The sequence below is a fragment of the Kitasatospora sp. NPDC023118 genome, from assembly GCF_055560875.1.
Window position 1 is genome coordinate 1 of sequence record NZ_JBVHHW010000026.1, and the last position, 111,907, is coordinate 111,907.

107 protein-coding genes and 1 riboswitch are annotated in these 111,907 nt (G+C 73.1%); of the genes, 41 read left to right on the forward strand and 66 right to left on the reverse strand.

All coding sequences use genetic code 11. The features are described 5' to 3' along the window. On the forward strand, positions 1-232 hold a 232-nt coding region (locus tag ACZ3UD_RS28410), incomplete at its 5' end, for a hypothetical protein (RefSeq protein ID WP_465593641.1). A gap of 221 nt (positions 233-453) precedes the next feature. Here the strand turns inward: ACZ3UD_RS28410 and tyrS are convergent. Continuing rightward, complete coding sequence (gene tyrS / locus ACZ3UD_RS28415; protein WP_465593916.1) at positions 454-1,722, reverse strand: tyrosine--tRNA ligase; 1,269 nt, start codon at positions 1,720-1,722, stop codon at positions 454-456. A 291-nt stretch (positions 1,723-2,013) separates the two neighbouring features. Between tyrS and ACZ3UD_RS28420 the strand changes: the two genes are divergently transcribed. After that, a complete protein-coding gene (locus ACZ3UD_RS28420; RefSeq protein ID WP_465593644.1) occupies positions 2,014-2,550 on the forward strand; it encodes an HNH endonuclease in 537 nt (178 codons plus the stop codon). 66 nt (positions 2,551-2,616) lie between these two features. Here the strand turns inward: ACZ3UD_RS28420 and ACZ3UD_RS28425 are convergent, their stop codons facing one another. The 7 genes from ACZ3UD_RS28425 to ACZ3UD_RS28455 all read right to left on the reverse strand — a co-directional run bounded on the left by ACZ3UD_RS28425 (position 2,617) and on the right by ACZ3UD_RS28455 (position 8,645). Beyond that, positions 2,617-4,539, reverse strand: a complete 1,923-nt coding sequence (locus tag ACZ3UD_RS28425; RefSeq protein ID WP_465593647.1) for an outer membrane protein assembly factor BamB family protein — start codon at positions 4,537-4,539, stop codon at positions 2,617-2,619. Positions 4,540-4,646: 107 nt separating this feature from the next. Further along, positions 4,647-4,952, reverse strand: coding sequence for a 4a-hydroxytetrahydrobiopterin dehydratase (locus tag ACZ3UD_RS28430; RefSeq protein WP_465593650.1), 306 nt, complete (start codon positions 4,950-4,952; stop codon positions 4,647-4,649). A gap of 34 nt (positions 4,953-4,986) precedes the next feature. Next, on the reverse strand, positions 4,987-5,166 hold the full coding sequence (locus ACZ3UD_RS28435) for a DUF1272 domain-containing protein (protein ID WP_465593919.1): 180 nt from the start codon (positions 5,164-5,166) through the stop codon (positions 4,987-4,989). 38 nt (positions 5,167-5,204) lie between these two features. After that, the gene (locus ACZ3UD_RS28440) at positions 5,205-5,963 is read right to left on the reverse strand and encodes a sulfite exporter TauE/SafE family protein (protein WP_465593653.1); all 759 of its coding nucleotides are present in this window, start codon (positions 5,961-5,963) and stop codon (positions 5,205-5,207) included. Between the two features lie 251 nt (positions 5,964-6,214). Continuing rightward, a complete protein-coding gene (locus ACZ3UD_RS28445; RefSeq protein WP_402953204.1) occupies positions 6,215-7,267 on the reverse strand; it encodes an SPFH domain-containing protein in 1,053 nt (350 codons plus the stop codon). 10 nt (positions 7,268-7,277) lie between these two features. Further along, the gene (locus ACZ3UD_RS28450; RefSeq protein ID WP_465593657.1) at positions 7,278-7,700 is read right to left on the reverse strand and encodes an NfeD family protein; all 423 of its coding nucleotides are present in this window, start codon (positions 7,698-7,700) and stop codon (positions 7,278-7,280) included. 153 nt (positions 7,701-7,853) lie between these two features. Continuing rightward, positions 7,854-8,645, reverse strand: coding sequence for an ABC transporter ATP-binding protein (locus ACZ3UD_RS28455; RefSeq protein ID WP_380616129.1), 792 nt, complete (start codon positions 8,643-8,645; stop codon positions 7,854-7,856). Between the two features lie 150 nt (positions 8,646-8,795). Between ACZ3UD_RS28455 and ACZ3UD_RS28460 the strand changes: the two genes are divergently transcribed. Continuing rightward, complete coding sequence (locus tag ACZ3UD_RS28460; protein ID WP_465593662.1) at positions 8,796-9,599, forward strand: hypothetical protein; 804 nt, start codon at positions 8,796-8,798, stop codon at positions 9,597-9,599. A gap of 20 nt (positions 9,600-9,619) precedes the next feature. Here ACZ3UD_RS28460 and ACZ3UD_RS28465 read toward each other — a convergent pair whose 3' ends face one another. The 3 genes from ACZ3UD_RS28465 to ACZ3UD_RS28475 all read right to left on the reverse strand — a co-directional run bounded on the left by ACZ3UD_RS28465 (position 9,620) and on the right by ACZ3UD_RS28475 (position 14,243). Then, positions 9,620-10,273 carry a response regulator gene (locus ACZ3UD_RS28465; RefSeq protein ID WP_380616127.1) on the reverse strand — a complete coding sequence of 218 codons (654 nt, stop codon included), beginning with the start codon at positions 10,271-10,273 and terminating at the stop codon, positions 9,620-9,622. Next, positions 10,266-11,363 (reverse strand): GAF domain-containing sensor histidine kinase, encoded by a 1,098-nt coding sequence (locus ACZ3UD_RS28470; RefSeq protein ID WP_465593922.1) that lies wholly within the window; start codon positions 11,361-11,363, stop codon positions 10,266-10,268. The genes ACZ3UD_RS28465 and ACZ3UD_RS28470 overlap by 8 nt, the downstream gene beginning before the upstream one ends. Positions 11,364-11,663: 300 nt before the next feature. After that, positions 11,664-14,243 (reverse strand): FHA domain-containing protein, encoded by a 2,580-nt coding sequence (locus ACZ3UD_RS28475; protein ID WP_465593665.1) that lies wholly within the window; start codon positions 14,241-14,243, stop codon positions 11,664-11,666. Between the two features lie 223 nt (positions 14,244-14,466). Between ACZ3UD_RS28475 and serB the strand changes: the two genes are divergently transcribed. Further along, positions 14,467-15,723, forward strand: a complete 1,257-nt coding sequence (gene serB / locus ACZ3UD_RS28480; protein ID WP_465593668.1) for a phosphoserine phosphatase SerB — start codon at positions 14,467-14,469, stop codon at positions 15,721-15,723. A 66-nt stretch (positions 15,724-15,789) separates the two neighbouring features. Here the strand turns inward: serB and ACZ3UD_RS28485 are convergent, their stop codons facing one another. From ACZ3UD_RS28485 to ACZ3UD_RS28495, 3 genes are all read right to left on the reverse strand, one after another. Beyond that, positions 15,790-16,317, reverse strand: coding sequence for a SixA phosphatase family protein (locus ACZ3UD_RS28485; protein ID WP_465593671.1), 528 nt, complete (start codon positions 16,315-16,317; stop codon positions 15,790-15,792). Positions 16,318-16,450: 133 nt separating this feature from the next. Then, complete coding sequence (locus ACZ3UD_RS28490; RefSeq protein ID WP_465593674.1) at positions 16,451-16,573, reverse strand: SGM_5486 family transporter-associated protein; 123 nt, start codon at positions 16,571-16,573, stop codon at positions 16,451-16,453. Positions 16,574-16,689: 116 nt separating this feature from the next. Next, entirely contained in the window at positions 16,690-17,973 is a 1,284-nt protein-coding gene (locus ACZ3UD_RS28495) for a CynX/NimT family MFS transporter (protein ID WP_465593677.1), read from the reverse strand. A 121-nt stretch (positions 17,974-18,094) separates the two neighbouring features. Here ACZ3UD_RS28495 and ACZ3UD_RS28500 point away from each other — a divergent pair, with 121 nt between their 5' ends. Next, on the forward strand, positions 18,095-18,769 hold the full coding sequence (locus ACZ3UD_RS28500) for a FadR/GntR family transcriptional regulator (protein ID WP_393035407.1): 675 nt from the start codon (positions 18,095-18,097) through the stop codon (positions 18,767-18,769). A gap of 99 nt (positions 18,770-18,868) precedes the next feature. On the opposite strand, the gene fabI is transcribed toward ACZ3UD_RS28500, so the two are convergent. After that, the gene (gene fabI / locus ACZ3UD_RS28505) at positions 18,869-19,636 is read right to left on the reverse strand and encodes an enoyl-ACP reductase FabI (protein WP_465593681.1); all 768 of its coding nucleotides are present in this window, start codon (positions 19,634-19,636) and stop codon (positions 18,869-18,871) included. Positions 19,637-19,638: 2 nt separating this feature from the next. Beyond that, positions 19,639-20,358: a 3-oxoacyl-[acyl-carrier-protein] reductase gene (fabG, locus tag ACZ3UD_RS28510; RefSeq protein WP_387627481.1), complete on the reverse strand. Its 720-nt coding sequence runs from the start codon at positions 20,356-20,358 to the stop codon at positions 19,639-19,641. A 314-nt stretch (positions 20,359-20,672) separates the two neighbouring features. Between fabG and ACZ3UD_RS28515 the strand changes: the two genes are divergently transcribed. The 6 genes from ACZ3UD_RS28515 (at position 20,673) to ACZ3UD_RS28540 (ending at position 26,552) form a co-directional block, all read left to right on the forward strand. After that, entirely contained in the window at positions 20,673-21,815 is a 1,143-nt protein-coding gene (locus tag ACZ3UD_RS28515; RefSeq protein ID WP_465593684.1) for an MBL fold metallo-hydrolase, read from the forward strand. 141 nt (positions 21,816-21,956) lie between these two features. Further along, complete coding sequence (locus ACZ3UD_RS28520; protein WP_465593687.1) at positions 21,957-23,519, forward strand: TldD/PmbA family protein; 1,563 nt, start codon at positions 21,957-21,959, stop codon at positions 23,517-23,519. Then, a complete protein-coding gene (locus ACZ3UD_RS28525) occupies positions 23,519-24,916 on the forward strand; it encodes a metallopeptidase TldD-related protein (RefSeq protein WP_465593690.1) in 1,398 nt (465 codons plus the stop codon). The genes ACZ3UD_RS28520 and ACZ3UD_RS28525 overlap by 1 nt, the downstream gene beginning before the upstream one ends. A 32-nt stretch (positions 24,917-24,948) precedes the next feature. Continuing rightward, positions 24,949-25,497, forward strand: coding sequence for an RNA 2'-phosphotransferase (locus ACZ3UD_RS28530; RefSeq protein WP_465593925.1), 549 nt, complete (start codon positions 24,949-24,951; stop codon positions 25,495-25,497). Between the two features lie 144 nt (positions 25,498-25,641). Beyond that, entirely contained in the window at positions 25,642-26,025 is a 384-nt protein-coding gene (locus tag ACZ3UD_RS28535) for a DUF3099 domain-containing protein (RefSeq protein WP_465593693.1), read from the forward strand. A 278-nt stretch (positions 26,026-26,303) separates the two neighbouring features. Beyond that, entirely contained in the window at positions 26,304-26,552 is a 249-nt protein-coding gene (locus ACZ3UD_RS28540; RefSeq protein WP_465593696.1) for a hypothetical protein, read from the forward strand. Here ACZ3UD_RS28540 and moaA read toward each other — a convergent pair. The 4 genes from moaA to ACZ3UD_RS28560 form a co-directional block, all read right to left on the reverse strand. Continuing rightward, positions 26,549-27,538, reverse strand: a complete 990-nt coding sequence (gene moaA / locus ACZ3UD_RS28545) for a GTP 3',8-cyclase MoaA (protein ID WP_465593699.1) — start codon at positions 27,536-27,538, stop codon at positions 26,549-26,551. The genes ACZ3UD_RS28540 and moaA overlap by 4 nt on opposite strands. A 78-nt stretch (positions 27,539-27,616) precedes the next feature. Further along, positions 27,617-29,236 (reverse strand): solute symporter family protein, encoded by a 1,620-nt coding sequence (locus tag ACZ3UD_RS28550; RefSeq protein WP_465593702.1) that lies wholly within the window; start codon positions 29,234-29,236, stop codon positions 27,617-27,619. Then, positions 29,233-29,589 carry a DUF485 domain-containing protein gene (locus tag ACZ3UD_RS28555; protein WP_465593705.1) on the reverse strand — a complete coding sequence of 119 codons (357 nt, stop codon included), beginning with the start codon at positions 29,587-29,589 and terminating at the stop codon, positions 29,233-29,235. The genes ACZ3UD_RS28550 and ACZ3UD_RS28555 overlap by 4 nt, the downstream gene beginning before the upstream one ends. 267 nt (positions 29,590-29,856) lie before the next feature. Further along, the gene (locus ACZ3UD_RS28560) at positions 29,857-30,900 is read right to left on the reverse strand and encodes a zinc-dependent alcohol dehydrogenase family protein (RefSeq protein WP_465593708.1); all 1,044 of its coding nucleotides are present in this window, start codon (positions 30,898-30,900) and stop codon (positions 29,857-29,859) included. A 145-nt stretch (positions 30,901-31,045) separates the two neighbouring features. On the opposite strand from ACZ3UD_RS28560, the gene ACZ3UD_RS28565 reads away from it, so the two are divergent. Both ACZ3UD_RS28565 and ACZ3UD_RS28570 read left to right on the forward strand, forming a co-directional pair. After that, the gene (locus tag ACZ3UD_RS28565) at positions 31,046-32,041 is read left to right on the forward strand and encodes a DEDDh family exonuclease (RefSeq protein WP_465593711.1); all 996 of its coding nucleotides are present in this window, start codon (positions 31,046-31,048) and stop codon (positions 32,039-32,041) included. A 31-nt stretch (positions 32,042-32,072) separates the two neighbouring features. Next, positions 32,073-32,876 (forward strand): SURF1 family cytochrome oxidase biogenesis protein, encoded by an 804-nt coding sequence (locus ACZ3UD_RS28570; RefSeq protein WP_465593714.1) that lies wholly within the window; start codon positions 32,073-32,075, stop codon positions 32,874-32,876. On the opposite strand, the gene trxA is transcribed toward ACZ3UD_RS28570, so the two are convergent. Both trxA and ACZ3UD_RS28580 read right to left on the reverse strand, forming a co-directional pair. After that, on the reverse strand, positions 32,873-33,205 hold the full coding sequence (gene trxA, locus ACZ3UD_RS28575) for a thioredoxin (protein ID WP_360265142.1): 333 nt from the start codon (positions 33,203-33,205) through the stop codon (positions 32,873-32,875). The two genes, ACZ3UD_RS28570 and trxA, sit on opposite strands and share 4 nt — an antisense overlap. A gap of 3 nt (positions 33,206-33,208) precedes the next feature. Beyond that, on the reverse strand, positions 33,209-33,616 hold the full coding sequence (locus ACZ3UD_RS28580; RefSeq protein ID WP_465593718.1) for a MerR family transcriptional regulator: 408 nt from the start codon (positions 33,614-33,616) through the stop codon (positions 33,209-33,211). A 167-nt stretch (positions 33,617-33,783) separates the two neighbouring features. Here ACZ3UD_RS28580 and ACZ3UD_RS28585 point away from each other — a divergent pair, with 167 nt between their 5' ends. Further along, positions 33,784-34,545, forward strand: coding sequence for an SDR family oxidoreductase (locus ACZ3UD_RS28585; RefSeq protein WP_465593721.1), 762 nt, complete (start codon positions 33,784-33,786; stop codon positions 34,543-34,545). A 23-nt stretch (positions 34,546-34,568) separates the two neighbouring features. Here the strand turns inward: ACZ3UD_RS28585 and ACZ3UD_RS28590 are convergent, their stop codons facing one another. From ACZ3UD_RS28590 to ACZ3UD_RS28630, 9 genes are all read right to left on the reverse strand, one after another. Continuing rightward, positions 34,569-35,222 carry an alkaline shock response membrane anchor protein AmaP gene (locus tag ACZ3UD_RS28590; RefSeq protein ID WP_465593724.1) on the reverse strand — a complete coding sequence of 218 codons (654 nt, stop codon included), beginning with the start codon at positions 35,220-35,222 and terminating at the stop codon, positions 34,569-34,571. Next, a complete protein-coding gene (locus ACZ3UD_RS28595; protein ID WP_465593727.1) occupies positions 35,219-35,851 on the reverse strand; it encodes a DUF6286 domain-containing protein in 633 nt (210 codons plus the stop codon). Before ACZ3UD_RS28595 ends, ACZ3UD_RS28590 begins: the two co-directional genes overlap by 4 nt. A 77-nt stretch (positions 35,852-35,928) precedes the next feature. Then, positions 35,929-36,276 (reverse strand): hypothetical protein, encoded by a 348-nt coding sequence (locus tag ACZ3UD_RS28600; RefSeq protein WP_465593730.1) that lies wholly within the window; start codon positions 36,274-36,276, stop codon positions 35,929-35,931. After that, positions 36,276-36,467, reverse strand: coding sequence for a hypothetical protein (locus ACZ3UD_RS28605; protein ID WP_387618127.1), 192 nt, complete (start codon positions 36,465-36,467; stop codon positions 36,276-36,278). Before ACZ3UD_RS28605 ends, ACZ3UD_RS28600 begins: the two co-directional genes overlap by 1 nt. Before the next feature lie 84 nt (positions 36,468-36,551). Then, positions 36,552-37,088 carry an Asp23/Gls24 family envelope stress response protein gene (locus tag ACZ3UD_RS28610; RefSeq protein ID WP_465593734.1) on the reverse strand — a complete coding sequence of 179 codons (537 nt, stop codon included), beginning with the start codon at positions 37,086-37,088 and terminating at the stop codon, positions 36,552-36,554. Between the two features lie 206 nt (positions 37,089-37,294). Next, a complete protein-coding gene (locus ACZ3UD_RS28615) occupies positions 37,295-38,101 on the reverse strand; it encodes an enoyl-CoA hydratase/isomerase family protein (RefSeq protein WP_465593737.1) in 807 nt (268 codons plus the stop codon). Positions 38,102-38,322: 221 nt separating this feature from the next. Then, the gene (locus ACZ3UD_RS28620) at positions 38,323-38,556 is read right to left on the reverse strand and encodes a helix-turn-helix domain-containing protein (RefSeq protein ID WP_188300454.1); all 234 of its coding nucleotides are present in this window, start codon (positions 38,554-38,556) and stop codon (positions 38,323-38,325) included. A 327-nt stretch (positions 38,557-38,883) separates the two neighbouring features. Next, entirely contained in the window at positions 38,884-40,482 is a 1,599-nt protein-coding gene (gene abc-f, locus ACZ3UD_RS28625; RefSeq protein ID WP_465593741.1) for a ribosomal protection-like ABC-F family protein, read from the reverse strand. Positions 40,483-40,683: 201 nt separating this feature from the next. Further along, complete coding sequence (locus ACZ3UD_RS28630) at positions 40,684-41,709, reverse strand: hypothetical protein (protein WP_465593744.1); 1,026 nt, start codon at positions 41,707-41,709, stop codon at positions 40,684-40,686. Between the two features lie 365 nt (positions 41,710-42,074). Between ACZ3UD_RS28630 and ACZ3UD_RS28635 the strand changes: the two genes are divergently transcribed. Beyond that, positions 42,075-43,277, forward strand: a complete 1,203-nt coding sequence (locus tag ACZ3UD_RS28635) for a glycoside hydrolase family 26 protein (RefSeq protein WP_465593747.1) — start codon at positions 42,075-42,077, stop codon at positions 43,275-43,277. 20 nt (positions 43,278-43,297) lie between these two features. Here ACZ3UD_RS28635 and ACZ3UD_RS28640 read toward each other — a convergent pair whose 3' ends face one another. The 9 genes from ACZ3UD_RS28640 to ACZ3UD_RS28680 all read right to left on the reverse strand — a co-directional run bounded on the left by ACZ3UD_RS28640 (position 43,298) and on the right by ACZ3UD_RS28680 (position 54,174). Then, positions 43,298-44,458 (reverse strand): GNAT family N-acetyltransferase, encoded by a 1,161-nt coding sequence (locus ACZ3UD_RS28640; protein WP_465593750.1) that lies wholly within the window; start codon positions 44,456-44,458, stop codon positions 43,298-43,300. Then, on the reverse strand, positions 44,455-45,297 hold the full coding sequence (locus ACZ3UD_RS28645) for a Wzz/FepE/Etk N-terminal domain-containing protein (protein WP_465593753.1): 843 nt from the start codon (positions 45,295-45,297) through the stop codon (positions 44,455-44,457). Before ACZ3UD_RS28645 ends, ACZ3UD_RS28640 begins: the two co-directional genes overlap by 4 nt. A 46-nt stretch (positions 45,298-45,343) precedes the next feature. Then, positions 45,344-46,459, reverse strand: coding sequence for a glycosyltransferase (locus tag ACZ3UD_RS28650; RefSeq protein ID WP_465593756.1), 1,116 nt, complete (start codon positions 46,457-46,459; stop codon positions 45,344-45,346). Beyond that, the gene (locus ACZ3UD_RS28655) at positions 46,456-47,307 is read right to left on the reverse strand and encodes a polysaccharide deacetylase family protein (RefSeq protein ID WP_465593759.1); all 852 of its coding nucleotides are present in this window, start codon (positions 47,305-47,307) and stop codon (positions 46,456-46,458) included. The genes ACZ3UD_RS28650 and ACZ3UD_RS28655 overlap by 4 nt, the downstream gene beginning before the upstream one ends. Continuing rightward, positions 47,297-49,063: a lipid II flippase MurJ gene (locus ACZ3UD_RS28660; protein WP_465593762.1), complete on the reverse strand. Its 1,767-nt coding sequence runs from the start codon at positions 49,061-49,063 to the stop codon at positions 47,297-47,299. Before ACZ3UD_RS28660 ends, ACZ3UD_RS28655 begins: the two co-directional genes overlap by 11 nt. Beyond that, positions 49,060-50,409: an O-antigen ligase family protein gene (locus ACZ3UD_RS28665; protein ID WP_465593765.1), complete on the reverse strand. Its 1,350-nt coding sequence runs from the start codon at positions 50,407-50,409 to the stop codon at positions 49,060-49,062. Before ACZ3UD_RS28665 ends, ACZ3UD_RS28660 begins: the two co-directional genes overlap by 4 nt. Positions 50,410-50,414: 5 nt before the next feature. After that, positions 50,415-51,938 (reverse strand): sugar transferase, encoded by a 1,524-nt coding sequence (locus tag ACZ3UD_RS28670; protein WP_465593768.1) that lies wholly within the window; start codon positions 51,936-51,938, stop codon positions 50,415-50,417. Between the two features lie 394 nt (positions 51,939-52,332). Further along, the gene (locus tag ACZ3UD_RS28675; protein ID WP_465593771.1) at positions 52,333-53,487 is read right to left on the reverse strand and encodes a glycosyltransferase; all 1,155 of its coding nucleotides are present in this window, start codon (positions 53,485-53,487) and stop codon (positions 52,333-52,335) included. Between the two features lie 246 nt (positions 53,488-53,733). Next, entirely contained in the window at positions 53,734-54,174 is a 441-nt protein-coding gene (locus ACZ3UD_RS28680) for an SRPBCC family protein (protein ID WP_465593774.1), read from the reverse strand. A 103-nt stretch (positions 54,175-54,277) separates the two neighbouring features. Here ACZ3UD_RS28680 and ACZ3UD_RS28685 point away from each other — a divergent pair, with 103 nt between their 5' ends. After that, positions 54,278-55,171 (forward strand): HipA family kinase, encoded by an 894-nt coding sequence (locus ACZ3UD_RS28685; RefSeq protein WP_465593777.1) that lies wholly within the window; start codon positions 54,278-54,280, stop codon positions 55,169-55,171. A 17-nt stretch (positions 55,172-55,188) separates the two neighbouring features. On the opposite strand, the gene ACZ3UD_RS28690 is transcribed toward ACZ3UD_RS28685, so the two are convergent. The 5 genes from ACZ3UD_RS28690 to ACZ3UD_RS28710 form a co-directional block, all read right to left on the reverse strand. After that, a complete protein-coding gene (locus tag ACZ3UD_RS28690) occupies positions 55,189-55,497 on the reverse strand; it encodes a hypothetical protein (RefSeq protein ID WP_465593779.1) in 309 nt (102 codons plus the stop codon). A gap of 167 nt (positions 55,498-55,664) precedes the next feature. Then, entirely contained in the window at positions 55,665-57,149 is a 1,485-nt protein-coding gene (locus ACZ3UD_RS28695) for a S8 family peptidase (protein ID WP_465593782.1), read from the reverse strand. A 229-nt stretch (positions 57,150-57,378) separates the two neighbouring features. Beyond that, complete coding sequence (locus ACZ3UD_RS28700; RefSeq protein ID WP_465593785.1) at positions 57,379-58,515, reverse strand: amidohydrolase family protein; 1,137 nt, start codon at positions 58,513-58,515, stop codon at positions 57,379-57,381. Positions 58,516-58,518: 3 nt separating this feature from the next. Continuing rightward, positions 58,519-59,964 (reverse strand): type I glutamate--ammonia ligase, encoded by a 1,446-nt coding sequence (locus ACZ3UD_RS28705; RefSeq protein ID WP_465593788.1) that lies wholly within the window; start codon positions 59,962-59,964, stop codon positions 58,519-58,521. A 76-nt stretch (positions 59,965-60,040) separates the two neighbouring features. Continuing rightward, positions 60,041-62,740, reverse strand: a complete 2,700-nt coding sequence (locus tag ACZ3UD_RS28710; RefSeq protein WP_465593791.1) for an MXAN_6230/SCO0854 family RING domain-containing protein — start codon at positions 62,738-62,740, stop codon at positions 60,041-60,043. Positions 62,741-63,435: 695 nt separating this feature from the next. Here ACZ3UD_RS28710 and ACZ3UD_RS28715 point away from each other — a divergent pair. From ACZ3UD_RS28715 to ACZ3UD_RS28755, 9 genes are all read left to right on the forward strand, one after another. Then, the gene (locus ACZ3UD_RS28715; RefSeq protein ID WP_465593794.1) at positions 63,436-65,211 is read left to right on the forward strand and encodes a 3-hydroxyacyl-CoA dehydrogenase family protein; all 1,776 of its coding nucleotides are present in this window, start codon (positions 63,436-63,438) and stop codon (positions 65,209-65,211) included. 182 nt (positions 65,212-65,393) lie between these two features. Next, complete coding sequence (locus ACZ3UD_RS28720) at positions 65,394-66,302, forward strand: TetR family transcriptional regulator (RefSeq protein WP_465593798.1); 909 nt, start codon at positions 65,394-65,396, stop codon at positions 66,300-66,302. 368 nt (positions 66,303-66,670) lie between these two features. Beyond that, positions 66,671-68,041 carry a crotonyl-CoA carboxylase/reductase gene (gene ccrA / locus ACZ3UD_RS28725; protein WP_465593801.1) on the forward strand — a complete coding sequence of 457 codons (1,371 nt, stop codon included), beginning with the start codon at positions 66,671-66,673 and terminating at the stop codon, positions 68,039-68,041. Between the two features lie 10 nt (positions 68,042-68,051). Beyond that, positions 68,052-70,082 carry a protein meaA gene (locus ACZ3UD_RS28730; RefSeq protein WP_465593804.1) on the forward strand — a complete coding sequence of 677 codons (2,031 nt, stop codon included), beginning with the start codon at positions 68,052-68,054 and terminating at the stop codon, positions 70,080-70,082. Positions 70,083-70,143: 61 nt separating this feature from the next. Beyond that, positions 70,144-71,103, forward strand: coding sequence for an HpcH/HpaI aldolase/citrate lyase family protein (locus ACZ3UD_RS28735; RefSeq protein WP_465593928.1), 960 nt, complete (start codon positions 70,144-70,146; stop codon positions 71,101-71,103). Positions 71,104-71,114: 11 nt separating this feature from the next. Beyond that, positions 71,115-71,618, forward strand: coding sequence for a MaoC family dehydratase (locus tag ACZ3UD_RS28740; protein WP_465593807.1), 504 nt, complete (start codon positions 71,115-71,117; stop codon positions 71,616-71,618). A gap of 147 nt (positions 71,619-71,765) precedes the next feature. After that, positions 71,766-72,998 carry an acyl-CoA dehydrogenase family protein gene (locus tag ACZ3UD_RS28745; protein WP_465593810.1) on the forward strand — a complete coding sequence of 411 codons (1,233 nt, stop codon included), beginning with the start codon at positions 71,766-71,768 and terminating at the stop codon, positions 72,996-72,998. 507 nt (positions 72,999-73,505) lie between these two features. Continuing rightward, positions 73,506-74,198 (forward strand): phosphatidylserine decarboxylase, encoded by a 693-nt coding sequence (locus ACZ3UD_RS28750; RefSeq protein WP_380612268.1) that lies wholly within the window; start codon positions 73,506-73,508, stop codon positions 74,196-74,198. Next, positions 74,185-75,063, forward strand: coding sequence for a CDP-alcohol phosphatidyltransferase family protein (locus tag ACZ3UD_RS28755; protein ID WP_465593814.1), 879 nt, complete (start codon positions 74,185-74,187; stop codon positions 75,061-75,063). Before ACZ3UD_RS28750 ends, ACZ3UD_RS28755 begins: the two co-directional genes overlap by 14 nt. Before the next feature lie 99 nt (positions 75,064-75,162). Here ACZ3UD_RS28755 and ACZ3UD_RS28760 read toward each other — a convergent pair whose 3' ends face one another. The 3 genes from ACZ3UD_RS28760 to ACZ3UD_RS28770 all read right to left on the reverse strand — a co-directional run bounded on the left by ACZ3UD_RS28760 (position 75,163) and on the right by ACZ3UD_RS28770 (position 79,157). Further along, positions 75,163-76,488 (reverse strand): hypothetical protein, encoded by a 1,326-nt coding sequence (locus tag ACZ3UD_RS28760; protein ID WP_465593817.1) that lies wholly within the window; start codon positions 76,486-76,488, stop codon positions 75,163-75,165. 725 nt (positions 76,489-77,213) lie between these two features. Beyond that, positions 77,214-78,350: an alpha/beta hydrolase family protein gene (locus ACZ3UD_RS28765; RefSeq protein ID WP_465593820.1), complete on the reverse strand. Its 1,137-nt coding sequence runs from the start codon at positions 78,348-78,350 to the stop codon at positions 77,214-77,216. A gap of 114 nt (positions 78,351-78,464) precedes the next feature. Next, a complete protein-coding gene (locus ACZ3UD_RS28770; protein WP_465593823.1) occupies positions 78,465-79,157 on the reverse strand; it encodes a helix-turn-helix domain-containing protein in 693 nt (230 codons plus the stop codon). Positions 79,158-79,376: 219 nt separating this feature from the next. Next, positions 79,377-79,504, forward strand: a riboswitch (cobalamin riboswitch). Between the two features lie 108 nt (positions 79,505-79,612). On the opposite strand from ACZ3UD_RS28770, the gene ACZ3UD_RS28775 reads away from it, so the two are divergent. The 7 genes from ACZ3UD_RS28775 to ACZ3UD_RS28805 are packed head-to-tail and all read left to right on the forward strand — an operon-like array spanning position 79,613 to position 87,410. Further along, on the forward strand, positions 79,613-80,719 hold the full coding sequence (locus tag ACZ3UD_RS28775; RefSeq protein WP_465593931.1) for a cobalamin biosynthesis protein: 1,107 nt from the start codon (positions 79,613-79,615) through the stop codon (positions 80,717-80,719). Next, positions 80,716-82,230, forward strand: a complete 1,515-nt coding sequence (locus ACZ3UD_RS28780; protein WP_465593826.1) for a cobyric acid synthase — start codon at positions 80,716-80,718, stop codon at positions 82,228-82,230. The genes ACZ3UD_RS28775 and ACZ3UD_RS28780 overlap by 4 nt, the downstream gene beginning before the upstream one ends. Next, on the forward strand, positions 82,227-84,335 hold the full coding sequence (locus ACZ3UD_RS28785) for a putative cobaltochelatase (RefSeq protein ID WP_465593829.1): 2,109 nt from the start codon (positions 82,227-82,229) through the stop codon (positions 84,333-84,335). The genes ACZ3UD_RS28780 and ACZ3UD_RS28785 overlap by 4 nt, the downstream gene beginning before the upstream one ends. Positions 84,336-84,341: 6 nt before the next feature. Further along, on the forward strand, positions 84,342-84,947 hold the full coding sequence (gene cobO, locus ACZ3UD_RS28790) for a cob(I)yrinic acid a,c-diamide adenosyltransferase (RefSeq protein ID WP_270143148.1): 606 nt from the start codon (positions 84,342-84,344) through the stop codon (positions 84,945-84,947). Between the two features lie 10 nt (positions 84,948-84,957). Further along, positions 84,958-86,343, forward strand: a complete 1,386-nt coding sequence (locus tag ACZ3UD_RS28795) for a cobyrinate a,c-diamide synthase (protein ID WP_465593832.1) — start codon at positions 84,958-84,960, stop codon at positions 86,341-86,343. A 9-nt stretch (positions 86,344-86,352) separates the two neighbouring features. Beyond that, positions 86,353-86,895, forward strand: coding sequence for a chloramphenicol phosphotransferase CPT (cpt, locus tag ACZ3UD_RS28800; RefSeq protein ID WP_465593835.1), 543 nt, complete (start codon positions 86,353-86,355; stop codon positions 86,893-86,895). Positions 86,896-86,933: 38 nt separating this feature from the next. Then, positions 86,934-87,410, forward strand: coding sequence for an OsmC family protein (locus tag ACZ3UD_RS28805; protein ID WP_465593838.1), 477 nt, complete (start codon positions 86,934-86,936; stop codon positions 87,408-87,410). Between the two features lie 8 nt (positions 87,411-87,418). Here ACZ3UD_RS28805 and ACZ3UD_RS28810 read toward each other — a convergent pair whose 3' ends face one another. Next, a complete protein-coding gene (locus tag ACZ3UD_RS28810) occupies positions 87,419-89,023 on the reverse strand; it encodes a serine/threonine-protein kinase (protein WP_465593841.1) in 1,605 nt (534 codons plus the stop codon). Between the two features lie 65 nt (positions 89,024-89,088). Beyond that, positions 89,089-89,727 (reverse strand): TetR/AcrR family transcriptional regulator, encoded by a 639-nt coding sequence (locus ACZ3UD_RS28815; protein ID WP_465593844.1) that lies wholly within the window; start codon positions 89,725-89,727, stop codon positions 89,089-89,091. 130 nt (positions 89,728-89,857) lie between these two features. On the opposite strand from ACZ3UD_RS28815, the gene ACZ3UD_RS28820 reads away from it, so the two are divergent. Next, entirely contained in the window at positions 89,858-91,033 is a 1,176-nt protein-coding gene (locus ACZ3UD_RS28820) for an FAD-dependent monooxygenase (protein WP_465593847.1), read from the forward strand. Positions 91,034-91,238: 205 nt separating this feature from the next. Next, a complete protein-coding gene (locus ACZ3UD_RS28825; protein WP_465593850.1) occupies positions 91,239-91,895 on the forward strand; it encodes a class I SAM-dependent methyltransferase in 657 nt (218 codons plus the stop codon). Between the two features lie 76 nt (positions 91,896-91,971). Here ACZ3UD_RS28825 and ACZ3UD_RS28830 read toward each other — a convergent pair whose 3' ends face one another. Both ACZ3UD_RS28830 and ACZ3UD_RS28835 read right to left on the reverse strand, forming a co-directional pair. After that, the gene (locus ACZ3UD_RS28830; protein ID WP_465593853.1) at positions 91,972-92,427 is read right to left on the reverse strand and encodes a hypothetical protein; all 456 of its coding nucleotides are present in this window, start codon (positions 92,425-92,427) and stop codon (positions 91,972-91,974) included. 333 nt (positions 92,428-92,760) lie between these two features. Then, the gene (locus ACZ3UD_RS28835; protein ID WP_465593856.1) at positions 92,761-93,273 is read right to left on the reverse strand and encodes a MarR family winged helix-turn-helix transcriptional regulator; all 513 of its coding nucleotides are present in this window, start codon (positions 93,271-93,273) and stop codon (positions 92,761-92,763) included. Between the two features lie 128 nt (positions 93,274-93,401). Here ACZ3UD_RS28835 and ACZ3UD_RS28840 point away from each other — a divergent pair, with 128 nt between their 5' ends. Then, the gene (locus tag ACZ3UD_RS28840; RefSeq protein ID WP_465593859.1) at positions 93,402-94,337 is read left to right on the forward strand and encodes an EamA family transporter; all 936 of its coding nucleotides are present in this window, start codon (positions 93,402-93,404) and stop codon (positions 94,335-94,337) included. A 69-nt stretch (positions 94,338-94,406) separates the two neighbouring features. On the opposite strand, the gene ACZ3UD_RS28845 is transcribed toward ACZ3UD_RS28840, so the two are convergent. From ACZ3UD_RS28845 to ACZ3UD_RS28860, 4 genes are all read right to left on the reverse strand, one after another. Beyond that, positions 94,407-95,252 carry a hypothetical protein gene (locus ACZ3UD_RS28845; protein ID WP_465593862.1) on the reverse strand — a complete coding sequence of 282 codons (846 nt, stop codon included), beginning with the start codon at positions 95,250-95,252 and terminating at the stop codon, positions 94,407-94,409. A 105-nt stretch (positions 95,253-95,357) separates the two neighbouring features. Next, positions 95,358-96,383, reverse strand: a complete 1,026-nt coding sequence (locus tag ACZ3UD_RS28850; protein WP_465593934.1) for a TolB-like translocation protein — start codon at positions 96,381-96,383, stop codon at positions 95,358-95,360. A 19-nt stretch (positions 96,384-96,402) separates the two neighbouring features. Beyond that, positions 96,403-97,722 carry an MFS transporter gene (locus ACZ3UD_RS28855; RefSeq protein ID WP_465593865.1) on the reverse strand — a complete coding sequence of 440 codons (1,320 nt, stop codon included), beginning with the start codon at positions 97,720-97,722 and terminating at the stop codon, positions 96,403-96,405. 5 nt (positions 97,723-97,727) lie between these two features. Further along, positions 97,728-98,663, reverse strand: a complete 936-nt coding sequence (locus tag ACZ3UD_RS28860; RefSeq protein ID WP_465593868.1) for an alkaline phosphatase family protein — start codon at positions 98,661-98,663, stop codon at positions 97,728-97,730. Positions 98,664-98,926: 263 nt separating this feature from the next. Here ACZ3UD_RS28860 and ACZ3UD_RS28865 point away from each other — a divergent pair, with 263 nt between their 5' ends. Further along, positions 98,927-100,186, forward strand: a complete 1,260-nt coding sequence (locus tag ACZ3UD_RS28865) for a cobalamin biosynthesis protein (protein ID WP_465593871.1) — start codon at positions 98,927-98,929, stop codon at positions 100,184-100,186. Next, positions 100,183-101,229, forward strand: a complete 1,047-nt coding sequence (gene cobC, locus ACZ3UD_RS28870) for an Rv2231c family pyridoxal phosphate-dependent protein CobC (protein WP_465593876.1) — start codon at positions 100,183-100,185, stop codon at positions 101,227-101,229. Before ACZ3UD_RS28865 ends, cobC begins: the two co-directional genes overlap by 4 nt. Here cobC and ACZ3UD_RS28875 read toward each other — a convergent pair. The 6 genes from ACZ3UD_RS28875 to ACZ3UD_RS28900 form a co-directional block, all read right to left on the reverse strand. Beyond that, entirely contained in the window at positions 101,216-101,497 is a 282-nt protein-coding gene (locus ACZ3UD_RS28875) for a hypothetical protein (protein ID WP_465593879.1), read from the reverse strand. The two genes, cobC and ACZ3UD_RS28875, sit on opposite strands and share 14 nt — an antisense overlap. Further along, on the reverse strand, positions 101,491-102,027 hold the full coding sequence (locus ACZ3UD_RS28880; protein ID WP_465593882.1) for a hypothetical protein: 537 nt from the start codon (positions 102,025-102,027) through the stop codon (positions 101,491-101,493). The genes ACZ3UD_RS28875 and ACZ3UD_RS28880 overlap by 7 nt, the downstream gene beginning before the upstream one ends. 320 nt (positions 102,028-102,347) lie before the next feature. After that, positions 102,348-103,370, reverse strand: coding sequence for a glutamine synthetase (gene glnII, locus ACZ3UD_RS28885; RefSeq protein WP_402820819.1), 1,023 nt, complete (start codon positions 103,368-103,370; stop codon positions 102,348-102,350). A gap of 207 nt (positions 103,371-103,577) precedes the next feature. Further along, positions 103,578-104,546, reverse strand: a complete 969-nt coding sequence (locus ACZ3UD_RS28890) for an SCO1860 family LAETG-anchored protein (protein ID WP_465593886.1) — start codon at positions 104,544-104,546, stop codon at positions 103,578-103,580. 143 nt (positions 104,547-104,689) lie between these two features. Next, the gene (locus ACZ3UD_RS28895; RefSeq protein WP_465593889.1) at positions 104,690-105,367 is read right to left on the reverse strand and encodes a uracil-DNA glycosylase; all 678 of its coding nucleotides are present in this window, start codon (positions 105,365-105,367) and stop codon (positions 104,690-104,692) included. 92 nt (positions 105,368-105,459) lie between these two features. Further along, positions 105,460-106,551 (reverse strand): amidohydrolase family protein, encoded by a 1,092-nt coding sequence (locus ACZ3UD_RS28900; RefSeq protein WP_465593892.1) that lies wholly within the window; start codon positions 106,549-106,551, stop codon positions 105,460-105,462. Between the two features lie 92 nt (positions 106,552-106,643). On the opposite strand from ACZ3UD_RS28900, the gene ACZ3UD_RS28905 reads away from it, so the two are divergent. After that, positions 106,644-107,729 carry a pyridoxal-phosphate-dependent aminotransferase family protein gene (locus tag ACZ3UD_RS28905; RefSeq protein ID WP_465593893.1) on the forward strand — a complete coding sequence of 362 codons (1,086 nt, stop codon included), beginning with the start codon at positions 106,644-106,646 and terminating at the stop codon, positions 107,727-107,729. A 58-nt stretch (positions 107,730-107,787) separates the two neighbouring features. Here ACZ3UD_RS28905 and ACZ3UD_RS28910 read toward each other — a convergent pair whose 3' ends face one another. The 4 genes from ACZ3UD_RS28910 to ACZ3UD_RS28925 all read right to left on the reverse strand — a co-directional run bounded on the left by ACZ3UD_RS28910 (position 107,788) and on the right by ACZ3UD_RS28925 (position 111,030). Continuing rightward, a complete protein-coding gene (locus tag ACZ3UD_RS28910) occupies positions 107,788-109,428 on the reverse strand; it encodes an APC family permease (RefSeq protein WP_465593896.1) in 1,641 nt (546 codons plus the stop codon). A gap of 93 nt (positions 109,429-109,521) precedes the next feature. After that, entirely contained in the window at positions 109,522-109,845 is a 324-nt protein-coding gene (locus tag ACZ3UD_RS28915) for a DUF6087 family protein (RefSeq protein WP_465593899.1), read from the reverse strand. Between the two features lie 107 nt (positions 109,846-109,952). Next, positions 109,953-110,156 (reverse strand): DUF397 domain-containing protein, encoded by a 204-nt coding sequence (locus ACZ3UD_RS28920; protein ID WP_465593902.1) that lies wholly within the window; start codon positions 110,154-110,156, stop codon positions 109,953-109,955. After that, positions 110,149-111,030: a helix-turn-helix domain-containing protein gene (locus tag ACZ3UD_RS28925; RefSeq protein WP_465593905.1), complete on the reverse strand. Its 882-nt coding sequence runs from the start codon at positions 111,028-111,030 to the stop codon at positions 110,149-110,151. The genes ACZ3UD_RS28920 and ACZ3UD_RS28925 overlap by 8 nt, the downstream gene beginning before the upstream one ends. Before the next feature lie 57 nt (positions 111,031-111,087). Between ACZ3UD_RS28925 and ACZ3UD_RS28930 the strand changes: the two genes are divergently transcribed. From ACZ3UD_RS28930 to ACZ3UD_RS28940, 3 genes are read left to right on the forward strand one after another with little or no spacing between them, the layout of a single operon-like run. Then, positions 111,088-111,468: a recombinase family protein gene (locus ACZ3UD_RS28930; protein WP_465593908.1), complete on the forward strand. Its 381-nt coding sequence runs from the start codon at positions 111,088-111,090 to the stop codon at positions 111,466-111,468. Beyond that, positions 111,465-111,668, forward strand: a complete 204-nt coding sequence (locus tag ACZ3UD_RS28935; RefSeq protein ID WP_465593911.1) for a hypothetical protein — start codon at positions 111,465-111,467, stop codon at positions 111,666-111,668. Before ACZ3UD_RS28930 ends, ACZ3UD_RS28935 begins: the two co-directional genes overlap by 4 nt. Next, entirely contained in the window at positions 111,668-111,877 is a 210-nt protein-coding gene (locus ACZ3UD_RS28940) for a hypothetical protein (protein ID WP_465593913.1), read from the forward strand. The genes ACZ3UD_RS28935 and ACZ3UD_RS28940 overlap by 1 nt, the downstream gene beginning before the upstream one ends. Positions 111,878-111,907: the final 30 nt, after the last annotated feature.

The following is a 111,907-nucleotide window of genomic DNA, read 5'->3' on the forward strand; positions in this document are numbered from 1 at the left end:
CTTTTGGCACGCTGTTGAGTTCTCAAGGAACGGACGCTTCCTTCGGACCGCCTTCCAGCAGGCCCTCCGGGCGCTTCGTTCTTTCGTGTTTCCAGTTTATCAGATGTTTTCCGCTCCGTTTTCCGGAGTTTCATTCATCCGATTTCCCGAACTGGCGGGACCGCTTTCTGCGGCGACCGCCACTTTAGCGCATTCCGAGTGTTACTCGAAATTCACACTCACGCCCGGTTGACGAAAACGCCAAGGAACCCAACTGAATGGGCATCGAGGTGAGAGTGGGTCTTGCTGAGTGGGGTGGCCGCTCCAGCGACTCGTTCAACACTAGGCCACCTGGAGGACATCGTCAAACGTCGAGGGCCGGATCTGTCCAGATCCGGCCCTCAGCGCTCAAAGCCGCAGCTCAGAGCGGGTGCGTTTTCAGTCAGTCGATCAACTGGCAGGTCAGCAGACCGGTCAGCCGGCCGAGACCAGGTCCGCTGCCGCCAGGTTGCGCTTGCCACGGCGCAGCACCAGCCAGCGGCCGTGCAGCAGGTCGGCCTCGGTCGGCACCGCTTCCTCGTCCGTCACCTTGACGTTGTTGAGGTAGGCACCGCCCTCCTTGATCGTCCGGCGGGCGGCCGAGCGGCTCGGCGCCAGGCCGACGGCGACCAACAGGTCGACCACCGGCTGGAGTTCGGACACCTCGGCCTTCGGGACCTCGGCCAGGGCGGCGGCCAGGGTCGGGGCCTCCAGGTCGGCCAGGTCGCCCTGCCCGAACAGCGCCTTGGACGCGGCGACCGCGCGCTCGTACTGCTCGGCGCCGTGCACCAGCGTGGTGAGCTCCTCGGCCAGCGCGCGCTGGGCCAGGCGGGCGGCGGGGCGCTCGGCGGTCTCGCGCTCCAGCTCCTCGATCTCCTCCTTCGACCGGAAGCTGAAGATCCGCAGGAAGTTGGAGACGTCCCGGTCGTCCGCGTTCAGCCAGAACTGGTAGAAGGCGTACGGGGTGGTCAGCTCGGGGTCGAGCCAGACCGTGCCGGACTCGGTCTTGCCGAACTTGGTGCCGTCGGCCTTGACGATCAGCGGCGTGGCCAGCGCGTGCACGGACTTGCCGTCGGCCTTGCGGATCAGGTCCGTGCCGGCGGTGAGGTTGCCCCACTGGTCGCTGCCGCCGGTCTGCAGGGTACAGCCGTAGCGGCGGTTCAGCTCCAGGTAGTCCATGCCCTGGAGGATCTGGTAGCTGAACTCGGTGTAGCTGATGCCCGCGTCGGAGTTGAGCCGTCGGGCGACGGCCTCCTTGGCGATCATGTTGTTGACGCGGAAGTACTTGCCGACGTCGCGCAGCAGGCTGATGGCCGACATCCCGGAGGTCCAGTCCAGGTTGTTGACCATGCGCGCAGCGTACGGGCCCTCGAAGTCGAGGAAGCGCGAGATCTGGCCGCGCAGTCGCTCGACCCAGCCGGCCACCGTCTCCGGGTCGTTGAGCACCCGCTCCGCGGTGGGCTTCGGGTCGCCGATCAGGCCCGTGGCACCGCCGACCAGGCCGAGCGGGAGGTTCCCCGCCTGCTGGATGCGGCGCATGGTGAGGATCTGCACCAGGTTGCCGAGGTGCAGGCTGGGGGCCGTCGGGTCGAAGCCGCAATAGAACGTGACCGGGCCGTCCGCGAACGCCTTGCGCAGTGCGTCCTCGTCGGTGGACAGGGCGATCAGCCCACGCCACCGCAGCTCGTCGACGATGTCCGTCACGGTCACGCTTCTCCTTCGATCGGGCGTCCGCCGGTGCCAGCCCGATTCCGTCGGGCCCCGGGTCGGTACGACTCCAGCCTGATAGAGCCTACGCGGTCCCGGCCAGCGAGTTTCCCCCAAGGAGCGGTACCGGGCGCACGGCGCGCTCCCCCGAGTGCCTGCTCGATACCGGAAATTCCGTTGTTCGTCGGCTGTGGGCCCATTCAGAGTGGTTCCACCGCCGTGCGGCGGCAGTGACGTGTGTGGAGACGGTCGTGCCGCCGTGGCACGCCCGTGGGAAGGGTGTGCCGAGTGCGCAACACGCTGGTTCTGAACGCGAGCTACGAGCCCCTGACGACGGTGTCGCTCCAGCGCGCCGTCGTCCTGGTGCTCCAGGACAAGGCGGTGGTGGAGCAGGCACATCCGCTGCGCTCGATCCGGGGGACGGGCGTGGCCGTCCCGGTGCCACGGGTGATCAGACTGCAACGGTACGTACGGGTGCCGTTCCGACAACAGGCCCCGTGGTCGAGGCGGGGTGTCCTGGCCCGGGACCAGCACCTGTGCGCGTACTGCGGGCGCCGGGGCACCACCGTGGACCACCTGCAGCCCAAGTCGCGCGGTGGCGAGGACAGCTGGATGAACACCGTGGCCGCGTGCGCGGAGGACAACCAGCGCAAGGCCGACCGGACACCGGAGCAGGCCGGGATGAAGCTGCTGCGGCGGCCGTTCGTGCCGACGCCGCAGGCCACCCTGACGCTGGCGCTCGGCCTGCGCGGCTCGGAGGCCCGGGAGCTCGCCGACTGGCTGCCGGCGGTGCCGGGCCAGCTCCAGCCCGTCCCGGCGGCCTGACGGCGAAGCCCGATCCCACGGCCCGACCGCAAGGCCTGACCTCCGAAGGGCCTCAGCTGAAGGGCCTCAGCCCTTCGCCTGGTAGCCCGCCGCCGTGCCGAAGTTGGCCGAGTGCTCGGGTATCACGACCACCTGCCCGCCGCCGATCACGACCCGCCCGGAGACCAGCAGCGAGCCGGTGCCGGGCGGGAAGTTGCCGCCGACCGTCTCCTGGCCTCCCGCCAGCGGGAGGCGGCCGAGGCGGGCGGGCTGGTCGCGGCGCTCGTCGGCTGCCAGTACCAGCGAGCCGCCGTCGATGGCGACCGCCCGGACAGTTCCCTTGGCGGCGGTCTGTGCCTTCCAGCGCTGCTTGCCGGTGTCCAGGTCGTAGCCGACCGCGGACACCGGCCCGCCGCCGTTCGCCGGGACGAGGGTGGCGACCATTGTGCGGCCGTCGAAGAAGACGTTCGGAGTGGCCGAAAACGTACCGTGGGCGACGTCCAGTCGGCCACCGTCGGTGACCACCGGGATCTCGGCGGCCGGGTCGCCGGAGGCGCCCCAGGCGAACACCCGGTCGTCCTCGGGCTTCGCACCGGTGGTGAGCACCACGGCCGGCTCGGCGGAGAGCACCGTCACCGTCTTCGGCGAGTTGTTCAGGCCCCGCCACCAGGAGACCTTGCCGTCCGCGGTGTTCAGCGCGACGGCCTGGTCGGCAGGGGTCGAATCGGCGCAGGAGGAGGCGACCAGCACGGTCTTGCCGCTGACGCCGCCGGACAGGGTGCAGAACTTGCCCTGCCCGGTGTACTGCCACACGTCCTTGCCGTCGGCCGCGTCCCAGGCCACCGCCCGGTCGTCGCCGACCGCGATCACCTTGTCCTCGGTGACGCCGATCCGCGCGGCGTAGGCGCCCTTGGCATCCGAGAGGGTCTTGGTCCAGGCGGTCTTGCCGGTCTTGGTGTCCACGGCGGCGACCAGGGTGCAGGGGCTCTTCGGATCCGCCTGCGGCCGGAACAGGGCCGCACCCAACCCGGCCGGGTTCACAGCCGCCGACAGACCACACGGGACGGCCCCGGCCGCCGGGGGCTCGACCGACCAGGTCGGCTTGCCCGCCGTCCGGTCGTACGCGTGCACGCCGGTGCCGTCCGCCCGGACCACCGCGTCGGCCAGCAGCCAGCTGCCGGCCAGTGTGTCGTCCCCGCCGCCCTGGGTGGCGGCCACGGGCTGCGCGGACCAGGCCTTGGTGTGCGCCACCGCGAAGCCGGGCTCACCGCTGCTGGTCGCGGACGCGCTGCCGCCGCCCTCGGCGCCGACCGTCAGCGCGGCCGTGATCAGCACCCCGAGCGCGGCCACCCCGGCGCCGGCCCGCACCATCAGGGCCCGCCGGCTGGGCACGTGCTCCCCGGTCAGCACGGCTGCCCGGGCCTTCGCCACCAGCGAGGAGCCGGAGCCGCCGTCACCACCGCCGCCACGCCGAGCCGCCCGCGAGGACGTGGTGGACGTGGTGGACGCGGTGGACGCGGTGGACGCGGTGGCCCCGGCAGACCCGGCGGGCTCGGCGGGCTCAGCCGGGGACTCCTCAGCGGCCGGCTCGGCCTCCGCCGCGGGCTCCTCGATGTGCACATAGCCGTCGGCCGAGTACTCGGCGCCCGCCGGAACGTACAGCGCCTCCTCCGGCTGCTGCTGCTGAGCGGCGTACGGCGCGTACGGCTGCTGCCCGTACTCCGGGTACTGCTGCTGGTACGGCTGGTACTGCTCCTGGCCGCCGTACTGCCCCTGGCCGTAGCCGCCCTGGCCGTAACCGCTCTGGACGTACCCGCCCTCGACGTACCCGGTCTGGCCGTAGCCGCCCTGCTGGTCGTACGGCTGCTGGTCGTACTGCGGCGCCTGCTGCCACTGCCCGTGCGGCTCCGGCTGCTGCCACTGCCCCTGCGGCTGCTGCGGCTCGTAGTACCCGCCCTGGGGGTACCACTGCTGCTGGGCGTGGGCGTCCCCGAGGGGCTCCTGCGCCATCGTTACGTCCCTCCCGGCCCCCCGCCTGCCTGCCGATTGCGGCAGTCAGCATCTCACGCCCGCCCTGGCGCCCCGCCCGGGCCCTCGGCGCAGCGCAGGGGCGGGCCTCAGACCGCCGACTCGGCGCGCAAGGCCTCGTCGATGCGGGCGGCGAGGGCGAAGTCCAGGCCGGTGAGCCCGCCGGCGCTGTGGGTGGACAGCACGAAGCGCAGGGTGCGCCATCGGATGTCGATGTCGGGGTGGTGGTCGAGCGCCTCGGCCTGCTCGGCGACGGCGACCACCGCCCGGATCGCCGCCGGGAAGTCCGGGGCGTCCGCGCTGCGGACGATGCTGTCGCCCTCCCGCGCCCACTGGGGTACGGCCGCCAGGGCCGTCGTGATCTCGTCCTCGCTCAGCCGTGCCCTGCTGCTCATCGGTGCGCTCCGGGTGTCGTCGGTCGGGTGCCGGTCAGGCTGCCTTCCGGCGCGGACGGGCCACCAGCTCGCCGCCGCAGTTGGGGCAGTTGGCGGCCATGGCCTCGGTGCAGTCCGGGCAGAAGGTGCACTCGTAGGAACATATCGAGGCGGGGCCGTCGGCGGTCAGCGACACCGCGCAGCGCTCGCAGGTCTCCCGCATCTCCAGGGCCATGGCGTATTCCTCCGACTTGTGTACGGTCTGACGTTCGTTCAACTCACGAGCAGTTTGGTGACGGCCGCGAGCCCGACCACCACGATGATCCCGCGCAGCGCGGTCGGCGGCAGGCGGCGGCCGACCTTGGCGCCGAGCAGGCCGCCGACCAGTGAGCCGGCCGCGATCAGCCCGGCGGCCGTCCAGTTGACCGTCGAGGTGAACAGGAAGAACAGCGCGGCGACCCCGTTGACGATCATCGCGAGCGCGTTCTTCACCGCGTTGATCCGCTGCAGGCCCTCCTGGAGCAGCATGCCCATCAGGGCCATCAGCAGGACGCCCTGCGCGGCGCCGAAGTAGCCGCCGTAGATGCCGGTGAGGAAGACCCCGACCAGCAGCACCGGGCTGCCGTCCGGGTCCCCGCCGGGGCGGCGGCGGGCGGCGACGGCCTTGGACACCCGGGGCTGGACCACCACCAGGACGAGAGCGAGCAGGATCAGCGCCGGGACGATCGCGTCGAAGGCCCCGCTGGGCAGTTTGATCAGCAGCAGCGCGCCGATCAGCCCGCCGAGCAGCGAGGCGGTGCCCATCCGCAGCAGCCGACGGCCCTGGCCGACCAGTTCGCGGCGGTAGCCGATCACGCCGCTGAGCGAACCGGGCACCAGGCCGAAGGAGTTGGAGACGTTGGCGGTGACCGGCGGGATGCCGACGGCGAGCAGCACCGGAAACGTGATCAGGGTGCCGGAGCCGACGATCACGTTGATCATCCCGGCACCGACGCCGGCCACCAGGACGGCGAGCGCCTCCCAGAGCGTCATGTGTCACCTCTCCTCTCGGTCCTGTCCGAGGGGATCATGCCGGACCCCGCACCGGCCCGACCAGGCCCGCCCACCATTCGGGACGTACGCCACAGTGCCGGGACGCCACGGCCACACGGCCGGACAGCCGCACAACGGCACGGCTGCGGGGCCGCGCAGCCGCACGGCCACGGGGCCGGGAAACGCCGAGGGCCCGCCACCACCAGGCAGCGGGCCCTCCACCGGACACCGTCACATCACTCCGGGTCGATTCACTCCGGGTCGATCTTGCGGTACTCCCGCGCCGGGTCCACCCGGGGACGGGCGGCACCCTTCTCGACGTCCACCGGCCGCGGCCCGGCCGCCGGGTCGAGCGGCACCTGGGTGGCCGCCGGGGCCGCCGGCGGAACGCTCGGCGCCGCGACCGCGCCGCCGTTGGCACCGCCGCCGTTGCCCGTCAGGCCGGTGAAGGCGCCGCCGAGGCCCTTGAGCGCGTCGCCGACCTCGCTCGGGATGATCCAGAGCTTGTTGGAGTCGCCCTTGGCCAGCTCGGGCAGGGTCTGCAGGTACTGGTAGGCGAGCAGCTTCTGGTCGGCGTCGCCGTCGTGGATGGCCTCGAAGACCGTCCGGATCGCGGCCGCCTCACCGTCGGCGCGCAGCACCGCGGCCTGGGCCTCACCCTCGGCCCTGAGCACGTCGGCCTGCTTCTCACCCTCGGCCTTGAGGATCTGAGCCTGGCGCTGGCCCTCGGCGGTGAGGATCGCGGCGCGCTTGTCACGGTCGGCGCGCATCTGCTTCTCCATCGAGTCCTGGATGGAGGTCGGCGGCTCGATCGCCTTCAGCTCGACGCGGTTGACCCGGATGCCCCACTTGCCGGTGGCCTCGTCCAGGACACCGCGCAGGCCGGCGTTGATGACCTCGCGCGAGGTCAGGGTCGACTCCAGGTCCATCGAGCCGATGATGTTGCGCAGCGTGGTGACGGTCAGCTGCTCAATCGCCTGGATGTAGCTGGCGACCTCGTAGGTGGCCGCCCGGGGGTCGGTGACCTGGTAGTAGATGACGGTGTCGATGTTGACGACCAGGTTGTCCTGGGTGATCACCGGCTGCGGCGGGAACGGCACGACCTGCTCGCGCAGGTCGATCCGGTTGCGGACGCGGTCGATGAACGGGACGACGATGTTCAGCCCTGCGTTGAGCGTCCGGGTGTAGCGGCCGAAGCGCTCCACGATCGCGGCGCTGGCCTGCGGGATGACCTGGATCGTCTTGATCAGCGCGATGAAGGCCACCACGACCAGGACGACCAAAACGATAAGGACGGGTTCCACGGACTCTCCCCTAGACGACCAGGGCGGTCGCGCCCTGGATTTCGACGACGTCGACCTTCTGACCCGGCTGGTACACGCTGTCCGGATTGAGCGCGCGGGCTGACCAGATCTCGCCGTTGAGCTTGATCCGGCCGCCCTCTCCGTCGACGGTTTCCGCGACGACCGCGGTGGCGCCCTGGAGCGCCTCGATGCCCATCTTGATCTGCGGGCCCTTCCGCAGCTGCCGCCGGGCGATCGGGCCGACGAAGACCACCAGCCCGACCGAGACCACGACGAAGGTCAGGGTTTCGAGGACCACTCCCCCACCCAGCCCGGCCACCGCGGCGGCCGCCAGCGCACCGACCGCGAACATGGCGAACTCCGGCACCGCGGTGAGCACCAGCGGTATGCCGAGCGCCGCGGCGGCCAGGAGCCACCAGATCCAGCTGTCCACACGTCCATCCTAGGGAGCGAAGGGCCTTCGAGGCGGACAGTTCCCGCAGGTCGAGGGGCGGAAACCGGTCGCACGTGCGACCGGTTCCGACGGCCTCCCGAATGATGGACGGGCGAGGGGTGAACGGGGGGTCCGTGAGGGACGGACGGGGCCTCAGCCCAGCGGCAGGCCCTGGGCCGACCAGCGGTCGCCGTGGCGCTCCAGGGTGAGCGGCAGCCCGAAGCACTTGGAGAGGTTACGGGCGGTCAGCTCGGTGTCGATCGGACCGGCGGTGAGCACCTTGCCCTGGCGGATCATCAGGACGTGGGTGAAGCCCGGGGCGATCTCCTCGACGTGGTGGGTGACCATCGCCATGGCCGGGGCGAACTCGTCCTGGGCGAGCGCGCCGAGCCGGCGGACCAGGTCCTCGCGGCCGCCGAGGTCCAGGCCGGCGGCGGGCTCGTCGAGCAGCAGCAGCTCGGGGTCGGTCATCAGGGCGCGGGCGATCAGGGTGCGCTTGCGCTCACCCTCGGAGAGGGTGCCGAACTTGCGGCCGGTGAGGTTGGCCATGCCCATGCGGTCGAGCAGGGCGAGGGCGCGGGCCTCGTCGGACTGCTCGTAGGTCTCCTGCCAGCTGACCGTCATGCCGTAGGCGGCGGTGAGCACGGTCTGCAGCACGGTCTGCTCGGCCGGCAGCTTGTCGAACATGGCGGCACCGGCCAGGCCGATCCGGGAGCGCAGCTCGAAGACGTCGATCTCGCCCAGCTTCTCGCCCAGCACCGAGACCTTGCCCGAGGTCGGGAACAGGTACGAGGAGGCGATCTGCAGCAGGGTGGTCTTGCCGGCGCCGTTCGGGCCCAGGATGACCCAGCGCTCACCCTCGGAGATGGACCACGAGACCTGGTCGACCAGCGCGCGCCCCTCCCGGACCACGGATACGTCCACCAGCTCCAGCACGTCGCTCATGCCTACGCCTTCCCCAATACACAAAAATCTCGGCCGTCGATGCGGGCGGCGAGCCTACTCCGGCAGCCGGTGGGCACGGGGTGGGTGCGCCGCACACGCATGGGCAAACCTACGCCACGCGGATGACCGCCGATTCCGTAGGCTGGCTGGATGCTCGCGACTCCCGCCGACAATCCGTACGAAGAGCCCCGTTCGGGGCGGCTGACCGCCTGGGGCAACGCCCTGCTCAGCGGCCTGGTGCCGCCCGACGACGCCGCCGCGGCCGTGCTGGGCGCGGACGAGAGCCACCGGGTCACCGGGCTGCCCGGGGACGAACCGGGCGAGCAGCACGGGCTGACCTGGGCGCTGGGCCGGCTGCGGGTGCTCGGGGTGAAGGGCCTGCGCCTGGCGCTGCCCTCCACCGGGCACCCGCTGGGGCTGACCGGCCCGGCGGCCTTCAACGAGCGCGCCATGGCGGCGGGCGAGGCGGTGCTCGCGGTGGGCGTGCCGCTCGCTCTGGTGCCGGAGATCACGGTGTACGGCCCGGAAGGGGACCGCTCGGCCACCGTGCTGTGGCGCTGCGCCGAGGTCAACGACACCCCGCCGGCCGACGTGCCCTCGCTGCACGAGGCCGAGCGCGAGCTCGCGGACGGGCTGCGCGAGGCGACCGTCCTACTCACCCGGCTCGACGTGGCCGGTGCCGGGCCGGAGGCGCTGCGCGCGCTGGAGGCCTACCGCCGCCGCGGCCACACCGAACTGCTCGCCCCCGGCTACCCGCCGCGGGCGGTCCGGGTGTTGGAGTCGGCCCGCCAGGTGTCCGCCCTGCTGTCGATCGCCTCGGGCGGCCACGGCGCGGCCGTCAGCGCCTCCGAGATGGCCGCGCGTCAGTCCGTCCTGGCGCCGCTGCGGCGCACCGCCCGCCGGGCCCAGGTGGCCGCGTACAACGCCCTGGTGGACGAGCGCGAGGACCGCTGAGCCACGCCTGAGCCACGGCCCTACCCGCGCGTCTCGCCGTTGCGGACGGCCCACAGCGCGGCCTGGGTGCGGTCCGCGAGGTCCAGCTTCATCAGGATGTTGGAGACGTGGGTCTTCACCGTCTTCTCCGACAGGTGCAGGCTGCGGGCGATCTCCCGGTTGGAACGGCCGTCGGCAATGTGGCCGAGCACCTCGCGCTCGCGCTCGGTGAGGGTGCCGCCGCGGCCCTGCGGGGCGCGCGGGCCGTCGTCGGAGAGCAGCGCCTCGGCCAGCTCGGGCTGGAGCAGCACGTGTCCGGCGTGCACCGAGCGGATCGCGCCGGCCAGCGCCTCCGGGTCCACGTCCTTGTAGACGTACCCGGCGGCGCCGGCCCGCAGCGCGGGGACCATCGTGCGGTGCTCGGTGAAGCTGGTGACGATCAGGATCCGGGCCCGGCTGCCCTCGTCCTTGAGCGTGCGCAGCGCCTCGATGCCGTCGACGCCGGGCATCTTGAGGTCCATCAGGACGACGTCCGGGTCGAGTTCGCGAGCGCGGTCGACGCCCTCGGCCCCGTCGGCGGCCTCCCCGACCACCTCGATGTCGTCCTGGACCTCAAGGAAGGTGCGCAGTCCGCGGCGGACCACCTGGTGGTCGTCGACCAGCAGGACGCGGATCGACGGCGTGCTCTCAGGCACCGGGGACCTCCATCTCGACGAGCGTCCCCTTGCCGGGGGCGGACTCCAGGGTGAGCGTGCCGCCGACGGCGGCCGCGCGGTCGCGCATCGAGGCCAGGCCGAGGTGGCGGCCGGCCCGGCGGACGGATTCGGGGTCGAAGCCGCGCCCGTCGTCGCGCACCCGCAGCAGGGCGCCGCGCGCGGGCGTCCCGGCCAGGGTGACGGTGACCCGGCGGGCGCCGGAGTGGCGCAGCGCGTTGTGCAGCGCCTCCTGGGCGACCCGCAGCAGGGCGGCCTCCTGGGCGGGCGGCAGGGCGCGCACGCCGTCGGCGGCGAAGGCGACATCGGCGGTGTGGGCCCGGTCGAGGACCTGCACCTGGGAGGCGAGGGTGGCGCTCAGCCCGTCCTCCTCCAGGGCGGCCGGGCGCAGTTCGACCACGACGGCGCGCAGTTCGTCGGCGGCCTCGGCGGCGAGCCGGGCGACCTCGGCGAGTTCGGCGCGGGCCCGGGCCGGGTCGCGGTCGACGAGCTTGGCGGCGGCGTTGGCGGTCAGTCGCAGCGAGAAGAGCTTCTGCGAGACGGCGTCGTGCAGGTCGTGGGCGATCCGGGCGCGTTCGCCGGCCAGGGTGAGCTCGCGGCTGCGCTCGTACAGGCGGGCGTTGGAGAGCGCGAGGGAGGCGTGGGCGGCGAGGATCCGCAGCAGTTCCTCGTCGTGGTCGGTGAACAGGCCGCCACCGCGCTTGTTGGCGAGGAAGATGACGCCCATCACCTGGGGTTCGTCCTCGGCGGCCTCGCCGTCCAGGACGGGCATGCCGAGGAAGGCGTCCATCTCGGGGTGGGCCGCGGGCCAGCCCTCGAAGGCGGGGGCCTTGCGGACGTCGGTGAGCCGGGTGGGGCCGGTCTCGTGCAGCATCTCGGCGAGCACGCCGTGCTGACGGGGCAGCGGGCCGATCGCCCGCCACTGCTCGTCGGTGACGCCGTCGACCACGAACTGGGCGAAGCCGCCGTGGTCGTCGGGCACGCCGAGGGCCGCGTACTCGGCGCCGAGCAGGTCCCGGGCGGAGGCGGTGATGCGGCGCAGCACCTCGCGGACCTCCAGGTGGCGGCTCATCGCGAGCAGCGCCTGGCTGACGGCCTCGATGCCGGTCAGCGGGTCGCAGAGGGCCTCGACGGCGGCCGGCGGGTCGCAGGCGGGCAGTGGGCCGGCGGGGGTCCGGTGGTCACCGGTCGTGCTGGGCATACCGCCAAACTACCGCCGCCGCGGACACCGCCGCGTCCGTCCCCGGCCGCGCCGGACGCAGGTCCGGGGGCCTAGGCCGCTGGGCCCTCCCGCCCCTTGGGCGAGCGGGCGAGTAACGCCGAAGGGCGGCCCTCCCCTCGTGGGGAGAGCCGCCCTTGAGAGCGAAGGCCGTCAGCCCTTCTGCATGACCTCCGGCTCGTGCCGGCGCTGCAGCCGGGTCACGATCACGCCGATCACGACCGAGATGGCGATCAGCACGCCCGCGTCGATCGCCCACTGGGCGACGCTGTGGTCCCACAACGGGTCGTAGTTCGGGTTCTGGAAGTCCTTGTTCCAGGGGCCCATGAGGTGCGACAGGTCGAGCGTGGTGGAGACGATGCCGGTGCCCCAGCGGGCCGGCATCAGCCAGGCGACCTGCTCCAGACCGGGCTTGCCGAAGATCTGGAAGAGGCAGCCGGTGAAGACGACCTGGACGATGGCGAACATGACCAGCAGCGGCATGGTCTTCTCGGCGGTCTTCACCAGCGCGGAGATCATCAGGCCGAACATCATCGCGGCGAAGCTCAGCAGGATCATGCCGATGGTCATCTCGATGATCGGCAGGTTCTTGACGATCAGGCCGTGCGCGGGGAGCTTGCGCGGCAGGAAGCCGACGGCGGAGATGATCGCGCCCTGGATCACGCTGAAGATGCCCAGCACGATGATCTTGGACATCATGTACGCCGAGCGGGACAGGCCGGTCGCCCGTTCCCGTTCGTAGATCGCCCGCTCCTTGATCAACTCGCGGACGGAGTTGGCCGCTCCGGAGAAGCAGGCGCCGATCGCCAGGATCAGCATGATCGTCGCGGCGCCGTTGTTGAGGTGGAGCTGGGTCTTCGGGTTGGGCGCGAGCCCCGGTTCGTTGGGGATCAGCACGCTGACCGCGCCGATGACCGCGGGCAGCAGCACCGACAGCGCCAGGAAGCCGCGGTCCGAGGCGAGCACCGACATGTAGCGGCGCATCAGGGTCCACAGCTGCGAGCCCCAGCTCTGCGGCTTGGGCGGCTTGACGGCCTCCTGGGCCACCTGCACGTGCTGCACCTCGCCCGCCTCGACGGTCGGGGCGGAGTACTGCTGGTAGTGCACGGAGCCCCGGTAGCGGCCGGCCCAGTCGTGGTCCGGGTAGTTCTCGAAGGCCTGGAAGACGTCCGCCCAGGTCTCGTACCCGAAGAAGTGCAGCGCCTCGTCCGGCGGGCCGAAGTAGGCCACCGAGCCGCCCGGCGCCATCACCAGCAGCCGGTCGCAGAGCGCGAGTTCGGCCACCGAGTGGGTGACGACCAGGATCGTGCGGCCGTCGTCGGCCAGGCCGCGCAGCATCTGCATGACCTCGCGGTCCATGCCCGGGTCGAGGCCCGAGGTGGGCTCGTCCAGAAAGATCAGCGAGGGCTTGGTGAGCAGCTCCAGGGCGACCGAGACGCGCTTCTGCTGGCCGCCGGAGAGCGCGGTGATCTTGTTGTCGGCGCGCTTGTCCAGGCGCAGCTCGTACAGCACCTCGTCGATCCGGGCGTCGCGCTCCTTCGCCTCGGTGTCGCCGGGGAAGCGCAGCCGAGCCGCGTACTTGAGGCCCTTTCGGACGGTGAGCTCGCGGTGCAGGATCTCCGACTGCGGCACCAGGCCGATGCGGGAGCGGAGCTCGGCGAACTGCTTGTAGAGGTTGCGGCCGTCGTACAGCACCTCGCCGCGGTCGGCCGGGCGGTAGCCGGTGAGGGCGCGCAGCAGCGTCGACTTGCCGGAGCCGGACGGGCCGATGACCGCGACCAGGGACTTCTCCGGGACGCCGAAGCTGACGTCGTTGAGCAGGATCTTCTTGGCGCCCTTGTGCTCGACCTCGACGGTCAGGTGGCGGGCGGAGAAGGAGACCGCGCCGGTGTCGACGAACTCCTGCAGCTGGTCGCCCACCAGGACGAAGCTGGAGTGGCCGACGGTCAGCCGGTCCTGCGGGCCCATCAGCTGACGCTGCACCGGCTGGCCGTTGAGGAAGATGCCGTTGTGGCTGCCGAGGTCGACGATCTCGTAGCGGCCGTCCGGCAGCTGGCGCAGCTCGGCGTGGTGGCGGGAGACCTGGAGGTCGGACACCACGATGTCGTTGTCCAGCGCACGACCGATCCTGACGGTGCGCATGGCCGAGGTCAGGTTGCGGATCATCGTGGGCTGCGGGGTGCCGCCACCGCCGTGCTGCGGCGGGGCCTGAAAGCCCTGCTGCTGCGGGAAGCCACCGTGCTCGGGCTGCGGCGCGTACTGCTGCTGCGGCACGAACTGCTGCTGCGGCGGCTGGGGTTGCTGGCCCGGCCAGGCCTGCTGCTGGTACGGGTCCTGCCCCGGCCAGGCCTGCTGCGGCGCGGGCTGGTGGGGCGTCGGGACGGGGCCGCGGGCCGTCGCGGCGTCGTGCACCGGCGAGGGCTGCGGGGCGGCCGCGGCCACGGGCGCCGAGAAGGCGAGTCGGGGGCCGTTCTCCGGGTTGCCCAGGTTGACCACGGCACCGGGGAACAGCTGGGCCTGCATGGTGCGGGCGCCGGCCACGTACGTGCCGTTGGTGCTGCCGTGGTCGTCCAGCAGCCAACCGCTGCCGTTGAAGCTGATCGTCCCGTGCTGCCAGGAGACCCTGGCGTCGTCGAACGGGAAGTCCGACTGCGGATTGCGCCCGATGGTGTAGGACCGCCCGGGCTCCAGAGTCCGCTGCTGTCCGTTGATATCAATGACGAGTTGCGGCACTCTCGCCTGCCCCGCTCTCTCGGTTCCCCCGAATTGTGGCCCCCGCCCGGGGGTGCGCTGTTCCTCTGACTGACGGGGGGAATCATTCCAGCCCGCCGTCCGCCGATGAAAGTCACCCCGGGTGACTGTGACCAGGCTGCTACCGGAACCGGGGCGCACCGTGTCCCGCGAGGTGGGACGGGTACCCGCCGCCCGAGGGCCGACGGGTAGCGTGGGACTCACCATGAACGCATCGCCCTTGGCCGCTGAGCCCCTCCCCGCCGCCCAGCCCCGGACCGCGGACGAGCGCACCCTGCTCGTCAAGGTGTTCGGCAAGGACCGCCCCGGCATCACCGCCGGCCTCTTCGCCACCCTGGCCGGCTTCGGCGTCGACGTGATCGACATCGAGCAGGTCGTCACCCGCGGCCGCATCACGCTGTGCGCCCTGGTCACCCCGCCCCACGCGCCCGGCGCGGAGGGCGGCCTGCGGGCCACCGTGCACCGCTGGGCGGACGAGCAGAAGCTCCAGGCCGAGATCCTCTCCGGCATCGGCGACAACCGGCCGCGCCGCGAGGGCCGTTCGCACGTGACGGTGCTCGGCAACCCGCTGACCGCCTCCGCCGTCTCCGCGCTGACCTCCCGGATCACCGCGGCGGGCGGCAACATCGACCGTGTCTTCCGCCTCGCCAAGTACCCGGTGACGGCGGTCGAGCTGGCCGTCTCGGGTGTGGCCACCGAGGAGTTGCGGGCCGAGCTGGCCCAGGAGGCGGCCGCCCAGCGGGTGGACGTCGCGGTGGTGGCGGCCGGGCTGGAGCGCCGGGCCAAGCGCCTGGTGGTGATGGACGTGGACTCCACGCTGATCCAGGACGAGGTGATCGAGCTGTTCGCCGCCCACGCGGGCTGCGAGGAGCAGGTCGCCGAGGTGACGGCGGCGGCGATGCGCGGCGAGCTGGACTTCGCCGAGTCGCTGCGGGCCCGGGTGGCGCTGCTGGCGGGGCTGGACGCCTCGGTGACGGACAAGGTCCGCGCGGAGGTCCGGCTCACCCCGGGCGCGCGCACCCTGATCCGTACCCTGCAGCGGCTGGGCTTCCAGGTCGCGGTGGTCTCCGGCGGGTTCACCCAGGTCACCGACCACCTGGTGGAGCTGCTGGGGCTGGACTTCGCGGCCGCCAACACCCTGGAGGTGGTGGACGGGAAGTTCACCGGCCGGGTGGTCGGCGAGATCGTGGACCGGGCCGGGAAGGCCCGCTGGCTGGCCCGCTTCGCCGAGCAGGCGAAGGTGCCGCTGGAGCAGACGGTGGCGATCGGCGACGGCGCCAACGACCTGGACATGCTGAACGCGGCCGGGCTCGGGGTGGCGTTCAACGCCAAGCCGGTGGTGCGCGAGGCCGCCGACACCGCGGTGAACGTGCCGTTCCTGGACACCGTGCTCTACCTGCTGGGCATCACCCGCGAGGAGGTCGAGGCGGCCGACGTGCACGACGGCACCCCGACCGAGTAGGGCCTGCGGACGTGAACGAGGGGCGTGCGGATCCGATCCACGCGCCCCTCGCGTGCGTTCCGGACCTCAGTCCTGCGGCGTGTGGTACGAGACCAGCTGGGCCACGCCCGGCTCGACGCCCTTCCAGGAGCCGGAGAAGCTGAGCACCGCGACCGCCGCCGTCGGGAACCCGCCCATGCGCAGCCGCTCCAGCGCGTCCCGGTCGCCCGCGTCCCCGGCCAGCACCTGGGTCAGGCCCAGCACCCCGGGGTTGTGGCCGACCAGCACCACGTCCGCGTACTCCTCCGGGGTCTCCTGGAGCACGGCGATGATCTCGCCCGGACTGGCCTCGTAGATCCGCTCCTCGTAGACGGTCCTGCGGGCCCGCTTGGGCAGCTCGTGCGCGGCCAGCTTCCACGTCTCGCGGGCGCGCAGGGCGGTGGAGCAGAGCACGAATTCGGGGTTGATCCCGGAATCGGCCATCCAGCGGCCGGCGTCCGGGGCCTGGTGGCGGCCCCGGTCGGCCAGCGGCCGCTCGTGGTCGTCCACGCCGTTCGGCCAGTCGGCCTTGGCATGGCGGAGAACGATGATCCTGCGGGGCGTTTCGGCGCTCATACCCAGCAAGCTTGGCAGAAAAGCCGCCCGGGGGCGCGACGCTCCCGTTGCCGCCACTCCCGGGGGTGGCGGGTACCACCGTGCCCCGTTCGCCAGGGCGTCACCGGGAGGACGGCGGTGGTACGGGCGGTGGTCAGCCCATCCGGGCGGCGATGGTGGCGAGGACCGCCACCAGCACCACGATGCCGGCGAAGGCGAAGGCGATACGGCCGAGCTGCTTGCGGCCGTCGGTGGGATTCGGGTCGAGAACGGGCATGTCCGGAATTCTCCCACCTCGAACACGCCCGCCGATCCCCGGCCCCACCGCTTTGGTCAGGCCTTGACCTTCAGCGTCAGGCCTTGACCTTCACCATCAGGCCTTGGCCTTCACCATCAGGCCGTGACTTTCGCCGCCGGGTGGACCGCCTCGTCCTCGATGTGCCGGGCCCGGGCCGCGCGCAGTCCGAACAGCATCTGCGGCACCAGCAGCAGCGCCAGGAAGCCCAGCGGCCAGTACCACTCACCGGTGACCTGGTAGATCCGGCCGATCAGGATCGGGCCCGGGATGGAGATCAGGTAGCCGACGCCCTGGGCGAAGGCGGACAGCTGCGCCACCCCGCCCGCGGTCCGGGCGCGCAGCCCGATCATGGTCAGCACCAGCGGGAAGGCGCAGTTGGACAGGCCCACCAGGACCGCCCAGACCCACGGCGCCCCGGCCGGGGCGAGCGCCAGGCCGGCGTACCCGGCGATGCCGCAGGAGGCCAGCACCACCACGAACAGCCGCTGGTCGCCGCGCCGGGCCGCCAGATTGGGCAGCACGAAGGAGACCGGCACGCCGATCACCATGGTGACCGCGAGCAGCACCCCGGAGGTGCCCTTGTCGACGCCGGAGTCCTGGAAGATCTTCGGCAGCCAGCCCATCACCACGTACGCGCCGGTGGCCTGGAGGCCGAAGAAGCAGGCCATCGCCCAGGCCGTACGGCTGCGGGTGATCGGCAGCTTGGCGGGGGCCGCGGCGCCGTCGGCGTGCTCGCCGCGCTCGCGCTTGGCGATCAGCACCGGCAGCCAGAGCACCAGGGCGAGCGCGCCCAGGGCGGCCCAGATGCCCAGGCCGTAGCGCCAGTCGCCGCCCAGTGCGCTGGTCAGCGGCACGGTGACGGCGGCGGCCAGCGCGGTGCCGGCGGACAGCGCCATGGAGTACAGGCCGATCATCGGCCCGACCTTCTCCGGGAAGTACCGCTTGATCACCACCGGCAGCAGCACGTTGGAGACCGCCACACCGGCCAGGGCGAGCGCGGTGAGCAGCAGGAACACCGCGGTGCCGCCGGCGAAGGAGCGCGCCAGCACCCCCGCCGTGATCGCGCCCATCCCGGCCGTGATCACCGCGATCGGCCCGATCCGGCGGGCCGCCGTGGGCGCGGCGAAGCCGAACAGCCCGAAGCACAGCGACGGGACGGCGGTGAGCAGCCCGGCGAGCGTCGGGTTCATCCCGAGGTCGGTGCGGACCTGGTCGAGCAGCGGCCCGAGGCTGGTGACCACGGGGCGCAGGTTGAAGGCGGCGGCGGCGATCGCGACGACGAACAGCCAGCCGAGGTACTTGGCGGGGGCGGCGGGCCGCTCGGTCTGCGGCCCGGCCTCGGTTCGTCGGGAGGTGGTGGTATCTGCTGCGGGAGGCATGGAGGTCATCATAGAATGATGGGATGAATTGACGCACCTTGGAATTGGCATGATGTGCCGATCGTTCATCCACCGGCCACTTCCCCCGGGCCCACCCACCCCGTAGCCGCAAGGAGTCCCCGTGGCGCTGTCATCGCCGAGGCGCACCCCGCTGTCCGACCAGGTGATCGCGCAGTTGCGCGCCCAGATCACCTCCGGGGAGTGGCCCGTCGGCTCGCGCATCCCCACCGAGGCCGCGCTGGTCGAACAGCTGGGGGTGGCCCGCAACACCGTCCGTGAGGCCGTCCGCGCCCTCGCCCACAACGGGCTGCTCGACATCCGGCAGGGCTCCGGCACCTACGTGCTCGCCACCAGCGAGCTGGCCGGGGTGATGCACCGCCGCTTCGCCGACGCCGACCAGGCGCAGGTCGCCGAGCTGCGTGCGGCACTGGAGACCTCCGCGGCGGGCCTGGCCGCCGTCCGCCGCACCGCGCGTGACCTCGGCCTGCTGGACGCCGCGCTCGGCCGCCGCGAGGCCGCCTGGCACTCCGGCGACGCCGAGGACTTCGTCCAGGCCGACGCCGCCTTCCACCAGGCCGTGGTCGCCGCCGCCCACAACGACGTGCTGCTCGCCGTCTACGCCGACCTCGGCGAGGTCACCCGCGCGCACCTGCGCAACGACGTCGGCCCCGAGCTGATCGCCGAGCGCTACATCGGCCACGACACCATCCTGGACGCCATCCGGGCCGGCGACGCCCAGCGCGCCTCGGTCGAGGCCGGCCGCGCCATCGGCGCCTGCGCCACCGCCGAGGCGTGAGCGGCTGTGACTCGCCCGCAAGGGAAACGCCGCTGCCCGGCACCCCCGTGGAGGGGGTGCCGGGCAGCGGCGACCTGAAGCGAATCAGGCTCCAGCAGATCAGGCGCCGATGGCGTGCAGACCGCCGTCGACGTGGATGATCTCGCCAGTGGTCTTCGGGAACCAGTCCGACAGCAGCGCGACGATGGCGCGGCCGGCCGGCTCCGGGTCGCTCAGGTCCCACTTCAGCGGGGAGCGGTGGTTCCAGGTGTCGGCCAGGTCGCCGAAGCCCGGGATGGACTTGGCGGCCATCGAGCCGAGCGGGCCGGCCGAGACCAGGTTGCAGCGGATGTCCCGCGGGCCCAGGTAACGGGCCAGGTAGCGGCTGGTCGACTCCAGGGCGGCCTTGGCCGGGCCCATCCAGTCGTACTGCGGCCAGGCGAACTGGGCGTCGAAGGTCAGGCCGACCACCGAGCCGCCGTCCTGCATCAGCGGCATCAGCGCCATGGTCAGCGACTTCAGCGAGTACGCCGAGACGTGCATCGCGGTGGCCACGGACTCCCACGGGGTGTCCAGGAAGTTGCCGCCCAGCGCGTCCTGCGGCGCGAAGCCGATCGAGTGGACGATGCCGTCCAGGGTCGGCAGGGTCTCGCGGACCTGGTCGGCGATGCCCGCCAGGTCCTCCGCGCTGGAGACGTCGAGCGACAGCACCTTGACCGGCTTCGGCAGCTTCTTGGCGATCCGCTCGGTCAGGCTCGGGCGCGGGAAGGCGGTGAGGATGATCTCCGCGCCCTGCTCCTGCGCGAGCTTGGCGGCGTGGAAGGCGATGGAGGACTCCATCAGCACGCCGGTGATCAGGATCCGCTTGCCTTCGAGGATTCCACTCATGATCAGTGACCCATGCCCAATCCGCCGTCGACGGGAATGACGGCTCCGGTGATGTACGCGGCCTCGTCCGACCCGAGGAACCGCACGGTGGAGGCGACCTCGGCGGGCGCCGCGTAGCGGCCCAGCGGCACGCCCGAGACGATCTCCGCGCGGCGCTCGTCGGTGAGCACGGCGGTCATGTCGGTGTCCACGAAGCCGGGGGCCACCACGTTGACGGTGATGTTGCGCGGGCCGAGCTCGCGCGCCAGCGACCGGGCGAAGCCGACCAGGCCGGCCTTGGAGGCGGCGTAGTTCGCCTGGCCCGGCGAGCCGGACAGGCCCACCACGGAGGAGATCAGCACCACGCGGCCCTTCTTGGCCCGCATCATCAGCTTCGAGGCGCGCTTGACCACGCGGAAGGTGCCGGTCAGGTTGGTGTCCAGGACGGAGGTGAAGTCCTCCTCGGACATCCGCAGCAGCAGGGTGTCGTGGGTGATGCCCGCGTTGGCGACGAGCACCTCGACCGCGCCGTGCTTCTGCTCGATCTCGGTGAAGGCGGCGTCGACCTGCGCGGCGTCCGTGATGTCGCAGCGCACCGCGAGGACGTCGTACTTCACCAGGGCCTCGGGCACCTCACCCGAACGGCTGGTGATGGCCACCTTGTCGCCCGCTTCGGCGAAGGCCTGGGCGATCGCGAGGCCGATGCCCCGGTTTCCTCCGGTGACGAGAACCGAGCGGCTCAACGATCCACCTCTCTCCGTGTGTGAGCACGTACGTCGGAATGCGTACGCAGTGTGACGCTATCGGGCGCCCGGCGGTGTCGGCGCATCGGGCTCCCACAGCGCCGCACCAGAGGAACTGTCGCAATCCGACAATCCGCACCCGCAGCACCCGGCACTCCCTCCGACGACCCGCAGGCCGGGGCACCGCCCCGATCGGGGTGACCGTGCGGGAACACCACGGACGGGCGCACCCGTTGCCCCCGTGGTGTGGACCGACCGGGACCCCGTACCCTTCCCCGAACAGTCCCGGCGAGGAACGAACGAAGGCAGGGCGCATGACCAAGGCACGGCCCGGGAGCACCCACCGACGCGGACGACTGCTCGCGCTGACCGCCCTGGCGGCGGGCCTGGGCGCGACCGCCTGGTCGCTGCGCGACCTGCCGGCGGCGTTCGGGCGACGCCCGGACGGCGAGCGCGAGGAGCGGGTGCGCAACTCCCCGCAGTACCGCGACGGCGTCTTCCACAACGCGCCCTCGACACTCGCCCGCACGACCGGCGCCCCCGGCGTCGACCCCGCCACCGTCCGCCGGATGATGTTCGAGCGCACCGGCCGCGTCCCCGCCCACCCGGTGCCCACCGTCCGCCCCGCCGCGACCGGCCCGGCCGCCGAGGGCGTGGAGATCACCTGGTACGGGCACGCCTCCGCGCTGGTGGAGATCGAGGGCTCCCGCGTGCTGCTCGACCCGATCTGGAGCGACCGCTGCTCCCCCTCCGCGCACGTCGGCCCCAAGCGGCTGCACCCGGTGCCGGTCGAGCTGGAGGAGCTGCCGCCGGTCGACGCCGTGCTGATCTCGCACGACCACTACGACCACCTCGACATGGCCACCGTCAAGCGCCTGGTGCGCAGCCAGTCCGCGCCCTTCGCGGTGCCGCTCGGCATCGGCGGCCACCTGCGCCGCTGGGGCGTCCCGGAGCACCGGATCATCGAGCTGGACTGGGACGAGACCTGCACCCTGGGCGAGCTGGTGGTCACCCTCACCTCCGCGCACCACTTCTCCGGCCGCGGCCTGACCCGCAACACCACCCTGTGGGGCTCCTGGGTGATCGCCGGCCCCACCCGCAAGGTCTTCTACACCGGCGACTCCGGCTACTTCGAGGGCTACGGCCGGATCGGGGAGCAGCACGGCCCCTTCGACGCCGCGCTGGTGCAGATCGGCGCCTACGACGCGGCCTGGGCGGACATCCACATGACCCCCGAGGACGCCGTCCTCGCCCACCGCGACCTCAACGCCGGGCTGCTGGTGCCGGTCCACTGGTGCACCTTCAACCTGGGCCTGCACCCGTGGGCCGAACCGATCGAGCGGCTGCTCAAGGAGGCCAAGGCCCAGGCCGTCCCGCTGGCCGTGCCGCGCCCCGGCGAGCGGGTCGACGTGGACAACCCTCCGGAGCTGGACGGCTGGTGGGAGTCCGTCTCCTGACGGCCCGGTAGGAGACGTCGGCCGAAACCGCGGCGCACGGGTCGAAATGCGCTGGCCGGAAACCCGGTGGACGGGAAATGATGCGGTACGGGCGCCCCTGTGGGCACCCGCACCGTCACCCTCCGCGACCTGGGAGCCCGATTGCCTCCGATCCCTCCGGCCGTCAGCGCCGGCGCCCCGACCGGGCGCGCCGTCGATCCGCTGTTCCTCGCCCTCCCGCTGCGCACCCTGGCCGACGCCGCCCTCACCCGGGCCCGTGAACTCGGCGCGAGCCACGCCGACTTCCGCCTGGAGCGGGTCCGCAGCGCCTCCTGGCGGCTGCGCGACGCCCGCCCGGCCGGCACCTCCGACAGCGTGCAGCTCGGCTTCGCCGTCCGCGTCCTGCTGGACGGCGCCTGGGGCTTCGCCGCCGGGGTGGACCTGACCCCCGACGCCGCGGCGAAGGTCGCCGCGCAGGCCGTCGCGGTGGCCCGCCTGTCCGGCGGGATCAGCCGGGCGGCCGGCTCCACCGAGCGGGTCGAGCTGGCCGACGAGCCCGTCCACCGGGACGTCACCTGGGTCTCCGCGTACGAGGTCAACCCCTTCGAGGTGCCGGACGCCGAGAAGACCGCCCTGCTCGCCGAGCGCAGCTCCCGGCTGCTGGCCGCCGAGGGCGTCTCGCACGTCCAGGCGGCCCTGCTGACCGTCCAGGAGAACAAGTTCTACGCGGACACCGCGGGCACCATGACGACCCAGCAGCGGATCCGGCTCCACTCCGACCTGGAGGCCACCTCGGTCGACGAGCGCACCGGCGCCTTCGACTCGATGCGCACCCTGGCCCCGCCGGTCGGCCGCGGCTACGAGTACGTCACCGGCACCGAGTGGGACTGGGACGCGGAGATCGCCGAACTGCCCGTCCTGCTGGCGGAGAAGATGAAGGCCCCGAGCGTCCGGGCGGGCCGCTACGACCTGGTCATCGACCCGTCCAACCTCTGGCTGACCATCCACGAATCGATCGGCCACGCCACCGAGCTGGACCGCGCGCTCGGCTACGAGGCCGCCTACGCGGGCACCTCCTTCGCCACCTTCGACCAGCTCGGCACGCTCGAGTACGGCTCCGGGCTGATGCACGTCACCGGCGACCGCACCGCCGAGCACGGTCTGTCCACCATCGGCTACGACGACGAGGGCGTGGCCACCCAGTCCTGGGACCTGATCAAGGACGGCGTCCTGGTCGGCTACCAACTCGACCGCGGCATGGCCAAGTTGAAGGGCTTCGAACGCTCCAACGGCTGCGCCTTCGCGGACTCCCCGGCGCACGTCCCGGTGCAGCGGATGGCCAACGTCTCGCTCCAGCCCGCCGCCGACGGCCCGGACACCGAGGGCCTGTTCGCCGAGGTGGAGAACGGCCTGTACATCGTCGGCGACCGCTCCTGGTCGATCGACATGCAGCGCTACAACTTCCAGTTCACCGGCCAGCGCGCCTACGCCATCAAGAACGGCGAACTCGCGGGCCAGGTCAAGGACTTCGCCTACCAGGCCACCACCACCGACTTCTGGGGCTCGATGGCGGCGGTCGGCGGCCCGCAGACGTACGTCCTCGGCGGCGCCTTCAACTGCGGCAAGGCGCAGCCCGGCCAGATCGCGGCGGTCAGCCACGGCTGCCCGTCGGCGCTGTTCCGCAACGTCAACGTGCTCAACACCCAGCAGGAGGCGGGTCACTGATGACCGCGATGCAGCCCCACGAACTCGTCGAGCTGGCACTCGGCCTCTCCCGCGCCGACGGCTGCGTGGTGATCGCCGACGAGGAGTCCACCGCCAACCTGCGCTGGGCCGGCAACGCGCTGACCACCAACGGGGTCACCCGCGGCCGCCGCCTCACCGTGATCGCCACCGTGGCCGGCGCCGAGGGCACCGCCTCCGGCGTGGTCTCCCGCGAGGCCGTCGCCGCCGAGGACGTCGAGGGCCTGGTCCGGGCCGCCGAGGACGCCGCCCGCGCGGCCGGCCCGGCCGAGGACGCCCAGCCGCTGGTCGTCGACCAGCCGCCCTCCCCGCACTTCACCCAGCCGCCCGCGGAGACCTCCATCGAGGTGTTCGACGCCTTCGGCCCGGCCCTCGGCGAGGCCTTCGCCCGCGCCGCCGCGCAGGGCGAGCTGCTGTACGGCTTCGCCCGGCACGAGATCACCACCAGCTACCTGGGCAGCTCCACCGGCCTGCGGCTGCGCCACGACCAGCCCACCGGCATGGTCGAGATCAACGCCAAGACCGCCGACCTGTCCGGCTCGGCCTGGATCGGCGCCGCCACCCAGGACTTCACCGACATCGACGTCGAGGCCCTGCACACCGAGCTGACCAAGCGCCTCGGCTGGGGCGCCCGCAAGGTCGACCTGCCGGCCGGGCGGTACGAGACGCTGCTGCCGCCCTCGGCCGTCGCCGACCTGATGGTGTACCTCCACTGGTCCTCCGGCGGCCGGGACGCCCACGAGGGGCGGACCGTCTTCTCCAAGCCCGGCGGGGGCACCCGGATCGGCGACAAGCTCGCCGGCCTGCCGCTGACGCTGCGCTCCGACCCGCGCGAGGCGGGCCTGGAGGCCGCCCCGTTCGTGCTGGCGCACCGCAGCGGCGGCGACGTCTCGGTCTTCGACAACGGCGCGCCGATCAACGCCACCGACTGGATCCGCGAGGGCGTGCTGACCGAGCTGATCACCAGCCGCCACGCGGCCGGCCTCACCGGCCTGCCGCTGCGCCCGGCGATCGACAACCTGGTACTGGAGACGGCCGACCAGGAGTCCGCGCCGACCCTGGACGAGATGATCGCCCGCACCGAGCGCGGCCTGCTGCTCACCTGCCTCTGGTACATCCGCGAGGTGGACCCGGCGACGCTGCTGCTCACCGGCCTCACCCGGGACGGCGTGTACCTGGTGGAGAACGGCGAGGTGGTCGGCGCGGTCAACAACTTCCGGTTCAACGAGTCCCCGGTCGACCTGCTCGGCCGGATCACCGAGGTGGGCCGCACCGAACGCTGCCTGCCCCGCGAGTGGAGCGACTACTTCACCCGCACCGCGATGCCACCCGTGCGTGTCGCGGACTTCAACATGAGTTCGGTCAGCCAGGCCTCTTAGCAACTGACCAACGGGGGGATACGAGAGACATGATGGACGAGAAGCGGCTGGTCAGGACGAGCAAGATGCTGTCGCGCATCCTGCGGCACGAGCCGGAGCTGGTGGGGATCACGCTGGACGGGTCCGGCTGGGTCGGGATCGACGTGCTGCTCGCCGCCCTCGAGGCGAAGGGCAGGCCGGTCACCCGGGCCGAGCTCGACCACGTGGTGGCCACCAACAACAAGCGCCGCTTCGGCTACTCGCCGGACGGTCTCTCGATCCGCGCCAACCAGGGCCACACGGTGGCGGTCGACCTCGGCCTGACCGCCGCCGTGCCGCCGCACGTGCTGTACCACGGCACCGCCGACCGCCACCTGGCGTCGATCTTCCGCGAGGGCCTGCGCCCGATGGCCCGCCAGGACGTACACCTGTCGGCGGACACCGAGACCGCGACCCGGGTCGGCGCCCGGCACGGCCGCCCGGTGGTGCTGACCGTGAACGCGGCCGCGATGGCGGCGGCCGGCCACGAGTTCCGGCTCAGCGAGAACGGCGTCTGGCTCACCGACGCCGTCCCCCCGCAGTACCTCTCCCGTCGCTCCTAGCCGCTCCTGCCGCCGGACGGCTCCCCTATCACGCCCGACCGGGTGGGCCCCGCCCACCCGGTCTCGTCGTCCCCGGCCCCCGGGCGTACCGTGAGGAGGCCGCGCGGCACGGCGCGCGGGTGCGTGGACGAGGGCGGTAGACACATGGGCAAGAGCGCCGACGGCGGGCAGGTCTTCCGGATCACGGGGGCTCGCAGCAGCCTGTCCGAGGACGTCCGGGGGCGTCAGCGCCGCTACGTCATCTCGATGCTGATCCGCACGCTCTGCGTGCTGCTCGCGGTGGTGCTGTGGGACGTCCAGCGATGGCTGGCGATCGCCGCGCTGGCGGGCGGCGTGCTGCTGCCGTACTTCGCGGTGCTGGTCGCCAACGCGGGCCGGGAGCGGGCACCGGGCCTGCCGAGCACCTTCGACATCCCGCACGACACCCCTCTGATGCTCGGCCCCGGCGGTACGGGTGGGGCTGGTGCGCCGGCTGGTACAGGACAGGCAGAGCCCGCTGGCACCGAAGCTTCACAGGACGCGGACTGACCGTCCGCTGCGCGGTGGTTGAGACGGAATCGCCTCGACGAAAGCTCAAAAGAAGCTCAGATTAATCATGCAAGACCTCCCCATCCGAGGGTCTCGGCGTGACATACTGCGTACGCGCTCCGCATCCCCCGTCGGAGCGACGGACCGACGCCGGGCGGCTCCCCCCGTGGCTGCCCGGCGTCGCCATGTCCGGATCCGGACGGGCCCGGTCCGATCGTCGGGGACCCGTGAAAGACTGGCGGCGACGATCAACCCGCCGAGCACCGAGGACGGCTCCGATGGACACCCCGCAGACGCCGATCTGCTCCGCCAAGGGCTGCCGGGCGGACGCCCACTGGGTGCTGGTGTGGAACAACCCCAAGCTGCACACCCCGGACCGGCGCAAGACCTGGCTGGCCTGCGAGGAGCACCGCGAGCACCTGTCCCAGTTCCTGGGCGTGCGCGGCTTCCTCAAGGAGGTCGTCGCCTTCGCCGACTACCCCAAGACTCCTGAGGGGCCCGAGACCGAGCAGCCGGACGGGCTCTAACCCCCGATCGCCGACATCGGCCGCTCGGGCTGGTGGAACTCCGGGTCGTCGATCCCGGCCCCGGCCTTCTTGCCCCACATCGCCGACCGCCACAGCGCGGCCAGCTCCGCGTCGTCCGCCCCCGAGCGCAGCGCGGTGCGCAGGTCGGTCTCCCCGGTCGCGAACAGGCAGTTGCGCACCTGCCCGTCGGCGGTCAGCCGGGTCCGGTCGCAGGCCCGGCAGAACGGCCGGGTGACCGAGGCGATCACGCCGACCCGGCCCGGGCCGCCGTCCACCACCCAGCGCTCGGCGGGCGCCGCGCCCCGGCCCGCGGACGGCTCCGGGGTGAGCGCGAAGCGGGCGCTCAGCAGGTCGAGGATCTCCGCCGCGGTGACCATCGACGAGCGGTCCCAGCCGTGCTGGGCGTCCAGCGGCATCTGCTCGATGAAGCGCAACTCGTAGTCCCGCTCCAGGCACCAGGCCAGCAGGTCGGCCGCCTCGTGGTCGTTGACCCCGCGCATCAGCACCGCGTTCAGCTTCACCGGGGCCAGCCCGGCCGCCTCGGCCGCGGCCAGCCCGTCCAGCACGTCCTGGTGGCGTCGGCGGCGGGTGAGCCTGTGGAAAACCTCGGGGTCGAGGGTGTCCAGCGAGACGTTGACCCGGTCGAGCCCGGCCTCGCGCAGCGCGGTCGCGGTGCGGGCCAGTCCGATGCCGTTGGTGGTCAGGGACAGCTCGGGGCGCGGCTCCAGCTCCGAGCAGGCGGCCACGATCGCGACCAGTCCGGGGCGCAGCAGCGGCTCGCCGCCGGTGAAGCGGACCTCGCGCACGCCCAGGTCCCGGACGGCCAGGGTGACCAGCCGGACGATCTCCTCGTCGGTCAGCAGGTCGGGCTTGGCCAGCCACTGCAGGCCTTCCTCCGGCATGCAGTAGGTGCAGCGGAGGTTGCACCTGTCGGTCAGGGAGACCCGCAGGTCGACCGCCTGTCGTCCGAAGGTGTCGAGCAGCACGTGCGTCCCTTCCCGAAATGCGGCCGGCCCGGTCACCGTCGCGGCGGGGGCCGGGCCAGCATAGTCATCACGGGACGATCAGTGGGCGCCCAGCCCGGTCAGTGAGCGGACCTCCAGTTCAGCGTACTTCGCCGGGTCGGGACGCTCCTTGGACAGCAGGGTTCCGAGCCAGCCGGCCAGGAAGCCGATCGGGATGGAGACCAGGCCGGGGTTCTCCAACGGGAACCAGTGGAAGTCGACGCCCTGGAAGAGCGAGCTCTTGCCCCCGGACAGGACCGGGGAGAAGACCACCAGCACCACCGAGGAGATCAGGCCGGCGTAGACCGAGCTGACCGCGCCGACGGTGGTGAAGCGCTTCCAGTACAGCGAGTAGAGCAGGGTCGGCAGGTTCGCCGAGGCGGCCACCGCGAAGGCCAGCGCCACCAGGGCCGCGGTGCTGAGCTTGCCCGCGTAGAGGCTGAGCACGATGGAGATCGCGCCGATCACCACCGCGGCCCACTTCGCCGATCGCACCTCCTCCTTCTCGCTCGCCTTCCCGCGCCGGATCACGTTGGCGTACAGGTCATGGGCGAAGGAGGCCGAGGAGGCGAGGGTGAGCCCGGCCACCACGGCGAGGATGGTGGCGAAGGCGACCGCCGAGATCACCGCGAGCATGATCGCCCCGCCGGTGGTGCCGGACCCGCCGCCGAGCTGCTCGGCGAGCAGCGGCGCCGCGGTGTTCCCGGACGGCGTCTTGCCCTCGACGGCCACCATGCCGCTGCGGCCGACCAGTGCCGCCGCACCGAAGCCGAGCGCCAGGGTCATCAGGTAGAAGACGCCGATGATGCCGATCGCCCAGAGCACCGACTTGCGGGCCGCCTTGGCGGTGGGGACGGTGTAGAAGCGGACCAGGATGTGCGGCAGGCCGGCGGTGCCGAGCACCAACGCGATTCCCAGGCTGATGAAGTCGAGCTTGGAAGTGTTGCTGGCCCCGTACTTCAGCCCGGGTTCGAGGAACGCCGCTCCCTTTCCGCTCGCGGAGGCGGCCGCGCCGAGCAGCTCCGAGGGGTTGAAGTGGTACTTGGCGAGCACCAGGACGGTCATCAGCGCCGCGCCGACGATCAGCAGCACCGCCTTGACGATCTGCACCCAGGTGGTGCCCTTCATGCCCCCTATTACCACGTAGATGATCATCAGTGCGCCCACCGCGAGGATGGTCCAGCGCTTGGCCCCCTCCCCGGTGACCCCCAGCAGCAGGGCCACCAGCGCCCCTGCGCCGACCATCTGGGCCAGCAGGTAGAAGATCGACACCACGATGGTGGACACCCCGGCCGCAGTGCGCACCGGGCGCTGGCGCATCCGGAACGCGAGCACGTCCGCCATGGTGAAGCGGCCGGAGTTGCGCAGCGGCTCGGCGATCAGCAGCAGCGCGACCAGCCAGGCGACCAGGAAGCCGATCGAGTAGAGGAAGCCGTCGTACCCGGCCAGGGCGATGGTGCCGGCGATGCCCAGGAAGGACGCGGCGGACATGTAGTCGCCGGAGATCGCCAGGCCGTTCTGGAAGCCGGTGAAGCCGCGGCCGCCGGCGTAGAAGTCGGCGGCGCTGCGGTTCTGTCGCCCGGCCCAGACGGTGATGACCAGGGTGGCCACCACGAAGAGCCCGAACAGGGCCATCGTCAGGCCGCGGTGCTCCGTGGCGGAGCTGGCGAGCACGATCATTCGGCGGACTCCCGGGGAGCGTGGACGACGGCGCCGTGGGCCTCGCGGATCGCGGTGGCGGGCGGGTCTATCCGCCGGTCCGCGTAGCGGGCGTACCAGGCGGCGATGGCGAAGGTGGTGGCGAACTGCAGCAGCCCGAGCACCAGAGCCACGTTGATGTGCCCGACGACCTTGGCTCCCATCAGTCCGGGTGCGTAGCAGGAGAGCAGGACGTAGAGCAGGTACCAGAGCACGAAGCCAATGGTGACCGGGAAGGCGAAGCTCCGGAACGAGCGCCGGAGGTTGATGAACTCCTCGCTGTCGTCGATGAGTTGGACTTCCGTGGCGGTAGTGGTGATCGGCGGCGAATCCACTCTGTCTCCTCACTCCTTCGGCATAGCGGTCACACGAGGGGAATGAACGAACGTGAGGGGCGTCACATGTCTCGTGCGCGCCGCGCAATGCTAGGAGCGTCGCGCCCGCCCCGAAAGGGGTTCACAGCGATCAGTCAGTCGTTCACCCCCTCGCACTATCCATTTGGCCGAAAAGAAACCGTTCAACGAACACTGGCCTGTGCCGCACCCCGTCAGGGGGCGGCACAGGCCAGTGCCGTGAGATCAGCGCGTCAGCTCGTCAGCGCGTCAGAACGCGATCCGGACCTTCAGCGCCGAGCGGTCGTCCATCGCCCGGTAGCCGTCCGGCACGCCGTCCAGGTCGACCGTGCGGTCGAACACGAGCCCGGGCTCGATGGCCCCGGAGAGCACGTCCGGCAGCAGCTCGGGGATGTACGCGCGGGCTGGCGCGACGCCGCCGTTCAGCGAAACGTTTCTGCCGAACATCTGGCCGATGTCGACGCCCGCGCTGCCGCCGTGCGGCACACCCACGTAACCGACCGCACCGCCGTCCCGGGTGATCGAGATCGCCGTCCGCATCGACTCCTCGGTACCCACCGCCTCCAGCACCGCGTGCGCGCCGAGGCCGCCGGTCAGCTCCTTCACCGCCTCGACGGCGGCGTCACCGCGCTCGGCCACCACGTCGGTCGCCCCGAAGCGGCGAGCCAGCTCGGTCCGGGCGGGGTGACGGCCCAGCGCGATGATCCGGCCCGCGCCCAGCCGGTGCGCCGCCAGCACGCCGCACAGGCCCACCGCGCCGTCACCGACCACCGCGACCGTCGCCCCCGGACGCACCCGCGCCGAGACCGCCGCGTGGTGCCCGGTGGACATGACGTCGGACAGCGCCAGCAGCCCCGGCAGCAGCTTCTCGTCGCCCGCCGCCTCCTTCGGCAGCTTCACCAGCGTCCCGTCCGCGAACGGCACCCGCACCGCCTCGCCCTGGCCGCCGTCCGAACCGACCTGCCCCCAGAACCCGCCGTGCGGGCAGGAGGTCTGCAGCCCCTCCTGACAGAACTCACAGACCCCGTCCGACCAGACGAAGGGCGCCACCACGAGATCGCCCCTGCCGAAGTCGCGGACCTCGGTGCCGGCCTCCTCGACCACGCCCAGGAACTCGTGCCCGATCCGCTGGCCGGCCACCCGCTCCGCCACCCCGCGGTAGGCCCACAGGTCGCTGCCGCAGATGCAGGCGTTCAGCACCCGGACCACGACGTCCGTCGGGTGCCGGATCACCGGGTCCGGTACCTCTTCGATCCGGATGTCGTTGGGTCCGTGGATCACGGTGGCGCGCATGCGTTCTTCCTCACACAAACCCGGCCCGCGGGCCGGAAACGATCTCGACCAGACGTACGACACCCCCGCCGACCACTCTATTCCGGCTTTCGGGTCACAACATTCCGACCGGCCCCGACCACCGCGCCCCTTATCCTGTTGGACCATGCAACCGATCCAGCCCGAGACGTACGGCGCGCCGCGGACCGCCCCGGTCCCCGCCCAGCGCTCCGCAGCCCCCGCCGAGGGCTTCGCGGTCGTCGACGTCGAGACCACCGGTCTCGGCCGGTCCGACCGCGTCATCTCGGCGGGCGTCTACCAGCTGGACCCGGACGGCGAGGTCACCGACCACTGGTACACCCTGGTCAACCCCGAGCGGGACCCGGGCCCGGTGTGGATCCACGGCCTCACCGCCGAGCTGCTCTCCTGCGCCCCGACCTTTCCCGAGATCGCCGACGAGTTCGCCACCCGCCTGGAGAACCGGGTCCTGGTCGCCCACAACGCGCTCTTCGACTGGAACATGATCTCCCGCGAGTTCTCCCGGGCCGGCCGCCGCGCCCCGGTCGAGCAGCGGCTGTGCACCATGGTCCTCTCCCGCGACCTGCGCCTGCCCCTGCCCAACGGCAAGCTCGCCTCGCTCGCCGCCCACTTCGGCGTCCAGCAGCGCCACGCCCACAACGCCCTGGACGACGCCCGGGTGCTCGCCGAGGCCTTCCGCCCCAGCCTGCACCTGGCCCGCAGCTCCGGCCTCGCACTGCCGCTGCAGACCTGCGTCGCGGTCACCGACCTCGGCGAGGACGAGCCCGCCACCCCCGGTCGCGCCAACTGGACCGGCTCCCAGTACCGCCAGGCCAAGAAACGCCCGCCCTGCCCGTACCCCAACCCGGGGCGCTGGGAGGACGGCAAGCCCCTGGTCCAGGGCATGCGGGTGGCCTTCACCGGCGACACCGCCACCGACCGCGAGGTGCTGGAGGACCGCACCGTCGAGGCCGGCCTGCACATCGCCACCTCGGTGAGCCGGCTCACCAGCCTGCTGGTCACCAACGAGCCGAGCAGCTGGAGCGGCAAGGCCCGTAAGGCCCGCGAGGTCGGCACCCCGGTGGTCGGCGAGGACGCCTACCTCCAGCTGCTGCGTGAGGTCGCCCCGCACCCCGGTGCGTGAGCCGGTTGTGAGGTCGGCGTACGGTTCCCATGTGTACCGTTTTCTGCTGACCCGGCAGTGGCTGATCACCATGCTGATCGCGCTGCTGCTGATCCCCGCGACGATCAAGCTGGGCTTCTGGCAGCTGCACCGCCACGAGGCGCGGGTGGCCCGGAACGAGCTGATCGGCAAGGCCCTCACCGCCTCGCCCGAGCCCTTCGACACTCTGTCGCCGACCCCCGGCTCCGCGGTGCCCACGGACCTCACCTGGCGCGCGGTGACGGCCACCGGGCAGTACGACCCGGCGCACGAGTTCGTGGTCCGCAAGCGGACCGACTCCAACGGGACCATCGGCTACTTCGTCGTCACCCCGCTGAAGCTCTCCGACGGCAAGGGCACCGTCCTGGTCAACCGCGGCTGGGTCGCCTCCGGCGACGGCGCCACCGAGTACCCGCCCGTCCCGGCCGCTCCCACCGGCGAGGTCACCCTCACCGGCCGCCTGCGCTCCGACGAGACCGCCGGCAGCAGCGGCGGTTTCGTCAAGGACCGGGCCGGCCTGCCCGCCCGCCAGTTCAACCTGATCAACACCGAGCAGCAGTCCAAGGAGACCGGCACCACCCTGCTCGGCGGCTACCTCGAACTCACCGGTACCACCCCGGCCCCGGCCGACCAGCCCGAGCTGATCCCCGAGCCCGACCACTCCGACATCGGCCCGCACATGGCCTACGCCATCCAGTGGTGGCTGTTCACCGCGATGATCCCGGTCGGCGTCTGGATCCTCATCCGCCGCGAAGCCAAGGACCGCGCCAAGCAGGCCGCCGAACCCGAGGTCCCCCTCGACGCCCTCCCGGCCTAAAGCACGTCCTCCAACTCCCGCAACAACCGCGCCTTCGCCCGCGCCCCCACCACCGACCGCACCGGCTGCCCACCCCGGAACACCATCAGCGTCGGCATCGACAGCACCCCGTACGCCGCCTGCGTACGGGGATTCCTGTCCACATCGACGCTCACCACCCGCAGCCGGTGCGCCTCCTCCCGTGCGACGTCCGCCAGCACCGGCGCCATCATCCGGCACGGCGGGCACCAGTCCGCCGTGAAGTCCACCAGCACCGGCCCCTCCGCCGCCAACACCTCCGCGGCGAACGTCTCGTCCGTCACCGCCGGCACACCCGCGATCTCCACCATCGCCTACTCCTTCGTCAGTTCACACAGTGGCGGCTGCTCGGAAACCGCGAGCTCGTCCCGCGCCCGCACCGCCCGCTCGAACTGCCCGGCCACCTGCCGCCGGACGTCCCGCAACCTCGCGATGCAGTCGTCCAACTCGGCCAGCTTCCGCCGGTACACCTCCAGCGAAGCCGGACACGAATCCCCCTCCGGGTGCCCCGCCCGCAGACACTCCACGAACGGCCGGGTCTCCTCCAACCCGAACCCGAAGTCCTGCAGCATCCGGATCTCCCGCAACAGCCGCAGATCCCCCTCGTCGTACGCCCGGTACCCGTTGCCCGCCCGCCGAGCCGGCAACAACCCCAACTGCTCGTAGTACCGCAACGCCCGCGTGGTCGTCCCCGCCCGCTCCGCCAACTCCCCGATCCGCACGCCGAACCACTCCTCCCGTACAGCCGCAACGACCGTAAACCTTGCCCCCGACGTCAACGCCAGCCGGCACCCGACCGCCACCCCTGCGGGCGCGCCAGGGCGAAGCCCGCGCGCCCGCACCGAAAACCCACCCCCACCCCGACACCCCTACCGGGCAAGATGTCCCCATGGATCTAGGACTCAAGGACAAGGCCTACATCGTCACCGGCGCAACCCGAGGCCTCGGCCTCGCCGCCGCCCGCGAACTCGCCGCCGACGGCGCCCGCGTCCTCATCAGCGGCCGCACCCAGCAGGCCGTCGACGCCGCCGTCACCGAACTGAACACCCTCGGCACCGCCCACGGCCTGGTCGCCGACAATGCCGCCCCCGACACCGCCGAGCGTCTGATCGCCGAGGCCCAGGACCGCTTCGGCCGTCTCGACGGCGTCCTGATCAGCGTCGGCGGCCCCCAGGCCGGCCCGGTCGAGACCACCCCCGAGTCCGCCTGGCGCGACGCCTTCGAATCCGTCTTCCTCGGCGCCCTCCGGATCGCCCGCACCACCGCCGCCGCCCTCCATGACGGCGGCGTGATCGGCTTCGTGCTCTCCAGCTCGGTCCGCCAGCCGATCCCCGGCCTGGGCATCTCCAACGGCCTGCGCCCCGGCCTGGCCATGGCCGCCAAGGCCCTCGCCGACGAACTCGGCCCCCGCGGCATCCGGGTGCTCGGCCTGCTCCCCGCCCGGATCGACACCGACCGGGTCCGCGAGCTCGACTCCCTCGCCCCCGACCCGGCCGCCGCCCGTGCCCAGCACAGCTCCGGCATCCCGCTCGGCCGCTACGGCACCCCCGAGGAGTTCGGCAAGGTCGCCGCCTTCCTGCTCTCCCCCGCCGCCTCCTACCTGACCGGCATCATGGTCCCCGTCGACGGCGGCGCACTCCGCTCCCTCTAGAACGCCCCGCCCGCACCACCCGCCTACACCACCCGCGGATGCCCCCGCCGACGCCGACGCCCACCCCACCAGCGCCGACGCTCGACGGGGGCCCGCTGCAACACCCGGATCCGCAGCTCGGCCGGCAGCTCCGCCAACCCCAGGCTCCCCAGGGCGTCCGCCCGGGGCCCGTCCTCGAAGTGCTGCACCAGCCCCACCGGATCCCCACCCGGCGTCAGCCGTACGGCCCCGCGCAACCGCGGATGCCGCGGCGCCCGCACCAGCCGCACCCTCGCCCGCTCGACCTCCGGAAGCACCACCGTCCCGTTCTCCAGCGCCTCCTCCAGCGCCCGCGCGTTCACCCGCAGCCGCAGCCCGCCCACCCCCGGCGTCGACACCGCGATGCTGGACAGGCCGGTCCGCCGCAGCTGCGCCACCAGCCACCACGCCATCCCCACCACCAGCACCGTCAGCCCCCCGATCACCGTCGGCCACCACCAGGAGGACCCGACCCACCTCGCCCGCGAACGCGCGCTGACCACCGGCTGGTCCGGCGAGGTGAGCGGCCACCAGCTCGGCGGATCGACACCCAACCGCCGGTACAGGTCAAGCCCGCCCGCCAGCACCAGCGCCCCGACCCCCAGCAGCACGACCCCCACCACCCCCGACAGCACCCGGTTGACGACCGTGCGAGTCACCCCGCCACCCCCTCCCCCGCCCCACCGGCGCCCCCGTCGGGACCCCCACCAGCGCCCCCGCCCGGCGCCCCGTCAGCGGCCCAGCCGGCCACCCGACTCCCCAGGGTCCGAACATCCAGCCGCAACGGCCGCGCCAGCCCCACCCGCCCGAGCTCCTCCCGCAGTTGCCGCTGCACCGCCGCCGGATCGGTCGGCCCGCTCACCACCACCCGGATCCTCCGTCGTCCCACCCGAATCCGCAGGTGGTCGATACCGTGCAGCCCAGCCGCCCGGTCGGCCAGCAGGTGCCCGATCCCGCCCTTGTCGATGGCCGCGCTCGTCCCCCCGTACGGCCGCAGCACCAGCCACCGCCGCAGCCCGGGCGCGATGGCCAGCCACAGCAGCCACCCGCCCAGCAGGGTCGCGACCCCGGCCCCCACCAGCACCCACAGGTCGTCCAGGTGACGCGTCGCCAGCTCGTCCGCGATCTGCGCCCGCCACCGCTTGGCCGGCTGCCCGGCCCGCACCGCGATCACGTCGTACAGCAGCGCCCCCGCCACCACCAGCACCACCGTGGCGACCAGCGCCGCCGTCCCGGCCCGGGTCGCCCGCAGCCGGGGCACCTTCTCCCCGGCATGCGAAGACTCCACGGCCTGCGCAGGCTCCCCGGGCTCCGTTGGCTCGCCGGGCTCCACGGCCTCCGAGGACTCCCCGGGCTCGGCTCCGCTCACCACGCTCCCCCGGTGACCAACTTCTCCACCACGACGACCACTTCGGACACCCTGGTCCCGGTCAGCCCGGCCACCTGTGCCCCCACCCGCTCCCGCAGTCCCCGGGCCAGCCCTGCGAGGTCCGCCGGAAACGGCAGCTCGACCGCCACCCGAACCCTCACCGTGCTGCCCGGCACCGCCACCGACACGTGGGGCGGCGCCCCCTTCACCGAGCGCCCGGCCCAGGCCTCCGCGAGCGCCTCCCGCACGGCCTGGTCGGCGATCCGGGCGTAGACGCGGTCCGCGAGCCGCAGCCGCCCCCGCCGGGCCGGGACAGCGGCAGCGGCGGCCCCGGGGGCCCGCATCAACGCCGCCGGTCGCGACCGCGGAGCAGGTCCCCGAGGTCGCCCAGCTCGATGTCGCCCTCCAGCAACCGCCCGGCCACGAAGCCGACCAGCCCGAGCGCCGCCACCAGCAGGAACGCCGCGAACCCGCCGAAGTACCCGGCGAAGCCGAGGGCCATGCCCACCACCAGGCCGACCATGGCCAGGTTCATCCGCTACTCCCTCGTCCTCCGCCAAACTCGTCCTCCGCCGAACACCCCCGGCCGACCCCGCGGCCGGGTGCTGTTTGCCGGGTGCTATTTGAGCTTGGGCCGCTGCCCCGGCGCCGTCACCAGCTCCTCTTCCTCCTCGAACTCCGGTTCGTCCGGGAGGTGGACGTCGTTGACCGCGATGTTGACCTCGACGACCTCCAGGCCGGTCATCCGCTCCACCGCGGCGATGATGTTCTCCCGCACCTGGCGGGCCAGTTCGGGGATCACCACGCCGTACTCGACCACCAGGGCGATGTCGATCGCGGTCTGCTTCTCGCCGACCTCCGCCTTGATCCCGCGTCCGATGCTGGACTTGCCGCCGGGCACCCGGTCCCGCATCGCGCCGAAGGTGCGGGCCAGCCCGGAGCCCAGGGCGTAAATGCCGGGGACCTCCCGGGCGGCCATCCCGGCAATCTTCTCGACCACCCCGACGGCCAGCGCCGTCCGGCCGCGCTCGCCGAACGGCCGGCCGCCGTCCCCGCCGCCGCCCGTGCCGGGGCCGGGCTTGGCACCGGGCGGGCCGGGGGTGGGGGCGTTGCCGGGGGTCTTGTGCAGGGTCGCGGGCGTCGGAGTGTCAGGCATGGGGGCGCATCTCCCGTCGTACGGCTCCAGCTATATCGCAAACCTCCATAACTCTGACATTTCGCCACGTTCCCCGCCCGCCGGGAGCGTCTCCGGGAGCAGTCCGGGAGCAGTCCGGGAGCATTGCGGAAGCCGCCCGGGGAACGCCGAAGGCCCGGCCCCGGGTGTTCCCCGGGGCCGAGCCTTCGCACGAACGGCCTACGGACTCAGTCGCCGATCCCGGCCAGCTCCCGCAGCCGCCGCGCCTGCGCCACCCGTTCGGCGGACCGCTGCTCCTCGAAGGAGCGCCCGGCGGCCCCCTGCAGCAGCGCCTTGGTCTCGATCACGGCACCGCGCGGCGCGGCCAGCAGGGCGGCGGCGAGGTCGCGAGCGGCGGCGTCCAGCTCGGCACCGGGGACGGCCAGGTTGGCCAGCCCGATCGCGGCGGCCTCCTCCGCGCCGACCCAGCGGCCGGTCGCGCAGATCTCCAGCGCCCGGGCGTAGCCGACGAGTTCGACCAGCGGCTTGGTCCCGGCGAGGTCGGGGACGAGGCCGAGCGAGGTCTCCTTCATCGCGAACTGCACGTCCTCGGCGACCACCCGCAGGTCGCAGCCGAGGGCGAGCTGGAAGCCCGCGCCGACGGCGTGGCCCTGGACGACGGCGATGGAGACCAGGTCGGCGCGGCGCCACCAGGTGAAGGCCTCCTGGTACGAGGCGATGGTGTCGTCCAGCTCCTTGTCGGTGGAGCCCGCGAGCTGGAGGAAGGTGGGCTCGCCGGGGATGCCCTCGGCGGTGAACATGGCCCGGTCCAGCCCGGCGGAGAAGGAGACGCCCTCCGCGCGCAGCAGCACCACCCGGACGCTGCCGGGCAGTTCGCGCCCGGCAGCGGCGAGGGCGCGCCAGAGCGCGGGCGACTGGGCGTTGCGCCGCTTGGGCTGACAGAGGGTGACGACGGCGAGTTCGCCGTCGATCTCCAGGCGGACGCCGTCCCGCTCCCAGCTCGGGGCCTGCGGTTCGGTGGCGGGGGCGGTCATGCGGGAACCTCCGGTGGCGAGGGACTTGGCTACCGGAGAGTAACAAACCTGGGCGCGGACGGGCAGGGCCCGGCCCGGAAAGATCGGACGGCCCGGGATCCGGACATGACGATCGGCGGCCGGTCCACTCGACCCGAGGGCGGACGCCCAGCTGCGGCCAGCCGTCGTCTCTCCGGTCGGCGCCGTGCCGCCGCGTCATCCAGCCATGAGCTGATGGACCGTCAGGAACCGGCCCCAGCAGTCGCCTTGCTCTTGCCCCGCGTGGCACCACCGCGGCCCCGGAGGATCACTCCGGACTCGCTCAGCATCCGGTGCACGAAGCCGTACGAACGACCGGTCTCCTCCGCGAGAGCGCGAATGCTCGCCCCGGAGTCGTACTTCTTCTTGAGATCGGCCGCGAGCTTCTCACGCGCGGCACCGGTCACCCGGCTGCCCTTTTTCAGAGTCTCGGCCACCCGTGCCTCCTCGTAGCGTTGCTCGGTCAGATTCCCATGATCACCCATCCACCGCGTCCTGGCCACCCATTCGACAAGGTCGATGTCGCAAATGCCTGGTCCTGCGGTGGTGATCCGAGCGCATCAGGGCGCTCACGCAGAGTGCACGCCCCCGGGTAGATGCCGCCGTTCGCCGTGAACGGGCTGATCAGCAGCGTCGGCCCGACCACGATCGAGTGGCGGGCCGACAGGAAGTCCTTAAACGGAATCCGGGTCTACTTCATTCCCGGACACGCCGAGAGGACTAGATTTTCTGGTCCGAAAAGCGGATGCGGCGTCTACTTCCGGTCAGGCCAGGTTGACGAGATCGGCGTAGGCCGGACTCCAGAGGTCCTCCACCCCGTCCGGCAGCAGGATGATCCGCTCCGGCTGGAGCGCGTCGACCGCACCCTCGTCGTGGGTGACCAGCACGACCGCGCCGCTGAACTCGCGCAGCGCGCCCAGGATCTCCTCGCGGCTGGCCGGGTCGAGGTTGTTGGTGGGCTCGTCCAGCAGCAGCACGTTGGCGGAGGAGACCACCAGGGCGGCCAGCGCCAGACGGGTCTTCTCACCACCGGAGAGCACCCCGGCCGGCTTGTCGACGTCGTCGCCGGAGAACAGGAACGAGCCGAGGATCTTGCGGATCTGTACCAGGTCGGTGTCCGGCGCGGACGAGCGCATGTTCTCCAGGACGGTGCGGTCCGGGTCGAGCGTCTCGTGCTCCTGCGCGTAGTAGCCGATCTTCAGGCCGTGGCCCGGGATCACTTCGCCGGTGTCCGGCTTCTCCACCCCGGCCAGCATCCGCAGCAGGGTGGTCTTGCCGGCGCCGTTGAGGCCGAGCACGACGACCCGGGAGCCGCGGTCGATCGCCAGGTCCACGCCGGTGAAGATCTCCAGCGAGCCGTAGGACTTGGACAGGTCGGCCGCGGTGAGCGGGGTCTTGCCGCAGGGGGCCGGGTCCGGGAAGCGCAGCTTGGCGACCTTGTCGCTCTGGCGCACCTGCTCCAGCCCGGAGAGCAGCTTCTCGGCGCGGCGGGCCATGTTCTGCGCGGCCACCGTCTTGGTCGCCTTGGCGCGCATCTTGTCGGCCTGCGCGTTCAGCGTCGCGGCCTTCTTCTCGGCGTTGGCGCGCTCGCGCTTGCGGCGCTTCTCGTCGTCCTCGCGCTGCTGCTGGTACTGCTTCCAGCCCATGTTGTAGACGTCGATGGCGGACCGGTTGGCATCCAGGTAGAAGACCTTGTTGACGACCGTCTCGACCAGGTCGACGTCGTGCGAGATGACGATGAAGCCGCCCTTGTAGGTCTTCAGGAAGTCCCGCAGCCAGGCGATCGAGTCGGCGTCCAGGTGGTTGGTGGGCTCGTCGAGCAGCAGCACGTCGGAGTCCGAGAACAGGATCCGGGCCAGCTCGACGCGGCGGCGCTGACCACCGGAGAGGGTGTGCAGCGGCTGGCCGAGGATGCGGTCCGGCAGGCCCAGCGCGGCGGCGATGGTGGCGGCCTCGGCCTCGGCGGCGTACCCGCCCTTGGTGAGGAACTCGGTCTCCAGCCGGGCGTACTTCTTCATCGCGTTGTCCCGGGTGGCGCCCTTGCCGTTGGCCATCCGGTCCTCGTTCTCGCGCATCTTCTTCAGCACGGTGTCGAGGCCGCGGGCGGAGAGGATGCGGTCCTTGGCGAGGACGTCCAGGTCGCCGGTGCGCGGGTCCTGCGGGAGGTAGCCGACCTCGCCCGAACGGGTGACGGTACCGGCGGCCGGCAGGCCCTCGCCGGCCAGCACCTTGGTGAGCGTGGTCTTCCCGGCGCCGTTGCGCCCGACCAGGCCGATCCGGTCGCCGGCGGCGACCTTGAAGCTCGCGGACTCGATCAGGACCCGGGCACCGGCGCGCAGCTCAAGGGCGTTGGCGGAAATCATGGCTGGGAACTACTCCTGGGACGTGGGCGGGCGGCCGGGTCCGGGCCCGGCAGCGGGAAGGGGGCTTCATCGGCGGTCGGCGCGCTGGAAGGGGCGCCGCCGCCCGCTATTGCCCGGAGAAGATAGCCATGGCGGCCAGTCTACCGGGCCGCGCCGAACGCCCCAGGGGATTACCGCCCTGGGGTACCCGAAGCGCCTCGGCTACTGCTGCGCCGCGGCCGGCTGGTCGGTCGCGGAGGCTGCCGGGGCGGTCGGCTGGTCGGCCGCCGGGGTGGCCGCGGCGGCGGGGGCGTCCGCGGTCGGGCTCGCCGACGGGTCGGCGCAGCCGCCCTGCGGGCGGACCGCGGCGAACGGGGCGTCCGGGGCGCCGCAGGCCGTCTCGGGCGCGGCCGCCTTGGTGTCGAACACCCTGGGCGGGACGATCGGGCCGTCGGTGATCTCCACCCGGCTGGCGTCCAGCACCCTGATCGCCGCCGCCGGGCCGGTGCTCATCGCCCAGCCGTTGCTGTCCAGCCGGTAGCCGGTGATGCCGCCGGAGACGGCCAGCCCGCTGCTGTTGGTGCAGCTGCGCGGGATGAGCACCGCGTAGTCCGTGTGGACGGTGCGCAGCGGGTCGTAGAGACAGCCGTTCGAGGGCCGGTCGTTGTAGCGCAGGTCGCCGTCGGCGTCGCGCAGGCCCATGGTCAGGTTCGGCGTCACCACTGCCAGCCAGGGCGAGCCGTCCCGCTGGACGGTGTGCAGCGCGGCGGCCGCCCGCTGCACGGCGGTCTGCTTGCGCTGGGCCTCGGTGCGCTTGTCGGCGCCCGGCTCGCCGTCGGCGCGCAGGTAGTCCGCGAGGCCCGGCACCGCGCGGTGCCAGCGCACCTCGTGGTCGCCCGGGCGCACCGAGGTGACCAGGCCGTCGTCCCAGACCACGATCGCGTTGTCGCCGGCCATCGCCACGTAGAGCGCCTCGGCGCCCTCGCGGCGGTACGACCAGGCCCGCTCGCCGGTCGTCTTGTGGTAGGCCTCCAGTGCGGGGCCGACCACCTTGAGGTCCAGGTCGGCCGAGTTGACCGACTGCGAGTTCACCGGGGTCGCCTCGGCGTCGCCCGGCCCCGCCACCCGGTCGCCGAACGGCACCGGCTTGTTGGCGTGTGCCGCCGCACCGGCCGCAAGGACCAGCATCACCGCCAGGGCAGGCAGGATCGACCGGGGGGTGAGTACACGCGGCGGCTTCCAGGACACGGCCGGAGCGTACCTTTCACCGGGCGGGCCAGTCAGCCCGGATTCGCCGCTCGCGCATGGTGTCGGCCGCACTGCCCGCTGCGCGCGCCCGTCCCGTAGGCCCACCCGCCCACCTGCGTCGTCGGGTCCTCGGCCAGGTGGCCGGGCGCTCGGCGGCAGGCCGCGCGGGCCCGGCCGGAACGTTACAGAGCTGATACACGGACGCCTCCGGTCGGGTGTTGCGGCAGACGGCGTTCGATTGCCGCCCACTTTAGGGTGACATTCGGCTTTTCTTCCTCCGGCGGCCCTACTGTCGGCGAGCGTGACGCCACGGTCCGTCCCCGTCGTCACTGTCCGCCCCGCTCGCGACGCCCGGAGGAGAGACCATGCGAATCGGCCGTCTGACGCTGGCCGCCGCCGCTCTGCTGCTGATGGCCACGGCCAGCGTCCCGACCGGGACACCGCTCAGCCAGACCGAGCGGCACGCCCTCTCCTCGGACGCCTTCGAACCGCGCGGCGTCGCCCCCCGCCCGCCGGTCCAGCGGCCGGGGCACGAGCCGCCGTTCGGCGCCTTCGTCGGCTCCTGGGACGACTACATCCCGCAGATCGGCGAGTACGCGCGCTGGCTCGGCGACGCCAACATGCAGGTCGGCCACACCTATCTGGCGGGCAATGGCTGGGCCGACATCGAGGGCGAGTCGATCGTGCTCGGAATGTGGTCGCAGTGGCGACTGGCCGACCCGTCCCGGATGCTGGTGCTCGGTGTGCCGATGCTGGTGCCCAATGAGGCGAACGTGCCGGACGGCGAGGTCGCCAAGCTGCTCGCCCAGGGCACCCGCGGGGACTTCGACAGCCACTTCCTCCGGCTCGCCCGCCGACTGGTCGCGCTCGGCGGCTCGGACACCGTCATCACCCTCGGCTGGGAGATGAACGGCATCACCTACACCCACCGCTGCAAGCCCGACCCCACCGCGTGGAAGGCGTACTGGCGGCGGATCGTCGGGGTGATGCGCTCGGTGCCCGGGCAGCGGTTCCGCTTCGACTTCGACCCGACCCGGGGCCTGGACGCGATCCCGTGGACCAAGTGCTACCCCGGCGACGACGTGGTCGACATCATCGGCATGGACAGCTACGACCAGCCCGCCGGAAGCGACTTCGACGACTACGTGCGCGAGCCGTACGGCCTTCAGGACCAGGTGGAGTTCGCCGCCAAGCACGGCAAGCCGGTCTCGTACCCGGAGTGGGGACTGTTCCGCAACGGCGACAACCCCGAGTTCGTCCGGCGGATGGTCGAGTGGATGCGCACTCACGACACCGCCTACCAGACCGTCACCGACTACTGCCCGCACGGCTTCTACCAGTGCAAGAACAATCCGCGCTCGACCGCCGCGTTCAAGCAGCTGATGTCCGGTTCGAAGGGAGCGCCGGCGGTGGTGCCGACGGCGCCCCCCGCCCCGATCGTGCCGGTGGCCCCGAGCGCTCCGGCCGCCGCGCCGGCGCGGCCGACCCCGCCCGCCGCGCCGGGTGCCCCCGCAGTGCCGGGTGCGACGGCGAGTCCCTCCTCGGCCGGGACACCCTCGCGGCGGTGAGCGGCGGGCGGTGTGGGCGCTCAGCCGCGGCGGCGGGCCAGCAGGGCCTCCCTCAGCTTGGGGAAGCGGGTGCGCAGCAGGTGCGCCGCCGATTGCCGGGCGTGCACCGCCCCGGCCCGGGCGGCGGCCGCCGGGGCCGCCCCCGCCGGTCCCAACAGCAGCCGCTGGTTGTGGAGTTGGTCCGGCCGCCAGCGCTGCTTGTACGGCTCCTGACCGCGCAGCAGGCCGAGCACCGGGATGCCCGCGCCGACCGTCTCGTCCAGGGCGGCGTTGAACAGCAGCCCGGCGATGTCCAGCCGCTCGCGCAGCGCCGGATGGGCGCCGTACAGGTACAGCCCGCCGAAGGAGGGGCAGAGCAGCAGCAGGTTCACCGCGACCAGTTCGCCGTTCAGGTGGAACTGGTGGACGGCCGCCCGGCCGGTGGCGACCAGCCCGGTGATGGACTCGGCCAGGTGCCGGGCGAAGCGCTCGGTCCGGTGCTCGGGGGTGACGCCGCGGTCCTGCCACTGCAGGAAGTGCAGCCGCAGCAGCCCCTCCAGCGCGGCGGGCACCTCGGTCACCGGCGTGGAGCGCACCTGCACCCCGGCCTCGGCGATCTTGCGCATCTTCACCCGGCTGCGCTGGGCGGTCTTGCCGGGCACCCGCTTGAGCAGCCGCTCCATCGGGACGGCCGGGAGGTACTGGCAGAGCGAGTCCCGGTAGCGCCGGCGGGACCCGCGCCAGTGCTCGTACACCCGCTGCACCGCCGCCTCGGGGTGGACCTCGCGCAGCTCCAGCCAGTGCCAGGGCCGGGTGATCGGGAGGGCGGCGGCGAACTCGGCGGCGGCCCGGTCGGCGCACTCGTCGTCGAGCAGGACGTCGCCGTAGTCGACCAGCCCGGCGCCCAGGCCGGTCAGGCCGCCGAACGGGCCGGGGCGCCGCATGAAGGCGCCCGCGCCGACCAGCCGGCCGTCCCGGCGGACCAGCAGCACCAGCAGCGCGCCGGGGCGGCCGTAGTGGCGCCACCAGGAGCGCTGCCAGGCGGCGGTCTGGAAGAAGGTGGCGGTTCGGCAGCGGGTCGTCAGGTCGTCCCACTCCTCGGCGAGGGTGTCCAGGGCGTCGTCCTCGCGGCGCAGCTCGGTGGTCCAGGACGGCGCCGCCGACTGGGCCGGCAGGCCGGCGGCGCGGGCCTCGGTGCTCATCGCTTGCTCCCGGCGGCGGCCTTCTCCTTGGCCGAGGGCTTGGCGGCGGCCTCGGGCTCGGACTTCGACTCGGGCTCGGCCACGGCTTTGGCCCCGCTCTTCGGCTCGGCCTTCGACTCGCGCTTCGGCTGGGGCCGGGGCTCGGCCTCGGCGGCCCGCTCCCCGCTGCGCGGGCGGGGGGTGGCCGGGGCCTCGGCCGGCTCGGCGGCCTGCGGGGCCTGCGGGGCCACGGCGGTCTCGACGCTCTCGACGCTCTCGACGGCCTCGGGCTCGGCGGCGGCCCCGCCGCGGCGGCGGGTCGTCATCACCAGCGACCCGAGCAGCACCCCGGCCGCGGCGCCGACCGCGATGTCCAGCTTGGCGGAGGGCGTGGTCGGCTTGTCCGGCGCGGCGGCCGGGGCCAGCGTCACCAGCCGGACGTTGGTGTCCTTGCTGCTGGTGTTGGCGAAGGAGACCAGCGAGCGGGCCACCGCGTCGGCGGTCTGGGCGGCCTCCTGGGCACGCTTCCCGGTGCCGGTGATCTCGATCATCGGCGCGTCCGGGGAGGTCGTCCCCGACACCAGGGACTCCAGCTCGCCCCGGGTGTGGCCGGTCTCGGCGGCCGCGACCGCGAGCACCTGCGGCTGGCCCGCCAACCGCCCGTAGGCCTGGGCGAAGTTGGTCGCGGTCGCCGCCTCCCCCGGGTTCTGCGGCACCACGAGGACGTAGGCGGTGGCGGAGTACGAGGGGTGCGAGACGACGGCGTACCCGGCGCCGGCCGCGGCGCCCAGCGGCACCGCGAGCGCCACCGGCCACCAGCGGCGGACCAGGTGGCGGGCGCTTCGACGCGGTGTGGTCATGGGTGTGGCTCCTTGGGAATGGGACGGCGGTACCGGCGGCGGGCGGTCAAACGCGGGCCAGCCGGTCGTAGAGGGCGCCCAGGTCGGCGGCGACCCGGGCGATGTCGTAGTGGCCGACGGCCGGCGGGTGCGGCAGCGGGTCGGCGGTGTGGCCGCTCAGCTGCCGCAGGTCGCGCAGCGCGGCGGCGTACGCGGCGGGCTCGGAGGGGATGCGGCGGGCCTGCGGGGCGGCGCTGGGCGGCAGTTCGTCCAGCGCCGGGCAGGCGCTGTGCCGCACCGGCAGCCCGGCCGCGAGGCCCTCCAGAACGCCGAGGCCGAAGGTCTCCGCGGTGGAGGGGGCAACCAGCACGTCCATCGCGGCCAGCAGGTCGGGCACGTCGCCGCGCTCGCCGGTGAGCACCAGCCGCTCCCGGACACCGAGTTCGGCGGCCCGCCGCTCCAGCGCGGCGCGCTCGGAGCCCTCGCCGACCAGCACCAGCCGAGTGGCCGGGTCGAGCTCGACCAGCGCCTCCAGCAGCACCTCGAAGCGCTTGCCGGGGACCAGCCGGCCGACCGCGCCGACCACCCAGCCACCCTCCGGCAGGCCGAGTTCGGCCCGCACCCGGCGGCGGGCGGCGGCCCGCTCGGCGGGCGGGCGGCGGTAGCCGGCGGTGTCGATGCCGTTGGGGATCAGCTCGATCCGGTCCGGCGGGACGCCCCAGGAGCGCAGGGTCTGGGCGACCTGGCGGGAGACCGCGACGGTGGTGCAGCCGAGCCGCTCGGCCGCCAGGTAGAGGCCCTTGACGCCCCGGGTGACCGGCCGGCCCTCGATCACCCCGGCGTGCAGCGAGTGCTCGGTGGAGACCACCGCGCGCACCCCGGCCAGCCGCGCGGCCAGCCGGCCGTACAGCTGCGCCCGGTAGAGGTGGGTGTGCACCACGTCGTAGCGGCCGGCCCGGACCAGCCGGACCAGCCGGGGCAGCGCGCCGAGGTCCCGGTTGCCGCGCATGCCGAGGTGGTGGACGGTCACCCCGTCGGCGCGCAGCGCGTCGGCGACCGCGCCGGGGTTGGTCAGGGCGAGCACCTCGCACCGCTGGTGCGGCGGCAAGTGCCGCAGCAGCAGGTGGAGTTGGCGCTCGGCGCCGCCGGAGGCGAGCCCGGTGACGATGTGCAGGACCTTCACGTCCGACGCTCCTCGCGAACACGCCGCAGCTCGGTGACGGCGTCGCGCAGCCGGTGTCGGCCCTTCTTGGCGCGCAGCCGCCAGGCGCCGTCGCGGTCACCGACGTAGCAGCGCGGCAGGGCGAAGCGGCCGGTGAGCGGGGAGTGGGCGATGGCGCAGGCGTAGTCGTACCCGGCGTCGCGCACGGCCAGGGCGGCGGGCAGGTCGACGGCGCCGTACGGGTAGCAGAAGCCGGTGACGGGGCCGTCGACCACCTCCTCCAGCAGGCGCCGGCTCTCCCGGGTCTGCACCGCGAGGACGTCGGCGGGCAGGCCGGGCAGCGCCTGGTGACCGAGGCCGTGCGAACCGATCTCCCAGCCTGCGGCGGCGAGTTCGGTCACCTCCTCGGCGGTGAGCAGCTTCTTGCGCGGGCCCTCGGTGTCCCAGCCGTTGTCCTGCCCGAGCAGGTCGGCGACCACGTACGCGGTGGCGGTGAAGCCGTACGCCTGCAGAATCGGTACGGCGTAGCGGGCGAAGTCGGCGTAGCCGTCGTCGAAGGTCAGGCCGACCAGTCCGTCGTCCCGGTCCTGGGCCCGGGCCCGCATCAGCTCGCGGACCGAGACCCCGCGCCGCCCGCGCCGGTGCAGCCAGGCGATCTGCTCGGCGAACCGCTCGGGGCTGACGGTGAGTTGGTAGGGGTCCTCCTCCTCGACCGCCACCGAGTGGTACATCAGGATCCACGGCGAGGAGGAGCCGGGGGCGGTCGGTTCGCCGACCGGGCGGCGGCTCCTGGGCAGTCGCGCCCGGTCGGGCGGGGCGTTGGTGACGCCCGCCTGGGCCGAACGGACGGTTCCCCGTTCATTGTCCATGGGGGAGCTTCCCTTCATCGGCGACGGTTGGCGGGTCCAGAGGCCCGGTCTGCTGGTTCAGAGGCCCGGTCGGCGGGTTCAGGAGCCTGGCGGCGGCCAGGACCGGGCCGCGCACCTCGCGGGCACCGAGGCCGGTGCCGAGGGCGGTGAAGGCCAGCGCCACGGTGAGGCCCCCGAGGAGGGTCGAGAGCAGCGGATCGTCGGCCAGGCCCGCCACGGCGGTGCCGAGCACGGTGGCCCCGGCGGCGGCGGCGACCAGCCGTCCGTGGCCGCCGAGCACCCGGCTCAGCCGCAGCGGGATGCCGCGCAGCACCAGGCCGCGCAGCAGCAGCGCCGCGGTGGTGGTGATCCCGGCGGCGTTTCCGGCGGCGAGGCCGAGGGCACCGAAGCGGCTCGTGGCGAGCAGGCCGACCGCGACGGTGACGCCGAGGCCGAGCACCATCGCGGCGGCCGGGTACCAGTCCAGCAACCGGCGGCCGCCGTCCTCGGTGCGCGGGTCGTCGGCCCGGCGGACCACCGGGCGCAGCGAGAAGTACGGGCGGATCATCACGCCGGTCAGCGCCTGGGCGGGCAGCCCGAAGCTGTACACCCGGATGACGTCGGCGGTGGCGGCGGTGTCGCTGGGCCCGAAGGCGCCGCGCTGGAACAGCAGCGAGACCACCGAGGGGGCGCAGGCCATCAGGAAGGCGGTGCCGAGCAGGACCACCGCCGCGGCCTGGCCGAGGTCCTTCTCGACCCGGTCGCGGGCGGCGGTGAGGTCCCCGGCCGCGAGCGCCCGGGCGACCAGCGGGAAGGTGACGGTGCAGATCAGGATGCCCGCCGTCATGGCGAGTTGGGAGACCTTGGCGGCGTAGTTGAGGTGCGAGATGGTGCCGGGCGGCAGGGCCGAGCCGAGGTAGCGCTCGACGAAGACCTGGGCCTGCCGGGTCAGGGTGAAGGCCGCCACCGGCAGCAGGGCCGGCGGCATCAGCACCAGGGTGCGGCGGGAGCGCCGGTTGCGGCCGGTGGCCTGGACCCGGCGCAGTCGGCGCAGGAACGGGCCGATCAGCAGGCCGGCCATCAGCAGGCTGCCGAGCGCGACGCCGAAGGCGGCGGAGCGGACGCCGAGGTGGTCGTGGAAGCCGAGCAGCAGAGCCAGGATGCCGAGGTTGTAGGCGACGTAGATGCCGGCCGGGGCGGTGAAGCAGTGGTGGGCGCGAAGCGCGGCTGCCAGGTAGCCGACCAGGCCGAACGGCAGCACGGTAATCGCGGTGATCCGGGTGCAGTCGACGGCCAGGCCCGGGTCGGGCAGGCCGGGGGCGAGCAGTTCGACCAGCTGGGGGGCGCCGAGCGCGGCGGCCAGGGCGAGGCCGCTGAGGGCGAGCAGCAGCCACGGCAGGGTGGCGCGGACCAGCTGGCGGACCGGGTCGGGGGCGTCCTGGTCCTCCTCGCGCAGCACCAAGGCGAGGGCGAAGGCGGGCACCATGAGGAAGGACATGGCGTCCTCGATCAGCAACGGCGCGGCCGTCTCGGGGACGGTCCAGGCGACCAGGAAGGCGTCGGTGCCCTGGTTAGCGCCGAAGTAGCGGGCCAGCAGGAGGTCGCGCAGCAGTCCGAGGCCGGAGCCGGCCGCGCTGAGCACGGCGGTGACGCCGAAGGCCTTGGCGAGGAAGCCGCGCCGGGGCGCCGGGTCGCGCCCGGGGGGCGGAGGCGGGACGGGGGCGCTGCGGGGGGCCGGGAGGGTGGAGGCGAGCACCGCCGGCTGGTCGGTGGTCACTGGTCCGCCCCCTGGACGGCGGCGCGGGCGGCGAGGCCGAGGACGACGGAGGTCAGCACGGTGGTGGTGCCGCCGATGTCGGCGTACAGGAAGTCGACCAGCACCCAGGTGAGCAGGGCGAGCGCGGCCAGCGCCGGGCCGCGGCGGTGCCGCAGGCAGCCGAGCAACAGGCCGAGGAAGAGCGCGGCGTAGGCGGTGATGCCGATCAGGCCCTGCTCGCTGAGCACCAGGAAGTACATGTTGTGCGGGGAGAGCAGCGGCTCGCGCTGGAAGCCGATGGTGGAGTCGGCGGCGTCGCTGCCGGAGGACAGCCGCAGCGGGGCGTGGCTGTCGCGCAGCTTCGGGAAGGCCTTCGGTCCGGCGCCGTGCACGGGGTGGTCCTGCCAGATCCGCCCGGCGGTGGCCCACAGGTCGTAGCGGTCGGAGACGGACTGGTCGGGGGCGGCGGAGACGGAGCCGATCGAGCTGAGGCGTTCGGTGACGCCGGACGCGCCGAGGCCGAGGCCGCCGACCAGGACGACCGCGGCGGCGAGGCCGAGGACGGCGCCGCGCACCAGCAGTCGGGCGTCGACGCGCAGCAGCAGGACGGTGGCGGCGACGCCGGTGGCGATCCAACTGCCACGGCTGAAGGAGACGGCGAGCGGGAAGGCGAGGAAGGCGGCAGCGGCGAACATCGCCCGCCGCAGCCGGACGTTGCCGCTGGGGCCGCGCTCGCCGAGCGCCAGGGCGAGGGCGGCGAGCAGCCCGTAGCTGACCACGGTGGACATCGCCATGATGTCCAGCGCGCCGAAGGTGCCGACGGCCCGGATCGGCTGGCCGGTGTAGGAGGCGCCGGTGCGGGTGAGGTACTGGTGGGCGCCGACCACGCCCTGGATCAGCGCGGCGAGCACGAAGGAGCCGAGGACCAGGCGCTGGTCGGTGCGGTCGCGCAGCGCGCAGAGCACCCCGGCGGGGACCAGGACGAAGACCTGGGTGAGCCGGACGAAGCCGGTGACGCTGGTGGCCGGGTCGATCGAGCCGACGGTGGCGACGGCGGCGGCGACCACGATCCCGGCGAACAGCACGCAGGTGGCGCGGCTGAGCACGGGCAGCGTGCCGCGCAGCAGGTTCACCGCGGTGAGGGCGACCAGGGCGAGCGAGGCGAGGTCGGCGGCAGTGACGTGGACGGCGGCGGTGACGTCCTTCTCGCCGGTGGGCACACAGACCAGCAGGACGGTGGCCGCGGCCAGCAGGCTGGGCCGGTCCGCGAGCGCGGGCAGGGCTCGCCGTAAGACTGCTACTCGCCCGCTCGCCTTTGGGGCGCTCGGGGCGGGACTGGCGGGACTGGCGGGAAAGGTCAGCTCCACGCGGGTCAGCTCCCGTCCGGGTGGAGCATCAGGGCCGCGGTACGGCACAGGATCTTGACGTCCTGCCAGAAGCTCCAGCTCTCGATGTAGCGGTTGTCGAAGCGGGCCCGGTCCTCGATCGAGGTGTCCCCGCGCAGGCCGTTCACCTGGGCGAGGCCGGTGAGGCCGACCGGGACGCGGTGGCGGTCGGCGTACTCGGGGTAGGCCTGGCTGAACCGCATGACGAAGTAGGGGCGTTCGGGGCGCGGACCGATCAGGCTCATGTCGCCGCGCAGGACGTTCCACAGCTGCGGCAGCTCGTCCAGCGAGCTCTTGCGCAGCAGGCGGCCGACGGCGCCCATCCGGTGGTCCTGGGAGATGTTCCAGCGGGTCGCCGCCTCGTGCTCGCTGCTGGGCCGCAGGGTGCGGAACTTGAGGACGGTGAAGACCCGGCCGTCCAGCCCGGTGCGCTGCTGGCGGAAGAGCACGCCGGGGCCCGTGTCGAAGCGGACGGCGAGGGCGCAGAGCACCAGGACGGGGGCGAGCAGCAGCAGGCCGAGGCCGGCGGCGGTGACGTCCAGGGCGCGCTTGGCGGCCCAGCCGGGGCGGCCCATGGCCGGGCGGCCGACCCGCAGGCAGGGGAAGCCCCACAGGTGGTCGCCGCCGGAGATCGGGGCGGTGGGCAGCGAGCCGTACTCGCGCAGCGCGGGCACCAGCCAGACCTGGCAGCCGAGCCGGACGGCGTCGCGCAGGGCGGCGGCGGTCTCGGCCTCGTCGGCGGCTCCGGCGGTGGCGATCACGTGCTGGACCTGGTGCCGGCGGACCTCGCGCTCCAGCACCTCGCGGCCGCCGAGGACGGGAAGGCCGGTGTCGCCGACCAGCAGCGGCGGGTCGGCGTCCAGGAAGCCGACCGGGCGCATCCCGTACTCGCCGTGCTCGCTCAGGGCGGTGGCGACCTTTCGGCCGAGCCGGCCGGCACCGAGCACCAGGGCGGGGCTGGGGCGGCCGCAGCGGATCCGCCGGACCAGGTGGTAGAGGACGGCCCGGCCGACGGCGGCGATCAGCAGCTGGGCGCCGAGCAGGACGGTGAGGCGGGCCGGGGTGGCCGGGCCGCAGTCGGGCCAGCCGCCGTCCAGGCAGCGGGCCAGGGTGACCGCGAAGGCGGTGGCGACCACGGCCCGGACGGCCAGCGCGGGCAGCTCGTCCAGGACGGACAGGGTGAGCCGGACGCGGTACAGGCCGCCGGCCAGGTTGAGCAGCAGGAGCAGCGGCAGGACGGCGGGGACGCCGAGCAGCGGGGCGAGCGGCACGGCCGGGTCGGCGGCCCGGTTGGCGATGCCGGTCGCGGTGCACAGCGCGATCGTGTCGACCTGGACCAGCGCGAGCGGCAGGGCGAGCCGGGAGCGGATCGCCCTGCGGTGCCGGCGGGGCGGCGGCACCGCCCGGGTGTGCGGCGGTCCGGCCGGCCGGTCGAGCAGCCCGGTGGCGGGCCGGCGCGGGCCGGCCAGGGGCCCGCCGGATCGCGGCACACTGTCGTGGTCAATGGTCATCAGCGCACGAACTCCCCTGCTGTGTGCCCGGGGTGACGGTGCCCCGGCACCGGTAGGCGTCGGACGGCCGTCCCGGCCCGACGGGCGCGGTCCTGACAGCACCTGCTACCGCTGGCGGCTTTCGGTTCTCCCGCGTCGAGGCCGATCACGGAACGGCCGGTCGCACGGGACGCGGTCGCGATCGACTCTGGCGCGAATGTCCGGGATAAATTCGAAACGAAGCAGGCAAAATCCGACAATACCGAATTGGGCCATGGGGGCTGGCGGTTGACTTGCCGTTTCATTCCAGCCACCCATTAATAGGTATTTCGGATTTGACGCCCCGCCCCTTATCCGGTTGGGGGTGCGAATACGACAGCGCCTGATCGGCGGGCATTCACGGCATGTGAAACGATCAGATCCGCTCTGGGACACGGGCCCGGCGCCGCCCGGCGGCCGGACCGGCACCCAGCAGGTGGCGGTAGAGGACGTCCACCTGTTCGACCACGGTCCGGACGTCATGGCGGGCGACCACGTGGTCACGCAGACGGGCACCGCGTCGCTCGCACTCGATCGGATCGGACAGCGCTTCCGCCATTCGGGTGGCGAGCGCGGCCACGTCCTCCGGCGGCACCACCGCCTGCGCGCGCGCCGCCTGCGGCAGGCACTCACGCGCCCCCGGCACATCGGTCAGCAGCACCGGACGGGCGGCCGCCATCGCCTCCAGCGGGGCCAGCGCCATGCCCTCCCAGCGCGAGGGCTGCACCACCAGGTCGGCCGCCGCCAGCCACGGGCGCGGATCCGGCACGTCCCCGACCAGCCTGACCCGGGACGGCCCGGCCGACCGCCGCACCAGCTCCGCGGTCCGCTGCTCGTCCGGCCCGCCGCCGACCAGCACCAGCCGGGCCCGCGGCACCCGGCGCAGCACCTCCGGCCAGGCGGCCAGCAGCACGTCCTGGCCCTTCTGCCGGCACAGCCGCCCGACGCAGACCGCGAGCGGGGCGTCCAGGTCCAGGCCGAGCGCGATCCGGGCGGCCCGGCGGTCGGCGGGCGCGTAGTGGCGCACGTCCACGCCGTTGGGCACCACCGCCCAGTCGGCGTGCACCCCGGCGGCCACGCCGTCGGCCCGTTCCTGGACGCTGACGCACAGCAGCCGGTGCGCCCAGCGGGTCGCGAAGCGCTCCCAGCGCAGGGTGGCGGCGGCCAGCGGGCCGTCCACGGCGGCGAAGGACCAGGCATGCGGCTGAAAGACGGTCGGCACCGCGCCGCGCACGGCCAGCCGGCCGGCCAGCCCGGCCTTGGCGCTGTGCAGGTGGAGCACGTCGGGCGCGGCGGCCCTGACGATCCGGCGCAGCCGCCAGGCCTCGGCGGCGGTGGACGGGCCGGGCGAGCGCTCGGCGGGCCAGTCCTGGACCAGCGCGCCCACCGCGGCCGCTTCCTCGGCGAGCCGGCCGCCGGACGGGCAGGCGACCAGCACCCGGTGCCCGGCCTCGCGCTGCCCCCGGACCAGATCGACGACGACGCGGGCGACTCCGCCGTCCACCGGCTGCGAAATGTGAAGGATCGTCATATGCACGGCGGCGAGCCTAGGATGGCTCCCCCACGCCGGACGGCTCGCGTCACCCGGAGGTGGCTGGCCGTCCACCCGTACGGCTTTCGGCTCGTACGGGTGGACGGCTCGCTCGAAATTCCGGGCGATTTTCCCGCTTCACCGGAACCGCCGGAGTCGTGTCGGCGATCCTTCGATTTCCTTCGATTTCCTTCGGATTCCGTCGGGCTTCCGTCGATATCCGGGAAGGGCTCAGCGGGAAAGGGCTCAGCGGACCTCGGCGGCCAGGTTGGCCAGCACCTGGTCGTGGATCCGGTTCAGGCCCTTGGGGGCGAAGGTGCGCTCGAAGAAGCCGCCGATGCCGGTCGCGCCCTGCCAGGTGGCGGTCACGGTGACCTTGGTGCGGCCCTCGCCGGCGGCGGCGACGGTCCAGGTGATCACCATGCTGGAGTTGGCGTCCTTCTCCACCAGCTGGTCGGGCTTGGGCGCCGAGACGGTGAACAGGCAGTCGCGCACCCGCTTCTCGGTGGCCTGCAGCTTCCAGTGCACCTGGGTGCCCGCGCCGGTGCCGCCGACCCGGACCTCGTACTCGCTGTACTGCGCGGGCAGCAGCTTGGGGCGGGTCACCTGGTAGTCGGCCAGCGCCTCGTACACCCGCTCCGGGTTGGCGTCGTAGACCCGCTCGGTGGTGGCCTGCACCTGTCCCATGACCTTGCTCTCCTCGTGTGGTGGGTACCGTTCTCCGTACCGCTCTCACCGGCAAGACAATCACAGGGGCGCGGCCGCGACGCGGCGGGATAGGGTGGCCGGTGTGCTCGATCTGGTGACTGCGCTGCGCTACGTGGACCCGCTGCGGGCCGGCGGCTCGGTGCCCGGGGTGGTGGAGACCGACGACCTGGGAACGTACGTGGTCAAGTTCACCGGCGCCGCCCAGGGCCGCAAGGCGCTGGTGGCCGAGGTGATCGTCGGCGAGCTGGCCCGGCGGCTGGGGCTGCGGGTGCCGGAGCTGCGGCTGGTGGACTTCGACCCGGCGGTGGCCGCGGACGAGCCCGACGCCGAGATCCAGGACATGCTCAAGGCCAGCGGCGGCCTCAACCTCGGGATGGACCTGCTGCCCGGCGCGCGGGACTACCGGCCGGGGATGATCCCGGTGGACTCCGCCGAGGCCGGGCGGGTGGTCTGGCTGGACGCGCTCACCGGCAACGTCGACCGCACCGTGCACAACCCCAACCTGGTGCTCTGGCACAACCGGCTCTGGCTGATCGACAACGGCGCCGCGCTGATCTTCCACCACCGCTGGGCCACCGCGGAGGCCTCGGTCGGCAAGCGGTACGACCTCAGCACCCATGCGCTCGGCGGCTCGGCCCCGGACGTCCGGCTGGCCGACGAGGACCTCGGGCCGCTGGTCACCGTGGAGCTGCTGGAGGAGGTGCTCGCGCTAGTCCCGGACGAGTGGCTGGCCGACGAGCCCGGCTTCGACTCGGTGGACGCCGTCCGGCACGCCTACGTCACCCATCTGGCCGCCCGGGTGGTGCTCTCCGAGGAGTGGCTGCCGGAGGGCTTCGCCACCCCCGAGCAGATGCGCGAGGCGGAGCTACGACGGGCGGCGCGCACCCGGGCCGGCCGGCCGGCCTGGCTGCGGGAGGTGCCGGACCTGCACGGCAAGCCGTCGGTGGAGACGGTCTGGGAGCATCACTTCGAGTGAGCCCCGGGGTCCAGGCCCTAGCCCAGCCAGTGGTACTCGATCGCGGTGCCGGCCAGCAGACCGAAGCCGGTCAACGCGAACGCGACGTCCTTGTGCAGGTGCTGCACCCGCGCGATCAGGAACGTGACGCCCAGGCCCGACAGCGGGCCCAGCGGCACCAGCAGTGGATAGACCAATCCGCCGGTCTCGCCGCTGGCGAACGCCATCACCCCGACCATGAAGGCACCGAGGCCGAGAGGCATCAGCATCGGCGCGGCGAGGAGGAGTTGGCCCACGCCCAGGGCCAGCGCGAGCCTGTTCCGGGTACGGGGGAGGGTCTCGACCATGCCGCTCAACTCCTGTGGTGGATCCGGTGGTTACGGTTACGGAGCCATCCTGTTCCGCGGGTGGGGCGGCGGCTTGAGTACGGGTACTCAAACGCGGCTGGGGAGCGGGGCCACGGGCCCCGCTCCCCAGCTCAGCGTTCAGTGCTCAGCGCATCGTGGTCAGCGCCTCAGCGCCACCACTGGACCGCCTTCTCGGCGTTGATGACGCCCGCGCCGTAGAAGCCGTTGTCGTCCGCGCCGCCCTCACAGGTGGCCTTCCACTGGCCGGCGCCGCCCGGGTTGAACTCGCCGGTCGGGCACGGGTGGGACTCGGCCTGGTTGGTCAGCAGCTCGGTCAGCTCGTCCGGGCTGGCCCACGGGAAGGTGGAGGCGAGCAGCGCGACCACACCGGTGACGTGCGGGGTGGCCATCGAGGTGCCCTGCATGTAGCCGTACTTGTTGCCCGGGATGGTCGACAGGATGCGACCGTTCTTGTCCGGGGTGTTCGGGATCTGGTAGCGGGCGTCACCGCCCGGCGCGGCGACGGTCACGACGCCCTTGCCGTAGCTGGAGTAGTACGACTTGTCGCCGTTGACGCCGACCGCGGAGACCGCGATGACACCGGGCAGCTCGGTCGGCAGCGACAGGCAGTCGTTGGTGACCGGGCGGGTGCCGGGGGTGGTGTCGTCCGGGCTGGAGACGTCGGTGGTCTTGTGCGCCAGGTCGATGTTCTCGTTGCCCGCGGCGGCGACGTTGAGGACGCCCTTGCGCTGCGAGAACGCGACGGCCTTACGGACGGCGTCCGTGATCGCGGCCTGGTCCTTGTCGTTCTGGCAGTTGAACATCCACGGGTCGACGTAGTAGCTGTTGTTGGTCACCTTGAAGCCGTGCTCGCCGGCCCACACGAAGCCGCAGACCGCGTTCTCCGGGTAGATCATGCCGGCGTCGTCGACGACCTTGACCGCGGCCAGCTTCACGTTCGGGGCGATGCCGACGATGCCCTTGCCGTTCTTGGCGGCGGCGATGGTGCCGGCCACGTGGGTGCCGTGGTCGCTGGTGGTGGGCTGCCAGGCCTTCCAGTCGGTGTTCGTCCTGCCGTCGATGCAGGAGACCGACTGCGAGGCGTCCACGTTGGCGGCCAGGTCCTCGTGGGTGGCGTCGATGCCGGAGTCCAGCACGCCGACGGTGACGTTGCGGCTGCCGAGCGAGATCTTGTGCGCCTTGTCGACGCCGATCTGGCGCATGTCCCACTGGTTGGGCTCGTACGGCTCCTGGCCGTCCGCGGCGGCACCGACGGGCTCGGCGGCGACGTCGGCCTTGCCCTGGTCGGAGGCGAGGATGCCCTTGGTGCGGCTGGCGCCGACGGAGTCGACCCCCTTGGCCAGACGCAGCTTCTCCGCGAACTTGGTGTCGTTCGAGCGGGCGACCACGACGCCGATCTGCTCGTACGACTGGACCACCGTGCCGCCGAGGCCGGTGATGGCCTTCTCGACCTTCTGCACCTGGCCGTGGTTGGCCTTGGTGTTGACGACGTAGCTGAGCAGCGGACCGGTCGTCGGGTCGCCGGTGGGCGCCGCGACGGCGGTGCCGGCCGGGAGCGCGAGGGCGCCGGCGGTGGCGAGCACGACGCCCACCGCCGCGTACCGGGTCCGACTGATCCGAGGAACTCTCATTGGGGTTGGCCCTCCCGGGTCGTCATGCGGCAGCTGCGGTGTGGCAGGTGCGCTGGGAATGACCGGACGCTAATGAATATTCGCTGATATGCGCAAGAGGTAGTCATCTAATCGTCACATCTCAACCAGCACTGGAGCTTACGAGTCCGCAGCTCAACAGGGGCAACAGAGGTAAAGATTGTTAAAAAGTGATGGTTCGCCAACGAGCCGGTGGTCTAGAGCGCGTACATCAGAGCGCGTACAGTCGGCGCGCGTTGTCGGCGGCGATCATCCGCGCCAGGCGCTGCCCGTCCGCCGCCGAACAGGCGCCGTCCGCCTGCCAGTCGGCCAGCAGCGCGCCCAGTCCGTGCCGGAACTGGGCGGTGCCCACCAGGAACAGTTCGGGCAGCCCGTAGGCATCGGTGGAGAACAGCATTTTGCCGAACGGCGCCAGTTCCAGCATCTCGCCGAGGACGGCCGCCACCCGCGGGCCGGTGTAGGAGGCCGTCAGCCCGAGGTCGGTGTACACCGTCGGGAAGGCCTGGGCCAGCCAGGCGGCCTGCCGGTGGTACGGGTAGGCGTGCAGCAGCACCAGCGGGACGCCGCTCGGCTCGGCGGCGCGGACGAAGTCGGTCAGCAGGGACGGGTCGGCGCGGTGCAGGGTGAGGTCGGGATCGCCGAAGCCGGTGTGGAGTTGGATCGGCAGGCCCAGCTCGGCGCAGACGTCCACGGCCGTCCAGAGCAGGTGGTGCAGCAGCACCGGGTCGGCCAGCCGACCGCGGCCGCCGTGCAGCCAGGCCCCGGCGGCGGCCACCACGGCGGTGCGCGCGGGCCGTTCGGCCGGGGCGGCCAGGCCGTGCCGGTAGGCGAGCACCGACTTGACCGCGACGGCGCCCGCGGCGGCCGCCGCGAGTGCCTCGCCGACGGCCCGCGGCCAGTCCTCGGCGTCGGCCGTCACCGCCTCGGCGACCGTCTCCAGCCGGACCACCTCGCGCACCACCGCCCCGGTGGCCTCGGCGAGTTCGGTCAGCGGCAGCAGCTCGCGGCCGGCCGCGGCGGTCAGCCCGGTGTCCACCAGGCAGGTGTCCAGACCCGCGGCCGCGAGCAGCCGGCGGGCGGCCTCGGCGGCGCCCAGCTCGCGCCGCCGGGCCAGGTAGTCGGCGGCCGGGGTGTGCGCGGGCAGGCCGAGCGCGGGCGGGCACCAGCGCCGCACCGCCAGGCCGATCGCGCTGTCGAAGGGCGAACAGCCCGGCGCGGGCGGGCGGTCGGACTCGGTGAGCAGCCCGGTCAGGGCGTCGTCGGCGAGCTCGGCCGCCACCACGCTGTGGCAGTGGTGGTCGACCAGCGCCGCAACCTCCGGCGTCGCGCCCTCCAGCCGGGCCGCCACCGGTCAGTACCGCCAGCGGGTGGCCGTGATCAACTCCTCGGGCCCGACGGCCTCGTACTGCTCGGCCTCCGCCCGGCGCACCGCCAGCACCGCCTGGTACAGCGGATCGCCGAGCGCCTCGCGCAGCACCGCCGAGCGCTCGTAGGCGGCGATCGCCTCGGCCGGGCTCTGCGGCAGCCGGGGCACCGTGCCGGGCTCGGCGGCGGCCGGATCCCCGGTGAACTCCGGTGGCAGCGCCCGGCGTTGCTCAAGCCCGGCCAGGCCTGCGGCGAGCACCGCGCCGACCGCCAGGTACGGGTTGGCGCTCGCGTCGAAGCACTTGACCTCGGCGTTCGCGGTTGCGGCGCGCTCCCCGGTGGAGCCGGTGACCAGGCGCAGCGCGGCCTCCCGGTTCTCCAGGCCCCAGCACTGGTAGGCGCCGGCCCAGTGCTGGGGCACCAGGCGCAGATAGCCGGCCGGGCTGGAGCAGCCCAGCACCAGCAGCTCGGGCAGCGCCTCCAGCACCCCGGCGACGAAGCCCTCGGCCTCGGCGGTCAGGCCGTGCGGCCCGGGGCCGCCGTGGCCGAGGTTGCGGCCGTCCCGCCAGAGGCTCAGGTGCAGGTGCCCGCCGTTGCCGACCCCGTCGGGCTCGACCACGGGGGCGAAGGAGGCCCGCAGGCCGTGCTTGGCGGAGACGGCCCGGATGGTGTGCCGGACCAGCACGGCGGTGTCGGCAGCGCCGACCGGGCCCTCGGGGGCGACCGAGACCTCGAACTGGCCCGGGGCGTACTCGGGGTGGATCTGCAGCACGCTCAACCCCTGCTCGCCGAGGGCGCGCAGGACGTCGCGCAGGTAGTCGGAGAGGTCGGTGAGCCGGTGCATCCCGTAGGCCGGGCCGTACGTCGGGTACTGCGGCGCCTCTTGCGGAGGGCCGTCCAGCGCGACCACCCACTCGACCTCGATGCCGGCCTTGAGGCTCAGCCCGTGCGCGGCCGCGGCGGCCTCCATCCGGCGGGCGAACAGCCGCTGGCAGCCGGGGTGCGGTCCGCCGGCCTGGGTGTGGCGGTCTCCCGGGGCCCAGGCCCAGCCGGGCTGGGCGGCCAGCGGGACGATCCGGCCGAGGTCGGGGTAGAGCCGCAAGTCCCCGGTGGGGCCGCCGATGATTGGACTGGTGGTGATGGAGTCGTCGGCGAGGAACACGTCGAAGCAGGGCGCGGCGCCGATGCCCCATTCGGCGGCGTGCACCAGGCCGCCGAGCGGCACCGCCTTGACCCGGGTGATGCCCGCGTTGTCCACCCAGGTGACGGCCACCGCCTCGACGGCGCAGGCGCGCAGCCGGTCGGCGGCCTCCTCGGCCCGCTCGGCGCGCTCGGCCCGCGGGGGCAGCGCGACGGCGGGCGCGAGGGCGCCGCGGCCGGGCCTCTCGACGGGGTCGGCAACCCGGGCGGTGGCGCTTCCGATGGTGGTCATGTCTCCATGCTGCCCCGCCCGTTGGGGTTGCGTAACTCCCCTATCGGGTGGTCCAAACGGACGACCGTCCGCCCGTTCACCCGTTCGGGGCGAAGCGGGCGACCAGTTCCCCCGCCGTGATTCGCTCCAGGGCGTCCGGGGCGGCGTCCAGCGGGCCCGGGTAGAGCCGGTAGAGCGTCCCGCTCGCCCCCGTCGGGGCGGGCACGTCGGCGTGCACCAGGGCCGCGAACGCCCGTGCGCCGCCGAGGCGTTCGGCGATCAGCCGGGCGGTGTCGTCGGCCGGCTGCTCGGTGCGGTGGTCACTCTCGTGCCGCCCGCGCAGCCGCTCCGCGAAGGCGGCGACCGGTTCGTCCGCGCCCCGGCGGTAGCGGTCCAGCTCGCGGCCGGTGCGGTCGCGCACCCACACCTCGTCGCTGGCGGCCATCGCGGCGGCGCAGCCGAGGTCCCACAGGGTGGCTCGGGTGCCCGGGGCGAAGTGGGCGGTCACCGAGTGGGCCAGCGAGCCGATCTCGGCGTGGTGGCGGTAGAGGTTGTGGAACCCGGCGCCCGAGGTGACGTTGAGGTCGGTCCAGGTGTAGCTGCGGGTCTGGAGGTCGACGATCATCGGCACGCAGATCCTGGCGTCCCCGGCGAGGTCCAGCCGCTGGCGGACGCTGCCGGGGTGGAAGCTGCCCTTGCGCTGCCGGGCCGCCTCGGAGGGGGTCAGGGTCATGAAGCCGGCGAACGCGTCGGTGAGGTCCTCGAAGGGGACGTCGTTGTAGCTGAACACCACCACCACGGCGTACCGGGCACGTGCCTTGCCCAGCGCCTGCAGGTCGAGGTCGACGAACTCGGTGGCGCCGTGCGGCGGCGGGGCGGTGGTGAAGTCGCCGGAGTGGACGGCGGCACGCGGGCCGAGGACCAGCCGGGTGTAGTCGCACAGGCCGGTGAACTGCCATTCCTCGTCGTAGAAGGCGACCGAGAGGTCGAGGTCCACCCGCTGGTGCTGGCGCTGCATCCAGTGCACGAACAGTCGCAGGTGCTGCCCGTGCGGGAGCCGCTGCACGCTGCCGCGCGGCACGGCGACCAGGGTCTTGGCACTGGCCCGCTCGGCGAACGGGACCACCAGGTCGGCCAGGCCGGCGTCCAGCACGGCCACCTCGCAGCGCTCGGACTGCCCGGCCCGGCGGAGCAGTTCGGCCTCGATCAGGGCGCAGACCGGCGCGCTCAGATCGACCGGGACGGGCGTGCCCCAGTCGAAGCGGGAGTGCGCGGAGGCGACCCGGCCACGCGGGAAGTACAGCCGCCGCTCGCCGCGTTCGCGCGGGGCGCGCAGCCGCCCGTACGCGCCGAGCAGCGGACCGGGGGCGACCGCGCGCAGGACCGTGGGCAGCGCGTCGGCGAGTTCGGCGGGCAGCGGCTCGCCGGGGAGCCAGGCGGCGTGCACCCGCAGCAGGTGGTGCAGTCGGCGGACCAGTTCGCCGGGGCGTCGGGCCAGCAGGCGGACGGCGGCGGGCAGGTCGCCCTGTTCGAGGGCGTGCTCGACCCGGGCGGCGAAGGTCTCCACGGTCAGCCGGGTGTGGCCGCCGGGCGTCCCGCGCACCCGCAGTGGGGCGGGCGCCTCGCGCAGCTGCGGGCCGAGGCCGTGCAGGTCGAGGTCGCTCTGCCGGAGCACGGCGAAGGCGGCCGCCGCGTACGGGAAGCGCTCGCGGTGCTCGTACGGGTGCAGCAGTTCGCCGGCCCGCAGCCAGGCCTGCCGGTGGCGGCGCAGGTCCTCGGCGAGGGTGCCGACCGGGAAGGCGTCCAGGACGGCGAGGAGTTCGCGGCGCAGCGGGCGGGGCAGGTTGCGCAGCCGCAGCTTGCGGGCGGTCTCGGGCAGCAGGTCGGGTTCGGCGCCGGACCAGGCCCAGACCAGCCGCAGCACGTCGGTGGCGGTGGTGAGGTGGGCGGCGAGCAGCGGGCGGGTGCGCTCCGGGTCGCGGCGCAGCAGGGCGGCCAGTACGGCGGCGCGGCTCTCCCGGACCGGGATGGCCTCGGGCAGCCAGGCGGCCGGGTCGGCCAGGGCGTGGTCGAGCAGCAGCGCGAGGTCCTCGCGGTCCTGCGGGTTCAGCGGGGTCTGCCGGGCGAGCAGGGCGGTCAGCGCGGTGCCGGCGACTTCGGCCGGATCGCCGGCCTCGGCCAGGCGCAGCGGCCGCAGCGTGCTGCCCGGCGGGAGGACGCGGGCGGCGTGGCGGGCGGCGCGGGTGTCGAGCGAGAGGTGGCGCTCCTGTTCCAGCGGGGTGAGGCAGACCGGGCAGTGGCGGTCGTCGAAGGACGCGACCAGGTCGTCGTAGCACTCGGCGCAGAGCAGGTGGGCGCAGGGGGCGAGGGCGCCGATCCCGGCCTCCAGGCTGCTGCGCTCGCAGACCAGGCAGAGCTGGCTCGCCTGGCAGAGCAGGTAGCCGCGGATCTGTGCGGAGTAGTCGGCGTGGGCGTGCGAGGCCACGCCCTCGGGGAAGCGGCGGAACAGCGGCTCGTGCCGGCGGTCGCCGCCGAGCAGGATGTCGATCCTGCGCAACAGCCGGGTGCCGGCGTCGGCGAGGTCCGCCGGGCGGAGTCGGCCGAGGGCGGCGCGCAGGTCGCGGGTCAGTACGTGCCCGCGCTGGGCCAGGTCGGCCTCCAGGGCGATCAGGCCCTTGGCCGTCCACGGCTGAGGCTCCTCGGGCGCGGCTCCGTCCTGGACCAGGACCATGCCGTGACGGCGCAGGAGGTAGTCGTCCAGTGCGGCGCCGGTGGTCGCGGCGTTCTGCTTCTTCACTGCTCTTCCCCCGGTGGATACGACAAAGCGGGGGCGGAGAGTGGGCGCACTCGGTTCATTGGAAAGATGAGGAGAAGGAAGCACGCCGCGGAGCCGCCCCCGCGTCGATCACCCTAGCGAAAGCCGGCCCCGGGCCCGAACGGTTTTCCGCCCGCACCCCCTTCCTACCGGCGAGTAGCTTCGCTACAGTGGCCGGACACGTACCACCGCCGGGCTTCGGGAGCCGCACCGGCGGGAGGTCGCGGTCGTCGTGTCTGCGGCGGGCGCGCGGTGCGTCTTCACCGGCCGGTGCCGCGAACGGCGGCGGGCCGGGTTTCTCTCCTCGTATCAGAGCCGCTTCGAGCTTCTGAGTACCACGGCACGCCTGCAGCCCGTCCGGAGCGGACCGGCGGCTGCACGGCGGACCGTGATCGCCATTCCCAGCCCCGCGGACAAGCCCTCCAACGGCGGCCGCCCCCGGCATGCGGGGGCGGCAAGGCGCCTGTCAGAGGCGCGAATCCGTCGTGACGTGACGTCAGGACCGTGATTCCTCCCCAACGGCCGAAACCGTGGGGCTTCAAGGCGGCCTTACGGCCGGCCCCGGACAAACCCTGCCCGCTGCGCACTCGCAGGGCTCGATCGCACAAGAAGGCCGCGGCCTCCCGCGCCGATCCAACTTCCCCGCCGGTTCGAGCGGCGGGCTCTAAGGAGTTCTGATGGAGCGTCCCTTCCCCACCGTCGCCGTCGTCGGCCTCGGCACGATGGGTGCCGGTGTCGCGGTCGCCGTCGCCAGGAGCGGCCGCCGGGTGATCGGCATCGAGGCCAGCGAGGACTCCGCCACCCGGGCGCTGGCCCGGATCGAGGCGGCAACCGCGCACGCGGTCGACCGGGAGCGGATCACCGCCGAGGAGCGCACCGCGCTGCTCGCCCTGATCTCGGTCGGGCACGAGCTGACGGCCGCCGCCGAGGCGGACCTGGTGATCGAGGAGGTGCCCGAGCAGCTGGAGCTGAAGCGGGAGGTCTTCGCCGAGCTGGACCGGATCTGCCCGGAGAGCACGGTGCTGGCCACCGGCACCACCGCGCTGTCGGTGACCCGGATCGCCGCCGCGACCGCCCGCCCGGAGCGGGTGCTGGGCCTGCACTTCTTCAACCCGGTGCACACCATGAAGCTGGTCGAGGTGGTCCGCACCGTGCTGACCTCCCCGCAGACCGCCGAGGACGCCGCCGCCTTCGCCCGCGACCTGGGCAAGGAGCCGGTGGCGGCGGGCGACCGGGCCGGCTTCGTGGTGAACGGCCTGCTGTTCGCCTACCTGAACCAGGCCGCGGCGATGTACGAGTCCAAGTACGCCTCCCGGGAGGACATCGACGCCGCGATGCGGCTCGGCTGCGGCCTGCCGATGGGCCCGCTGGCGCTGCTCGACCTGATCGGCATCGACACCGCCCGCACCGTGCTGGAGGCGATGTACGAGCAGTCCCGCGACCGGCTGCACGCGCCCGCGCCGATCCTCGGCCAGCTGGTCTCGGCCGGGCTGCTGGGCCGCAAGTCCGGGCGCGGCTTCTACACCTACGAGGCGCCGGGCTCCTCCAAGCCGGTGGACGCGGCGACCGGTCCGGCCCGGCCGAAGGTGCCCGGCCGCGCCGTGCACACCGTCGGCGTCTGCGGCTCGGGGACGATGGCCACCGGCATCGCCGAGGTCTTCGCCAAGGCCGGGCACCCGGTGCTGCTGGCCGCCCGCAGCCAGGAGAAGGCCGACCGGGCCAAAACGCAGCTGGCCAAGTCGCTGGAGCGCTCGGTCGCCAAGGGCCGGATGTCCACCGAGCAGCGGGACGCCGCGCTGGAGCTGGTCACCCCGGTCGGCCAGTACACCGAGCTGGCGGACGTGGACCTGGTGGTCGAGGCCGTCGCCGAGGACCTGGCGGTCAAGCGGGAGCTGTTCGCGACCCTGGACAAGATCGTCCGCCCCGGCGCGGTGCTCGCCACCACCACCTCCTCGCTGCCGGTGATCAGCTGCGCGACCGCCACCTCGCGGCCGCAGGACGTGATCGGCATGCACTTCTTCAACCCGGCCCCGGCGATGAAGCTGGTCGAGGTGGTCTCCACCGTGCTGACCGCCCCGGACGTCACCGCGACGGTGCTGGAGCTGACCGCCAAGGTCCGCAAGCACCCGGTGGAGTGCGGCGACCGGGCCGGCTTCATCGTCAACGCGCTGCTCTTCCCCTACCTGAACGACGCGGTGCGGATGCTCCAGGAGCACTACGCGACGGTGGACGACGTCGACACCGCGATGAAGCTGGGCTGCGGCTACCCGATGGGCCCGTTCGAGCTGCTGGACGTGGTCGGCCTGGACGTGTCGCTGACCATCGAGCAGGTGCTGCACCAGGAGTTCCGCGAGCCGGGCCTGGCCGCCGCGCCGCTGCTGGAGCACCTGGTCGCGGCCGGCTGCCTGGGCCGCAAGACCGGCCGCGGCTTCCGCGACCACGCCCGCCGGTGACCAGCCCGCAGACCGGGGGCGGCTCCGTGCCGTACAGCCCGGGTACGGGCCCGTACGGCACCGGCTGGGCCCCGGGGACGGTCTCCGCGCGCTGGCCGAGACCGGCCGTGACCGGCCCGGTCGTGCCGGTGCGCCGGGGAAGGGCCGCGGCGCCGCCGCCGGGGCCGTGTAGCGTTCCGGACATGGATCGGGTTCAGTCAGCCACCCCGCAGCAGTCCGCCGCGCCGCGCGGCACCGACCGGACGCCCCCCTCCGCCGGGGACGGCGGCCCGGGCAGCCGCCGGGCGGCGGCGCAGCGCCAGCAGATGCGCCAGGACCTGGCCGCGGCCGCGATGGAGCTGTTCGCCTCGCAGGGCTACGAGGAGACCACGGTCGACCAGATCGCGGCGGCCGCCGGGGTGGCCCGGCGCACCTTCTTCCGGTACTTCCGGTCGAAGGAGGAGGCGATCTTCCCGGACCACGACGACACCCTCGTCCGGGTGGCCGACCTGCTGGCCAGCGCCGAGCCGGAGGAGCACCCGCTGGACGTGGTCTGCCGGGGCATCAAGGAGGTGCTGCGGATGTACGCCTCCACCCCGGGGGTGTCCGTCGCGCGGTACCAGCTGATCCGTCAGGTCCCGGCGCTGCGCGAGCGCGAGATCGCCGTGGTGGCCCGGTACGAGCGGCTGTTCACCCGCTACCTGCTGGGCCGTTTCGACACCGGCGAGTCCATCCCGTCGGGCTGGCAGCGTGGCGGCGAGGACGACTCGATGCTGGCCGAGGTGTCGGCGGCGGCGGTGGTCGCGGCGCACAACCACGTGCTGCGGCGCTGGCTGCGGGCCGGCGGCCGGGGCGATGTGGAGGCCCAGCTGGACCACTCCTTCGAGGTGATCCGGCGGACCTTCTGGGCCGCCAGCGCGCCGGGTGCCAGACGCCGGGGCTCGGTGGTGACACCGGGTGCCAGTGGGATGCCAGGAGACGGGGTGGCAGAGAGCGCACTGAGTGCCAGTCCTGGGGGTGAGGTACTCATCACAGTCGCCCGGACGGACGCTCCGCTGGACGTCGTGGTGGACAGCATCCGGGCCGCGCTGAGTGGCGCCCGGGACGCCTGAGGCGGTTATTCACGCAGGTCATAGGCATATCGAGGGCCCGCGCCGAACGGTCGGCGCGGGCCCTCGGCGCACCCGCACCACGCGCGTTTCGCGCCTTTCCAGAGCGTCGGAATTCCTGACACCCGGTGTCTTTACGAGTGGCACAGGGTGCCACTACGTTGTTACCCACCAGTCGCGGCGCCGCGGCTCCCACCTCGGCGCGCCGTCGTCCGGCGTTCCCACACCCCGGGAGCAGTGCCAGCCCCCGCCCGGCCCACCACCGGGCGACAGCCTGACCACCAACCACCCACCTCAGCGAAGCCGGTGTCCGCTCCCGGCTCCCCCAGACGCCCTGTGACCCTCACACAGGTACGCCTTCGGAGGCAGCCATGCAGGAAATCCTCGACGCGATCCTCAGCTCCGACGCCACGTCGGCGGACTTCGCGGCGATCAAGCTCCCCGAGTCCTACCGGGCGGTCACGCTCCACAAGGACGAGGAGCAGATGTTCGCGGGCCTCGACAGCCGCGACAAGGACCCTCGCAAGTCCCTTCACCTCGACGAGGTCGCCCTGCCCGAGCTGGGCCCCGGCGAGGCCCTGGTCGCCGTCATGGCCAGCGCGGTGAACTACAACACCGTGTGGAGCTCGATCTTCGAGCCGGTCTCCACCTTCGCCTTCCTGGAGCGCTACGGCCGCCTGTCGCCGCTCACCAAGCGCCACGACCTGCCGTACCACGTCGTCGGCTCCGACCTCGCGGGCGTGGTGCTGCGCACCGGCGCCGGGGTCAACGCCTGGAAGCCCGGCGACGAGGTCGTCGCCCACTGCCTCTCGGTCGAACTGGAGTCCCCGGACGGCCACAACGACACGATGATGGACCCGGAGCAGCGCATCTGGGGCTTCGAGACCAACTTCGGCGGCCTGGCCCAGCTCGCCCTGGTGAAGACCAACCAGCTGCTGCCCAAGCCGAAGCACCTCACCTGGGAGGAGGCCGCCTCCCCGGGCCTGGTCAACTCCACCGCGTACCGCCAGCTGGTCTCGCGCAACGGCGCCGGCATGAAGCAGGGTGACAACGTGCTGATCTGGGGCGCCAGCGGCGGCCTCGGCTCGTACGCCACCCAGTACGCGCTGGCCGGCGGCGCCACCCCGATCTGCGTGGTCTCCAACGACCAGAAGGCCGAGATCTGCCGCGCCATGGGCGCCGAGGCGATCATCGACCGCTCGGCCGAGGGCTACAGGTTCTGGAAGGACGAGAACACCCAGGACCCGCGCGAGTGGAAGCGCCTGGGCTCCAGGATCCGCGAGTTCACCGGCGGCGAGGACGTGGACATCGTCTTCGAGCACCCGGGCCGCGAGACCTTCGGCGCCTCGGTGTACGTCACCCGCAAGGGCGGCACCATCGTCACCTGCGCCTCGACTTCCGGCTACATGCACCAGTACGACAACCGCTACCTGTGGATGTCGCTCAAGCGGATCGTCGGCTCGCACTTCGCCAACTACCGCGAGGCCTTCGAGGCCAACCGGCTGATCGCCAAGGGCAAGATCCACCCGACCCTGTCCAAGGTCTACTCCCTGGAGGAGACCGGCCAGGCCGCCCTCGACGTGCACCACAACAAGCACCAGGGCAAGGTCGGCGTGCTCTGCCTGGCCCCGGAGGAGGGCCTGGGCGTGCGCGACGAGGAGTTCCGCGCCCGGCACGTCGACGCCATCAACCTCTTCCGCGGGCTTGACGAGCGGAACATCCAGCCGAGCCGGAACGTGTGAGACGGAACCGATGACCGAGCCTCAGAAGCGCGACCGGCCCTGGCTGATGCGCACCTACGCCGGCCACTCCACCGCGAGCGACTCCAACGCGCTCTACCGGCGGAACCTGGCGAAGGGCCAGACCGGCCTGTCCGTCGCCTTCGACCTGCCGACCCAGACCGGCTACGACTCCGACCACGTCCTCGCCCGCGGCGAGGTGGGCCGGGTCGGCGTCCCGGTGGGCCACGTCGGCGACATGCGCACCCTGTTCGACGGCATCCCGCTCGAGCAGACCAACACCTCCATGACGATCAACGCCACCGCGATGTGGCTGCTGGCGCTCTACCAGGTGGTCGCCGAGGAGCAGGGCGCCGACATCGCCAAGCTCACCGGCACCACCCAGAACGACATCGTCAAGGAGTACCTGTCGCGCGGGACGCACGTCTTCCCGCCCGGCCCCTCGGTGCGGCTGATCACCGACATGATCGCCTACACGGTCGGCAACATCCCCAAGTGGAATCCGATCAACATCTGCAGCTACCACTTGCAGGAAGCGGGCGCCACGCCCGTCCAGGAGATCGCCTACGCGATGTGCACCGCCATCTCGGTGCTCGACGCGGTCCGCGACTCCGGCCAGGTGCCCGCCGAGCGGATGGGCGACGTGGTCGCCCGGATCTCCTTCTTCGTGAACGCCGGCGTGCGCTTCGTCGAGGAGATGTGCAAGATGCGCGCCTTCGCCCGGCTCTGGGAGAAGGTCACCCTGGAGCGCTACGGCATCACCGACGCCAAGCAGCGCCGCTTCCGCTACGGCGTCCAGGTCAACTCACTGGGCCTGACCGAGGCGCAGCCGGAGAACAACGTCCAGCGGATCGTCCTGGAGATGCTGGCCGTCACCCTCTCCAAGGACGCCCGCGCCCGGGCCGTCCAGCTGCCCGCCTGGAACGAGGCGCTCGGCCTGCCCCGCCCGTGGGACCAGCAGTGGTCGCTGCGGATCCAACAGGTGCTGGCCTACGAGTCGGACCTGCTGGAGTACGGCGACATCTTCAACGGATCCGAGGTGATCGAGGCCAAGACCGCCGCGCTGCTGGCCGGTGCCGAGGCGGAGATCGCCAAGGTGCTGGAGATGGGCGGGGTGATTCCCGCAGTGGAGTCCGGCTACCTCAAGTCCAACCTGGTCGCCTCGCACGCCGCCCGCCGGGCCCGGATCGAGTCCGGCGAGGACAGGATCGTCGGGGTCAACTGCTTCGACACCACCGAGCCCAGCCCGCTCACCGCCGACCTCGACACCGCGATCATGGTGGTCGACCCCGCCTCCGAGCGCTCCGTGCTGGCCGCCCTGGAGGCCTGGCGCGGACAGCGCGACGAGACCGCCGCCCAGGAGGCGCTGGCCGAGCTCAAGGCCGTCGCCGCCACCGAGGCCAACCTGATGCCGGCCACGCTCGCCTGCGCCCGGGCCGGGGTCACCACCGGCGAGTGGTCCTTCGCCCTGCGCGAGGTGTTCGGCGAGTACCGCGCCCCCACCGGCGTGGGCGGCGCGCCCGTCGCGGTGGCCGCCGAGCCCGGCGGGGAGCTGGAGCAGGTCCGCGCCGCGGTCGCCGCCACCGCCCAGGAGCTGGGCGCCGGCAAGCTGCGCCTGCTGGTCGGCAAGCCCGGCCTGGACGGGCACTCCAACGGTGCCGAGCAGATCGCCGTCCGTGCCCGCGACGCCGGGTTCGAGGTGGTCTACCAGGGCATCCGGCTCACCCCGGAGCAGATCGTCTCCGCCGCCGTCGCGGAGGACGTCCACTGCGTGGGCCTGTCCATCCTCTCGGGCGCCCACGCCGAGCTGGTGCCCGACGTCCTGAAGCGGCTGCGCCGCACCGGGGTGGAGGATGTTCCGGTGATCGTGGGTGGCATCATCCCGGCAGCGGACGGCGAGGCCCTCAAGGCCGCCGGCGTCGCCGCCGTGTTCACCCCGAAGGACTTCGGCATCACGACCATCATCGGCCGGATCGTGGACGAGATCCGGCTGGCCAACAGGCTCCAGCCGTGGACGCCCGCACCGACCCCGGCCACGAACTGACCAGCTGACCAGCTGACCACTGGGAAGGAACTGAACCACCCTCATGAGCAACGCCAGCGACATGTCAAGCAGCCGTCTGCGCCCGCGCCGCTCCTGCCTCGCCGTACCGGGCAGCAACCCGCGCTTCCTGGAGAAGGCCCAGGGCCTGCCGGCCGACCAGGTCTTCCTCGACCTGGAGGACGCCTGCGCCCCCCTGGTCAAGGAGAGCGCCCGCCACAACATCGTCGACGCGCTGAACAACGGCGACTGGGGCACCAAGACCCGCGTGGTCCGGGTCAACGACTGGACCACCCACTGGACCTACCGCGACGTGATCACCGTGGTCGAGGGCGCCGGCCCGAACCTGGACTGCATCATGCTCCCCAAGGTCCAGGACGCCGAGCAGGTCAAGGCGCTCGACCTGCTGCTCACCCAGATCGAGAAGACCATGGGCTTCGAGGTCGGCAAGATCGGCATCGAGGCGCAGATCGAGAACGCCAAGGGCCTGATCAACGTCGACGCCATCGCCGAGGCCTCGCCCCGGCTGGAGACCATCATCTTCGGCCCCGCCGACTTCATGGCCTCGATCAACATGAAGTCCCTGGTCGTCGGCGAGCAACCGCCCGGCTACCCGGCCGACGCCTACCACTACATCCTGATGCGCATCCTGATGGCCGCCCGCGCCAACGACCTGCAGGCGATCGACGGCCCGTACCTGCAGATCCGCAACCAGGAGGGCTACCGCGAGGTGGCCGGCCGCTCCGCCGCCCTCGGCTTCGACGGCAAGTGGGTGCTGCACCCGGACCAGGTCGCCGCCGCGAACGAGATCTACTCGCCCTCGCAGGAGGACTACGACCACGCCGAGCTGATCCTCGACGCGTACGACTACTGCACCTCCGAGGCGGGCGGCGCCAAGGGCTCCGCGATGCTCGGCGACGAGATGATCGACGAGGCCAGCCGCAAGATGGCCCTGGTCATCGCCGGCAAGGGCCGGGCCGCCGGCATGCAGCGCACCACCAAGTTCGAGATCCCGGAAAGCTGAGGACCTGAGCGATGCAGTTCGGACGCACCTACGAGGAGTTCGAGGTCGGCGCGGTCTACAAGCACTGGCCCGGGAAGACCGTCACCGAGTACGACGACCACCTCTTCTGCCTGCTCACCATGAACCACCACCCGCTCCACATGGACACCAACTATGCGGAGAAGACGACGGACTTCGGCAGGAACGTCGTGGTGGGCAACTACATCTACTCGCTGCTGCTCGGCATGTCCGTCCCGGACGTCTCCGGCAAGGCGATCGCCAACCTGGAGATCGAGTCGCTGCGCCACATCGCGCCGACCTTCCACGGCGACACCATCTACGGCGAGACCACCGTCCTCGACAAGTGGCCGTCCAAGTCCAAGGACGACCGCGGCATCGTCTACGTCGAGACCAAGGGGTACAAGCAGGACGGCACGGTCGTCTGCGTCTTCCGCCGCAAGGTGATGGTGCCGACCGCGACGTACATCAAGGAGCGCGGCGGCGAGCAGCCGGGGCGCCCCGAGCCGCTCTCCTGAATCCCTCCTCTATATAGACCCCGGACGGGGAGGCCGCCGTCATCGGCTGACCCCCACCCGGTCGGGGGCCCTGCTGCCGCAGCCACGCCGGCAGGGCCCCCGGAAATCCCCCCCCCCCGCCCCCTTCAGACCTTCCGGAGCCGCACGATGGGACGCCTCGCACAGACCGACGGCCTCACCGAGATCCAGCGGGACATCCTCGCCACCGTGCGGGATTTCGTCGACAAGGAGATCATTCCGGTCGCGACCGAGCTGGAGCACAAGGACGAGTACCCGACCGCCATCGTCGAGGGCATGAAGCAGCTCGGGCTCTTCGGCCTCACCATCCCCGAGGAGTACGGCGGCCTCGGCGAGTCCCTGCTCACCTACGCCCTGGTGGTCGAGGAGATCGCCCGCGGCTGGATGTCGGTTTCCGGCATCGTGAACACCCACTTCATCGTGGCGCACATGATCAACGCCCACGGCACCCAGGAGCAGAAGGACTACTTCCTGCCGAAGATGGCCGCCGGCGAAATCCGCGGCGCCTTTTCGATGTCCGAGCCCGGCCTCGGCTCCGACGTTTCGGCCATCTCCACCAAGGCGGTCAAGGACACTGGGGGCGCCTCCCGGCCGGAGGCCGGGGGAGACTTCTACGTCCTCAACGGCCAGAAGATGTGGCTCACCAACGGCGGCACCTCCACCCTGGTCGCGGTCCTGTGCAAGACCGACGAGGGCGGCGACACCCCGTACAAGAACATGACCACCTTCCTGATCGAGAAGACGGCCGGCTTCGGCCCCAACCCGACCGTCCCCGGCCTGACCGTGCCCGGGAAGATCGAGAAGATGGGCTACAAGGGCGTCGACACGACCGAGCTGGTCCTCCAGGACGTCCGGATCCCGGCCGACCGCATCCTCGGCGGCGTCCCGGGCCGCGGCTTCTACCAGATGATGGACGGCGTCGAGGTCGGCCGCGTCAACGTCGCCGCCCGCGGCTGCGGCGTCGCCCGCCGCGCCTTCGAGCTGGGCATCTCCTACGCCCAGCAGCGCTCCACCTTCGGCAAGAAGATCGCCGAGCACCAGGCGATCCAGTTCAAGCTCGCCGAGATGGCCACCAAGGTCGAGGCCGCCCACCAGATGATGGTGATGGCCGCCCGCAAGAAGGACAGCGGCGAGCGCAACGACCTCGAGGCCGGCATGGCCAAGTACCTGGCCTCCGAGTACTGCAAGGAGGTCGTCGAGGACGCCTTCCGGATCCACGGCGGCTACGGCTTCTCCAAGGAGTACGAGATCGAGCGCCTCTACCGCGAGGCCCCGATGCTGCTCATCGGTGAAGGAACTGCGGAGATCCAGAAGATGATCGTCGGCCGCCGGCTCCTGGAGGAGTACCGGATCGCCGAGTGATCGCGGGGCCGTCCGCGTTGCCCGACGTCGTGAACCGACGTCACGGACGGACGGCCCCCTCTCGAACCGCCGGTCGACGGGCGTGCGGGCCCGTCCCGGCTGAGCGCCGTGCACCGTCACGGGCCCGGCCTGGTCCGCCTGGGCCCGGCACGGCCCTCCGGAGAGCGGCCGCAGGGCGTACAGCTGCAGCAACGCGCCCTGCGGCCGCTTCCGTACACCTTCTTCCGGCCGCTCCGGACCGTGTCCCGCCCGGGTTCCGAGCGCGCCCCTGCTGAGACAAGTGTCACCAGCCTCGCCAGGTCCCTTGGGAACCGGACCGGGGCGAGCTACGGTCGTAGAGGCGGGACGCGCATACGCGCTCCCACCGGACACGTGAACGAGCAGGCGGGTTGCCCACCCACCGTGTGCTCCCGATAGCATCCACCGGGACAGCAAGCCGTCCCTCTATTACCGATCCCGCGGTGGCCCCCGTCCAGCGGCCATGATCCCCCGCGACAAAGGTCTTCGATGCCCATCAGCCCGTCCCCTCACACCTCCGTCACGGACCGCGATGCCCTCGCAGGCCCGACGGCCGGTCGGCGACCCCGCGTGACCATCGCGCGCGGAGCCACCCCCTGGTTCGTCCCCACCCTCGCCACCGCAGCCGTGACCAGCGCCCTCACCCGGCGCAGCGGCAAGTGGGCCCTGGCGGCGGTTCCGGCCTGCGCACTGAGCGCGGGCATGCTGTGGTTCTTCCGCGACCCCGAGCGTGAGATCGGCACGGGCAGAGTGATCTCCCCCGCCGACGGCGTGGTGCAGAGCATCGACGCCTGGCCGGACGGCCGCACCCGGGTCGCGATCTTCATGAGCCCGCTCAACGTCCACGTCAACCGCGCGCCCCTGCCGGGCACGGTGACGTCGGTGGAGCACGTGGCGGGCGGTTTCGTGCCGGCGTTCAACAAGGACAGCGACCAGAACGAGCGGGTCGTCTGGCACTTCGACACCGAGCTCGGCGACATCGAGATGGTGCAGATCGCGGGGGCCGTGGCCCGCCGCATCGTGCCGTACGTGGCCGCCGGAACCAAGGTCGAGCAGGGTGACCGGATCGGTCTGATCCGGTTCGGGTCCCGGGTCGACACCTACCTGCCGGCCGGCGTCGAGGTCGGCGTCGAGGTCGGCCAGAAGACCACAGCCGGGGTGACGCGCCTTGACCGTGACTGATCCTGAGACAATCGTCGGCCTGGACGACGAGGAAACGGCCCTGCGCCGTCGCCGCTGGGCGCGCGACCGCGAGCTGCGTGCCCCGCGCTCCCCGCAGCACCTGTCCACCGCCGACTTCCTGACCCTGGGGAACGCCGTCTGCGGCTTCCTGGCGATCTACTCGATCACCACCGGGGTCCTGATCCCGCACATCACCAACCCGGACGCCGCTCCGGACCGGCACAGCGCGGCCACGGCCGTCACGCTGCTGCTGATCGGCTCGATGTGCGACCTCTTCGACGGCCTGGTGGCGCGGAAGCTCCGCTCCTCCGCCCTCGGAGCGGAACTCGACAACCTGGCCGACCTGATCAGCTTCGGCATCGCGCCGGCCTACTTCGTCGCGGTCTGGGGCATGGTCTCGCAGGGGTCCAACCGGACGCTCTCGGCGCTGATCGCGCTGACCGTGCTGCTCGCGGTGGTCCTGCGGCTGGCCCGCTTCTCGGCCGTCAAGATGCGGCCCGGGGTGTTCCAGGGCATGCCCTGCCCGATGGGCGCGATGACGGTCATCGCCATCGTGCTGCTCGACCCGCCGTTCCTGCCCGGTCTGCTCGCCATCTTCGGCGCCGCGTACCTCATGGTCAGCCGGATCGAGTACCCGAAGCCGCAGGGGCTGCTGGCCACCGCCACGCTGTGCTGGGTGGTCGTCGCCATCGGCTGCCTGGCGGCCTGGGCCACCGGCCTGCCCGGCGGCGACACCCTGATGCACGTCGGTGCCTTCGCCCAGATCGCGCTGGCGGCGATGGCGCCGCTGCTGGTCATCCGGCGCAAGGTCGGGCAGAAGGTCGGCGACGTCCGTGCCCGGCGGGCGGAGTCGCGGCTCGGTTGAGCTGCTTCGTGACGTACGGGAAGGGCCCGGAACCTGTGATGGTTCCGGGCCCTTCCTCGTTTCCGCGTTCGCTACGCACCGCCGGTGGGGGCGGAGCGGCTACGCACCGCCGGTGTGGACGCTGAAAGCGGAGCGGCGGGCCGCCCGGGCCACGCCCGGGTCCGGGTGCACGCCCGAGACCGCGGTCAGCACCGAGGCCGCCCGCGGGTGGCCCGACTGCCGGGCCCGGGCGAACAGCCGCACAGGGTCGCCCGCCGAGGCGCCCTCGACGTGGCCCACCAGCAGCTCCGTCTCGCCGTGGTCGAGCACCGCGGCCGCGGTGTCCACCCACAGCCAGGCGGCGTCCTCGGCGCCCAGCACGTCCGCCGGGGAGACGCCCTCGTCCGAGCGCTCCGCCAGCCACAGCAGCGCGTACGGGCGCAGCACCGGCTCGTCCACCGAGGCCCGCACCGCCTGCTCGGCCGGTCCGCCGGCCACCCGAAGCGCCTCGAAGGCGAGGCCGCGCACCAGCGCGTCGTCGCCCTGGGCCGCCTCCAGCAGCTCGGCCACCGCGCGGTCCGCCGGACGGGCCGCCACCCAGGCGCGGAACTCGGCCCGGGCCGGGCCCGGCGAGTAGTCCGCGCAGGCGTTCAGCAGCTCGAAGGCGCTCTGCTCGATGTGCCCGGCCGCGGTCTGGGCGACCGTGCAGATCTCCTCCAGCTTCGCCCGCACCGCCCAGTGGCCCAGCGGGGAGAGTTCAGCGGCATCGTTCCTGCGCACCACGGCGCCGACCGCCGCCAGGCCGTCCAGCATCCAGTCCAGGACGGCGGCCACGTCGGAGGGCGAGGCCGGGGTGTCGATCTGCGGCTCGCGGCAGGTGCCGCGGACGGCGGAGACGGCCGAGGCGGCGTGCGGGACGGGCGACAGGCCGGGACCGCCGAGGCCGGTACCGACCCGGCGCTCGTCCAGGCCGCGGCGCAGCAGCTCCAGCAGCTCGCTCTCGGCCACCGGGCCGTCCACCAGGTGCAGGAAGGACAGCAGCTGCGGGGCCTGGTCCACCGCCTGGCCGGCCAGGACGGCGAACACCCCGCGCAGCGCGGCGGGCGGCACCGGGGCGAGCAGCGTCCAGGCGTCGAACAGCCCGGACCAGCCGCGCACCACGGCCTCGTCGTCGTGCTCCCAGGCGTGCAGGCGCCAGCCGGGGCCGGCTCCGCCGTCCCGGGCCTCCACCAGGCCGACCAGCAACGCCTGCCCCCAGGCCTTGGCGGCGGCGCTGACCGTCATGGCCAGCGCCCGGCCCGCCGCACGGGCGTCCTCCGGGAGCAGTTCGCCACGCTTGTCGACCTCGTCCAGCTCCCCGGCCCAGCGGGCGATCCGGACGGCGTCCACCAGCATCCGACGGGCCAGCGGCGCGAGCTCGGCCGGCGCGGGGAAGCCCTCCGGCACGGGAACCCGACCCCGCCCTGGCGCCGGCGCGGGCCCTCGTCGCCGGGGTACACCGACCCCGCCCGGCCTGCCACCGGAGGGCCGGTGGGGTGTACCGGGGAGACGGGTCACCGTCGCACCGGTACCGATCGTCGGCGGGAGCGGGGCATCACGGTCGCGCGGGTTCCGAGACGTCACGTCGAGCAGTCTTCCCCTTGCACCGGCCTTCTGTCACATCCGGTTGTCCGTACGACCGGGAGAGCGGGGACGGCACCTCCGCAAGATCGGGCAACAGTGGCAAACCGCCTGGCCGGAAACGTGTGGCGGGGCCATGCCAGGGTTGCGCCCGGGCGTTGCGGTGCTCGTTCGGCCGGTCACGCTGCGTGTCGGACGGGGGTGTACGAAGGGTGCGCGGAGGCGCGGTGGGTGGGGATCCGGCCAGGCAGCAGGTGCCAGGAGGCGGGGGTTTCGGCACGGGAAGTCGGCCGGGCCGGCTTCTGGTGCGCGGGCGGGAGCGGCCCGGGGGGCGCGAACCGGACAGCGAATCGAACAGGGGTCGCGCGGACGGCGGGGCACAGCGGCGGCCGCCCCGGACCGGCGGTGCTTCCCGGACCGGCGGTGCTTCCCGGACCGGCGGTGCTTCCCGGGGCGGCGATGGGTCGTCGGGTGGGCTGTCGCGGGGAAGCCGGATGGGCCGGCTCTCGCCCGCAGGGCCAAATTCGCCCCCGAAGCCGGGGCGAGCCCGGTCAGAGCAGAGGGGTGAGCCAGCGACGGAGGAGTTCGGTGTAGTGGTCGGGGGCGGAGTTCCACAGGGCGGCGTGGTCGGCGCCCGGGAAGATCTGCAGGTTGACCACGTCCGGGCGGGCGGCCGCGAGGCGCTGGGCGGTGCCGAACGGGGCGACCGGGTCGCCGGGGCTGTGCAGCACCAGGGTGGGGACGTGCAGGTCCGCGCCCCCGGCGAGCCGCGCGAAGTCGGCGAGGTCGACGCCGGTGCGGCCCTCGGCGGCCAGGGCGCCCAGCTCGGCGGCGACGCCCGTGAAGCCGGCCCGGGCGGCGTCGCGGCGGGCGGAGGCGGGCAGGTCGAGGACGGGCGAGTCGAGGATCAGCCCGCTGATGGCGTGCGCCCACGCGGAGCGGGCCGCCGTGTGCAGGACCATGGTGGCGCCCAGCGACCAGCCGTACAGGATCACCCGGCCCGCACCGTGGTCGAGCGCCAGCCGTATCGCCGACTCGACGTCGCGCCACTCGGTCGCGCCGAAGTGGCTCAACCCGTCCGGGGAGGCGGGGGCGCCCGCGTCGCCGCGGTAGGTGACGGCGAGGACGGGCAGGCCGAGGCGGTCGAGGACGGGCAGGACCGGAAGGGTCTGCTGACGGTCCGCCTCGGTGCCGTGGACGAGGATCACCCAGGTGCCGCGCTTGCCGTCGAGGTGCCAGGCCGGGAGGGCGCCCAGCTCGCCGTCGGCGCTGGTGTCGCTGAAGGCCAGGCCGAGCGCCTCGGTGGGGTCGCCGAGCAGCACGCGGGGGGTGAAGCGCACCTCGGTGCCGGGCGCGAGGGTGCCCCGGTCGGCGCGGACGAGTCGCCGGGTGACGCCCCGCTCGTCGCTGTGCAGGATCTCCTCGACCACCGCGTGCCCGCCGTCCTCCCACTCGACGGCCCAGCGGCCGCGCCGCAGGCTCTCGGGGCGGCGGGTGAAGGTGACCCGCCCGGCGGCGAGGCTCTGCACCAGGATGGCCCCGGACTCCTGTACGGCCGCCCCCGGCCCCGCGCCCGGCCCGGCCCCCGGACGGACCATCCGCTCGGAGGCCCGGCGGCCGATCACCAGGACGACGGCCCCGGCCCCGACGGCGGCGGCCGCCACGACCGCTGCGGTTCGCCAACGCATATCGTTCCCCGCTCTGTTCCACGGACCGGACGGTGTTCGTACACCAGTTCACCGGGGCCGCGTACCCCCGGCCACCGGGCTGGGCCGTCCGGGGCACGGGGAGGAAGAGGAGCGTCAGACCGGAACGGCCGTCGGCTGGGCCGCGAGGAGCTGCCAGAACCGAGGGGTGAGCGGAGGGGCGGGGGTGCGGGGCACGCTGGGCGTGCCCCAGTGGGTGGGGACGTGGTGCTCCTGCTGGAGGACGGGGAGGACGGCTGCGAGGTCCGGCTCGGGGACGGGGACGAGGCGGGCGAGGGCGCGGAGGTGGGGCTGCCAGCGGCCGCCGACGCACTGGCGCAGCAGCCGGTCCAGGGCCTCGGCGCGGCCGGTGGCCTCGACCAGCTCGGTCAGCCGCAGGCCGAGGACCTGGGCGAGGGCGTGGGTCTGGTCCGGGTCGCCGTCCCAGTGGCCGGTCAGTTCGGCCTGCTGGTAGGCGGGCAGGGACATGCCGACGCGTTCGGCCACGGCCTCCTGGCCGAGTTCGCGGGCGATGCGGTGGTCCCGCAGGCGCGTCGGGCGGGCGCCCATCAGGTCGGCGGCGGGGCACCAGAGGGCGCGGGCAAGGGCGATGAGCTCGGCCTCGCCCGGCCGCAGGTCGCCGTTCTCCCACGCGAGGACGTGGCCGAACAGCAGCCGTACGCCGTGGGCGGCCATGCCCTCGGCGACCTGTTCGGGTGTCAGGCCGAGGCCGACCCGGTGGGCGCGGGCGGCCTCGGGCGAGAACGGCACCGGGGGCGGGGCGGCGGCGGGGGTCTTTCTGCGGCGCATGGCACCGAACGGTAGGCGCGGCCCTCGGCGCGGCCCCAGCCCCAGAACGCACGAAGCGGGACTGACGGGCCCTGCGCCGCGCTGGGCGATCGCACAGTGACGACACCCGGCCGCCGTGTGGCCAACGTGTGGCCGCCGTGTGACCAACCCCTCCGTGACCTCGGTTGACGCGTGGATCGGCCGCGTGATGGGATCCTTGCGCCAAACGGAGGCATGGAGAGGAAGCCGGTGCGAGTCCGGCGCGGTCCCGCCACTGTCACCGGGGAGCACGCTCGGAAGTGCCACGGCGGGCCGTCAGAAGCCGCTGGAAGGCCCGGGGGTGCGTCCGACCCGGAAGCCAGGAGACTCTCGCCCCCGGTACGTCGATCCAGGGCGCGGACCCTGAGTGAGGACACGCACGCGATGCAGCCTGCCCCGCCCCGTCGGACCCCGAGCTGCCCACCGCCGTGCGCCCGCTGACCCGCGCCGCCGCCTTCGCGCTGGGCGCCGTCGCGGGCTACGCCGTCGACGCCCACTTCGCCGACCCCCGCCGCGGCCACCCCGTCGCGCTCTTCGGCAGCGCCGCGACCCGCCTCGAACGGCGCCTGTGGCGCGACGACCGCACGGCCGGGGCGGTGTACACGGCGCTGTGCGCGGGCGCGGTCGCGGCGGGTGCGCTGGCCCTGGACCGTACGGTGGGACGCCGTCCGCTGGGACGGGCGGCACTGGCCGCAGCGGCGACCTGGACGGTGCTCGGCGGCACCTCGCTGACGCGGGAGGCGCGCACCATCGGCCGCTCCCTCGCCGCGGGCGATCTGACGGCCGCCCGGGAACGGCTGCCGCACCTGTGCGGGCGGGACCCGAGCGCGCTCGACGGACAGCAGATCGCCCGGGCCGTGGTCGAGTCGGTGGCCGAGAACACCGCCGACGCCGTGGTGAACGCGCTGACCTGGGGCGCCCTGGCGGGCACGCCGGGCCTGCTCGCCTTCCGCGCGGTGAACACCCTGGACGCGATGGTGGGCCACCGCTCGCCCCGCTACGCCCGCTTCGGCTGGGCCTCGGCCCGGCTGGACGACGTGGCCGGCTGGCCGGGCGCCCGGCTCACCGCGCTGCTGACGGTGGCCGCCGCACCCGAGCCCCGGACCGCCTGGCGGGTCTGGCGGCGGGACGGCTCCGCGCACCCGAGCCCGAACGCGGGCCAGGCCGAGTCGGCCTTCGCCGGCGCGGTGGGCGTCCGGCTGGGCGGGACGCTCCGGTACCCGCACGAGCCGAAGGGCGCGCCGGTGCCGAAGGCGACGAACGACGAGCGAGCGCGGCGAGTGCCGGAGAGTGGGCCCCTCCTGCCCGAGGGCGGGCAGGGAGGGCGAACGTCGGCACCGGATCACGAGCGCCCGGAGGCGGGTGCGGAGCCACGTGAGCGGGTGGAGCACCGGCCGGTGCTGGGCGCGGAGTTGCGGCCGGTGACGGTGGACGACATCGAGCGGGCCTGCACGCTGTCCCGGCGGGTGGGCGCGCTGGCGCTGGGTACGACGGTCGCGGGGCACGTCCTGCTGCGGCTCCTGATGAAGAGGGGTGGGGCATGACGAACGCGCTGCTGGTCGCCGGGACGACCTCGGACGCGGGCAAGAGCGTGGTGACGGCCGGGATCTGCCGCTGGCTGGCCCGCCAGGGCGTGCGGGTCGCGCCGTTCAAGGCGCAGAACATGTCGCTGAACTCCTTCGTCACCGCCGACGGCGCCGAGATCGGCCGCGCCCAGGCGATGCAGGCGCAGGCCGCCCGGGTGGAGCCGGAGGCGGCGATGAACCCGGTGCTGCTCAAGCCCGGCGCGGACGGCCGCAGCCAGGTGGTGCTGCTCGGCAGGCCGGTGGCCGAGGTGGGCGCACTGGACTACCGGGAGCGCAAGCCCGTCCTGCTGGAACGCTCCCTGGAGTGCCTGGCGGACCTGCGCCGCCGCTTCGACGTGGTGGTCTGCGAGGGCGCGGGCTCGCCCGCCGAGATCAACCTGCGCGACCGGGACATCGCCAACATGGGCCTGGCCACGGCCGCCGGACTGCCCGTCGTGGTGGTCGGCGACATCGACCGCGGCGGGGTCTTCGCCGCGATGTACGGGACGCTGGCGCTGCTGTCGGCCGAGGACCAGCGGCATGTGGCGGGCTGGTTCGTCAACAAGTTCCGCGGCGACGCGCGGCTGCTGGCGCCCGGGCTGGAGATGCTGCACGAGCTGACCGGCCGTCCGGTGCTGGGCACGCTGCCGATGCTGCCGGGCCTGTGGCTGGACGCCGAGGACTCGCTCGACCTGTCCACGGTGGTGGACCGCGTCGACGGCCGCGGGCCGCTCGGGGCGGACGTGCTGCGGGTGGCCGTGGTGCGCTTCCCCCGGCTGTCCAACTTCACCGACGTGGACGCGCTGGCGCAGGAGCCGGGCGTGCTGGTGCGCTGGGCGACCCGGCCGGAGGAGCTGGCCGACGCCGACCTGGTGGTGCTGCCCGGCACCCGGGCCACCGTGGCGGACCTCGCCTGGCTGCGCGAACGCGGCCTGGAGCCGGCGCTGAAGGCGCGGGCGGCGGCCGGGCTGCCGATCCTCGGGGTCTGCGGCGGGTACCAGATGCTGGCGCGCTCGATCGACGACGAGGTGGAGTCCAAGGCGGGCGTCGTCGACGCGCTCGGGCTGCTGCCGACGCGGGTGCGCTTCGGCGCCGAGAAGGTGCTGGCGCGGCCGGTCGGCGAGGCGTACGGACAGCGGGTCGAGGGCTACGAGATCCACCACGGAGTGGTGGCCGTCGACGGGGGCACCCCCTTCCTGGACGGCTGCCGGGTCGGCTCGGTCTGGGGCACCACCTGGCACGGCGCGCTGGAGAACGACGGTTTCCGCCGCGAACTCCTGCGCGAGGTCGCCGAATCGGCGGGCCGGGCGTTCGTCCCGGCGCCGGACACCTGCTTCGCCGAGGCGCGCGAGGCCCGGCTGGAGCGGCTGGGCGACCTGATCGAGGAACACGCGGACACCGACGCGCTGTGGAAGCTGATCGAGGGCGGGGTGCCGGCAGCCGGGTCGCTGCCGTTCCTGGCGCCCGGGGCACCTGGGAGTGACGCATGACTGACGTCCGCTATCCGTTCACCGCGATCGTCGGCATGGCCGACCTGCGGCTCGGGCTGCTGCTGAACGCGGTCTCCCCGGCCGTGGGCGGCGTGCTGGTGCGCGGCGAGAAGGGCACCGCGAAGTCCACCATGGTGCGCGCGCTGGCCGGGCTGCTGCCCTCCATCGCCGCCGTGGACGGCTGCCGCTTCGCCTGCGACCCGGCCGCGCCTGACCCGCAGTGCCCGGACGGGCCGCACACCTCCTCTTCGAGTCACGAACGCCCGTCCCAGCTGGTCGAGTTGCCGGTCGGCGTGGCCGAGGACCGGATCGTCGGCTCGCTCGACCTGGAGCGCGCGCTCGCCGAGGGCGTCAAGGCGTACGAGCCCGGGCTGCTCGCCAAGGCGCACCGCGGCGTGCTCTACATCGACGAGGTGAACCTGCTCCAGGACCACGTGGTGGACCTGCTGCTGGACGCCGCCGCGATGGGCCGCTCGTACGTGGAGCGCGAGGGCGTGTCGGTGCGGCACGCGGCGCGCTTCCTGCTGGTCGGCACGATGAACCCGGAGGAGGGCGAGCTGCGGCCGCAGTTGCTCGACCGCTTCGGCCTGACCGTCGAGATCGCCGCCACCCGGGAACCGGCCGAGCGCGCCGAGGTGGTCCGGCGCCGGCTCGCGTACGACGCGGACCCGGCCGGCTTCGCGGCCCGGTTCGCGGCCGAGGAGCGGGAGCTCGCCGAACACATCACCACCGCCCGGGAGTTGCTGCCCAAGGTCGAGCTGACGGATGTGGCGCTGCGTCAGATCACCGCCGTGTGCGCGGCGTTCGAGGTGGACGGGCTGCGCGCGGACATCGTGATGGCCCGCACGGCGGTCGCGCTGGCCGCCTGGGCGGGGCGCACCGAGGTGCTGGAGGAGGACGTCCGCAAGGCCGCCCAGCTGGCCCTGCCGCACCGGCGCCGCCGCAACCCCTTCGACGCTCCGGGGCTGGACGAGGAGCAGTTGGACCGGACGCTGGAGGAGCACGCCCAGCCGGAGGACCCGGAGCCTGAGCCTGAGGGCGACGGCCCGGAGCCCGAAGGCGACGGCCCGGGTCCGGACGGGGACGGCCCGGAAGGCAGCCCCGACGGTGGCGGTCCCGACGGCGGTGGCGCACCCGAGCCGTCCGACGGCGGCGCTCCGGAGGCATCCGCCCCCGAGGACGCCGAGGCGCCCGCACAGCCGCCCCTCCCGGCCCAACACCCCGCCCCCGCCCGGGAGTCGGCGCCGGTCGCGGCCGGCGAACCGTACCGGACCCGGCTGTTCACCGTGCGGGGCACCGGCCACGGCGCGCAGGGCCGCCGCTCCCCCGCCGAGACCTCCGGCGGGCACACCATCCGCGCCCGGCGGCCGCAGGGCCCGCTGAGCCGGCTGCACCTGACCGCGACCCTGCAGGCCGCCGCGCCGCACCAGGTGGCGCGCGGGCGGGACGGCCGGGCGCTGGTGCTGCACAAGGACGACTTCCGCGAACAGGTGCGCCAGGGACGGGAGTCCAACCTGGTGCTGTTCGTGGTGGACGCATCCGGCTCGATGGCCGCCCGGCAGCGGATGACCGCCGTCAAGGGCGCGGTGCTGTCGCTGCTGATGGACGCCTACCAGCGCCGCGACAAGATCGGCATGATCACCTTCCGGGGCGCGGGCGCCCAGCTGGCACTGCCGCCCACCTCCTCGGTCGAGGTCGGCGCGGCCCGGCTGGAGTCGCTGCCCACCGGCGGGCGGACCCCGCTGGCCGCGGGCCTGCTGCGCGCGCACGAGGTGCTGCGGGTGGAGCGGCTGCGCGACCCGGACCGGCGCCCGCTGCTGGTCGTGGTGACCGACGGCCGGGCCACCGGCGGGCGGGACGCGCTCGCCCAGTCGCAGCGCGCGGCCGCGCTGTTCGCCGCGCAGAGCACCGCGAGCGTGGTGCTGGACTGCGAGTCCGGGCCGGTCCGCCTGGGCCTGGCCCGCACCCTGGCCGGGCTGCTCGGCGGCAGCGCCGTCAGCCTGGACGAGCTGCGCGCCGAGGGCGTGGCCTCGCTCGTCCGCGAGAACCGTTCGGTGAGCCGTTCCGTGAACCGTTCGACCACTGCGATGCGAAAGGCGGCCTGAGCCGACATGCCCAAGGGTGTCCCCGAGAGCGTTCCCGACGACGGACTGACGACCCGCCAGCGCCGCACGCAGCCGATCACCGCCGTGCACACCGGCCCCGGCAAGGGCAAGTCCACGGCCGCGTTCGGCATGGCGCTGCGGGCCTGGAACCAGGGCTGGTCGGTCGGGGTGTTCCAGTTCGTGAAGTCCGCCAAGTGGAAGGTCGGCGAGGAGAACGCGCTGCGCGTCCTCGGCGCCTCCGGCGAGGGCGGCACCGTCGACTGGCACAAGATGGGCTCCGGCTGGTCGTGGATCCAGCGCTCCGCCGAGCAGGAGATGTCCAGCGAGGAGGCGGCCAAGGAGGGCTGGGAGCAGGTCAAGCGCGACCTCGCGGCCGAGACCTACCGCTTCTACGTGCTGGACGAGTTCACCTATCCGATGCACTGGGGGTGGATCGACCCGGACGAGGTGGTGTCGGTGCTCAAGGACCGCCCGGGCAGCCAGCACGTCGTCATCACCGGCCGGTACGCGCCCGAGGCGCTGACCGGGTTCGCCGACCTGGTCACCGAGATGACCAAGGTCAAGCACCCCATGGACGCCGGCCGCAAGGGCCAGCGCGGCATCGAGTGGTGAGTCTGCGCACGTGAACATCCCCCGCCTCGTCGTCGCCGCGCCTTCCTCGGGCGCCGGCAAGACCACCGTCGCCACCGGCCTGATCGCGGCGCTCGCCGCGCGCGGGCTGGCGGTGTCCCCGCACAAGGTCGGCCCTGACTACATCGACCCGGGCTACCACGCGCTCGCCGCCGGGCGCCCCGGCCGCAACCTGGACGCCTTCATGTGCGGGCCGGAGCGGATCGCGCCGCTGTTCCTGCACGGCGCGGCCGGGGCGGACGTCGCGGTGGTCGAGGGGGTCATGGGGCTGTTCGACGGGGCCTCCGGGCGCGGGGAGTTGGCGTCCACGGCGCACGTCGCCAAGCTGCTGCGGGCACCCGTGGTGCTGGTGGTGGACGGCTCCTCGCAGTCCCGGTCGGTGGCCGCGCTGGTGCACGGCTTCGCCTCCTGGGACCCGCAGGTGCGCCTGGCCGGGGTGATCCTCAACCGGGTCGCCTCCGACCGGCACGAGCAGCTCCTGCGCGAGGCCCTAGAGGAGGGCTCCGGGGTGCCCGTGCTGGGCGCGCTGCGCCGCTCGGCGGCGGTCGCCACGCCGTCCCGGCACCTGGGGCTGATCCCCGCGGTGGAGCGCTCGGCGGAGGCGCTGAAGGCCGTCGCGGACATGGGTGAGCTGGTCGCCTCCTCGGTCGACCTGGACGCCCTGCTGGAACTCGCCCGGACGGCACCGGGGTTGGACGCCGAGCCGTGGGACCCGTCGGCCGAGGTCACACCGGTCGCCGGGCGGCCGCGGATCGCGATGGCGGGCGGCGCCGCGTTCTCCTTCTCGTACGCCGAGAACGCCGAGCTGCTCGGCGCGGCGGGCGCGGAGGTCGTGCCGTTCGACCCGCTGCACGCCTCGGCGCTGCCGGAGGGGACGGCCGGTCTGGTCATCGGCGGCGGCTTCCCGGAGCTGTACGTCCGGGAGTTGAGCAGGAACGCCGAACTACGGCAGGCCATAGCGGAGTTCGCCGCCGCGGGCGGGCCGATCGCCGCCGAGTGCGCCGGACTGCTCTACCTGGGGCGGGAGTTGGACGGGCTGCCGATGTGCGGGGTGCTGGACACCACCGCCCGGATGACCGAACGGCTCACCCTCGGCTACCGCGAGGCCGTCGCCCTGCACGACTCCCCGCTCGCCGCGGCCGGCACCCGGCTGCGCGGGCACGAGTTCCACCGGACGGTCTGCGAGCCGGGCGCGGGCGAACTCCCCGCCTGGGGCTGGCGGCTGCCGACCGGGCCGCGCACCGAGGGTTTCGCCGCCGGGAACGTGAACGCCTCGTACCTGCACCTGCACTGGGCCGGATCGCCCGCGCTGGCCTCGTCGTTCGCCTCCGCCGCGGCGGCGTTTGACGCCGTGACGGAGCGAGGTGCACGCTCCTAGGATGTGCGCATGCATGTGATCGTTCTCAACGGCGGCTCCAGTTCCGGAAAGTCGAGCATCGCCCGGTGCTTGCAGGAACTGCTGTCGGAGCCGTGGCTGCACCTCGGCGCGGACACCATGGTGGACGCGCTGCCGCCGTGGCTGCTCGGCGGTGACGGGGGCATCGGCGGGCTGGAGGACGGCGACGGCACGGTCGAGGTCGGGTCGGCCTTCGCCGCGCTGGACGCCGCCTGGACGGTCGGGGTCGCGGCGATGGCCCGGGCCGGGGCCCGGATCGTGGTGGACGAGGTGTTCCTCGGCGGGGCCGCCTCGCAGCAGCGCTGGCGCGCGGCGCTGGAGGGCCTGGACGTGCTCTGGGTCGGCGTGCGCTGCGACCCGGCGGTGGCCGCGGCCCGGGAGGCCGCGCGCGGCGACCGGGTCACCGGGATGGCCGCCGCGCAGGCCGAGTCGGTTCACCGGGGCGTCTCGTACGACCTGGTGGTGGACACCTCGCAGGCCTCGCCGGGTGATTGTGCCGAGTCGGTCCTCGCGCGGGTGGCGAACTGCGGTTGACTGTCCGGTGCCAGACTCATCCGTACGGAGGCACGCGCATGGCCAGGCAGCACAAGTACACCGCCGAGATCCGCTGGACCGGCAACCGGGGCACCGGCACCAGCGACCACCGCTCCTACTCCCGCGACGTCGAGGTGTCCGCCGAGGGCCTGCCGACCGTCCCCGGCTCCGCCGACCCCGCCTTCCGCGGCGACCCGGCCCGCTGGAACCCGGAGCAACTGCTGCTCGCCTCGCTCTCCCAGTGCCACCTGCTCTCGTACCTGTACCTGTGCGCGGTGAACGGGGTCGTGGTGACCTCGTACGTCGACCGGCCGGTGGGCACCATGGCCGTGACGCCGGAGGGCGGGCACTTCACCTCGGTGGTGCTGCACCCGCGGATCGAGGTCGCCGAGGCGGGGATGGCGGAGAAGGCGCTCGCCCTGCACGCGGAGGCGCACCGGGCCTGCTTCATCGCCAATTCGGTCAACTTCCCGGTGCGGAACGAGTCCGAGGTGACGGTCGCGGGTCGACCCTAGGGCGCGGATTACAGCGCGAGCGTCTGCCAGCCCCGGGTAATCTGGTCGTGGACGCCCGCCGGGTCCGGCGCCGTCGGCTGGGCCGCCGCGAGCGCCGCCAGCAGGGCGGTACCGTCCGCCGGGCGCTGCGCCGGGTCGATGGCCAGAGCGCGGGTGACGACGGCGGCGAGGCCCGGGTCGAGGGTCTGGACCGCCGCCAGCGCGGCCGGTTCGGGCCCGGTGTCCACGATCCGCCGGATCACCGCGCCGGTGCTGGTCGCCGCGAACGGGCTGGCGCCGTGCGCCGCGCACACCACGCAGCACGCCCAGGCCCACACGTCGGCGGGCGGGCCGACCCGCTCCTCGCCGAACTGCTCCGGCGCCATGTACGTCAGGGTGCCCGGCCCGCCGCCCGTGGCGGTGAGCCGGGTGCCGTCCACGATCGCCGCGATGCCGAAGTCCAGCAGGCGCGGGCCGGCCGTGGTCAGCATGATGTTGGCGGGCTTGAGGTCCCGGTGGACCAGCCCGAGCCGGTGCACCCCGGACAGCGCCACGGCCAGCGCCAGCGCCAGGGCGCGCAGCGCCTCGGCGGAGCGGATCGGGCCCTGCTCGCGCAGGTGGACGTCCAGCGGGCGGCCGTCCAGCAACTCCATGGCCAGGTACGGGCGTCCGGCGTCCACGCCCGCGTCGAGCACCCGGGCGGTGTAGGCGCCGGGGACCATGGCCAGCACCTCGGACTCGCGCTGGAAGCGGCGCAACAGCTCGGCGTCGTTGAGGAGTTCGAGGTTGATGGTCTTCAGGGCGACCTGGGTGGCGGAGCCCTGGCGCTGGGCGAGGTAGACCGTGCCCATGCCGCCGGAGCCGATCCGGCCGAGGAGCTGGTAGCCGCCGATCGTGCGGGCGTCGTGGGGGCTGAGGGGCTGCCCGATAGGCGGGGTCGGTGGGGTCGGTGGGGTCGGTGGGGCGAACTGCTGCGCGGGCGGTGCGAACTGCGGCGCGAGCGGGGCCGGTGGGGCGTACTGCATCGGGACGTACGCCTGCGGCGGCGCGTACGGGTTCGCCCCGGCGCCGACCGGCTTGGGCCGGAAGCTGGCGATCACCGCGCCGAACTGGAAGAGCATCGCGACGAAGATCAGCCAGTACGGCAGGGCGAAGACGCCGATCACCGCACGGAGAGCGAGCAGGCCGACGATCCGGAACCAGGTGGCGCGTGCCGACCGGACCTGCTTCGGCATGCCGATGGTCAGCAGGTTGCGCTGGGTCAGGAACCAGGACAGCAGCCAGAGCACCAGAGCCGGGATCACGCAGACGAGGTACCAGAACCGCGCGTCGGCGAGCCTCATACCCGCGTCGATGGCCAGGTAGCGCGCATTGTGGGAGTCGATCGGCTCCCTCAGCATCCGGATGACACCGCCGTCGGCGAGGAACAGCAGGGCCTCCACCCCGGCCGCACCGACGAGACCCGCCGCCAGCGCGGCGATGACCGCACCCCGGCCGACCGGCGCGTCCTCACCGACGGCCGCCAGTGCCCGTTGGCGCGTCGCCGTCTGGAGCCGTACCAGCAGCGGTGAGGTCACCAACCGCACGACCACCACGAACAGTACGAGCAGCGCGACGACGACGATCAAGCTCATGTAGTCCCCCTTGGCCGATCGGGCACACGGAGTATAGGCGGGGCAGCGGCGGGCGGGTCCGGCTTCTAGAACCCTCGGTCGAGCAAGGCCGAGAGATAGCCTGCCACCTCGTCGCGCAGCTCGTCCGGGGTCGGCACGTACCAGTGCCCGCTGCCGGCCGTCGCGTTGAACAGCACGCCGTCGCACCAGCGGATCAGCCGGCGGGCGTCGGCCGTCGGGTCGGCGGAGCCGGAGCGGGCCAGCAGGGCGGCGGCGAGGTCGGCGAAGCCCGCGCCCAGACGGTCGTAGACGGCGCGCAGTTCGGGCCTGCGGGTGGCCTCCAGGGCGAGTTCCAGGCGGGCCAGGGTGAGCCTGCGCCCGGTGGTGAGCGCCCGGTGCAGCACGTCGGCGCCGACCTCGACCAGCAGCTCGCGCGCGGGCGCGGAGGGCGCGGGCGCGGAGGGCGCGGGCGCGGAGGGCGCGGGCGCGGAGGGCGCGAGCCCCTCCTCCGCGGTGAAGACCGGGTAGTCGGCGGTCTCCCGCTCGACGATCCGGGTGAGCACGAGATCGAGCAGGGCGGCCCTGGTCCGGGCGAGGTTGGAGGTCGAGCCTGCGGGCAGGCCGGACTCCTCGTCCACGGCGCGGTGGGTCAGCCCGCGCAGGCCGCGTTCGGCGATCAGGTCGATGGCGGCGTCGGCGATCAGGGTCGGGCGCGGGGGTGTCATAGGTCCGATCATGGCCTTTCCGCTGGGACTCCCCCAACTCACTACAGTCGTAGTTTTACGGTTCACTACACCTGTAGTACGGTGCTGAGTCATGGGCACTGCACCTGTAGTGCGAGGAGAGGAGCCCACCATGGGCATGCATCAGGCGATCGTCATCGGCGGCGGCATCGGCGGTCTCACCGCCGCCCTCGCCCTCCACCGGCAGGGCGTCCCCGTCGCCGTCCACGAGCGCGCCGCCTCCCTGGAACCCGTCGGCGCCGGCCTCGCCCTCGCCCCCAACGCCCTGCGCGCCCTCGACCGGCTCGGCGTCGGCCCTCGACTGCGCGCCCTCGCCACCCCGCACCCCGCCATCGGCGTGCGCCACCCCTCCGGCCCCTGGCTCGCCCGCACCAGCACGGCCGCCGTCCAGGCCCACTTCGGCGACCCGATCGCCGCCGTCGCGCGCGCCGACGTCATCGCCGCCCTGGTCGACGCGCTGCCGAAGGGCACCGTCCGCACCGATTCCCCCGCCACCCTGGTCACCCCGGGCGGCGCCGAGGAGCCCGCCGTCGTCCGCACCACTGACGGGGAGCAGCCAGCCGGACTGGTCGTCGCCGCCGACGGCATCCGCTCCGCCACCCGCGGCCTGCTCTTCCCCCACCACCCCGGCCCGCGCTACAGCGGCTTCACCACCTGGCGCACCATCGTCACCCCGGGCCGCCGGCCGGCCGCCGCCGGCGAGGTCTGGGGCCGCGGGCGGCTCGCCGGCATCGTCCCGCTCGCCGACGGCCGGGTCTACGTCTACGGCGCGGCCCTCGCCCCGGCCGGCGCCCGGGCGGCCAGCGAACACGCCGAACTCCAACGGCTGTTCGGCGACTGGTGCGAGCCCGTCCCGCAGCTGTTCGCGATGGCCGAGCCCGACCGCGTGCTCCGCCACGACGTCTGGGAACTCGCCGACCCCCTGCCCGCCCACCACCACGGCCGGGTCGCCCTCCTCGGCGACGCCGCCCACGCCATGTGCCCGTTCCTGGGCCAGGGCGCCTGCCAGGCCATCGAGGACGCCGTCGTCCTCGCCTCCCTGCTCACCTCCGACACCGACCTCGCCACCCCCCTCCCCGCCTACACCGCCACCCGCCTCCCCCGCACCACCGCCATCGTCACCGCCTCGCGCCGCATCGGCTCCCTCGTCGCCCTCCGCACCCCCACCACCGTCCTGCTCCGCGACACCGCCCTCACCCTCGCCGGCCTCCTCCCCACCCGGGCCCTGCTCAGCCGCTCCACCACCACCTACGGCTGGCGACCCCCGGCGCTGCGCACCGGGGCGTGATGCCTACGCCTGACCGGGCAACGGCCCGGCCGGCCGATCCACGCCGACCACGACGGCCACCATCGCGAGCACGCAGAGCGCGACCACCGTCTGTCTTCCCATCCTTCCTTTGCACTCCGTGCGGTCGCGACAGGAGTTCGCCGGAACGGCACGAACTCTGGCCAAGCCGGGCCGGATGTCGGTGCTGGTTGCGAGGATGGCAGGCATGGGTGACTCCAGCAGGGCCATTGCCGAGTACTGGGACGCGGCCGCGTCGTGCTTCGACGAGGAGCCGGATCACGGGTTGCGGGCGGCGGTGACGCGAGAAGCGTGGGCGCGGCGGGTTCGGGGGTGGTTGCCGGCGGGGCCGGTGGATGTGCTCGATGCCGGGTGCGGGACGGGCTCGTTGGCGGAGCTGGTCGCGGCGGGCGGGCATCGGGTGACGGGGGTGGATCTCGCGCCGCAGATGGTGGCGCGGGCGAGGGCGAAGCTCGCTGCGGCCGGGGTGGCGGGGCGGTTCCTGGTGGGCGATGCGGGCGCGCCGCCGGTGCGGGCGGGCAGCTTTGACGTGGTGCTGTCGCGCCATGTGATCTGGACGCTGCCCGAGCCGGAGCGGACACTGCGCGCCTGGGTACGGCTGCTCCGGCCCGGCGGGCGGCTGGTGCTGGTCGAGGGACGGTGGCGCGAGGCCGGCGGGCAGACGGCGCCGTACGTCGCCGACGCGGAGCGTCTGCCGTGGGGCGGGGGCGTTGGCGCGGAGGAACTCGCTGCGGCGGTACGGCCGTTGGTGTCCGAGCTGCGCGCCGAGCCGCTCAGCGGGGAGTCGGCGCTGTGGGGCGGCCCGGTGAGCGACGAGCGCTACGCGTTGATCGCGCAGCTTTGACCCGCCTCGGGCTCACGGCCCGGCCAACTCGCCCGGTTCGTCGGCCGGCAGATGCCCGACCCAGGACAAGGCAGCCTCAGGACCCGCCCGTACCGAAGGTCCCGTTGAGCGGGTCCCCGCGGAAGCAGGCGGCGCAGCGGAGGCGGGTGTAGATCGCCACCGTGCCCATGCAGACGTCCTCGCGGCCGTCCAGCGGGGAGCACGAGTCGGCGGGCTTTCCGCAGTCCATGCACAGGCGGTGGGGGCGGGCGGCGACGGAGCAGGCGCGGCAGACCAGGTGGGTCGGGTGCTCGGCGTGCACGACGACGGGCTGCGGACCGCCGTGCAGCAGATGGTCGCACCAGGTGCAGGACTCGTCCTGCTGCGCCGCCAGCATCCGGTCCCGGGTCTCCCGCTGCCACCTGGCCGCGTTCTGCAGCGGCACCTTCACCGGCGGACCCCACCCGGCGGCGGCGAGCCACCGAGCGCCCTCGGCGCCGGCCGCCCGCAGCTGGTCGTCGACGGCGATGTCCCTGGGGGTCTTGCGCTTCATCGGGCCTCTCCTCCAGTACGGCGTCCCCGTGGGATAACGCGGCCGGGCAGGTAGTGGACACGCGAACTACCGCGCCGTTACGGGCGCATGCCGTGCACGAGGGCAGGAAGCATCGCCTGCCAGGCGAGGAACGCGAAGGCGTGGGAGATGCGGCGAGGCCGTCCGGGCCACGACGTCCGGGAGGCGCTTCTCGCCCACCCAGTGCGGCGAGCTGCGGCGGGTGGTTTCGGCGGCCTGGTCGGGGCCGATCCGCCGTGCCGCCTGCTCGATCACCACCCCGCCCCCCTTGCGCCTGCCGCCGGGGACAGCACGGCAGGGGGCACTGGCGGCGGCTCAGTCGAGGAGCGATTCGGTGTCGCCGTGGGCGACGAGGAACTTGCGCAGCAGAGTGTCGAGCTGGGCGCGCTCGTCGGCGTCGAGTGCGGCGAGGATGCGCTCCTCGTTCTCCAGGTGGCCGGGCAGGATGGCGTCGATGAGCTCCTTGCCGGCCGGGGTGAGGCGGACCAGGACGGCGCGGCGGTCGCCCGGGCAGGGGTTGCGCTCGACCAGGCCCTTGGCGGAGAGCTTGTCCACGCGGTTGGTGATGGCGCCGGAGGTGACCATGGCGGACTTCAGCAAGCCGCGGGCGTTGAGCTCGTAGGGCTCGCCGGAGCGGCGGAGGGTGGCCAGGACGTCGAACTCGGAGGAGTCCAGGCCGCAGCTGGCGAAGTACTCGCGCAGGGCGTTGTCGACCCGGATGTTGGCCCGCCGCAGCCGGCCGATCAGGGCCATGGCCTCCAGGTCCAGGCCGGGGTCGGCCCTCCTCCACTGCTCGGCGATGTCGTCGACGGTGTCGCGCTGCTGCATGGTGGTCCGCCTCTCTACGGCCGGTCGCTGTCGTCGCGTATATCTTAACATTCACATACTTGACGTTCACCGATCTCCAGGCGTAGAAATACCTCAACGTTCAGATAATCAACGTTGAGGGGAACGCCATGGACCGCAAGCGCGCCGCGATCGCCGCCACCGCCGCACTCGCCCCGGCCGCCTGGGGCACCACCTACCTGGTCACCACCCAGCTGCTCCCCGAAGGCCGCCCGCTACTGCTCGCCGCCCTGCGGGCGCTGCCGGCCGGGCTGCTCCTGCTGCTGATCGGCCGCAAACTGCCCAAGGGGCGCTGGTGGGGGCGCGCGGCGGTGCTCGGGATGCTCAACATCGGGCTGTTCTTCCCCCTCACCTTCGTCGGCGCCTACCGGCTGCCCGGCGGCGTCGCGGCCACCATCGGGGCGATCCAGCCGCTGCTGGTCGCCGGGTTCTCGATCGGCGTGCTCCGGGTACGGCCCGGGCGAAGGGCGCTGCTCGCCGGGCTGGCCGGGGTCGGCGGGGTGGCGCTGCTGGTGCTCAAGAGCGGGGCCACGCTGGACGGCGTCGGGATCGCCGCGATGGTCACCGCGATCGGGCTGATGGCCATGGGCACCGTCCTCACCCGACGCTGGGGCCGCCCGGAGGGCGCCACCATGGTCGACCTCACCGCCTGGCAGCTCCTCGCCGGGTCGGTCTTCCTGGTCCCGCTCGCGGCGCTGGTCGAGGGCGCACCGCCGGCCCTGAGCGCCTCCAACCTGGCGGGCTTCGCCTACCTGGGGCTGCTCAGCACCGCGCTCGGGTACGTGCTGTGGTTCCGCGGCATCGAGCGCCTGGGCGCCGGGCCGGCCTCCTTCCTGGGGCTGATCAACCCGGTGGTGGCGACGGTCGGCGGCCTGGTCGTCCTCGGCCAGACCCTGACGGCCTGGCAGGTCCTGGGCCTCGTGCTGGCGCTCGGCGCCATGCTCGTCGGCCAGTCCCCGGCCCGCCGGGCCGCCACGGCGGGCCCGGCGCCCGACTCGGTGCCCGCGCCCCAGGCGGCAACGCCCCGGGCGGCAGCCGCCCGCTGACGGCTCCGCGCCCCCTCAGTCCCGCCGACCACGCGACCGGCGGGACTGAGGCATGGGGCGCGGAGCGGCTCAGCCGGTGGCGCGGATGTAGATGTCGGCGGAGCCCGGCAGGCCGCCGGGGATGGTGGCGACGTAGATCCGGCGGGCGCCGGCCGGGTGGACGGGGACGGCGGAAGGGGTCCAGCCGGGGGTCGGGGTAGCCGTCCAGGTGGGCGTGGACGCCGGGGAGGGAGTGACCTCCCCGGCCCCGGCCTTGGCGTCCGGCTCGGCCGAGGGCTCAGAGGGTCCATCGGACACATCGTCGGCGTCGGCGTCAGCGGCGGCGTCAGCGGCGGCACTCGCGTCGGCGGAGCCGCCGTCCGGCGGCTGCGCCGCGATGGCGACCGGGGCGGAGCTGGTCTCGGACGGGGACGGGGACGCGACCGCCGACGGAGCCGCGGAAGGGGACGCCGAAGGCTCCTCCTCCGGCAGCTCCGGCGCCTGCGCCGGCTCGTCCCCGCCCAGCGCCGCCGCCAGGTCCGGCGGCAGCGGGGCGGCCGGCCCGGGCGCCGGGAGGTCGTAGGTCTGCAGGAACTCCCCGAGCCCCGGGTCCTTCCCCCCGCTCAGCCGGTAGTGCAGGTACGCGACCGGCGCGCCGTCCGACGTCCGGGTGTAGACCGTGCTGACCGGCACGTAGTACCGCCCCGCGCCCGGGTGCTGGGAGGGGTGGAGGTCGGCCAGGCGCTCGGCGCGGTCGCGGTCGGTCTCCCGGCCGACCTGCCCGGCGGTGAGCGCGTTGACGCCGCGCACCACGAGGGCGGCGGCGACGGACACGCCGAGCACCAGTCCGACGGCGACGGTGCGCCGCAGGACCGGGCGGCCGTGCAGGGCGGGCCAGGAGTCGGTCACCATCCGCTCGGGTGGGATGCCGTCCACGGTTTCTCGCTCCCCCGTTTCGATCAGGACGTCCGATCGGAACATTCGATCAGTTCGATCAGGACGTCACACTCTGCTCGACGTGGGACCGTAGCCCAGAGTTCCTCAGCCCAGGTAGGCGGGGGCGACCGCGGCCTTGGTGACCAGCCGGGCGCTGCCGGAGCCGTCCGCCGGGACGGTCCACAGGTCGGCGCCGTAGTCCCCGGGCAGGGCGTAGAGCAGGGTGCCGTTGTCGGACCAGAGCGCCTGGTCGTCGATGTTGCGCTGCTCGGCGGTGGCGGTCTCCGTCCCGGTCGCGAGGTCGAGCACGTACAGCCGCCACGGGGAGTCGGCGGGCAGGCCGGGGACGCGCTTCTTGTACGCGATGCGGGTGCCGTCCGGGGAGAGCGAGGGGCACTCGACGTTGTCGTGCAGGGTGGTGAGGGTGCGGGCGGCGAGGTCGCCGCGGGCGAGGTGGGTCTGCCCGCCGGTGGCCACGGTGGCGTAGAAGGTGTTGTCGTCGGCGAAGGTGACGCCCCAGATGTTGATGTCGTGCGCCTGGTACGGGTGGCCGTCCTTGATGACGGTGAAGTCCTCCAGGTTCTCCCGCAGGTTCCAGTCCCGCACGTCCACGATCGAGCTGCGGGTGGAGAAGTTGGTGCCCGCGTAGGAGTCGCCGCTGACGAAGACCGTCCAGGCGGCGAGGTGGCCGGACGGCGAGACCCGGGAGCGGGTGGGGATCCCGGCGGCGGGGAAGGAGCGCAGCTCGTGCAGGTGGCCGTCCAGGACGACGGCGCGGTAGGTGTCCTCCAGCGCGCCGTGCTGGGCCTGCAGGCAGATGCCGGTGCCGGCGGCGGCGTGGAAGCGCAGGCACTGGACGCCGGAGGAGGTGCGCGGGCCCTCCGGCCGGTCGGCGGGGACGGTGGTGATCTCGTCCCGGTGCGGGCCCCAGGCCATGCTGCGGAACAGCAACTGACGCCCACTCGACGGGACTTGGAGGGACACCGGCCCCGGGTTGACGACCGGCCCGCCGGCCTGGGTGCGGTCGCGCTCGGCGGTGCGGTCGGCTGCGTAGAGCACGGCTCCGGTGCCGACCGCGCCGAGCACCAGGACGGCGACCAGCAGCACGATCACTCTGGTGCGGTTCTGCAGGTTCACAGGCTCTCCTCGTTCACGCGGTCTCCTCGGCGGCAACGGGTTCCGACCGGCGCAGCACCACCGCGGCGCCGCCCACGCACAGCGCCAGCGCCCCGGCCGACCAGGCCAGGGCGGTCGCGCCGCCCACCACGCTCCACAGCGCGCCGAACAGCAGCGAGCAGGCGAACCGGGCGAGCGCCTGCCCGGTGCCGACCAGGGCCAGTCCGGCGCCGCGCTGTTCGGCGGGCACCGTGTCGGCCGCGGCGGCGGCGAGCACCCCGTCGGTGGCGGCGTAGAAGGAGCCGTGCAGCACCAGCACGCAGATCACCGCGGGCAGCCCGCGCAGCGGCGACAGCAGCAGCCCGTACGCGAGCAGCAGCACCCCGTGCCCGAGCAGGAAGAGCCGGCGGCGGCCGATCCGGTCGGCGAGCGAGCCGAACGGGACGGCCAGCAGCAGGAAGGCGGCGGCGGTGCCGAGCGGCAGCAGCGGGAACAGGCTGACGGACAGGCCGAGTCGGCGCTGGGTCAGCAGGTAGAGGAAGGAGTCGCTGACGGTGGTGAGCCCGAGCAGCACGGCGCACAGGGTGAGCCGGCGCAGCCCGGGCAGGCGCAGCAGGGTGAGGCTGTCCCGTAGCGATGGGGCCGACGTTGACGGCACGTCACCTTCCTGCCGGTTCGGCACGAACAGCAGCAGGATCAGCACGCCCAGCGCGGCGACGCAGGAGCTGACCGTGAACACCGCGTCGTAGCCGTGCCGTTCGCCGCCGTCGGCGAGCAGCGGGCCGCCCGCGAGGCGCAGCACCAGGAAGGCGGTGAGCGGGCCGAGCAGGGCGCCGGCCGTGTCCATCGCGCGGTGCACGCCGAACGCCCTTCCGCGGTGGGCGGGTTCGGTGGCGAGCGAGATCATCGCGTCCCGGGGCGCGGTACGCAGGCCCTTGCCGGTGCGGTCCACGGCGATGACGGCGCCGATCAGCGGCACGGTGTGGACGAACAGCAGCAGCGGCCGACACAGCGCGGACAGCCCGTAGCCGACGGCCGCGACGGCCTTGTGGCGGGCGGCCCCGTCGCGGCCGCGGCGGTCGGCGAGGTGGCCGCCGACGAGGCGGACGAGGGCGCTGAAGCCGTTCTGGATGCCGTCGAGCAGCCCGAAGCCGAGCGGGGAGAGGCCGAGTCCGGTGAGCAGGTAGAGCGGCAGGACGGCACTGACCATCTCGGAGGAGATGTCGGTGACCATGCTGACGGCGCCGAGGGCGAGGACCGCCCCCGGCACGGCGCGCGGGGCGGCGCCCCGCCGCACCGGGCCGGGGGCCGGTGCGGCGGGGGCCTTGGAGCTGCGGGAGTCCGCGACGTACACGGGCGTCAGTTCCAGATGCCCGTGATGTCCGCGGCACCGGCGGAGTTGCCGGCGTGGGCGTTGACCCCGGCCAGGTCCTCCAGGGTGTGCAGCACGTCGTAGTGGTTGTAGGTGGTGGCGGTGGAGCTGCCCGGGGCGACGTGGGCGCCGTAGACCAGCGTCGGGATGCGGTTCCCGGCCAGTCGGTTGTCCTCGTCGAAGGTCACCACCAGCAGGCTGTTGTTGCTCTTGGCCCACTGGGCGTACGCGTCGAGGTTGGTCTGCAGCCAGGAGTCGCCGGTGCCCACCGAACAGTCGTGCATGTCGTCGCACAGGTCCGGGATGACGAAGGAGACCTTGGGCAGGGTCGTGAAGTCGGTCGGGAACGCATCCATGCCGTAGGCGGTGGAGGTGGGCACGTTGCCGAAGCCGAACCACGGGTTGTGCTTCTGGGCGTAGTCGCCGCTGCCGCAGTCGGTGGCGCCGGGGGCGGGCAGGCCCTCGTTGTAGCTGGCCCAGGTCTGGTTGGCGGCGAGCAGCTCGGAGGCCAGGTTCGGCTGCTGCAGCGCGCCGACGTCCACGCAGCTGTCGTCGACGATGCCCTGGGCACTGCCGGAGAACAGCATGTAGTAGTTGGGCTGGCTGGGGTGGGTGAGCGCGTACGACTGGGTCAGCGTCGCGCCGCCGGCCGCCAGGGTGCCGTTGATGTACGGCGCCTTCAAGCTGCCGATGACCTGCGAGTACGCGTGGTTCTCCAGCATGACGACGATCACGTGGTCGGGCGAGGGCAGGCCGGCGGCGGTGTCGGCGGCCGCGCTGCCGCCCGCGGCCCACAGGCCGAGCGAGCCGGCGACCAGGCCGAGGCCGGTGGCGAGGGCGGTGAGCGGACGGAGCTTGCGACGACGGGCGGGGCGCGGGCCGGCGGTGGGGGTGCCGGGGGTGCGGAGTCGTGCGAAGGCCATGCGGTCCTCCGTGTGTCGGGGCTTCCGGGGCGGGAGCGCCGAGAACAGTAGGATCGCGGCGTGTCGTGTACCGCACAAGAGAAGTGAAGAACAGACGAACAGCTGCGACGCCGTCCCCGCACGAAGCAACCGGGTCCGCGTCACGGGGGCGACGGAGTCCGCGTCGGATCTCACACGCGCCGCGATTGACCGGTTTCGGCCGCCCGTGGTGGGATCACGGGGGCCCGTCCATGTGGGGCCGGGGACGGTGAGGAGAACGGTACGTGATCGGACTGGTCGCCATCGACGGGGCCGTCCGGCCGCTCGCCGACGAACTGCACGCCGCCTGGCCGGAAAGCAGCCGCGTCCACCGCGCCTCGACGGGCAACTGCTTCCAACCACCTGACGCGATGTCCTTCGCCCTCAACCAGTACCGGCGGGTGGTCGCCTTCGCACCACTGCCGACGGTCGTCTCACTGCTCCAGCACTGGCACATCGATGTTCCGCGCGGTACGAGCCTGCTCTGCGTGGACCCTCAGCGGCGCTGGGTGATCCCGCTGGCCGGCGGGGAGACCGCCGAGGAACTGGCCCGGGAGGTGGAGGCCGCCCTCGGCGTCACACCGGTGCTCACCGGCTACCCGCCGGAACCCGAGCGCCCCGTGCCCACGCCGTCCCCGAACGTCCGACCCGACACGCCCGCGGACACCCCGATCCTGCGGGTCATCGACCAGGAGGACCCGGGCGACAGCGACATCCTGGTGTTCCCGCGCACCCTGGTGGTCGGGATCGGTGCGGGCAGCGGCACCGGGCGGGCCGAGGCGATGCGGCTGCTGGTGGACACCCTGGAGGAGAACGGCTTCGCCCGCTCCTCGGTGGCCCGGCTGGCCACCGTGGCCGGAAAGGCGGACCATCCGGCGGTGCGCTGGGCCGCGTCCTGCCTCGCCGGCGTACCGGTGGACGAGCACCCGACGACGAAGCTGGCGGACGTGCCGGTGCCGAACCCGTCCGCCGTGGTCGGTGCGGCCGTCGGCACCGCGAGCGTCGCCGAGGCGGCGGCGCTCGCGAGTGCACCCGGCGGTCAACTCCTGGTGACCAAACGGAAGTCCGCGACGGCGACGGTGGCGATCGCCCGAGCGGCAGTGCGCGGACGGCTGACCGTGATCGGTCTCGGGCCGGGCGCGCCGGACCAGCTGGGAACGCACGCGTTGACGCAACTGCGGAGCGCGTCGGCGGTGGTTGGCAGGCCGCAGGCGATCGAGGCGGTGGCCGAACTGCTCCGGCCGGGGACGCGGCAGGCCGCCGTGGCGGCGCCCGGGACGGTACTGAGCGCCAGCGGGCGGGTGGTGCCCTGGGCCTGCGTGGCGGTGGACGGCGCCGGAACGGTGGTCGACCACATCGGGGCAGCCGCCCAACTCGCCGCCCACGGCCACACCGTCGCGCTGGTCGCGCTCGGCGACGGCGCCGGGATCGCCGTGCCGCCGGGCCCGTACGACGTCCACCGGGTGCCCGGCCTTCCCGTTGACCAGCAAGGAGCCTCCACGTGACCGCCCCCGAACCCGACCTGCGCCACCACGGCGACGCCGAGGTGCGCGCCGACGGCCGCGGACTGGTCGACCTCGCGGTCAACGTCCGCACCGGCACGCCCCCGGCCTGGCTGCGCGAGCACCTGGCCGCCACCCTCGGCGACCTCTCCGCCTACCCCGACCAGGGCACCGCCCGCGCCGCGGTGGCCGCCCGGCACGGGCGCCCGGTCGAGGAGGTGCTGCTCACCTCGGGGGCGGCGGAGGCCTTCGTGCTGCTCGCCCGAGTGGTGACGGCGCATCACATCACCGTGGTGCACCCGCAGTTCACCGAGCCGGAGGCGGCGCTGCGGGACGCCGGGCACCGGGTGCACCGGGTCCTGCTCACTGCCGAGGACGGCTTCCGGCTCACCGCCGTCCCCGAGGAGGCGGACCTGGTCGTCCTCGGCAACCCCACCAACCCGACCTCCGTGCTGCACCCCGCCGGGGCCGTCGCCGCGCTCGCCCGCCCCGGGCGCACCCTGGTGGTGGACGAGGCGTTCATGGACACCGTCCCGGGCGAGCGGGAGTCCCTGGCCTCGGCCCGGGACCTGCCCGGCCAGGTCGTCGTCCTGCGCAGCCTCACCAAGACCTGGGGCCTGGCCGGGCTGCGGATCGGCTACGTCCTCGGACCGGCGCCGCTGATCGCCGCCCTCGGCGCCGCCCAGCCGCTCTGGCCGGTCTCCACCCCGGCCCTGGCCGCCGCCGAGGTCTGCAGCGGCCCGGCGGCGCTGGCCGAGGCGGAGCAGGCGGCCGCCGAACTGGCACTGTGGCGGGCGTACTTGGTGAAGGGCCTGGCCGCCGTCCCGGGCCTGCGGATGTACGGCGAACCGGCCGCCTCCTTCGTCCTGGTCCGACTGCCGGGCGCGGCGGCCGTCCGTGAGCGGCTGCGCGAGCAGGGCTTCGCCGTCCGACGCGGGGGCACCTTCCCCGGACTCGGCGAGGACTGGCTGCGGATCGCCGTCCGGGACGAGGAGACCACCGACCGCTTCCTCAACACCTTGGAGACGGTGCTCAGTTCAACCTGACACCGTTCAGCCTGACCCCGTCGCCGAGCTCGATCCGGCCGGGCGCGAGCACCTGCGCGTACACCCCGGCGCAGGGCAGCTCCGGCATGCCTTCCAGCGGGACCAGCCGGTTCCGCTCGGCCGGGATCCGCAGCGCCTCGGTGCGGCGGGGCAGCGGGCCGTGCCGCAGGGTCCGGCCCCGCCGGTCCACCTCGGCCGCCGAAAGCTCCTCCCCCAGCAGCGACTTCACCGAGTAGCGACGCAGCCGCTCGACGCTGCCGATCAGCACGCGTCCTGCGCCCACTCCCGCAGCGCCGCGAAGTGCAGCTCCCGCAGGCCGGCCCGCGGGTCGACCCACAGCGGCAGCGCCGGAGCCGGGTGGTTCGCCGCGATCCACTCGATGTCCTGCGGGCCGAGCTCGTCGTCCAGCCAGACGAACGGCCGCCCGGCCGCCCAGGCGACCAGCTCCCTGGTCTTCCAGTGCAGCCCGTCCGGTTGCTCCCGGAACACCTCCGTCCACGGTATGTACGGGAGTTCGGGCAGCCCGATGCGCGGCCCGATGAAGGTGTTCGCCTCGTCCATCCAGGTCGTCGCCCACACCAGCTCGTACGGCAACGCCAGCAACTCCGGCCCGTGGGCCGGGTTCAGCCACACCCGCAGCGGCTTCACCCGCTCCCTCGACTGCGGCGCGTTCCGGGCCACCCAGGACTCGGGCAGCAGCCGGTGGGTGTCGTAGCCCTCGGGCCGGCGCGTCTTCGGCGCGGCGTAGGGGTTGAGCGGTCCGTCCACGTCGAGCAGGAGCAGGGGCTGCTGGGTCATGCCGTGAATTGTCCGGCGACGACCGCTGATTGACCAGCGATTTGCCCTACCGCGCCCTGCCCACGCGGACGGCCGCCGTGGCCGGTGGACGGACAGGACCGGGGCGTTCACCGTGGTCGTGATCGCCCGCTCGACGCAGGAGGCGATCGTGCGCTCCTCCCCGCCGTTCTCGCCGAGGAAGACGAACTCGGGGTGACCGCTCACCACGTGGACCGCCGACTCCGAGTCGCCGTGATGTCGACGCCGAGGGCTGGCGGAACGCCCGCAGGCCCTCCCCCGAGCGGGGAAGGGCCTGCGGGCGTGGGTGCCTCAGGGGCGGATCAGACCTGGCCGGCCTTCTCCAGGGCCTCGCAGCAGGTGTTGATCAGGAGGCGGGTGACGACGTAGGGGTCGACGTTGGCGTTCGGGCGACGGTCCTCGATGTAGCCCTTCTTCTCCACCTCGACCTGCCACGGGATGCGGACCGAGGCGCCGCGGTCGGAGACGCCGTAGCTGTAGACGTTCCACGGGGCGGTCTCGTGCTTGCCGGTCAGGCGGGACTGGATGTCGTCACCGTACTGGTTGACGTGCTCCAGCACCTTCTCCTGGGAGGCGCCGAGGGACTCGCAGGCGGTGATGATGGCGTCGTAGCCCTCGCGCATCGCCTTGGTGGAGAAGTTGGTGTGCGCACCCGCGCCGTTCCAGTCGCCACGGGCCGGCTTGGCGTCCAGGGTGGCGTCGATGCCGAACTCCTCGGCGGTGCGGTACAGCAGGTAGCGGGCGATCCACAGGTCGTCCGAGACGGTCAGCGCGTCGACCGGGCCGATCTGGAACTCCCACTGGCCGGGCATGACCTCGGCGTTGATGCCGCAGATGGCCAGGCCGGCGTCGATGCAGCGGTCGAGGTGCAGCTCGACGATCTCGCGGCCGAAGACCTCCTCGGCGCCGACGCCGCAGTAGTAGCCGCCCTGCGGGGCCGGGAAGCCGCCCTCCGGGAAACCGAGCGGACGGGAGCCCTTGAAGAAGGTGTACTCCTGCTCGATGCCGAAGATCGACTCCTGCGCGGCGTACTTCTCCTCGACCTCACGCAGCAGGGCGCGGGTGTTGGACTCGTGCGGGGTACCGTCCGTCTCCAGGACCTCGCAGAGGACCAGGATGTTGTCACCACCGCGGATCGGGTCCTTGACGACCTTCACCGGCTCCAGCACGCGGTCCGAGGCGTGGCCCTCGGCCTGGTTGGTCGAGGAACCGTCGAAGCCCCAGGTGGGGATCTTGTCGGCGTTGGGCAGGACGCGAGTCTTGGAACGGAGCTTCGCGGTCGGCTTGGTGCCGTCGATCCAGATGTACTCGGCCTTGATTGCCACAGCGTGTCCCTCGCATTGCTGGGTGGTGGGTGCCCGCGTAGCGTCGCAAGCCGCCGTTTCCCGGTTGTTCCTCTCATGTAACGCGCATGTGAACCAACCGTCCGCGTTGGCACGGTCACGGTGCGGGAGTGCCGGGTGCGGCACTCCCGCCCTCAAGGGTGCCCCCGGCCCGGTGCCGGCCTCAGCGCCCCCGGCCCGGTGCCGGCCTCAGTGCCGATGGGCGTGCGCGGCCCGGCGGCGCCGGGTGGCCCAGAGAGCGGCCGCCCCGCCCGCGACCAGGGCGGCGGCCCCGGCGGCCAGCGGGCCGGTGGCGCTGCTGCCGCCGGTGGCGGCGAGCTTCTGCGGCTTCTCCACCGCCGCCTGCGGCACGGCGGCCCGCGAGGTGGTGGCGTCGGCCACCGGCTGGGCGGCGGGCGCGCTGGTGGGGGCGGTGCTCGGGGCGTCCGTGGCGGAGGGGGTGGCCGGCGGTGCGGTGGGCTTCTCGCAGCTCACCGAGGCGACGGTGATCGTCCCGGTGACCTTGGCGACGTTCAGGTTCAACGGGTTCACCTCCACCTGTACCTCCAGTGCCGAGGCGGCGGCGGTGGTCGTGGTGGTGGTCCTCTTGGAGAACTCCACCGACACGCTGCCGACCATCGGCACGTCGACCTTGGTCGGGCCGTACAGCCCGACGGTGACCGGCTTGCCCAGCACGCTCAGCCTGGTGGGCGCGACCACGTTCGCGGTCGGCTGCCCGTCGACCGGGCAGGTCACCTCGGCACTCATCGCCTCCAGGCCGAGCAGCGCGGTGGCGGGCAGGCCGGGAGCGTGCACGTCGGCGTTGACCAGCTTGACGGAGGCGGCGGTGCCCTTGGCGTCGGCGCGGGTGACGGACTTGCCGATGTCGGCCTTGACCAGCTCGACCGGGCCGGGCTGGTCGACCCCGTCCACCTTGGCGGTGAGCACCGAACCGTCCCTCTGCTCCGGTGTCTCCACCTTGTTGAGCGCGATGTTCACGGGTACGTCCACCGCCTTGTTCAACAGGCTGACGTCCAGGTCGAGTTCGGCGGTGACGGCGCGCGCCTTCCCGGGGGAGGGCGTGGCGGCCGGGGCCGGGGCGGCCTGGACGGGCGCGGCGGTGAGCAGTGTGCTCACCACCACGGCGGCGGATGCGGAAACGACTCGGCGAGAAGACATGGCGGTACCCCTACACAGATGAAACGATGAGCCGCCAGTCTTCTCGAACTATCCGTCACATGAGCAATACGGAGCGTCATTTCACCCGTTGGAGTGAGATCGACGTTCCACGCCGACCACGGTCTGCTATGGCAGCAACTCCCCTACGGCAGCCGCCAGTCCACCGGCTGCGCCCCCTGCCGCACCAGCAGCTCGTTCGCCCGGCTGAACGGCCGGGAGCCGAAGAAGCCGCCGTTCGCCGAGTACGGGCTCGGGTGCGCCGACTCGATCGCCGGGATCTCCCCCAGCAGCGGCCGCAGGTTACGGGCGTCGCGCCCCCACAGGATCGCCACCAGCGGGCCGCCGCGCGCCGCCAGCGCCCGGATCGCCTGCTCGGTGACCTCCTCCCAGCCCTTGCCCCGGTGCGCGGCCGGCTTGCGCGGCGCGGTGGTCAGCGCCCGGTTGAGCAGCAGCACGCCCTGGTTGGTCCACGGGGTGAGGTCCCCGCTGGACGGCTGCGGCAGGCCGAGGTCGTTGCCGTACTCCTGGAAGATGTTGATCAGGCTTGCCGGGATCGGCCGCACCTCCGGCCCCACCGAGAAGCTGAGCCCGACGGCGTGGCCGGGGGTCGGGTACGGGTCCTGCCCGACGATCAGCACCCGCACGTCGGCGAAGGGCTGCTGGAAGGCCCGCAGCACGTTCGGCCCGGACGGCAGGTAGGTACGGCCGGCGGCCAGTTCGGCGCGCAGGAAGTCGCCCATGGCGGCGACCCGCCCGGCGACCGGCTCCAGGGCGGTGGCCCAACCGGGCTCGACGATCTCGTTCAGTGGACGCGGTGCCATGGTGGCCACCCTATCGGCCTACACCGACAGCGCGTTCAGCGGATGATCATGTGAACGAGAAGCCGGACGAGGGCCCCGTGCGGAGCACCGGATCACCCCACCGGCCGCCCCCGCAGCACCACCAACCCCGGATCCGCGAGCACCCGGACGTCCGCCCGGGGGTCCTCCCCGTACACCACGAAGTCCGCCGAGGCGCCCTCCGCCAGCCCCGGCCGCCCCAGCCACTCCCGCGCGCCCCAACTCGCCGCCGACAGCGCCTCGGCCGGGCTCAGCCCCGCCTTCACCAGCTCGGCCACCTCGTCCGCGACCAAGCCGTGCGCGAGCGAGCCGCCCGCGTCCGTACCGACGAAGATCGGGATGCCGGCGTCGTGCGCGGCGCCCACGGTGTCGTACCGGCGCTCGTGCAGCCGCCGCATGTGCGCCGACCAGGCCGGGAACTTCTTCTCGCCGCCGGCCGCCAGCTCCGGAAAGGTGGCGATGTTGACCAGCGTCGGGACGATCGCCACCCCGCGCTCGGCGAAGGCCGGGATCAGCTCCTCGGTCAGCCCGGTGGCGTGCTCGACGCAGTCGATCCCGGCCGCCAGCAGGTCCGGCAGCGACTCGGCCGCGAAGCAGTGCGCGGTGACCCGCGCGCCCTCCTCGTGCGCCGCCGCGATCGCCTCGACCAGCGCGTCGCCGGGCCAGCAGGCGGCGAGGTCGCCGCGCTCGCGGTCGATCCAGTCACCGACCAGCTTCACCCAGCCGTCCCCGCGCCGGGCCTCGGCCCGGACGTAGGCGGCGAGGTCGCCGGGCTCGATCTCGTGCGCGTAGTTGCGGATGTAGCGGCGGGTGCGGGCGATATGCCGCCCGGCGCGGATGATCCGGGGCAGGTCCTCGCGCTCGTCGATCCAGCGGGTGTCGGCGGCCGAGCCGGCGTCGCGGATCAGCAGGGTGCCGGCATCACGGTCGGTGAGCGCCTGCTTCTCGCTGGTCTCGGCGTCCACGGCGCCGTGCGCGTCCAGTCCGACGTGGCAGTGGGCGTCCACCAGGCCGGGCAGCACGAAGCCGGTCACCGTCCGGACGTCCCCGGCGGTCGGCGGGCAGGTGAAGGTCACCCGGCCGTCCACCACCCAGAGTTCGTCCCGGACCTCCTCCGGACCGACCAGCACCCGACCCCGGACGCGCAGCACCGCACCTTCGCTCATGGCCGCACTCTACCGACGGGGGCGTTCCGTGTAAGCAGTGAGAATGCGGCAGACTCGTTGCGGCACCCACCCACCCTGCGAAAGGTCGCCCAGTGAGTCCGTTCCTCGACCTCCCCCCGCTCAGCGCCGCCGAGTTCGCGGCGATCGAGGACCAGGTGGCCGCGCTGCTGCACACCGAGGCCGACGTGATCGTGACCCAGGGTGAGGCGCTCCTCCCGCTGGAGGCCGCGATCCGCGGCGCCGCGCACCCGGGCTCCACCGCGCTGAACATCGTCACCGGCCCGTACGGGCAGACCTTCGGCACCTGGCTGCGCTCCTGCGGGGCCGAGGTCGTCGACCTCGCCGTCCCCTTCGACAGTGCCGTGAGCGCCGAGCAGGTGGCCGAGGCCCTGGCCGCCAACCCGGCCGTCGACTTCGTCTCCCTGGTGCACGCCGAGGCCGCGACCGGCAACACCAACCCGGTCGCGGAGATCGCCGCCGTGGTCCGCGAGCACGGCGCCCTGCTGATGCTCGACGCGGTCGCCTCGGTCGCCGCCGAGCCGCTGCTCACCGACGAGTGGGGCATCGACCTGTGCGTGATCGGCGGCCAGAAGGCGATGGGCGGCCCGGCCGGGGTCTCCGCCGTCTCCGTCTCCGAGCGCGCCTGGGAGCGGATCGCCGCCAACCCGGCCGCCCCGCGCCGCTCCTACCTCTCCCTCCTGGACTGGAAAGAGCGCTGGACCGACGCCGGTCGCGCCGTACTCCCGCACGCCCCGGCCCAGTTGGAGATGCTGGCGCTCGGCGCCTGCCTGGACCGGATCGCCGCCGACGGCCTGCCCGCCGTGATCGCCCGCCACCGCGCCGCCTCCGCCGCCACCCGGGCCGGCGTCCGAGCACTCGGCACCCTCACCCCGTACGTCCACGAGGACGCCCACGCGGCCCCGGTCGCCACCACCCTGCGCACCCCGGCCGGCCTGCACGCCGCCGAGCTCGCCGCCACCCTCGACCCGGCCCTGCCGGTCCAGCCCGGCGGCGGCGCCCTGGCCGCCGGGATGCTGCGGGTCAACCACTACGGCCCGGCGGCCTCGCTGGAGACCGTCGGCTCCTGCCTGACCGCCCTCGCGACGGCCACGAAGGCCGAGGCCGGGCCCGCTCTGCTGGCCGCCGAGGCCGCCTGGGCCGCGACCGTCCAGGCGTAGCGTCACGACGAAGCGGCCCCCTGTTCTCCGAGCGGGGGGCCGCTCCTCGTCCAAGCGCTCAGTGCCCGCCCGCGTCCACCACCTCGACGCCGCGGATGTTCCGCTCGATATCCTCCGCCGGCAGCGAGACGGACAGCGCCCAGTAGTAGACGACCAGCGAGAACAGCGCCACGACCGCGATGTCCCACCACAGCGGCAGGTTCCCCCGGGCGCCCACGCCGAAGGTGCCCTGCCAGGAGATGATCCCCATCCCGACCAGGTAGACCGGCAGCCACTGCCCGGCCTTGAAGTCCATCCGCGGCGCGTTCGGCACCCCCTTCGCGGCGGCGTACGCGGAGTACCCGCCGAGCAGCACGTACCCGATCACGATCGCCAGCCCGAGGCGCCACAGGGTGTCCCAGCCGGACCAGTAGATGACCAGGCCCGACACCACGAAGGCCAGTGGGGAGATGATCGTGCCGCCGGGCACGCGGTACGAGCGCTCCATCCCCGGCAGCCGCTTGCGCAGCACCCCGAAGGCCAGCGGCGCGCCCGCGTACATCAGCACGACGGCCGAGGTGATGAAGCCGACCAGCCGCTGCCAGCTCGGGAAGGGCAGGAAGCAGAGCACCCCGGCGACCCAGGCGATGACCAGGCCGAGCCAGGGCACCGAGTTGCGGTCGGTGTACTGCAGGGCGGGCGGCGCGTATCCGTTGCGGCTCAGGCCGTAGGTGACCCGGGAGCTGGAGGTGATGTAGACCAGCCCCGTGCCGGCCGGCGAGATGACGGCGTCGATGAAGAGCACTGTCGCCAGCCAGCCGAGGCCGATCAGCGTCGCGAGGCCCGCGAACGGGCCGCTGATGCCGGGGTAGTCCAGCTTGGCCCAGCCGCCCGCGAAGGCCGACGGCGGCAGAGCGCCGATGAACACCACCTGGAGCAGCACGTAGACGATCGTGCCGATCACCACCGACCCGAGGACGGCCCGGGGGATGTCCCGGCGGGGGTTGCGGCTCTCCCCCGCCCACTGGATGGCCTGCTCGAAGCCCAGCAGCGCGAAGATCACCCCGCTGGTGCTGATGGCCGCCAGCACACCCTTGGCCCCGCCCGGCGCGAAGCCGTGAGTGGTGAGGTTGGAAACGTGGAACTCGGTGAACCCGAGCGCGACGATGGTCAGGATCGGGATGGCGACCTTCCACACGGTGGCGGCGCTGTTGGTGTGCGCGAGCAGTCGGACGCCGAGGAAGTTGATCGCGACGAACACACCCAGCAGCACGGCCGCGACCAGGAAGCCCGTCCCGGTCAGCGTCAGATCCTTGTTCAGGAAGCCGTGCGCCCAGGTCCAGTGCCGGGCGTAGTTGATCATCGCCTGCACTTCGATCGGCGCGATGGTCGCCGCCTGCAGCCAGGTGAACCAGCCGAACGACATTCCCGCGAACCCGCCGAAGGCGTAGTGCGGATACCGCGCTGTACCACCCGCCACCGGGAACAGCCCGCCCAGCTCGGCGTGGATCAGTGCCAGAAGGATGATCGCCACCGCGCCGATGCCCCAGGACAACAGGGCGGCGGGCCCGGCCGCCACCGCCGCCTTCTGCGCCCCGAACAGCCAGCCCGAGCCGATGATGGCTCCGACCGAGGCCCAGAGCAGTCCGACGAGGCCGACCTCACGCTTGAGCCCGGCCTTCCCCGTGGGGGGCGATGACGCGGTGTCGGGATGGGCCATGGCGCAGCCGCCTCTCGCCTCGGGGAAATCCCCCCGACAGTGCCGCAGCACCCGGGACTCCCCCACGCCGAAACGCGCTCCGGCCCACCCCTGTCAGCCAGACGGAGGAAGAGGCCTCCGGTGCCGCCCGGTCCCTCTCCTCAGCAATGCCACCGGTGTGTCGTCCTGCGGCTCGGTCAGCTCCCCGTCGCGCCGCATGATCAGCGGATACGCCTCCGAGAAGTCTGCGGCGACGGCCACCGGCCGCCAGGCATTCCCGTCCCACTCGACCACCAGCCGGGGAACATCCTCGAACGGATGCAGCCCCCGCCGGTCCTCGGGCGCGAGCACCAACGCATCCCGCGTCCCCGCCGGCCGGTCCCGACCGGCCCGGGCGCCGTACCACTCCACGAGCGATTCGTCCTCGGGAAAGACCACGTCCTGATCCTCCAGCTCGGTATCGCCCCGAGGTTAGCCCGTTGCGCTCGCTCGAACTCGGAACAAACCGCCCCGGCCGACGAGGCCGGGGCGGTTCATCCGCTCGCTCAGACGGCGCCGAACTCCCCGCATCGCACGGCGAAGACGAAGGCCGACCAGGCGTCGGCCGGGAAGACCAGGGCGGGGCCGTCAGGATCCTTGCTGTCCCGCACGGGCACCCGGTCGAGGAAGCCGTCCGCGACCTCCACGCACTGCCCCTCCTGGACGCTGTAGCTACTCGTGCGCCATGCAGCGCCTGTCAGATCATCCATCCTCAAAACCTCTCCGAACTTGCCGGATGAACTCTCGGCTCTCCGAGCGGGACAACGCCTCGACTTGTAGTTGATCGTACTCACCAGCCCACTCGGCCAAGGTGCCTGGTTCCCGCTCAAGGAAGCCGCGTCGCTGTGTCTCGCCGTATCCCACGATGGTCCTGTTCGGCAGAGTCAGCAAGGTAATTGGAAGCCCAAACGGCCTGTCCTCGCCGAGCGAGAACGGGCTGATCTGCACAACCATCTGAGGCTGGGCGGACAGTTCCTCCAGATGTTCGAGCTGCTCCACCATGACGTCCCGGCCGCCGATAGCTCGGCGCAGGCAACCCTCGTCTATGACCGCGTGGACTCGGGGTGCCGGATGCTGGCTCAGACGTTGCTGTCGATGCAGCAGCAGCAAGAGTCGATCTTCCGCCTGCTGTTGAGTTGCCCACCCTCGGCGAACTCGCGCTTCCTGGTAGGCCCTCGCGTAAGCAGGTGTCTGGAAGAGGCTCGGAATGATGTTGATCTCGAACAACCGCAGGGCCACGGCATCCGCCTCACTGCGCAGGTACTCGCCGAATCCCTCAAACAGAACTCTCTGCCCCAACTTGCGCCACCCTCGCTCGAATCGCTCAGGCGTCTCGAACGCGACATCAAGTCTTCTAGAAAATGGAAGAGTTGGAGGCTTGCGGCCAGTTTCGACGGCGGACACATGAACGGCCGAGTATCCAATGAGGGCCGCCAGGCGTTCCTGCGTCCAGCCTCTCGCCTCTCGCAACTCGCGAAGCTCCGCACCGAACTTGGCAGCGGGCGAGGCATCCGGATCAAGTTCCTTGCGATTCATGATCGTTGGAGGCTCTTCCTTCCTTGGGGAAAGGTTGAAGTACTCCACACCCTAGACCACAGTTGGGACTCCGGGTAGCCATCTCACTACTGAGAGGAGTGGGCCTTGGAGCTGCAACAAACCCCTTCCGCCCCGCATTCCCCCCACCTCCGCGAGGCCAGCACGACCCCCACCGGGCGCTTCCAGGTGGTGATCTATCTGGCCAAGACCAGCCCCGCCTTCCCCGAGTTGGAGATGTGCAGCTGCGAGGAGTACGCGCTCACCCACAACTGGGACGTCGCCCTCACCGTCGTGGACGACGAGATGGAGAAGCCCCCGGATCAACGCCCCCTGCTCCTGGCCGCATTGCAGACGATCAAGGACAGGAGCGCCGGAGCGATCCTGATCCCTTCCAAGGCGGCCCTCTCCCCCATCGAGGGCGAGTTCGACGAGTTCGCCAGCCAGGTCGAGAAGGCCGGCGGGTTCGTCCAGGTGGCCCGCCGATGAGCCAGCGCTACGGGATCGTCCCCGCCGACGCCCACAACGGCGCGTCGTACCCGGTCTGGTTCATCCAGGACCGTGAGACCGGCCACCTGGTGAAGGCGCTGCCGCCCCGCCCCGAACCGCTGCGGTTCTACTCGTACGACCAGGCGGAGCGATGGGCGCGCGCCAACGAGAAGGCTTGCCCGGACCCGGAAGTCGCCTGATGCCCACCGCCCTCTCCCACAAGCGATACGAGATCCGCCTGATCAACTCCCGGAGCCCGCACTTCCTCCTGGTGGAGTGCTGGGGCCTGTGGGACCCGAACCAGCATCAGTACCTCCGCGTGCGAGGCGGCTCGGACAGGATCAGACGCTTCTACACCCAGGCCGCCGCCGAGGCCTACCTCCGCTCCACACCCGACAGCTGCCCGTAGCGGGCACACGGGGTTTCCGAGCGGCCCGTC

Coding starts and splice junctions, on each gene's coding strand:
- ACZ3UD_RS28705 (WP_465593788.1), bottom strand. CDS start 59,964: ATGACCACCATCGGAAGCGCCACCGCCCGGGTTGCCGACCCCGTCGAG.
- ACZ3UD_RS28550 (WP_465593702.1), bottom strand. CDS start 29,236: ATGATCGTGCTCGCCAGCTCCGCCACGGAGCACCGCGGCCTGACGATG.
- fabI (WP_465593681.1), bottom strand. CDS start 19,636: ATGAGTGGAATCCTCGAAGGCAAGCGGATCCTGATCACCGGCGTGCTG.
- ACZ3UD_RS28730 (WP_465593804.1), top strand. CDS start 68,052: ATGACCGAGCCTCAGAAGCGCGACCGGCCCTGGCTGATGCGCACCTAC.
- ACZ3UD_RS28635 (WP_465593747.1), top strand. CDS start 42,075: ATGCGAATCGGCCGTCTGACGCTGGCCGCCGCCGCTCTGCTGCTGATG.
- ACZ3UD_RS28615 (WP_465593737.1), bottom strand. CDS start 38,101: ATGACCGCCCCCGCCACCGAACCGCAGGCCCCGAGCTGGGAGCGGGAC.
- ACZ3UD_RS28805 (WP_465593838.1), top strand. CDS start 86,934: ATGGCCAGGCAGCACAAGTACACCGCCGAGATCCGCTGGACCGGCAAC.
- ACZ3UD_RS28655 (WP_465593759.1), bottom strand. CDS start 47,307: ATGGACAATGAACGGGGAACCGTCCGTTCGGCCCAGGCGGGCGTCACC.
- ACZ3UD_RS28830 (WP_465593853.1), bottom strand. CDS start 92,427: ATGAAGCGCAAGACCCCCAGGGACATCGCCGTCGACGACCAGCTGCGG.
- cobO (WP_270143148.1), top strand. CDS start 84,342: ATGCCCAAGGGTGTCCCCGAGAGCGTTCCCGACGACGGACTGACGACC.
- ACZ3UD_RS28485 (WP_465593671.1), bottom strand. CDS start 16,317: ATGAGCGCCGAAACGCCCCGCAGGATCATCGTTCTCCGCCATGCCAAG.
- ACZ3UD_RS28745 (WP_465593810.1), top strand. CDS start 71,766: ATGGGACGCCTCGCACAGACCGACGGCCTCACCGAGATCCAGCGGGAC.
- ACZ3UD_RS28825 (WP_465593850.1), top strand. CDS start 91,239: ATGGGTGACTCCAGCAGGGCCATTGCCGAGTACTGGGACGCGGCCGCG.
- ACZ3UD_RS28535 (WP_465593693.1), top strand. CDS start 25,642: ATGGGCAAGAGCGCCGACGGCGGGCAGGTCTTCCGGATCACGGGGGCT.
- ACZ3UD_RS28810 (WP_465593841.1), bottom strand. CDS start 89,023: ATGAGCTTGATCGTCGTCGTCGCGCTGCTCGTACTGTTCGTGGTGGTC.
- cpt (WP_465593835.1), top strand. CDS start 86,353: ATGCATGTGATCGTTCTCAACGGCGGCTCCAGTTCCGGAAAGTCGAGC.
- serB (WP_465593668.1), top strand. CDS start 14,467: ATGAACGCATCGCCCTTGGCCGCTGAGCCCCTCCCCGCCGCCCAGCCC.
- ACZ3UD_RS28435 (WP_465593919.1), bottom strand. CDS start 5,166: ATGGCCCTGGAGATGCGGGAGACCTGCGAGCGCTGCGCGGTGTCGCTG.
- abc-f (WP_465593741.1), bottom strand. CDS start 40,482: ATGATTTCCGCCAACGCCCTTGAGCTGCGCGCCGGTGCCCGGGTCCTG.
- ACZ3UD_RS28935 (WP_465593911.1), top strand. CDS start 111,465: ATGAGCCAGCGCTACGGGATCGTCCCCGCCGACGCCCACAACGGCGCG.
- ACZ3UD_RS28675 (WP_465593771.1), bottom strand. CDS start 53,487: ATGACGATCCTTCACATTTCGCAGCCGGTGGACGGCGGAGTCGCCCGC.
- ACZ3UD_RS28530 (WP_465593925.1), top strand. CDS start 24,949: ATGGACGAGAAGCGGCTGGTCAGGACGAGCAAGATGCTGTCGCGCATC.
- ACZ3UD_RS28765 (WP_465593820.1), bottom strand. CDS start 78,350: ATGCGTTGGCGAACCGCAGCGGTCGTGGCGGCCGCCGCCGTCGGGGCC.
- ACZ3UD_RS28815 (WP_465593844.1), bottom strand. CDS start 89,727: ATGACACCCCCGCGCCCGACCCTGATCGCCGACGCCGCCATCGACCTG.
- ACZ3UD_RS28605 (WP_387618127.1), bottom strand. CDS start 36,467: ATGAACCTGGCCATGGTCGGCCTGGTGGTGGGCATGGCCCTCGGCTTC.
- ACZ3UD_RS28585 (WP_465593721.1), top strand. CDS start 33,784: ATGGATCTAGGACTCAAGGACAAGGCCTACATCGTCACCGGCGCAACC.
- ACZ3UD_RS28900 (WP_465593892.1), bottom strand. CDS start 106,551: ATGAGCGAAGGTGCGGTGCTGCGCGTCCGGGGTCGGGTGCTGGTCGGT.
- ACZ3UD_RS28525 (WP_465593690.1), top strand. CDS start 23,519: ATGACCGCGATGCAGCCCCACGAACTCGTCGAGCTGGCACTCGGCCTC.
- ACZ3UD_RS28460 (WP_465593662.1), top strand. CDS start 8,796: ATGCTCGCGACTCCCGCCGACAATCCGTACGAAGAGCCCCGTTCGGGG.
- ACZ3UD_RS28895 (WP_465593889.1), bottom strand. CDS start 105,367: ATGGCACCGCGTCCACTGAACGAGATCGTCGAGCCCGGTTGGGCCACC.
- ACZ3UD_RS28610 (WP_465593734.1), bottom strand. CDS start 37,088: ATGCCTGACACTCCGACGCCCGCGACCCTGCACAAGACCCCCGGCAAC.
- ACZ3UD_RS28430 (WP_465593650.1), bottom strand. CDS start 4,952: ATGAGCAGCAGGGCACGGCTGAGCGAGGACGAGATCACGACGGCCCTG.
- ACZ3UD_RS28470 (WP_465593922.1), bottom strand. CDS start 11,363: ATGAGCCGCCACCTGGAGGTCCGCGAGGTGCTGCGCCGCATCACCGCC.
- ACZ3UD_RS28720 (WP_465593798.1), top strand. CDS start 65,394: ATGGATCGGGTTCAGTCAGCCACCCCGCAGCAGTCCGCCGCGCCGCGC.
- ACZ3UD_RS28490 (WP_465593674.1), bottom strand. CDS start 16,573: ATGCCCGTTCTCGACCCGAATCCCACCGACGGCCGCAAGCAGCTCGGC.
- ACZ3UD_RS28440 (WP_465593653.1), bottom strand. CDS start 5,963: ATGACGCTCTGGGAGGCGCTCGCCGTCCTGGTGGCCGGCGTCGGTGCC.
- ACZ3UD_RS28750 (WP_380612268.1), top strand. CDS start 73,506: ATGCCCATCAGCCCGTCCCCTCACACCTCCGTCACGGACCGCGATGCC.
- ACZ3UD_RS28690 (WP_465593779.1), bottom strand. CDS start 55,497: ATGGTCGAGACCCTCCCCCGTACCCGGAACAGGCTCGCGCTGGCCCTG.
- ACZ3UD_RS28910 (WP_465593896.1), bottom strand. CDS start 109,428: ATGGCCCATCCCGACACCGCGTCATCGCCCCCCACGGGGAAGGCCGGG.
- ACZ3UD_RS28880 (WP_465593882.1), bottom strand. CDS start 102,027: ATGACCCAGCAGCCCCTGCTCCTGCTCGACGTGGACGGACCGCTCAAC.
- ACZ3UD_RS28680 (WP_465593774.1), bottom strand. CDS start 54,174: ATGGGACAGGTGCAGGCCACCACCGAGCGGGTCTACGACGCCAACCCG.
- ACZ3UD_RS28640 (WP_465593750.1), bottom strand. CDS start 44,458: ATGAGCACCGAGGCCCGCGCCGCCGGCCTGCCGGCCCAGTCGGCGGCG.
- ACZ3UD_RS28890 (WP_465593886.1), bottom strand. CDS start 104,546: ATGTCTTCTCGCCGAGTCGTTTCCGCATCCGCCGCCGTGGTGGTGAGC.
- ACZ3UD_RS28715 (WP_465593794.1), top strand. CDS start 63,436: ATGGAGCGTCCCTTCCCCACCGTCGCCGTCGTCGGCCTCGGCACGATG.
- ACZ3UD_RS28740 (WP_465593807.1), top strand. CDS start 71,115: ATGCAGTTCGGACGCACCTACGAGGAGTTCGAGGTCGGCGCGGTCTAC.
- ACZ3UD_RS28735 (WP_465593928.1), top strand. CDS start 70,144: ATGTCAAGCAGCCGTCTGCGCCCGCGCCGCTCCTGCCTCGCCGTACCG.
- ACZ3UD_RS28920 (WP_465593902.1), bottom strand. CDS start 110,156: ATGGATGATCTGACAGGCGCTGCATGGCGCACGAGTAGCTACAGCGTC.
- ACZ3UD_RS28820 (WP_465593847.1), top strand. CDS start 89,858: ATGGGCATGCATCAGGCGATCGTCATCGGCGGCGGCATCGGCGGTCTC.
- ACZ3UD_RS28785 (WP_465593829.1), top strand. CDS start 82,227: ATGACTGACGTCCGCTATCCGTTCACCGCGATCGTCGGCATGGCCGAC.
- ACZ3UD_RS28495 (WP_465593677.1), bottom strand. CDS start 17,973: ATGCCTCCCGCAGCAGATACCACCACCTCCCGACGAACCGAGGCCGGG.
- ACZ3UD_RS28695 (WP_465593782.1), bottom strand. CDS start 57,149: ATGAGAGTTCCTCGGATCAGTCGGACCCGGTACGCGGCGGTGGGCGTC.
- ccrA (WP_465593801.1), top strand. CDS start 66,671: ATGCAGGAAATCCTCGACGCGATCCTCAGCTCCGACGCCACGTCGGCG.
- ACZ3UD_RS28425 (WP_465593647.1), bottom strand. CDS start 4,539: ATGGCGCAGGAGCCCCTCGGGGACGCCCACGCCCAGCAGCAGTGGTAC.
- ACZ3UD_RS28645 (WP_465593753.1), bottom strand. CDS start 45,297: ATGACCACACCGCGTCGAAGCGCCCGCCACCTGGTCCGCCGCTGGTGG.
- ACZ3UD_RS28835 (WP_465593856.1), bottom strand. CDS start 93,273: ATGCAGCAGCGCGACACCGTCGACGACATCGCCGAGCAGTGGAGGAGG.
- ACZ3UD_RS28840 (WP_465593859.1), top strand. CDS start 93,402: ATGGACCGCAAGCGCGCCGCGATCGCCGCCACCGCCGCACTCGCCCCG.
- ACZ3UD_RS28455 (WP_380616129.1), bottom strand. CDS start 8,645: ATGAGCGACGTGCTGGAGCTGGTGGACGTATCCGTGGTCCGGGAGGGG.
- ACZ3UD_RS28560 (WP_465593708.1), bottom strand. CDS start 30,900: ATGCGCGCCACCGTGATCCACGGACCCAACGACATCCGGATCGAAGAG.
- ACZ3UD_RS28565 (WP_465593711.1), top strand. CDS start 31,046: ATGCAACCGATCCAGCCCGAGACGTACGGCGCGCCGCGGACCGCCCCG.
- ACZ3UD_RS28540 (WP_465593696.1), top strand. CDS start 26,304: ATGGACACCCCGCAGACGCCGATCTGCTCCGCCAAGGGCTGCCGGGCG.
- ACZ3UD_RS28860 (WP_465593868.1), bottom strand. CDS start 98,663: ATGGCCTTCGCACGACTCCGCACCCCCGGCACCCCCACCGCCGGCCCG.
- ACZ3UD_RS28940 (WP_465593913.1), top strand. CDS start 111,668: ATGCCCACCGCCCTCTCCCACAAGCGATACGAGATCCGCCTGATCAAC.
- ACZ3UD_RS28515 (WP_465593684.1), top strand. CDS start 20,673: ATGACCAAGGCACGGCCCGGGAGCACCCACCGACGCGGACGACTGCTC.
- ACZ3UD_RS28670 (WP_465593768.1), bottom strand. CDS start 51,938: ATGACCATTGACCACGACAGTGTGCCGCGATCCGGCGGGCCCCTGGCC.
- ACZ3UD_RS28600 (WP_465593730.1), bottom strand. CDS start 36,276: ATGCGGGCCCCCGGGGCCGCCGCTGCCGCTGTCCCGGCCCGGCGGGGG.
- ACZ3UD_RS28780 (WP_465593826.1), top strand. CDS start 80,716: ATGACGAACGCGCTGCTGGTCGCCGGGACGACCTCGGACGCGGGCAAG.
- trxA (WP_360265142.1), bottom strand. CDS start 33,205: ATGGTGGAGATCGCGGGTGTGCCGGCGGTGACGGACGAGACGTTCGCC.
- ACZ3UD_RS28770 (WP_465593823.1), bottom strand. CDS start 79,157: ATGCGCCGCAGAAAGACCCCCGCCGCCGCCCCGCCCCCGGTGCCGTTC.